The organism is Paenibacillus beijingensis, from assembly GCF_000961095.1.
Lineage (GTDB): Bacteria > Bacillota > Bacilli > Paenibacillales > Paenibacillaceae > Paenibacillus_O > Paenibacillus_O beijingensis.
Map to the genome: position 1 here is coordinate 1 of NZ_CP011058.1, position 115,343 is coordinate 115,343.

110 protein-coding genes, 2 tRNA genes, 1 other RNA gene and 3 pseudogenes (1 of these 116 running past the window's edge) are annotated in these 115,343 nt (G+C 49.9%); 35 read left to right on the forward strand and 81 right to left on the reverse strand.

Going from position 1 to position 115,343, the window contains the following annotated elements; translation table 11 throughout:
• Positions 1-7: 7 nt before the first annotated feature.
• The 27 genes and pseudogenes from rpoD to VN24_RS00115 all read right to left on the reverse strand — a co-directional run bounded on the left by rpoD (position 8) and on the right by VN24_RS00115 (position 18,931).
• Positions 8-844: pseudogene (gene rpoD, locus VN24_RS00005) on the reverse strand (RNA polymerase sigma factor RpoD).
• Between the two features lie 5 nt (positions 845-849).
• Positions 850-1,116: an RNA polymerase sigma factor region1.1 domain-containing protein gene (locus VN24_RS28625; RefSeq protein WP_045668746.1), complete on the reverse strand. Its 267-nt coding sequence runs from the start codon at positions 1,114-1,116 to the stop codon at positions 850-852.
• Positions 1,117-1,438: 322 nt separating this feature from the next.
• A tRNA-Leu gene (locus VN24_RS00015) sits at positions 1,439-1,525 on the reverse strand.
• Positions 1,526-1,574: 49 nt separating this feature from the next.
• Positions 1,575-1,727 carry a hypothetical protein gene (locus VN24_RS28515; RefSeq protein WP_338012243.1) on the reverse strand — a complete coding sequence of 51 codons (153 nt, stop codon included), beginning with the start codon at positions 1,725-1,727 and terminating at the stop codon, positions 1,575-1,577.
• A gap of 61 nt (positions 1,728-1,788) precedes the next feature.
• Positions 1,789-2,511, reverse strand: coding sequence for an alpha/beta hydrolase family protein (locus tag VN24_RS00020; protein ID WP_202967406.1), 723 nt, complete (start codon positions 2,509-2,511; stop codon positions 1,789-1,791).
• Positions 2,512-2,597: 86 nt separating this feature from the next.
• Positions 2,598-2,810 (reverse strand): annotated as a pseudogene (locus VN24_RS00025) (helix-turn-helix transcriptional regulator); the annotation flags it as partial.
• Between the two features lie 132 nt (positions 2,811-2,942).
• Positions 2,943-3,266, reverse strand: a complete 324-nt coding sequence (locus tag VN24_RS27880; protein ID WP_052702700.1) for an ABC transporter permease family protein — start codon at positions 3,264-3,266, stop codon at positions 2,943-2,945.
• Between the two features lie 198 nt (positions 3,267-3,464).
• Positions 3,465-3,782 carry a hypothetical protein gene (locus VN24_RS28520; RefSeq protein WP_338012206.1) on the reverse strand — a complete coding sequence of 106 codons (318 nt, stop codon included), beginning with the start codon at positions 3,780-3,782 and terminating at the stop codon, positions 3,465-3,467.
• A complete protein-coding gene (locus tag VN24_RS28525) occupies positions 3,730-4,404 on the reverse strand; it encodes a carbohydrate ABC transporter permease (protein WP_338012207.1) in 675 nt (224 codons plus the stop codon). Before VN24_RS28525 ends, VN24_RS28520 begins: the two co-directional genes overlap by 53 nt.
• A 138-nt stretch (positions 4,405-4,542) precedes the next feature.
• Positions 4,543-5,049 carry an extracellular solute-binding protein gene (locus tag VN24_RS26085; RefSeq protein WP_052702701.1) on the reverse strand — a complete coding sequence of 169 codons (507 nt, stop codon included), beginning with the start codon at positions 5,047-5,049 and terminating at the stop codon, positions 4,543-4,545.
• Positions 5,030-5,398 (reverse strand): extracellular solute-binding protein, encoded by a 369-nt coding sequence (locus VN24_RS26090; RefSeq protein WP_052702702.1) that lies wholly within the window; start codon positions 5,396-5,398, stop codon positions 5,030-5,032. Before VN24_RS26090 ends, VN24_RS26085 begins: the two co-directional genes overlap by 20 nt.
• Positions 5,399-5,497: 99 nt before the next feature.
• Positions 5,498-5,665 (reverse strand): hypothetical protein, encoded by a 168-nt coding sequence (locus VN24_RS27545; protein ID WP_158453627.1) that lies wholly within the window; start codon positions 5,663-5,665, stop codon positions 5,498-5,500.
• A gap of 408 nt (positions 5,666-6,073) precedes the next feature.
• Positions 6,074-6,160 (reverse strand) — tRNA-Leu (locus tag VN24_RS00045).
• 61 nt (positions 6,161-6,221) lie between these two features.
• Complete coding sequence (locus tag VN24_RS27970; RefSeq protein ID WP_238590781.1) at positions 6,222-6,851, reverse strand: PucR family transcriptional regulator; 630 nt, start codon at positions 6,849-6,851, stop codon at positions 6,222-6,224.
• Between the two features lie 5 nt (positions 6,852-6,856).
• The gene (locus tag VN24_RS27975; RefSeq protein ID WP_238590782.1) at positions 6,857-7,942 is read right to left on the reverse strand and encodes a PucR family transcriptional regulator ligand-binding domain-containing protein; all 1,086 of its coding nucleotides are present in this window, start codon (positions 7,940-7,942) and stop codon (positions 6,857-6,859) included.
• Between the two features lie 264 nt (positions 7,943-8,206).
• Positions 8,207-9,253 (reverse strand): hypothetical protein, encoded by a 1,047-nt coding sequence (locus VN24_RS00060; protein WP_045668749.1) that lies wholly within the window; start codon positions 9,251-9,253, stop codon positions 8,207-8,209.
• Positions 9,254-9,526: 273 nt separating this feature from the next.
• Positions 9,527-9,757, reverse strand: a complete 231-nt coding sequence (locus VN24_RS00065; RefSeq protein WP_052702704.1) for a phosphopantetheine-binding protein — start codon at positions 9,755-9,757, stop codon at positions 9,527-9,529.
• Between the two features lie 13 nt (positions 9,758-9,770).
• Positions 9,771-10,703 (reverse strand): hypothetical protein, encoded by a 933-nt coding sequence (locus VN24_RS00070; protein WP_045668750.1) that lies wholly within the window; start codon positions 10,701-10,703, stop codon positions 9,771-9,773.
• A gap of 7 nt (positions 10,704-10,710) precedes the next feature.
• Positions 10,711-12,528 carry an amino acid adenylation domain-containing protein gene (locus VN24_RS00075; RefSeq protein WP_045668751.1) on the reverse strand — a complete coding sequence of 606 codons (1,818 nt, stop codon included), beginning with the start codon at positions 12,526-12,528 and terminating at the stop codon, positions 10,711-10,713.
• A gap of 11 nt (positions 12,529-12,539) precedes the next feature.
• Positions 12,540-13,658 (reverse strand): nucleotidyltransferase domain-containing protein, encoded by a 1,119-nt coding sequence (locus VN24_RS00080; protein ID WP_045668752.1) that lies wholly within the window; start codon positions 13,656-13,658, stop codon positions 12,540-12,542.
• An 11-nt stretch (positions 13,659-13,669) separates the two neighbouring features.
• The gene (locus tag VN24_RS28630) at positions 13,670-14,464 is read right to left on the reverse strand and encodes an ABC transporter permease (protein ID WP_045668753.1); all 795 of its coding nucleotides are present in this window, start codon (positions 14,462-14,464) and stop codon (positions 13,670-13,672) included.
• 1 nt (position 14,465) lies between these two features.
• Positions 14,466-15,260 (reverse strand): ABC transporter permease, encoded by a 795-nt coding sequence (locus tag VN24_RS00090; protein ID WP_045668754.1) that lies wholly within the window; start codon positions 15,258-15,260, stop codon positions 14,466-14,468.
• 15 nt (positions 15,261-15,275) lie between these two features.
• Positions 15,276-16,274: an ABC transporter ATP-binding protein gene (locus VN24_RS00095; protein WP_045668755.1), complete on the reverse strand. Its 999-nt coding sequence runs from the start codon at positions 16,272-16,274 to the stop codon at positions 15,276-15,278.
• 2 nt (positions 16,275-16,276) lie between these two features.
• Entirely contained in the window at positions 16,277-16,942 is a 666-nt protein-coding gene (locus tag VN24_RS00100; RefSeq protein WP_045668756.1) for a cupin domain-containing protein, read from the reverse strand.
• A complete protein-coding gene (gene tmk / locus VN24_RS00105) occupies positions 16,939-17,556 on the reverse strand; it encodes a dTMP kinase (protein ID WP_045668757.1) in 618 nt (205 codons plus the stop codon). The genes VN24_RS00100 and tmk overlap by 4 nt, the downstream gene beginning before the upstream one ends.
• The gene (locus tag VN24_RS00110) at positions 17,553-18,254 is read right to left on the reverse strand and encodes an SDR family oxidoreductase (RefSeq protein ID WP_052702705.1); all 702 of its coding nucleotides are present in this window, start codon (positions 18,252-18,254) and stop codon (positions 17,553-17,555) included. Before VN24_RS00110 ends, tmk begins: the two co-directional genes overlap by 4 nt.
• Positions 18,251-18,931, reverse strand: coding sequence for a GTP cyclohydrolase II (locus tag VN24_RS00115; RefSeq protein WP_052702706.1), 681 nt, complete (start codon positions 18,929-18,931; stop codon positions 18,251-18,253). Before VN24_RS00115 ends, VN24_RS00110 begins: the two co-directional genes overlap by 4 nt.
• Before the next feature lie 205 nt (positions 18,932-19,136).
• On the opposite strand from VN24_RS00115, the gene pyrF (VN24_RS28350) reads away from it, so the two are divergent.
• Both pyrF (VN24_RS28350) and pyrF (VN24_RS28355) read left to right on the forward strand, forming a co-directional pair.
• Entirely contained in the window at positions 19,137-19,529 is a 393-nt protein-coding gene (pyrF, locus tag VN24_RS28350) for an orotidine-5'-phosphate decarboxylase (RefSeq protein ID WP_052702707.1), read from the forward strand.
• 53 nt (positions 19,530-19,582) lie between these two features.
• A complete protein-coding gene (pyrF, locus tag VN24_RS28355) occupies positions 19,583-20,092 on the forward strand; it encodes an orotidine-5'-phosphate decarboxylase (RefSeq protein ID WP_274520404.1) in 510 nt (169 codons plus the stop codon).
• A 500-nt stretch (positions 20,093-20,592) separates the two neighbouring features.
• Here the strand turns inward: pyrF (VN24_RS28355) and VN24_RS00125 are convergent, their stop codons facing one another.
• The 6 genes from VN24_RS00125 to VN24_RS00150 all read right to left on the reverse strand — a co-directional run bounded on the left by VN24_RS00125 (position 20,593) and on the right by VN24_RS00150 (position 27,799).
• Entirely contained in the window at positions 20,593-21,390 is a 798-nt protein-coding gene (locus VN24_RS00125; RefSeq protein ID WP_082083532.1) for a helix-turn-helix domain-containing protein, read from the reverse strand.
• Between the two features lie 224 nt (positions 21,391-21,614).
• Positions 21,615-22,412 carry an ABC transporter ATP-binding protein gene (locus VN24_RS00130; protein ID WP_238590783.1) on the reverse strand — a complete coding sequence of 266 codons (798 nt, stop codon included), beginning with the start codon at positions 22,410-22,412 and terminating at the stop codon, positions 21,615-21,617.
• Between the two features lie 2 nt (positions 22,413-22,414).
• Positions 22,415-23,248, reverse strand: coding sequence for an ABC transporter permease (locus VN24_RS00135; protein ID WP_082083533.1), 834 nt, complete (start codon positions 23,246-23,248; stop codon positions 22,415-22,417).
• A 34-nt stretch (positions 23,249-23,282) separates the two neighbouring features.
• On the reverse strand, positions 23,283-24,332 hold the full coding sequence (locus VN24_RS00140) for an ABC transporter substrate-binding protein (protein WP_238590784.1): 1,050 nt from the start codon (positions 24,330-24,332) through the stop codon (positions 23,283-23,285).
• 525 nt (positions 24,333-24,857) lie between these two features.
• Positions 24,858-26,936 (reverse strand): iron ABC transporter permease, encoded by a 2,079-nt coding sequence (locus VN24_RS00145; protein WP_238590785.1) that lies wholly within the window; start codon positions 26,934-26,936, stop codon positions 24,858-24,860.
• Positions 26,933-27,799 (reverse strand): ABC transporter substrate-binding protein, encoded by an 867-nt coding sequence (locus VN24_RS00150; protein ID WP_238590786.1) that lies wholly within the window; start codon positions 27,797-27,799, stop codon positions 26,933-26,935. The genes VN24_RS00145 and VN24_RS00150 overlap by 4 nt, the downstream gene beginning before the upstream one ends.
• A gap of 22 nt (positions 27,800-27,821) precedes the next feature.
• On the opposite strand from VN24_RS00150, the gene VN24_RS27980 reads away from it, so the two are divergent.
• Positions 27,822-27,971, forward strand: a complete 150-nt coding sequence (locus tag VN24_RS27980; protein ID WP_238590787.1) for a hypothetical protein — start codon at positions 27,822-27,824, stop codon at positions 27,969-27,971.
• A 300-nt stretch (positions 27,972-28,271) separates the two neighbouring features.
• Here the strand turns inward: VN24_RS27980 and VN24_RS00155 are convergent, their stop codons facing one another.
• The 4 genes from VN24_RS00155 to VN24_RS00170 form a co-directional block, all read right to left on the reverse strand.
• Complete coding sequence (locus VN24_RS00155) at positions 28,272-29,210, reverse strand: dihydroorotate dehydrogenase (protein ID WP_193790090.1); 939 nt, start codon at positions 29,208-29,210, stop codon at positions 28,272-28,274.
• Positions 29,207-29,995, reverse strand: coding sequence for a dihydroorotate dehydrogenase electron transfer subunit (locus tag VN24_RS00160; RefSeq protein ID WP_045668762.1), 789 nt, complete (start codon positions 29,993-29,995; stop codon positions 29,207-29,209). Before VN24_RS00160 ends, VN24_RS00155 begins: the two co-directional genes overlap by 4 nt.
• 37 nt (positions 29,996-30,032) lie before the next feature.
• A complete protein-coding gene (locus VN24_RS00165) occupies positions 30,033-31,274 on the reverse strand; it encodes a Zn-dependent hydrolase (protein ID WP_045668763.1) in 1,242 nt (413 codons plus the stop codon).
• Between the two features lie 175 nt (positions 31,275-31,449).
• Complete coding sequence (locus VN24_RS00170) at positions 31,450-32,748, reverse strand: dihydroorotase (protein ID WP_238590788.1); 1,299 nt, start codon at positions 32,746-32,748, stop codon at positions 31,450-31,452.
• A 228-nt stretch (positions 32,749-32,976) separates the two neighbouring features.
• On the opposite strand from VN24_RS00170, the gene VN24_RS00175 reads away from it, so the two are divergent.
• Complete coding sequence (locus VN24_RS00175) at positions 32,977-33,168, forward strand: hypothetical protein (protein WP_045668765.1); 192 nt, start codon at positions 32,977-32,979, stop codon at positions 33,166-33,168.
• A gap of 892 nt (positions 33,169-34,060) precedes the next feature.
• On the opposite strand, the gene VN24_RS00180 is transcribed toward VN24_RS00175, so the two are convergent.
• From VN24_RS00180 to VN24_RS00190, 3 genes are all read right to left on the reverse strand, one after another.
• Positions 34,061-34,276, reverse strand: coding sequence for a hypothetical protein (locus tag VN24_RS00180; RefSeq protein ID WP_045668766.1), 216 nt, complete (start codon positions 34,274-34,276; stop codon positions 34,061-34,063).
• Between the two features lie 120 nt (positions 34,277-34,396).
• Positions 34,397-34,717, reverse strand: coding sequence for a hypothetical protein (locus tag VN24_RS00185; protein ID WP_045668767.1), 321 nt, complete (start codon positions 34,715-34,717; stop codon positions 34,397-34,399).
• Positions 34,718-34,831: 114 nt separating this feature from the next.
• Positions 34,832-35,401, reverse strand: coding sequence for a xanthine phosphoribosyltransferase (locus VN24_RS00190; protein ID WP_045668768.1), 570 nt, complete (start codon positions 35,399-35,401; stop codon positions 34,832-34,834).
• Between the two features lie 143 nt (positions 35,402-35,544).
• Here VN24_RS00190 and VN24_RS00195 point away from each other — a divergent pair, with 143 nt between their 5' ends.
• Positions 35,545-36,588 (forward strand): YkvI family membrane protein, encoded by a 1,044-nt coding sequence (locus tag VN24_RS00195; RefSeq protein WP_045668769.1) that lies wholly within the window; start codon positions 35,545-35,547, stop codon positions 36,586-36,588.
• A 144-nt stretch (positions 36,589-36,732) separates the two neighbouring features.
• Here VN24_RS00195 and VN24_RS00200 read toward each other — a convergent pair whose 3' ends face one another.
• Entirely contained in the window at positions 36,733-37,866 is a 1,134-nt protein-coding gene (locus VN24_RS00200) for a glycosyltransferase family 4 protein (protein WP_045668770.1), read from the reverse strand.
• 161 nt (positions 37,867-38,027) lie between these two features.
• Between VN24_RS00200 and VN24_RS00205 the strand changes: the two genes are divergently transcribed.
• Entirely contained in the window at positions 38,028-39,206 is a 1,179-nt protein-coding gene (locus VN24_RS00205; protein WP_045668771.1) for a GGDEF domain-containing protein, read from the forward strand.
• Between the two features lie 145 nt (positions 39,207-39,351).
• Here the strand turns inward: VN24_RS00205 and VN24_RS00210 are convergent, their stop codons facing one another.
• The 8 genes from VN24_RS00210 to VN24_RS00245 form a co-directional block, all read right to left on the reverse strand.
• Positions 39,352-39,597 (reverse strand): DUF2164 domain-containing protein, encoded by a 246-nt coding sequence (locus tag VN24_RS00210; protein WP_045668772.1) that lies wholly within the window; start codon positions 39,595-39,597, stop codon positions 39,352-39,354.
• A gap of 47 nt (positions 39,598-39,644) precedes the next feature.
• Entirely contained in the window at positions 39,645-40,445 is an 801-nt protein-coding gene (locus VN24_RS00215) for a PhzF family phenazine biosynthesis protein (protein ID WP_045668773.1), read from the reverse strand.
• 72 nt (positions 40,446-40,517) lie between these two features.
• Entirely contained in the window at positions 40,518-40,979 is a 462-nt protein-coding gene (locus VN24_RS00220; protein ID WP_045668774.1) for a GyrI-like domain-containing protein, read from the reverse strand.
• 30 nt (positions 40,980-41,009) lie between these two features.
• Entirely contained in the window at positions 41,010-41,735 is a 726-nt protein-coding gene (locus VN24_RS00225; protein WP_045672816.1) for a metallophosphoesterase family protein, read from the reverse strand.
• A gap of 167 nt (positions 41,736-41,902) precedes the next feature.
• Positions 41,903-42,664 (reverse strand): DUF4247 domain-containing protein, encoded by a 762-nt coding sequence (locus VN24_RS00230; RefSeq protein ID WP_045668775.1) that lies wholly within the window; start codon positions 42,662-42,664, stop codon positions 41,903-41,905.
• An 11-nt stretch (positions 42,665-42,675) separates the two neighbouring features.
• A complete protein-coding gene (locus VN24_RS00235) occupies positions 42,676-43,182 on the reverse strand; it encodes a DUF4178 domain-containing protein (RefSeq protein WP_045668776.1) in 507 nt (168 codons plus the stop codon).
• A gap of 69 nt (positions 43,183-43,251) precedes the next feature.
• Complete coding sequence (locus VN24_RS00240; protein WP_045668777.1) at positions 43,252-43,656, reverse strand: DUF350 domain-containing protein; 405 nt, start codon at positions 43,654-43,656, stop codon at positions 43,252-43,254.
• Between the two features lie 538 nt (positions 43,657-44,194).
• Positions 44,195-44,863, reverse strand: a complete 669-nt coding sequence (locus VN24_RS00245) for a PspA/IM30 family protein (RefSeq protein WP_045668778.1) — start codon at positions 44,861-44,863, stop codon at positions 44,195-44,197.
• A gap of 157 nt (positions 44,864-45,020) precedes the next feature.
• Here VN24_RS00245 and VN24_RS00250 point away from each other — a divergent pair, with 157 nt between their 5' ends.
• Positions 45,021-46,085, forward strand: a complete 1,065-nt coding sequence (locus tag VN24_RS00250) for an AI-2E family transporter (RefSeq protein WP_052702710.1) — start codon at positions 45,021-45,023, stop codon at positions 46,083-46,085.
• Positions 46,086-46,156: 71 nt separating this feature from the next.
• Here VN24_RS00250 and VN24_RS00255 read toward each other — a convergent pair whose 3' ends face one another.
• The gene (locus VN24_RS00255; RefSeq protein ID WP_045668780.1) at positions 46,157-46,918 is read right to left on the reverse strand and encodes a DUF3891 family protein; all 762 of its coding nucleotides are present in this window, start codon (positions 46,916-46,918) and stop codon (positions 46,157-46,159) included.
• 456 nt (positions 46,919-47,374) lie between these two features.
• Here VN24_RS00255 and VN24_RS00260 point away from each other — a divergent pair, with 456 nt between their 5' ends.
• From VN24_RS00260 to VN24_RS28635, 8 genes and pseudogenes are all read left to right on the forward strand, one after another.
• Positions 47,375-48,229 carry a carbohydrate ABC transporter permease gene (locus tag VN24_RS00260; RefSeq protein WP_045672817.1) on the forward strand — a complete coding sequence of 285 codons (855 nt, stop codon included), beginning with the start codon at positions 47,375-47,377 and terminating at the stop codon, positions 48,227-48,229.
• Positions 48,229-49,113, forward strand: coding sequence for a carbohydrate ABC transporter permease (locus tag VN24_RS00265; protein ID WP_082083535.1), 885 nt, complete (start codon positions 48,229-48,231; stop codon positions 49,111-49,113). Before VN24_RS00260 ends, VN24_RS00265 begins: the two co-directional genes overlap by 1 nt.
• 93 nt (positions 49,114-49,206) lie before the next feature.
• Positions 49,207-50,601, forward strand: coding sequence for an ABC transporter substrate-binding protein (locus VN24_RS00270; RefSeq protein ID WP_045668781.1), 1,395 nt, complete (start codon positions 49,207-49,209; stop codon positions 50,599-50,601).
• A gap of 67 nt (positions 50,602-50,668) precedes the next feature.
• Entirely contained in the window at positions 50,669-51,670 is a 1,002-nt protein-coding gene (locus tag VN24_RS00275; RefSeq protein ID WP_045668782.1) for a LacI family DNA-binding transcriptional regulator, read from the forward strand.
• Positions 51,667-52,374: an N-acetylglucosamine kinase gene (locus VN24_RS00280; RefSeq protein WP_338012208.1), complete on the forward strand. Its 708-nt coding sequence runs from the start codon at positions 51,667-51,669 to the stop codon at positions 52,372-52,374. The genes VN24_RS00275 and VN24_RS00280 overlap by 4 nt, the downstream gene beginning before the upstream one ends.
• 23 nt (positions 52,375-52,397) lie before the next feature.
• Positions 52,398-52,640 (forward strand): hypothetical protein, encoded by a 243-nt coding sequence (locus VN24_RS28530; protein WP_338012209.1) that lies wholly within the window; start codon positions 52,398-52,400, stop codon positions 52,638-52,640.
• An 80-nt stretch (positions 52,641-52,720) separates the two neighbouring features.
• Positions 52,721-54,022 (forward strand): 6-phospho-beta-glucosidase, encoded by a 1,302-nt coding sequence (locus VN24_RS00285; RefSeq protein WP_045668783.1) that lies wholly within the window; start codon positions 52,721-52,723, stop codon positions 54,020-54,022.
• A 116-nt stretch (positions 54,023-54,138) separates the two neighbouring features.
• Positions 54,139-54,288, forward strand: a pseudogene (locus tag VN24_RS28635) (metallophosphoesterase family protein); the annotation flags it as partial.
• A 304-nt stretch (positions 54,289-54,592) separates the two neighbouring features.
• On the opposite strand, the gene VN24_RS00295 reads toward VN24_RS28635, so the two are convergent.
• From VN24_RS00295 to VN24_RS00305, 3 genes are all read right to left on the reverse strand, one after another.
• Positions 54,593-55,195, reverse strand: a complete 603-nt coding sequence (locus VN24_RS00295) for a nitroreductase family protein (protein ID WP_045668784.1) — start codon at positions 55,193-55,195, stop codon at positions 54,593-54,595.
• 306 nt (positions 55,196-55,501) lie between these two features.
• The gene (locus VN24_RS00300) at positions 55,502-55,801 is read right to left on the reverse strand and encodes a hypothetical protein (protein ID WP_045668785.1); all 300 of its coding nucleotides are present in this window, start codon (positions 55,799-55,801) and stop codon (positions 55,502-55,504) included.
• An 18-nt stretch (positions 55,802-55,819) separates the two neighbouring features.
• On the reverse strand, positions 55,820-56,029 hold the full coding sequence (locus VN24_RS00305; RefSeq protein WP_045668786.1) for a YwbE family protein: 210 nt from the start codon (positions 56,027-56,029) through the stop codon (positions 55,820-55,822).
• 211 nt (positions 56,030-56,240) lie between these two features.
• Here VN24_RS00305 and VN24_RS00310 point away from each other — a divergent pair, with 211 nt between their 5' ends.
• On the forward strand, positions 56,241-57,941 hold the full coding sequence (locus VN24_RS00310) for a DEAD/DEAH box helicase (RefSeq protein WP_045668787.1): 1,701 nt from the start codon (positions 56,241-56,243) through the stop codon (positions 57,939-57,941).
• 112 nt (positions 57,942-58,053) lie between these two features.
• Here the strand turns inward: VN24_RS00310 and VN24_RS00315 are convergent, their stop codons facing one another.
• Positions 58,054-58,368, reverse strand: a complete 315-nt coding sequence (locus VN24_RS00315) for a CD3324 family protein (protein WP_045672820.1) — start codon at positions 58,366-58,368, stop codon at positions 58,054-58,056.
• Positions 58,369-58,827: 459 nt separating this feature from the next.
• Here VN24_RS00315 and VN24_RS00320 point away from each other — a divergent pair, with 459 nt between their 5' ends.
• A complete protein-coding gene (locus tag VN24_RS00320; protein ID WP_045668788.1) occupies positions 58,828-60,330 on the forward strand; it encodes an IMP dehydrogenase in 1,503 nt (500 codons plus the stop codon).
• Positions 60,331-60,949: 619 nt separating this feature from the next.
• Here VN24_RS00320 and VN24_RS00325 read toward each other — a convergent pair.
• Positions 60,950-62,062: an SMP-30/gluconolactonase/LRE family protein gene (locus tag VN24_RS00325; protein ID WP_045668789.1), complete on the reverse strand. Its 1,113-nt coding sequence runs from the start codon at positions 62,060-62,062 to the stop codon at positions 60,950-60,952.
• Between the two features lie 108 nt (positions 62,063-62,170).
• Between VN24_RS00325 and VN24_RS00330 the strand changes: the two genes are divergently transcribed.
• Positions 62,171-62,773, forward strand: coding sequence for a TetR/AcrR family transcriptional regulator (locus VN24_RS00330; protein WP_052702712.1), 603 nt, complete (start codon positions 62,171-62,173; stop codon positions 62,771-62,773).
• A gap of 337 nt (positions 62,774-63,110) precedes the next feature.
• Here VN24_RS00330 and fabF read toward each other — a convergent pair whose 3' ends face one another.
• Positions 63,111-64,349 (reverse strand): beta-ketoacyl-ACP synthase II, encoded by a 1,239-nt coding sequence (fabF, locus tag VN24_RS00335; protein WP_045668790.1) that lies wholly within the window; start codon positions 64,347-64,349, stop codon positions 63,111-63,113.
• 221 nt (positions 64,350-64,570) lie between these two features.
• Between fabF and VN24_RS00340 the strand changes: the two genes are divergently transcribed.
• Together VN24_RS00340 and VN24_RS00345 are read left to right on the forward strand one after the other, a co-directional pair.
• Positions 64,571-65,425 (forward strand): helix-turn-helix transcriptional regulator, encoded by an 855-nt coding sequence (locus VN24_RS00340; protein WP_045668791.1) that lies wholly within the window; start codon positions 64,571-64,573, stop codon positions 65,423-65,425.
• A 253-nt stretch (positions 65,426-65,678) separates the two neighbouring features.
• Complete coding sequence (locus tag VN24_RS00345) at positions 65,679-67,598, forward strand: N-acetylneuraminate synthase family protein (protein WP_082083537.1); 1,920 nt, start codon at positions 65,679-65,681, stop codon at positions 67,596-67,598.
• Positions 67,599-67,718: 120 nt separating this feature from the next.
• Here VN24_RS00345 and VN24_RS00350 read toward each other — a convergent pair whose 3' ends face one another.
• The 7 genes from VN24_RS00350 to VN24_RS00380 all read right to left on the reverse strand — a co-directional run bounded on the left by VN24_RS00350 (position 67,719) and on the right by VN24_RS00380 (position 75,566).
• Complete coding sequence (locus VN24_RS00350) at positions 67,719-68,465, reverse strand: pseudouridine synthase (RefSeq protein ID WP_045668792.1); 747 nt, start codon at positions 68,463-68,465, stop codon at positions 67,719-67,721.
• Entirely contained in the window at positions 68,465-70,147 is a 1,683-nt protein-coding gene (locus tag VN24_RS00355) for an RsmB/NOP family class I SAM-dependent RNA methyltransferase (protein ID WP_338012210.1), read from the reverse strand. Before VN24_RS00355 ends, VN24_RS00350 begins: the two co-directional genes overlap by 1 nt.
• A gap of 138 nt (positions 70,148-70,285) precedes the next feature.
• The gene (gene yjbM, locus VN24_RS00360; RefSeq protein ID WP_045668794.1) at positions 70,286-71,089 is read right to left on the reverse strand and encodes a GTP diphosphokinase; all 804 of its coding nucleotides are present in this window, start codon (positions 71,087-71,089) and stop codon (positions 70,286-70,288) included.
• Positions 71,090-71,107: 18 nt separating this feature from the next.
• A complete protein-coding gene (locus VN24_RS00365) occupies positions 71,108-72,205 on the reverse strand; it encodes a quinone-dependent dihydroorotate dehydrogenase (RefSeq protein WP_045668795.1) in 1,098 nt (365 codons plus the stop codon).
• A gap of 158 nt (positions 72,206-72,363) precedes the next feature.
• Positions 72,364-73,773 (reverse strand): L,D-transpeptidase family protein, encoded by a 1,410-nt coding sequence (locus tag VN24_RS00370; RefSeq protein ID WP_045668796.1) that lies wholly within the window; start codon positions 73,771-73,773, stop codon positions 72,364-72,366.
• A gap of 209 nt (positions 73,774-73,982) precedes the next feature.
• On the reverse strand, positions 73,983-74,219 hold the full coding sequence (locus VN24_RS00375; RefSeq protein WP_045668797.1) for a ferredoxin: 237 nt from the start codon (positions 74,217-74,219) through the stop codon (positions 73,983-73,985).
• Positions 74,220-74,285: 66 nt separating this feature from the next.
• Positions 74,286-75,566: a DNA polymerase IV gene (locus VN24_RS00380; RefSeq protein ID WP_045668798.1), complete on the reverse strand. Its 1,281-nt coding sequence runs from the start codon at positions 75,564-75,566 to the stop codon at positions 74,286-74,288.
• A gap of 208 nt (positions 75,567-75,774) precedes the next feature.
• Between VN24_RS00380 and cimA the strand changes: the two genes are divergently transcribed.
• Positions 75,775-77,391, forward strand: coding sequence for a citramalate synthase (gene cimA / locus VN24_RS00385; protein ID WP_045668799.1), 1,617 nt, complete (start codon positions 75,775-75,777; stop codon positions 77,389-77,391).
• 115 nt (positions 77,392-77,506) lie between these two features.
• Here the strand turns inward: cimA and VN24_RS00390 are convergent, their stop codons facing one another.
• Positions 77,507-78,052 (reverse strand): TlpA family protein disulfide reductase, encoded by a 546-nt coding sequence (locus tag VN24_RS00390; RefSeq protein ID WP_045668800.1) that lies wholly within the window; start codon positions 78,050-78,052, stop codon positions 77,507-77,509.
• A 126-nt stretch (positions 78,053-78,178) separates the two neighbouring features.
• Here VN24_RS00390 and VN24_RS00395 point away from each other — a divergent pair, with 126 nt between their 5' ends.
• Positions 78,179-79,495 (forward strand): MFS transporter, encoded by a 1,317-nt coding sequence (locus tag VN24_RS00395; RefSeq protein WP_082083538.1) that lies wholly within the window; start codon positions 78,179-78,181, stop codon positions 79,493-79,495.
• A gap of 253 nt (positions 79,496-79,748) precedes the next feature.
• Positions 79,749-80,171 carry a M67 family metallopeptidase gene (locus tag VN24_RS28640; RefSeq protein WP_420798640.1) on the forward strand — a complete coding sequence of 141 codons (423 nt, stop codon included), beginning with the start codon at positions 79,749-79,751 and terminating at the stop codon, positions 80,169-80,171.
• Here VN24_RS28640 and VN24_RS00405 read toward each other — a convergent pair.
• The 3 genes from VN24_RS00405 to VN24_RS00415 are packed head-to-tail and all read right to left on the reverse strand — an operon-like array spanning position 80,157 to position 83,385.
• Positions 80,157-80,891 (reverse strand): exonuclease domain-containing protein, encoded by a 735-nt coding sequence (locus VN24_RS00405; RefSeq protein WP_045668802.1) that lies wholly within the window; start codon positions 80,889-80,891, stop codon positions 80,157-80,159. The genes VN24_RS28640 and VN24_RS00405 overlap by 15 nt on opposite strands.
• 19 nt (positions 80,892-80,910) lie before the next feature.
• Entirely contained in the window at positions 80,911-81,981 is a 1,071-nt protein-coding gene (locus VN24_RS00410; protein WP_045668803.1) for a DUF294 nucleotidyltransferase-like domain-containing protein, read from the reverse strand.
• Positions 81,982-82,023: 42 nt separating this feature from the next.
• Complete coding sequence (locus VN24_RS00415) at positions 82,024-83,385, reverse strand: ammonium transporter (RefSeq protein ID WP_045668804.1); 1,362 nt, start codon at positions 83,383-83,385, stop codon at positions 82,024-82,026.
• 371 nt (positions 83,386-83,756) lie between these two features.
• On the opposite strand from VN24_RS00415, the gene VN24_RS00420 reads away from it, so the two are divergent.
• Positions 83,757-84,197, forward strand: a complete 441-nt coding sequence (locus tag VN24_RS00420) for a MerR family transcriptional regulator (RefSeq protein WP_045668805.1) — start codon at positions 83,757-83,759, stop codon at positions 84,195-84,197.
• Between the two features lie 33 nt (positions 84,198-84,230).
• Positions 84,231-84,914 (forward strand): zinc metallopeptidase, encoded by a 684-nt coding sequence (locus VN24_RS00425; protein ID WP_045668806.1) that lies wholly within the window; start codon positions 84,231-84,233, stop codon positions 84,912-84,914.
• A 128-nt stretch (positions 84,915-85,042) separates the two neighbouring features.
• Here VN24_RS00425 and VN24_RS00430 read toward each other — a convergent pair whose 3' ends face one another.
• Complete coding sequence (locus VN24_RS00430; RefSeq protein WP_045668807.1) at positions 85,043-85,654, reverse strand: rhomboid family intramembrane serine protease; 612 nt, start codon at positions 85,652-85,654, stop codon at positions 85,043-85,045.
• 138 nt (positions 85,655-85,792) lie between these two features.
• On the opposite strand from VN24_RS00430, the gene tpx reads away from it, so the two are divergent.
• Positions 85,793-86,305, forward strand: coding sequence for a thiol peroxidase (gene tpx / locus VN24_RS00435; RefSeq protein WP_045668808.1), 513 nt, complete (start codon positions 85,793-85,795; stop codon positions 86,303-86,305).
• A 53-nt stretch (positions 86,306-86,358) separates the two neighbouring features.
• Here the strand turns inward: tpx and VN24_RS00440 are convergent, their stop codons facing one another.
• The 3 genes from VN24_RS00440 to VN24_RS00445 form a co-directional block, all read right to left on the reverse strand.
• Positions 86,359-86,751 carry a DUF1499 domain-containing protein gene (locus VN24_RS00440; RefSeq protein ID WP_045668809.1) on the reverse strand — a complete coding sequence of 131 codons (393 nt, stop codon included), beginning with the start codon at positions 86,749-86,751 and terminating at the stop codon, positions 86,359-86,361.
• A 109-nt stretch (positions 86,752-86,860) separates the two neighbouring features.
• A non-coding RNA gene (ssrS, locus tag VN24_RS26695) (6S RNA) lies at positions 86,861-87,043 on the reverse strand.
• A 63-nt stretch (positions 87,044-87,106) separates the two neighbouring features.
• The gene (locus VN24_RS00445) at positions 87,107-87,862 is read right to left on the reverse strand and encodes a YesL family protein (RefSeq protein WP_045668810.1); all 756 of its coding nucleotides are present in this window, start codon (positions 87,860-87,862) and stop codon (positions 87,107-87,109) included.
• Between the two features lie 166 nt (positions 87,863-88,028).
• On the opposite strand from VN24_RS00445, the gene VN24_RS27990 reads away from it, so the two are divergent.
• Positions 88,029-88,133: a YjcZ family sporulation protein gene (locus tag VN24_RS27990; protein ID WP_238590790.1), complete on the forward strand. Its 105-nt coding sequence runs from the start codon at positions 88,029-88,031 to the stop codon at positions 88,131-88,133.
• Positions 88,134-88,221: 88 nt separating this feature from the next.
• Here VN24_RS27990 and cshA read toward each other — a convergent pair whose 3' ends face one another.
• Positions 88,222-89,799, reverse strand: a complete 1,578-nt coding sequence (cshA, locus tag VN24_RS00450) for a degradosome RNA helicase CshA (RefSeq protein ID WP_045668811.1) — start codon at positions 89,797-89,799, stop codon at positions 88,222-88,224.
• A 284-nt stretch (positions 89,800-90,083) separates the two neighbouring features.
• Here cshA and VN24_RS00455 point away from each other — a divergent pair, with 284 nt between their 5' ends.
• Together VN24_RS00455 and VN24_RS00460 are read left to right on the forward strand one after the other, a co-directional pair.
• A complete protein-coding gene (locus tag VN24_RS00455; protein ID WP_082083540.1) occupies positions 90,084-90,272 on the forward strand; it encodes a hypothetical protein in 189 nt (62 codons plus the stop codon).
• 145 nt (positions 90,273-90,417) lie between these two features.
• Complete coding sequence (locus VN24_RS00460) at positions 90,418-91,617, forward strand: putative glycoside hydrolase (protein WP_045668813.1); 1,200 nt, start codon at positions 90,418-90,420, stop codon at positions 91,615-91,617.
• 159 nt (positions 91,618-91,776) lie between these two features.
• Here VN24_RS00460 and VN24_RS00465 read toward each other — a convergent pair whose 3' ends face one another.
• From VN24_RS00465 to VN24_RS00475, 3 genes are all read right to left on the reverse strand, one after another.
• Complete coding sequence (locus VN24_RS00465; protein ID WP_420798587.1) at positions 91,777-93,255, reverse strand: glycoside hydrolase family 68 protein; 1,479 nt, start codon at positions 93,253-93,255, stop codon at positions 91,777-91,779.
• Between the two features lie 284 nt (positions 93,256-93,539).
• Positions 93,540-94,997 (reverse strand): glycoside hydrolase family 68 protein, encoded by a 1,458-nt coding sequence (locus tag VN24_RS00470; protein ID WP_045668814.1) that lies wholly within the window; start codon positions 94,995-94,997, stop codon positions 93,540-93,542.
• A gap of 706 nt (positions 94,998-95,703) precedes the next feature.
• A complete protein-coding gene (locus VN24_RS00475; protein ID WP_045668815.1) occupies positions 95,704-105,063 on the reverse strand; it encodes a WIAG-tail domain in 9,360 nt (3,119 codons plus the stop codon).
• 208 nt (positions 105,064-105,271) lie between these two features.
• Between VN24_RS00475 and VN24_RS00480 the strand changes: the two genes are divergently transcribed.
• Positions 105,272-105,712 carry a peroxiredoxin gene (locus VN24_RS00480; RefSeq protein WP_045668816.1) on the forward strand — a complete coding sequence of 147 codons (441 nt, stop codon included), beginning with the start codon at positions 105,272-105,274 and terminating at the stop codon, positions 105,710-105,712.
• Positions 105,713-105,829: 117 nt separating this feature from the next.
• Here VN24_RS00480 and pfkA read toward each other — a convergent pair whose 3' ends face one another.
• Positions 105,830-106,798 (reverse strand): 6-phosphofructokinase, encoded by a 969-nt coding sequence (gene pfkA / locus VN24_RS00485; protein WP_045668817.1) that lies wholly within the window; start codon positions 106,796-106,798, stop codon positions 105,830-105,832.
• A gap of 40 nt (positions 106,799-106,838) precedes the next feature.
• Positions 106,839-107,867: a tetraprenyl-beta-curcumene synthase family protein gene (locus VN24_RS00490; RefSeq protein ID WP_238590898.1), complete on the reverse strand. Its 1,029-nt coding sequence runs from the start codon at positions 107,865-107,867 to the stop codon at positions 106,839-106,841.
• Positions 107,868-108,199: 332 nt separating this feature from the next.
• Between VN24_RS00490 and VN24_RS00495 the strand changes: the two genes are divergently transcribed.
• Both VN24_RS00495 and VN24_RS00500 read left to right on the forward strand, forming a co-directional pair.
• Entirely contained in the window at positions 108,200-109,384 is a 1,185-nt protein-coding gene (locus VN24_RS00495) for an MFS transporter (RefSeq protein WP_238590791.1), read from the forward strand.
• Positions 109,385-109,439: 55 nt separating this feature from the next.
• Positions 109,440-110,087, forward strand: coding sequence for a nitroreductase family protein (locus VN24_RS00500; RefSeq protein ID WP_045668819.1), 648 nt, complete (start codon positions 109,440-109,442; stop codon positions 110,085-110,087).
• Between the two features lie 49 nt (positions 110,088-110,136).
• Here the strand turns inward: VN24_RS00500 and VN24_RS00505 are convergent, their stop codons facing one another.
• The 3 genes from VN24_RS00505 to VN24_RS00515 all read right to left on the reverse strand — a co-directional run bounded on the left by VN24_RS00505 (position 110,137) and on the right by VN24_RS00515 (position 112,110).
• Positions 110,137-110,859 carry a YebC/PmpR family DNA-binding transcriptional regulator gene (locus tag VN24_RS00505; protein ID WP_045668820.1) on the reverse strand — a complete coding sequence of 241 codons (723 nt, stop codon included), beginning with the start codon at positions 110,857-110,859 and terminating at the stop codon, positions 110,137-110,139.
• Positions 110,860-111,075: 216 nt separating this feature from the next.
• Positions 111,076-111,273 (reverse strand): cold shock domain-containing protein, encoded by a 198-nt coding sequence (locus VN24_RS00510; RefSeq protein WP_045668821.1) that lies wholly within the window; start codon positions 111,271-111,273, stop codon positions 111,076-111,078.
• Positions 111,274-111,405: 132 nt separating this feature from the next.
• Entirely contained in the window at positions 111,406-112,110 is a 705-nt protein-coding gene (locus tag VN24_RS00515) for a class I SAM-dependent methyltransferase (RefSeq protein ID WP_238590792.1), read from the reverse strand.
• 154 nt (positions 112,111-112,264) lie between these two features.
• Here VN24_RS00515 and VN24_RS00520 point away from each other — a divergent pair, with 154 nt between their 5' ends.
• The 3 genes from VN24_RS00520 (at position 112,265) to pepF (ending at position 114,807) form a co-directional block, all read left to right on the forward strand.
• Positions 112,265-112,498 carry a hypothetical protein gene (locus tag VN24_RS00520; protein WP_045668823.1) on the forward strand — a complete coding sequence of 78 codons (234 nt, stop codon included), beginning with the start codon at positions 112,265-112,267 and terminating at the stop codon, positions 112,496-112,498.
• A 116-nt stretch (positions 112,499-112,614) separates the two neighbouring features.
• Complete coding sequence (locus VN24_RS00525) at positions 112,615-112,797, forward strand: hypothetical protein (protein ID WP_045672826.1); 183 nt, start codon at positions 112,615-112,617, stop codon at positions 112,795-112,797.
• A gap of 213 nt (positions 112,798-113,010) precedes the next feature.
• On the forward strand, positions 113,011-114,807 hold the full coding sequence (gene pepF / locus VN24_RS00530; RefSeq protein WP_045668824.1) for an oligoendopeptidase F: 1,797 nt from the start codon (positions 113,011-113,013) through the stop codon (positions 114,805-114,807).
• A gap of 115 nt (positions 114,808-114,922) precedes the next feature.
• Here pepF and VN24_RS00535 read toward each other — a convergent pair whose 3' ends face one another.
• Positions 114,923-115,343, reverse strand: partial view of a DUF92 domain-containing protein gene (locus VN24_RS00535; RefSeq protein ID WP_045668825.1) — the end only. 452 nt of this gene lie beyond the right edge of the window; only the last 421 of its 873 coding nucleotides appear in the window; its start codon lies beyond the right edge, outside the window; it ends in the stop codon at positions 114,923-114,925.

Below are 115,343 nucleotides of genomic sequence, written 5' to 3' on the forward strand. Positions count from 1 at the left end.
TGGCGCGTTAACTCATAAAATCTTTCAGCCGCTTGCTGCGGCTCGGATGTCTGAGTTTGCGCAGCGCCTTCGCTTCAATCTGACGGATACGTTCTCTCGTTACGCCGAACACTTTGCCGACTTCCTCCAGCGTACGCGTCCGCCCGTCTTCGAGTCCGAACCGCAGCCGGAGCACATGCTCCTCCCGCTCCGTCAGTGTATCCAGCACCCCGTCGAGCTGCTCCTTCAACAGTTCGAAGGCCGCGGCATCCGCAGGGGCTTGGGCATCTTGGTCTTCGATAAAGTCGCCCAAATTCGAGTCGTTCTCCTCTCCGATCGGAGTCTCAAGCGATACCGGCTCCTGGGCGATCTTCAATATTTCCCGTACTTTCTCCGGACTCACATCCATTTCGCTGGCGATTTCCTCGGTAGAAGGCTCGCGGCCGAGCTGCAGCACCAGCTGCCGGGAAATGCGCATCAGCTTGTTGATCGTTTCCACCATATGAACCGGAACCCGGATCGTTCGGGCCTGATCGGCAATGGCCCGCGTAATCGCCTGACGAATCCACCATGTGGCATACGTGCTGAATTTATAGCCTTTTGTATGGTCAAATTTGCCGACGGCTTTCAGAAGCCCCATGTTGCCTTCCTGAATGAGATCGAGGAAAAGCATGCCCCGCCCCGCGTATCTTCGGCTATACTGACGACAAGACGCAGGTTTGCTTCGGCCAGCCTGCTTTTTGCCTCTTCATCCCGTCCTTAATTCGGAGCGAAATTCCACTTCCTGCTCTGCGGACAGAAGCGGCACCCGTCCGATTTCCTTTAAATACATCCGGACCGGGTCGTTGATTTTGATACCGGGCATTAGCGTTAGCTCGCTCTCCAGCCCGTTCCCTTCTTCTTCTTCGGGATATCCGAACTGCCGGATTGGGAGCGGCCGGGTTCAATAATTTCGATTTCGAGCCCGGAAAGCCGTTCGAAAAAAGCGTCAAACTGCTCGGGCGTTAATTCAAAAGGATCCAGCTTCTCCACAATTTCATTATAAGAAAGCGAAAATTGCTCTTTGCCTTTCCGAATCAGCTGTTCCTGTACCTGTTGAAGCGTCATTTCCGTTTCCGACTGTAAATAATTAGCCATTCCAGCTCCTCCCGGTTTGCGGCACAGCAAATTTTATTGACATTTGAAACGAATTGTGATACATTTAAATGATTGAATTATTATGAGTAATCTGGATTTTAACAGATATCTCAAAATAAATCCAGTCTTTTTTACTTATTATTATAGTTTCCTCTTAATAGATTACGAGATTCCGGTCCGGAGCGATTCCGAACCGGTTTTTTTGTGAAGAAAATCACCTCATTTCATATAACGAAATGATAGGCTGTTTGCTTCGCTGATCACCGTTAATAAACTAAAAAGGCTTCAGCTTATCGCTGAAACCTTGTCGTTTGAATCGTTATGGTGCGGTCGAGAGGACTTGAACCTCCACGGCTGTTACACCACTAGAACCTGAATCTAGCGCGTCTGCCAATTCCGCCACGACCGCATGTTGAACTTGTCAACGAGAAATATCTTATCACAAATAAGAATTGAGGTCAATGTTTTTTTAGAGCGTACGGTTCAAAAAAATGTTTAACCGCCTGCCGATATCCTGCTTGATCGGTTCGAAACGCCATCCCGTGTCCGGCCTCCGGAACAATGAACAGCTCTTTATAGCCTGCATATTCTTCATACAAACGGTGCACCATCTCCGTCGGCACGTAAGTGTCCGCCGCTCCATGGATAAACAGAATGGCAGCACCGCCGCCTTCACCTTTTCAAAGCGGAAGCTTCCCCGAAGAAATAACCTGCTCGCAGCCGGCACAGAAGGCTTGTCGCATCGATAAACGGGAACGCCGGCAGCTTGAACATCCGCTTCAGCTGATAACTCAAATATGTTTGGCCGATGTGAAGGCGCAATCCGATACGATTCCTTTCACATTGACGGGCAGACGCTCGCCCGCGGTCATGAGCACGGCCGCCCCGCCCATCGATACGCCGTGAAGCACAATTTCCGTATCCGGTCCGTTCCGGGAAATGAGCCAGTCGATCCACTGTACGTAATCCCGCCGGTCCAGCCAGCCGAACCGATGTAGCGCCCTTCGCTTTGCCCATGGCTCCGGTTGTCCGGAATGAGAACGTCGTATCCGAACGTCTCGGCATAAAGCCGGCGAGCGAACCCATATCGCGCTTTGCGCTCCCCGTATACCCGTGCGCCAAAATAACGGCTCTTCGAGTCGGCGCTTTTGCCGGCAAATAATAGCCGCGCAGCTTCAGTCCGTCTTCTGTCGTGATACCGACTTCCTCGAGCGGCTGCTGCTCCAGCCAGCCGTTATCAAACGAATGCTTCCCCGGGCTGGGATAAATCGGATCACCCTCCAAAAACTGCTGCCGCTTCCGGACAACAGCCATGTTGAAAAAATGAAACGCCGCATAGGCAAGCGCGGCAGCAAGCAAGACGATAATGATCACGACGGTTAAAACAACAGTCAATCTCCCTCTCCTCCGTCCGAGATAATGTGCAGAAAGCCTCCTCATAAAAATAGCACGTCTCGGCGGCAGATGTCAGAGGGAAACAGTCACATCACTTGAGGCTTTCGGTAAAAGGACGGGCTGCTGCCGAACGCCTCGGTAAACAGCTTCGTAAAATGGCGCGTGCTGTAATATCCGACCGCTTCGGCAACCTGCTTGATCTGCATGTTGGAGCCGATCAGCAGCTCCTTCGCCTTCAGCATGCGGATCCGGGTCAAATGCTTGACAAACATCGTACCGGTTTTTTTATGAAACAGCGCGCTTAAATAATGGGAGAAACGCTCAGCATAGCCGCAATTTGCCCGATGCCGATATCATCGGCGTAATGGGCGTCGACATAATGGAGCACCTGCTCGACAAGATCGGCGGTAAGAACCGCCCCGTTCCGTCGATCATCGCGGCTTCGTCCAGCTCCTTCGGAATCGTACCGATAAATCCGGTGTACAAAAAGATGTCATCGGCAGATGGAACGTGACATGAAGCAGAATAACGCCCCAATAGGTGTTCATGCCGCTGATATCCACCATAAATTTGTAGAGCGGCACGAGAATGGTGAGCGGCGGAACGATCAGCGCGGAAACGAAGAGCGCGTAAATAAACCGGTTCCAGCCCGTCTGCCGGCGTGCAAGCGGGTAAGCGGCGATCGAGCCGATCATGACGATCAAGGCAATCGCAAAAATCGTGACGATGATATTGTTGCGGAAAGCGACTGCCAAATTCCGCTTCCCGCCAGGCGTTAATAAAGTTATCCAGATACAGATAACCGGGAAACACCCATTTAGAGCTCAAATCGTCAGCCGCTTTAAACGAGGTTGTCACCAAAATGTAGAAAGGAAGAATGTGAATGAGACAAATGACGACGGCTGTCAGATTGAGCCAGCTTTTTCTTTTTCGCTTGTCCGCGGTTACCTTCTTCATGCCGACACCTCTCTTCTACGGAGCAAAATAAGAGCCGCAATGCTGACCACGGAAATAATAATAAACATCAGTATGCCGATCGTCGACGCGTAACCCGCATCCTCGCGGCCGAAATAGAGCTGGTACATTAAAGTTGAGAGCGAAGCCGAAGCGTATCCCGGCCCGCTGTTTGTCATCGCGGCGACGACGTCGAACAGCTTGAGACCGCCGATCAGGTGAGCACCATGCTGACGGTGAACGAAGGTGCCAGCAGCGGCCACGTCACATGGAAGAAACGCGAGAGGGGCCCGCCCCGTCGATCGTCGCCGCTTCATAATAGTCCTGCGGGATGGACTGCAAGCCGGCCAGAAACAGCACCATTGCGATACCTAAGTATTGGTACGTGTTGACGAACGTAATAATCCAGACGTTCACGTTAGGATCGCCGAGCAAATTGGAGGGCCGGTCCTGGAACAGCAGCAAGATGTCGTTGATCGCCCGCCTTCGTATTGGAAAAAGAAAGTACCAGATGTAACCCATAATGAGCGCGCTGATGATGACCGGCAAATAAATAATCGTTCTCACGACGCCGCGGATGCGGATGCTCATGTTCAGAAACAGGGCGTACAGCAGGCCGATCACGTTCTGGAAGATCGTGCTTCCGAGCCCGTAAATGAATGTGTTTTTAATAACCGTCTTAATGTCGGGATCCTGTAACATCCGCTTGTAATTGTCAATCCCGATCCATTTGTAGTGCTGATTGTAGCCGTCCCAGTTCGTAAACGAGATTTGAATACCTTTAAGAAACGGGTAAAAAATAAAAATCGCGAACAGCAGCAGCGCAGGCATATAGAGCAGATTGATCACGCTCCCCGACCTTGCCAGCCGCCGGAAATAGGACGGCACCGGTCTCCCGGCCGATACCGACTGCAGTGAAAGCCGCTTCATATCTTCCATACTCTTTCCTCCTCGTTGAATCAAACAAGAGTCTTTAGACAAAAGAGGGGCGCGCGCCCCCCTTTATCGGGTTGAAACATTATTGATCCCGCAGGCGCTCATATTCCGATTTCATCTTGTCGGCAAACTGCTGCGGGCTTACGCTGCCGGCAAGCAAGGCGGTACCCGTCTTGCAGATGACATCCCACATTCCGTTCGGCAAATATACACGGTCGAAGTATGGGAATACGCGGACGCCGGCGAATTCGTCATAGTACGCGGAGAACTCATGCTCGGACGAGATATCTTAAGACCGGCGGGAAGCTTCGTCGCATTGGCGAAGCGCGACATATTTTCAGGCTTGGCGAAGAACGCGATCAGTTTCTTCGATTCTTCCAGATGCTTGCCGTCTTTCCATGCTCCCACCGTATACCTCTCGCCGCCGGAGAAATTCGTGCCGTCGCCGGCAACCATTGAAGTAAGCGGCATAATGCCGACTTTCACGTTAGGATCGACCTTGTGCACTTCATCCGCAAAGCTGGTTCCTCCTATAATAAAGGCCACCTTGCCTTGCGCGAACCGCGTCGGCATATCGCTGCGCTTGGCCGTCAGCACATCTTCGTTGATATATCCTTTTGATTTCAAATCAAGCAGTTTTTTGCGCAAGTTCCGCCCACTTGTTCCAATCGAAATTGCCGTCCAGCAAGCTTTGGGCATCGTTCTGAGCCGGACTGATGAACAGAGATGTGGCATACTGATCCAAAAACTGGCCGATCATGCCGTTATCGACGCCGGACATAAAGAACGGGGTGATTTGTCCGCCGCTGCTTGTTTTCAGCGTTTCCGCCGCGGCCAATAATTCCTCGAACGTTTGAGGCGGTTTAATGTTGTATTTGCTTAAGACATCCGCATTATACGTAATGCCGTCCTTCGCTTCGCTCAGCACAAGCGTGTAAACTTTGCCGTCTTTATCGACGACGACCGGCTTGATCGTATCGGTAAGGTTGCCCGCCACGGCTCATCTTTCAGATCCGCCAAGTAGTTGCCGTAGCGGATAATCGCCCATCCGTGCGTATCGAATACGTCCGGAAGATCGTTCGCCGCCATCTTGACCTCAAATATTTTCATATTCCGAGCCGGGGAATTGGAACTCCACCTGAATATTCGGGTTTTCCTTCATAAAGTCGCCCGCAATGCCTTTCAGCGCATCCTGAACCGCAGAGTCGGACGTCGTATTGTAGACCGTCAGCCTGATTTTGTCCCGCTCCTGAAGCGGCCGCACCCGAACCCTGGTTTTCCGTTTTGCTGCCGTTTGCCGAGCCGGACGAATTGCCTGACCCATTGCCTTGGCGTTGGGAGCAGCCCATCAGGACGAGAGAGAAAGTAAGAAACACCGTCATGATCATGAACATCGCTTTGCGCATCGTACTCGAAGCCTCCTAGGAATGATTTGTGAAAACGTATTCATTTTCTTGGGATAACTATAGCGTATTTGTTAACGCTTTCAAATGTCGTAATTCTACAATTCGCGAGCTCTTTTCAACGGTGAGCTTGCGACGTGTGTGCCGGCTAGCATGGCTCAGGACTTCTAAAAATGGGATGAACTCGGTTGAATTACTCCGACAGCGGCTAGGCGCACACGACAAAAATAAACCCCCAGATTATTCTGGAGGGCGTTGCTTGTTAAGTATGGTGCGGTCGAGAGGACTTGAACCTCCACGGCTGTTACACCACTAGAACCTGAATCTAGCGCGTCTGCCAATTCCGCCACGACCGCACGCCGTGAACACTCAATAATCCTAACATGCGGCATGGGACAAGTCAAGCGGATCGTTAATTCATTCTGTGATATTTTTCATGCTTAAAACAAGGAAGTCGTTTCCGTGCTTTAGCCGCATTAACCTATTGTAAAATTTGATGTATTTAAGTCCGACATGCAGCATTAACCGTTTTTCGGAATCATGGACACTGCATCCGGTTAACTGCTCGATTTTTTGAAGCCGGTATTTCATTGTATTGGCATGTACGAACAGCTTCTCTGCCGTTTCTGCCAGAGCGCAATTATTGGCGAAATATTCCTTTAATGTCGCTACAAGGTTGGAATTGTTGGTCCAGTCATATTCGACCAGCTTGCCGATCGTCTCCGAATATAAGCCTTCCAGCTCGTTCCAATCCTCCATCTGACTCAATATACGGTAGATGCCCAAATCTTCGTAATGGATCAAGCCGCTCTCTTCCGTAATCGGCCCGCCTAATCGAATAGCTTTACAGGATTCGGAATAGCTTCGATGAATGCCTTTCAGCCCGGGATAGAAACGTCCGATTCCGATCGTAATCGACAAATCATCGAATTCTTTAGACAAATGACGCCGAACGGAATTCGCTACATTTATTATAGCTCCCTTCTGAGGATCGTTCAGATAAAGCAAACCTTCTTTTCCACTCCCATCCTCCCTGGGGTAAAGCACGGCGATTAGTTCTTTCTGCTCGGTAATATAACGTTGTGAGTGCTGAGACGAAAAATTTCGGCCACTCTGCGCATCAAAATCCGTTTTCGTTCCTGATACCGCAATGATTCATTGTCACCGCTTTTGGAAAGGTGAGGACGTTCCCCGCAAGCGATTGTAAACACTTGATAATTTTTGCTTAGGTCCCAGCCGAAATGGTTTCCTTTCATAATCATTTCAGCGTTCTCCTGAACTTGTCCAAGCAGCACTTCCGATAAAAAGTCGTCCTTGTAGTTTTGTTCGACATCCGACTTTGTCATTACCTTAAGAAATTCCATCGCCATTAGCGGCACCGTGCGATCGAGCACATGGAAATCGCTCTCCAGAAACTCCCGCTTCGTTTGCCAGCATGTTACTTCGCCGCATAATTCGTCGTTCAGCAACAGCGGAGTCACAATGCACGGGGTCATTTGTCCATCCAGCGTCCGCTGCATCCGGATCGTGCGCTTGGCAGATTTCAACTCATTCTTCTGCGCCCGTGTCAAACGAGCAACATTCCTCCCCTGAAAATATCCTTCAAGGGTTGGAATCTCCGATCCTACCGTAAGGATATTACCTGTCATCTGTTGTACAGCACTAATCAAAGCAGGTATCCCTTTGCCCCCCATCGCCAGTTCCGTTATCCATTGGAAGAACGATTCCTTCTGTTCTTCTCCGGGGTTGGACTTCCTAAGCATCAGTTCAATGAGAGGAGACATAATATCCAGATAGGAAACTTCGTTATCGATTTCGATGATGGGAAAATCAAACCGATTCCCCGCTTCCAAGATAGCTTGCGGAATTTCATCGACATAACGGTGTGTTTTAACCGCCAATGCCGAGCTTCCCACTTCGTGTAGCTGTTCAACCAGACGAGAAATAGCTTCCTCATCTTCTTTAATAGGGTATAAACTAGTAAGAAGCAGTTCGTTGCCTTTCAACCATCGAATGACATCCGGCACTTCCATAACCGTAATATGATTAATAATTTTTTCGAGTCCTTTTTCTCCCGCAACGACTTTACATCGGGTTAGTCCACCAATACCCATTGCTTCTCTTACACTAACACCCATCCGGCTCACCTTCTTTACAAGTGCCTACTTGCTACCTTTTCACTATTCAAAACTATTCGATGAAATGTATTGTAATTCCGTAAGCCTGCCTGATCTGAAAAGCTTGCTGATTAGGTTCCTATTATCGGATCTTTCACGAGCCTCTCCCTCATTTTAGATGCAGTTTTATTTATCATGACGAGCCTTCAGGGAATAGAGCGCTCCAATAAAAAATAATGTATATAATAAATTTATTTGTAATTGAAACTATCCTAAGAGCTGACTCTAAGGTTTGTGATTATAATGATCATGATTGTAACTTGAAAGGTCTATATGGTTTTCAATCCATCGTATCGCCTCCTCTTCAGATCGTATTACCTTATGCAGCAAGTTTTCCAGCCCGGGATAATCACTCTTTCTTAAAGTCCTCATTTTAGGGTCTTTATTTTCCGCTATTTTCAATACTTTATTTGCCGCGATTTGCGATGTTTGCGATATGCTTCTATATTTTTCAGCAAGTTGCGCATAGTCGGGGCAAATATCGGAGTAAGAACGCAGTATATTCGAATAATGCGTCCGAGAATCATAAAATCTTCTAATATTCCAATAGATCTGATTTAATTCTCGTTCTTCCTCAATAACAATTGTTTTCAAATAGTGAATGAATTCATAGAAAGCCTCGACACCAATCCTCTTCTCCTCTCCTATTGGCACCCAAACAGGGAATGGTTTCTCTCCCCGATTTATTAAAGTATTATTATAAATCGTTTCTAGAATAAATTGTTTTCTGTGCGGCACTTCAAATCGTGATACATCAAAATACGTAAAGTTAAACCATTGATCTTGATTGCTCGACTCATGCAATGCGGCCAATGAAGCCATTGCTTGAAGGATAATATGGAGACTTACTTCCCCTGCATATTTGTAGTAGTGATCACATATATATACTTTATCGCCATGTATTTTAATTATCTCAAAATAATGATTTATATGTTTGTCTTGGTAACATAAGCTGAACGGTAATTCATATACATCTGCGTTGACCATTAATGTATGACCACAATTCAGTTTTTCTTCCATATGTTTAACAAGTTCCTGTTGGTCTGAAAACTTGAAATTGTAAGTCAATATCTTTCCACACTTATTCAAATGATTGGAAATTTCTCGATATAAATGCGAAAAGACAACCGTATCTTTGTTATTATAGGAGACCATTCCTGCCTGATTCCATAAGAAGTCGACAGATCCTAGTGCCCTTGTAAGAATTGCATTAACCGTTAGACCGAAGCAATTAAGATCTTTGCGGTAAAAAATATCGAGGTTTTCTACCATCAGTGAATTCCTCCTTGGGAGTTGCCAGACTCATGTTAGCCGAATCTTCGGAAAGGTCTGGTTTTTCCTGATTTCAGAAAGTCTTTCCATTTTCACGAGGCATTTTGATTACTCCAAACCGTTCTCACCCCTGATTGCTGTATGTATATAAATATATTACTATATTACTCAAGTTCTACCAAGTGTCTCCGTTACTTTTCTTGTTGTGCTGTATATATGGGTTGAACGTTTTCCGGCACACACCCTTCAAATATTACCCTTTAGAAATTCTATTTAATTGGAGTATTTTTCAACAACAGCTACAATTTTTTTAATAGATGAAAAGTTATCGGAAATTAACTCCTCATCCGGGAAAATAATATTTAGTTGGGTTTCAAGTTCTACAACAACTCTTATAGTATTCATTGAATCCATTCCATACATAACAAGATCATCGTCTTCATCAAATTCATTATTGTTTATTATTTCTTGAACTACTTTAGTTATAATGTCCTTTGTTACCATTAGATTATCCCCTTTAAACCGTCAAAGTCATCAAATTTTTTCTGATTTCTAACTCCAAATTTACAACATCATTTATTGTGGACAATACTTTATTCAGTGTACCTTCCTTTTGAAGCAGAAGATGTTTCATCAGCAAAGCACCAATCAAATTCCATTGTTCTGCTGCTTTACGCAAATCAACTTTTACACTATCAAAATTAATTTTACTCTTTTTAGACAGATAATCTAAGAGTAAGATAAACTCAGTTCTACCTGATATAACTTTACTAAGTTGATAAATTATTTGAGGTCCATCTTCAAACGAAAATTTTTTGCTGCTGATATCCGAACAAAATTGTTGCATTCGAGAATATAAAGAATACTCTCCGTATAATCCGCTTGTTAATTCATTCCGAAGTAGATTGCGATTGTTTGGAATATCGGAGTCCTTCTTTCCATGATATACAATTATTGATTTGCCACCTTGTAGAAATTCCTCAAATGACATACACACATGTTCAATAGCATAATAAGGGTCGATTCCCATTATTTTTTTTTTGCCCATGTCTACATCTGTAACGATAAAGTTATGCACTATATCATTTTTTTTTCTGTAGTTTTTATCCCATGGTACCCAATATGCAGAAACTGAAACAATTACGGGATAACCCATTGTTATCGACTCGTTCAAATGAGAAATAATCAATTTTTGCTCACTAAAAAGATACCGGTTAAAAATCAGACCATGATGCTCTTTGAGTAGATCTAACTTATTATTTTTCCAACAAAACGAATTTTTTATTGAATCTGCACATGACGTGTAAGGAAAATCCCAAGAGTTTAAAAACATTAACTGATAATCTGAATCAAGCCATTCAGCATAAGTTGCAATGGAATCGTCAAAACAAGAAGGTGCTACGATTCGCTGATCAACAAACCGTTCATTTTGCTTAATTTTCATCCGCATAAACTGGCTAGTCCCCCGCAATGTTACTTTCTATTACAGACAATAGGTCGCTAACTGTTATTGTTGAAGAAACTAAATCCTCATAGTCAAATTCGAATCCGAAGTTTAATTCTATTTCTACAAGCAGTTTAATAAAACTGAGTGAATCCACGCCAAAGTACTTGATATCTCGATTGATATTGTTTTCATTAAGATCAATAGCAGAAGATGTGATATTACTCAAAATAACTTCAAGCTTTTTTTGTATGACGTTTGCAGTCGGATCTTTTACTGGTTGGTAACTAACAAATGGATCGGGTAATGCTTGCGCATTTACCTTTCCGTTTGGTGTTAAAGGGACGGCATCCAAATAAACAAATTTATTTGGAATCATGTATTCCGGAAAAGTGGATCTAAGCATTAAGATCAAGGCATCTGACTGAATTTGATCTGCTACTACATAAGCAATTAGCTGTTTGTTTCTACTAGCATCGGTTTTCATGGTTACAAATGCGTTTTTCACCAGACCACTTTTCAATAATTGATACTCAATTTCTTTTAGTTCAATGCGAAACCCGCGTATTTTAACTTGATCATCTTCTCTTCCAAGATACTTAATGTTTCCATCATGCAATTGCATTGCCAAATCACCGGTTCGATAGAGGCGTTGGCCATCGCCATTTGGATTTAGTATGAACCTTTCGTTGGTTAATTTGGGGTTATTCAGGTAACCTCGAGCTAATCCTGTTCCAGCAAGAAATATTTCGCCAACTTCTCCATTCTTCACTTGGTTGAAATTAGCGTCTAGAATATAGACATTCGTATTATCAATCGGTTTCCCTATACTAACTAGTTTAATTTCTTTATCACGATCAAAAAAATAACATGTTGAACAAACACTGTTTTCTGTTGGACCGTATTCGTTATAAAGAAGTACGTTTGGCAATTTTAGGTAATGTTCTTCAACGAGATGGGGTGTAAAATCCTCACCTGCAATAGTGATAAATCTCATATTACTAAGTAGATCGAATTTTTCGCCAAGTAATTCCTGGTAAAAGGACGGTACGGACAAAAAATGACTTACTTTCTCATCTGAAATAAGTTTCTGTAAATATTTAATGTTCAGTCTTTGGTTCTGACTAATAAGAAGAAGTTTAGCACCTGAAAGAAGTGTTGTGAATATATCCTCAACTGAACTGTCAAATGATATTGACGGAAGCTGTAATACTACGTCTGATGATGACATCTTATAAAAATTTTTTCTCCAGGTAATTGTATTAACAATTGCCTTGTGTTCAATCATTACCCCCTTAGGAGTCCCTGTCGAACCAGATGTATAGATAATATAAGCCAGATTATTCGACTGCGAATATATATCTTCGTGTTTTTCCTGAGGTTGGCTTTCCTTGTAGCTAACTTGTTCATCCAAGAACATAAAACTAATATCAGACTGGAAAAATTTCTGTTCAAGTCCTCTTTGACATAAAATTATTCTAGCTTGGCTATCGCTAACCAGATATGACAAGCGATCTTGAGGGTAGTCGGGATCAAGAGGCAGGTATGCCCCTCCAGCTTTAAGTATTGCCAATATTCCAGTAATCATGTCCAATGATCGATAACTCATCAGTCCAACCACACATTCTGGGCCTACACCGCAATGCTTTAGTTTATGAGCAAGTATGTTTGATTTCTGGTCCAACTCCGAATAAGTGAGCGGTGTCCCTTCATATTGAATTGCAATATTATCGGGCGTAAGCTTCACTTGCTCCATAAACAATTGATGCAATGTATTAGGGACTGTTTCTTCCAAGATCTTATTACTTTTCTTTGACATTGGAATAGTCATTGTGAGCCTCCTCATATTTCAACAATAGATGCATACTTTGCGTCACCCTTTAATTCGTCCTTGTTTGTATCAGAAAACATTCTCTCCCAAAAACTTTTTTTCCAAGTAACTGTGTGACCGTAATCCTTTTGACCATAGGTATAGAGAAAGCTTGTTTCTTCAAAATCAAATTGCTGTAACAAGCCTTCTTCATAACCATCATTGTAGATTTCATTAAGATAAAATAATGTAAAATATACGGCTTCCTCTAGACCCGTCTTTTTAGAAAATTCGACAGCGACTTTTAACGAGTCATTATTCATAAACTGAAGAATATACTCACGCACATCACAAAATTTGATAAGATTTAAATCACTGTTTAGAGCAACCCAAGAAGCGTTGCTAGCCTCTTTGTAATGGTGGCAGCACTGATGAATAAAGAAATGAACAGGGTTTAAATAGTGAAAACTGGAGGCTGGGTCCTTAATTGATTCATTAATCATGATTTCGACCGGCTCCATTTTTAATTCCAGATCTAAACTGAAAGAGAAATCAATTTGAGTCACTTGTGCATACTCAGATTGATGCAATTTCAAAAATGGCAGCAGATTATTCATATTTGTTTGCCACAAGATGGCTTTCTCGCGTTTAACAGGAAGAATAGTATTAGATTTTTTATCATAGTCCCCTTCAACGTAACCAAGTGTCTGCATAATGGATCGAACTCGTTTAACATCACTTCGACGAATTAGACAATCCATATCATTCACAGTTCGAATACCATGATTTTTGTACATATGGGGAATTAAGTAGGCACCCTTCAGGGGAACAAATGGAAGGTCTTCTTTCTCAAACGCCTTTGATATTGTTGTAATTTCATGCAGATACACTTTATTGCGTTCAGCTGTACCTAATTTATGAAAATTAAATACTTGCGCTAGACGAAGAGGTACTTTATATCCATACCCTCTTGTCTGTAAATTGTACCAGGCCAATGGAAGGACTTTGTTTTTCACCGAGTAACGGAATACCAAATACCAATCGATTTCCTGATTCATTAGTTCCTCAATCTGGATTTCATTACTTTGTGAAAAAGTGAGCCGGCTGAGCAATGTTACCAATTTTTGTTCATTAGATAGGTAAAAACTCATTTTAATACCTCCTAGGATCCAGTTCCCTTGTATGATCGAATACCTGTAAACCAAAATAAATATGCAATGATAAACATCACTATACCTATAGCCGGTGCCCCTAAATACAAATAGGAACTGGTTTCATTCTTATTCAGTAGATAGGCTGCCGGATAATAATTCACAAACGCATACGGTATAATAAAAGTAAGCATGAACTTAATAGATTTGCTATAGATGGATAAAGGATAATCGATAAAGTTTCGCACCCCATAAATAACTGCATTCATAACAGAGTTTGACTTAACCGTCCAAAAGCTGACTGCTCCAGTCCCAACAAGAATTGCAGAATGGATGCACGTTGCTCCAAAGATTGCAAGTAAGAAATAAATAACTTTTGTTATCGACCAATTTATTCCAATGTGGGGGGAACAAATAACAAAAATAAAAATACCGAGAAATATATGACCTAAAAATCCATGATAGGACTGTTTTAAAATCATATTAAGAAATGGGTTCATAGGTTTAGTTAAGATCAAATCGAATGATCCATCACTTATCATACTTTCCAATGATCGCATCGGAGTCCAAAAAATCAAGCAAGCGATCCCATATGAGAATAGATTTAAATTGTATAACCATAAGATGTCGTAAAATTCCCAACCCTTAATTTCTTGAAACTTAAGAAGAACAACCCATAGTCCCAAATAATTAATAAAGTACGTGAAGATATTGATGCCGATATCCATATAAAATGAAAACCTGTATTCCATTTTTGATTTCAAGTAAATAATAAAAAAACGAACAATAAGTTTTGCAGTCTGCATTTTATCCACCTTGTATGACGAGTTTTTTTATACCCGCATTCCAAACGATTATTGAAAATGCATATAATCCCACAATCCAAAACCCCTGTTCAATTAAAAAATATATAGACTGCTTAATTGAAATCTTTCCCAAGTAGATTGATATTGGTACATAAAAAATAAGCTTAAAAGGGAAAAAATTTGATATGCGGTCAAGGAAGTGAGGAAAGAACCATATTGGTATCCAGGCTCCGGCAAATATACGTATTAAATCCTCTAAAAACCTACTAAAATACCAAACTGAAACAATCCAAAATCCAAGAATTCCAAAAATAAATGAAATAAGGTATTTAATTATAACTGCATTCACTGTTGCAAAAGCAAAAATGAATAAATGAGTCCAATCAGGAATTTGTAAATGAAAGACAAAGAGCCCGATTATTATGACTGGAACTAATTCAAAAAGAATACGATAAATATTATCACCTATTACACCACAAAATAAGTACGTTTTGTAACTTATAGGCTTGATCAAGTCAATAGCTATTTGTCCACTCTTTATTTTTGAATCAATGTCGTATATTAGATTGTTACTCACAAGAACTGATATTATAGTGCTGATTGTTATATAATTGGTCATATCCCTAAAGGATATATTCCCTGTGCTGGTTGCAACATCTTTAATAAGCAAAGCTTCCCAGATGTAATATTGAACGAATAAAACAATTATACGGCCAATCAGACCAAGTAAAAAATTTGTTCGATACTTTAAATTTGTTTGAATTATATTTCTGATATATTCTAAATAAAGCTGCATGTCCCACCTCCCCATTTACTCCTGAGAAGATATTTCTTCATATATATTGCGGATTATTTCCTCAGTCTGGACTTCAATAATTCTTATATCCCTTACGTGAGCAATCTCCATGATCCTAGATATGATTATGCTAGGATTTACAATAGATTTGTTATAAGTAACTGCCAATTTGTTTGTTTCAAGATCTACAGAGAGAACACCTGGTATTTGCAATTTATTGTAATCAAGAACAGGATTAATAGTTTCCACAACAACTACTTCCTGATTTCCAAATCTGTTTTTCATGTGCTTTAAGTCGCTATCAAGCATAATGGTTCCTTTATCGATAATAATCACTCTAGAACATAATTTATCGATATCTTGCATGTCATGCGTCGTTAAAATAACTGTTGTTTGTTTGACTAAATTGATTTGTTTTATAAAATTCCTGATCTTCTCTTTGACAACAACATCAAGACCAATGGTTGGTTCATCAAGAAATAATATCTCGGGATTATGCATCAATGAGCAACAGATATCAGCTCTCATTCTTTGTCCAAGGCTTAATTGTCTCACAGGAATATCTATAAATTCCCCTAAACTCAGTAGATCAAAAAAGCATTCCAAATTTTCTTTATAAACCTTATCAGGAATTTTATACATGTATTTTAGAAGCTTTAATGTTTCTGATACAGGTATGTCCCACCATAACTGTGTTCTTTGACCAAAAACAACTCCGATATTTCGCGCATGCTCTTTTCGGTTTTTAAACGGATTTATCCCATTAACCACAATTTTTCCACTACTAGGAACAAGAATCCCTACCATCATTTTTATAGTAGTAGATTTCCCCGCACCATTTGGCCCTAGAAACCCTATGATTTCCCCCTTATTTATAGTAGTGGAAATGTTGTTAACCGCCTTTTTAATGGTATACTCCCGATTAAAAATGCTTTTTAATCCCCCCCATTTACCGTGTTGCCGTTTCACTAATCGAAAGTCCCTTGATAAATTTTCAATTACAATCATACTCATGCTTAATTGCCTCCGCCGCTAATCAAGCCACTTTTCGTTTTCGATAACTGCTGTGTGAGATTAGAAATTCTCTCTATGAATTTATTTTTTGCTCCAAATGCATTGCGAAGTATCTTTGTACTCGGGTCAACGACTCTAGAATATGGCAGTATTGCTTCACTTCGAATAATTAGTGATAAGGTCATCTCATCAGATGGCAATACTCGATGAAACATGCCTGCAGGGAAATAATAAACATCCCCTTTTTTCATTAGAGTACTCCCCGTTAATTCCAACTCAACATGGTTTCCGTTCCCTTGTTTAACATTATAGGTTTCATGTGTATAACTGCCGCATAAAATAGTTGAACAAAAATTGAATCGATGATCATGTATACTTTCAAATGGCCACTTATTTTCTGGCCAGTAATGGAGTCGCATGCGCGGTCCATCAAAATTGTCATTCCATATTACATACTTTTCAAAGCCCAAGGGATGAAGCTCCATTAGGGATGCTAATTTTAGAGTTTGTTCCTCATTATTACATTCAACGAGCCCATTCAACCAATCCATAACTTGTTCCAAATTTGCATAGTTCTTTACAAGTTGACACAGATCTTCTTCATTTTCCTTATTTGTTAGTGCATTGGTTTGACGAACCAGCTCCATAAAATCATTTATTGCAATCATGGTACCAACCTCGTCTCCAGGAGGATGCCGACACGATGTACGATTTGTTCATGAATCGTGTTTTTTTCAAGCGCTCCATTAATAAATAACGTATCTTTGGGGAGGACTTCAAGAAATGATGACCGAACTTGTTCGAATACTTTCGTATCTTTTTCTTCATATTTCATATTTTCATTCCCATCTCGCTCCATTACCCTTTTCAATGTTATTTCGGGTTCTAAGTCGAGAAAAATCGTTAGATCTGGCTTCTTTAATGTTCCATAAATGTTGTCCAAATAGTCATAATCCAGGCCTCTTGTTCTGAAAAATGCATAGGAACTATAAATATATCGATCGGATATTACGTGCACTCCATTATGTAAGGCCGGTTCAATTTCTTTTGCCATGTGCCATGTTCGATCGGCTGCTGAAAGTAATGCTATCGCCTTCATATTAGGACATATCCCATGATCCAAGTATTCTCGCACCCTAGTATCATTACGATAGTAGTCCGTCGGTTGTTTAGTTAGAAGTATTTTTTTGCCTTTAATCAAAAACCAATCGTTTAGCAATGAAATTTGTGTCGTTTTTCCAGCCCCATCTAAACCGCATACAGCAATCAACAAGCCACTCACAATGTCATTCCTCCATTTACATCTATTGATGCACCCCAAATATAAGATGACCTGTCATCTAACAAAAATGTGATAACATCTGCCACTTCATGAGGCTTTCCAATATATTTGGCAAGCGTCTTTTCTTTATGGAACTGTTTCCTTTCCTTGGATTGGACTTGTGACATTGAAGTATCAATTATTCCGGGAAGAACTGTATTCACCCTAATATTTCGGTCTGCAAGAGAAACACTTAAGCTTTTAGCCAAGCCAATCAAAGCAGCCTTGGACGATGAGTAAGCCGGGTCTTTGCTGCCGGTTTTGGCGGCGGTTGATGAAACTATAACTATATTTTTTAATTGTGTAGTTTTGCGTGAAACAATATACTTAACAATTAAATAAAGAGACTTCACGTTAACATCATGAACTTTATCCCATAAATCACAATCATAATCCTCTATCGGAGTATTCGGATAAATCCCCGCTAGATGAACGATTGTATCTATCTCTTCCAACCGCGCTCCTATACCATGCCTCAAACATTCGGTAATGCTATCGCTGCTTGATAAATCGCATTTATACCATTGATAAAATTGATGTAATTGCGATTTACTGGGCTTAATATCCAGACCAATTATTTTATATATTCTTCCATCTAAACCATCAATTAGTGATGAAGCGATATCACCACTAGATCCAGTTACTAATATTGTTTTCAAATGCTACCTCCAGCCAAACCTAAATTTGCTTTAAGTAGGTCCTGCTCTGGATCATAGGCTTTGTTTCTTAAGTAGATCTTAACATCTTCTTGATCGCCGTCATAAATCAATGTCTGTCTCTCCACCACCGTAATTCCTGAATTTTCGAGAGCATCTAATTTCTTTTTGTTATTCCCAAGCATGATTACCTCTTGAATACCAAAATAATTCAGTATTTTCGCTCCTACCCGAAAATCTCTACGGTCTTCAGTACCCAATCCCATTTTGATATACGAATCCGAAGAATTAATGCCTTTGTCCATCAAATTATAGGATTCCAGTTTAGCAGCGAGACCGAATCCCCTTCCTTCGTGGTTAGCATGATAAGTAATAATGCCTCTTCCTTTTTTGGCTATATATTCCATAGCCTTATCAAGCTGCCATTTGCAGTCACAGCGCTCGCAACCAAATACTTCGCTGGTTATACATGAAGAATTTAAACGGTAATATATAGGCCCTTTCCATCCTTTCACCTCACCTTTTACTAATGCGAGATGTTCGGATGATCTTCCACCATCTTCAAAATCATTAGATATTGAAAAGCAATATAAAAAAAATGTACCAAACTTTGTATTCAGGCTCCCTTTTACAACATTGTTGATACGTAAATGATTATGATTAAAAACGAGGCTATTCAAACTTATCTCCTCCAATCAGATCATTACCTTCTGGTTCTATACTTAGAAGTATATAACAAACGAACTCTATAAATACAAAAAACGTAAATTATTAATATCTTAATTATATTAGTACGGTTCAAAAAAACTTGACGCATGATTCTTTGCAGGATACCATTATTCAAAACAGATACCTTATTATTCTTTTTTAGGAGGAAGATTTTCTTTGAACAATATTAATCTCAGCTTTTCTGAAAGAATTTGTGAACAAGTCAAATTAAAGAAATCCCATGCTGTAGTAGGTCTGGATCCAGATGTTAGAAAAATACCATCATTTATAATTCAAAAAGCAATAAATTCATTTGGTCAAGGTCCGGAAGCAGCAGGTAATGCCATTTTTCAATTCAATCAGTTAATTATTGATACCATAATGGATTTTGTAGCGGTAGTTAAACCGCAATTAGCTTATTATGAAGTCTTTGGTTCTTCAGGTATAGATGCATTTTGGAGAACAGTTGAATATGCACATTCAAAAGGGTTAATCGTTATTGCCGATGCAAAAAGAGGAGATATTTCTTCAACTGCGGAAGCCTATGCACAAGCATTTTTGAAAAAGTAAACATTTGGAAATATAGCACTAATTGGGTTGATGCATTAACAATTAACCCCTACTTGGGGAGGGATGGCCTTCTCCCATTTATCGAATCAACTAAAGTAAATAGTTCGGGAACGTTTATTTTGCTCAAAACAAGCAATCCATCGGCCGGAGATCTACAAGACATTCAGATGCAAAATGGCTTAAAGCTCACGGATAAAGTTAGCGATCTCATTGTATCCTTGCAACAAGCGGAAGATTCCAGCTATACCTATTCATCGATTGGTGCTGTTATTGGTGCCTCATACCCTAAAGATCTACAATATTTTAGAGAAAAATTGCCTCGTTGTATATTTTTGGTCCCTGGATACGGAACTCAGGGTGATTTTAGTGAGAACATTAAATATGCATTTAATTCAGATGGATATGGAGCATTAATAAACGCCTCAAGAAGTATTAATTACGCATTCGGTGAGCATATAGATGCATCTGAGGAAACGATAAGACAGATGATTCGCGATGCTGTTATTAAAATGAACGAAGACATTAATTACAATTTAGAGTTGGCAAACAAAATTCATTGGTAAATCAAAAGTTTTGTCGTATTCTTGAATTAGTGAACTATTAGGCTTACCAATTATTAAATTTATACAGAGTAAAGGGATAACCCCCATTCTCTCACATCAGCACAAACTGTTTCGAATATGAAGGTTCTAGAAGGACATAATAACAAGAAAGTAAACTTTTCAGCCCTTTCGCTTCTTTCTATAAGGAGTCGGCAGGGCAATATTTGTGTTCCGAAATATTTCCCATCCACCTCGTCTTTAGCTCCAAAATTACCTTTGAGTCTTTTCCTTTTATCCCCTGTAATAACTGGGGGGATAAGTAATATAACGCAAAAGTACAGCATCGAGTTCAATTCACAGCTCACCCAGAAAGCTTCATTGGTATAATTATACGAAATGCCTTTATCGGATTGCCTAAAAGGTCTTAAGGTTTTCTAATGTCTATTTAGGGATTCACTCTACTGGATAACTTCATTATCGCGGATTTCGACTATTTAGAACCCAACACAGTTAATTTAGACTCAGTTAATTATCCTCTTACTTCCGTAACTTTTTACATTGTTTAATCGAAATTGTGTTGGCGTTTGGCCAATAAAACGTTTGAACAATGCACAAAACTGAGCTGAACTATTATACCCTATCTCTTTTGAAACAACAGCGATGCTTAAGTCAGTAGTTTTAAGTATTTCCATTGATTCCTTAATTCGCAGCTTATTTATATGATACATTGGCGATACTCCAAAAACTTTTGAATAAGTATTACATAAATAAGTCGGATTACAGTCAATCAACCTACTTAAATCGTTTAAGGTAATGTTTTTTTTATAGTTTTCTCTTATAAAACGGTTGATAATAATTAATCTATTATCTATTTCTTTTTTAACTATCTCCGTCCTAGTTTCACGACTTTTATCTTGATACAATCTAAAAAGGTATCTCATAGCTTTTTGGAGATTTTCAAAAAGATCATGTTTTGCAGTAAATACGTTATCAAGAATCTCTGATAATTTGAGCCTTTTTAGTTTGTAATTATCAAGAATAATAGTATCTTTGAAATTATAGGTAAAATAATCCATTATAATGTAGCGTACTGTTATTGAACTTTCCTTAATATCAGTTGCAGCAATCTTGCACCCACGATTCGAAAGTTTGAAAAGCGAGGCATATCCATCAGGTAAAATAATCGTTTCTTCTCTTCCAATATGCACTTTAATCCCGCCTGTTGTCATTAAGAACACTAACTGTCGTGTTTTATTATTAATTTTAATAGATGAATTTGGTAAAAGTGTGGATGTGTTTACACTATATATTTTATACACCTTCTAAATCCCCCTTTATTCCAGAAATTTTAATATTATCTCTCTTGTTCACTAAATGGATCACCCCCGTTAATCAAATCCTTAAACTGATTAGAAAGCTTATAGATTACTTAACTAACACCACCCTTTCAAAAGATTGGATTTTTTTGAATTCACTTTATCACCTGCATTCAAATTTGTATACAAGTTAGGGGAAGTTGCCGGCTCCTGCCGGCAGAGGTTTATTATACTTCGGATAAAATACCTTGCGTTTTAAAGATGGAACGAATTTCATTCACATGCCCGGTAAAATTACTATCGTTTCTCGATTCGCTATTACGAGGTCTTGGAAGGTTGATGCTAATATCTTTAACCAACTTTCCCGGCCTGCTGCTCATAACGAGCACCCGATCCGACAAAAAAACGGCTTCTTCGATACTGTGTGTAATAAATATACAAGTAAATTTATATTTGTTATAAATTCTCAAAAGATCGTACATCATCTGTTCTCTGGTCAAAGCATCAAGTGCCCCAAACGGCTCATCCATGAACAGAAGCTCCGGTTCTTGAATCAATGCTCTACAAATCGCAACTCTTTGTCGCATGCCTCCGGACAACTCATGCGGATATTTGTCTTCAAATCCCTTTAAACCGACAAGCTCCAGCAGTTCTTTTGCACGCTCTTTATTGGTTTTTCGATTCGGTCTTGACCACCAGCTGATTCCCTGAATTTCCAACGGAAGCAGCACATTGTCAATCACGCTGCGCCAATCAAGCAATACGTCTTTTTGGAACACGACCGCATTGCCGTCTACCGGACCATTTATTTTCTCCCCATTGATGCGAATGGAGCCATGAGGTGTCGTGTCCAATCCCGCAATCAAATTCATCAATGTACTTTTGCCGCAGCCGCTCGGACCAACGATTGAGACAAAAGAACCGGAATCCAGATTCACACTTATTTTGGATAAAGCCTGCACAGGTCCAGTCCGGGTCTGGTATATTTTTTCCACTTGATCCAAATTGATGGTTTTGCCGCTCAAACTCACGACCTCCTTTTTAGGTCTTGGTACCAAGGCATCGCCAAACGTTCGAGAAAATGAACGATATAAAATAATCCGATCCCCATCACAGCAAGAATGAATAGCGCACAAAACTCCAATGTCGTATCCAATTGAGAGTTCGCCACCAGTTGCAGGTACCCTATCCCTTGAGAGCTGGCCACAAATTCGGCTACAACAGCCCCGACCACAGACAACGTAATGCCTACTTTAAATCCTCCGAACATACTTGGAAGTGCTTTTGGGAGCCGAAAATAAGTGAAAATTTGAAGCTCCGACGCTCGCATAGAACGCCCCAACCGGTACATTTCTTTATCCATCGACTGCAATCCGACTACAGCATTGATCACGACCGGGAAAAACGATATAAGAAAAACAATCAGTACTTTCGTCTTTAACTCATAACCGAACCAAATGACAAGGAGCGGAGCAAGAGCGACCATTGGAATACAGTGGATCCCGATCAGAATGGGATAAATCGTGTTGGCGAAATATTTGGAGTGAACAATTAATATGGCGATCGGGATGCCAATGATGACACTCAGGAAAAACCCGAGAAGCACTTCTCCCAAAGTATATGAGCTATGTGTCATTAACGGTCCGGCATCCTGTATAAACCGTTCGGCAATGCTTATAGGCGAAGGAACGAGATATTCCGGAATCGAGAATACAAGATAGAGAAGCTGCCAAATGACAAGAAGAGCGATCAAAGTAAGGGAAACCGAAATGCTTTGGGAATTGAGCCTCCATTTGAAGCGCCATTTATTTGGATTGCTCACTTGTTCTTGTATAACAAGCTGGATTGGTTCATCTCTCATAAATGATTTTCCTTTCTGGAATTCAGAGAATGCATTATTTTGTCACAATGGGCAAAAAATCGTTCGTATAATATGCAGGCAAATCTTTACGCGCTTTGATGAGTTGGGTGCTTTCCAATATATCCAGTGTCGATTTAAAGTTATTTTCGTCCATCCAGCCAAAAGGATGATTCGTATTATCCAACAGCTCGGCCGTTCTTTTAATTTGATTGACGAAAAGTTCCTCGTTCACCGTTTCAGGAAACAGCTTCTTCATAATTTTCGTCGCTTCTTCGGGATTTTTCATCGTAAATTCCATTCCTTCGTTTATGGCTGCAAGAAAACGTTTGGTCGTATTTGGATTTTCTTTTAGAAATTCCGTATTGGTAGCCAGAGTCAAGCCTGCAACATTAAATCCGTAATCTTTCGCAAACATGACTTCCAGCTTTGTGCCCAGCTTCTGCTCGAACATTGGAAGTTCATTCGTCGAGAAGCATTCGATGGCGTCCGCCTGTTTTGTTAAAAAAGCCGAATTGCGAGCAGAAGCCTCCAGCTTGACTTGGGTAATTTTAGACGGGTCAACTTGATTGGTTTCTAAAAATTTATCGTACAGTTTGGTGAAGGTAGAGGTTGGCGACATGACGATCTTTTTGCCTTCCAAATCTTTCGGCGTCTTGATTGGTTTATCTGGGAAGGAAAGGATAACGAGTGGCGATTTAGTCATATAAGAAGCGATCATGGTGACGGGCATATTTTCAGCTATTCCTTGCGAAGGCTCAACGGTGGATACGACGGCGTAATCGTCATTTTTTTGGGCGACAGCCTGAAGCGCCGGTGTAGATCCGCTGCCTTCCATAACTTTCACGTTTAATCCATATTTCGAAAAAATACCTTTTTCTTGGGTGATGTAAAACGGAGTGAATTCACCCTTTATTTTCCAGTTCAATCTAAACGAGATGTCTGTTTTCTCTGGAGGAGGCAGCGTGGTCGATAAATCGCCGGATGAAGTATTTTCATTCACAGCCGCAGCCGGCGGCTTTGTTGTCTGCTGTTCTGTTTTGTTCCCGCAACCCAAGATCGAAACAAACATAATTGCAACAACCATTAACATGCTAACTCTGTACCGTTTAATAGAAATCTCCTCCAAATAAAAATTTTTTATCATCCTGACATTCAACGGGGTTGATGAAATCAGGATGTCTTACAGCCGAAGCCCCCAAGCATCCCCCACTGTTTTTTGTCTATTTACTCACCCCCCCGAAATACTTTCACTTTCACAATAAAAGCTTGTTACATTTTCTGACACAATTATAGCAATTTAATGAATGATCTAATATGTGTGTAAAGACAAATTAAGATTCGGAGATATGTCTGCAGAGCCAAAACCATTAACATATTTCCAATAATATCCTCAGTAATCTGAAGCGAGACTGCCAAAAAAAGACCAGCAATTAAGATAGCTGCTGGTCATTACTCTATTGCTTGGCTTTAATAGGTGATTTGACTTCGGTTCGCAACGCCAGTCAAGTACGCCATTTATCTTGCTCGCCAACATTAGCTGAATAATCAAGTTGCATGTCTCAAGGCATAAACGAACATGAGGATTGTCTTGATTCCGCGGCAATAAGGATCATTTGCGAGCAACGCTTTTTCTCATCAACGCAATAAAATACGGTGCACCCAATAGTGCGACAACAAGTCCGGAAGGGATTTCCTTGGGACTGAATAAGAGGCGGCCGACCAAATCTGCGGTCATGAGAAGCAATGCGCCAATCAACAGCGTCGCGGGAAGCAAACGACGGTGGTTGTGGCCGATAAGAATCCGGGCCGCATGCGGAGCGATCAGACCGACAAAACCGACCGTTCCGACCGTCGCTACCGCGGCAGCTGCGATAGCGACGCCGATAATACCCGCCCAAATCCGGGTCCGTATGACATTTACGCCGAGTCCGGTCGGAACCTCATCGCTCAGCGCAAGCAAATCCAGCTTGCGGCAGAGCCACCAGGCGACAGGGAGCAGCACGGCTGGCCAGATCATAAGCTGCCACAGTTCTTCCCAAGTACGGGCGTACGTACTGCCCGCCAGCCAGGAGAGCGCCGCGCTCGCCCTAATCTTGGCTTGAATAACGAGCATTTGAATGATGCCTGAGCCCATTGCCGAAACCGCGACGCCGACCAATACAAGTATTGCTGGATTCATACCGCTTCGCCTAGAAACGGCATAGACAATTGCCGCGCTTGCGAACGCCCCGGCAAAAGCCGCCGCAGGCAGCCACGAGATGTGGATATGCGGCAGTACAATCAAGAGCAGAAGCGCACCTACGCCAGCCCCCGCACTAACCCCGACAATTGACGGATCGGCCAGCGGGTTTTTCACGATACCCTGCAGCAGCAGGCCGCTTGCAGCGAGCGCCGCTCCGGCCACCGCCGCCACCAGCATGCGCGGAAGCCGCATGTTGAATATGATGTTGCGCGTCAGTTCATCGCCTCCCCCGGCCATCGCTGCTAGTATATCCGAAATGTGCAGTCGCAGGCTTCCGAGGGAAATGCCCAAGAACCAGATGACGACAAAAAGAACCGCCAGGACCATAAGCAGAACAGGGTAAGGCGTACGACCCGACAACCGGGAAGCAAGCGTTGAAGAATCCGAAGAGCGCTGAAGATGGCCGCCCCCCTTGCGGGCGCGTATTGCCAGCCAGATCATCCATGGTCCTCCGATGATTGCGGTGACGGCACCGGCCGACAATTCGTCGGAGCCGTCCGCAACCATTCGGGCCAGTGTGTCGGCGCCCAGCAATACGATGGCTCCCCAAATCATGGAGGAAATGAGCAGCGGCAAATGGCGCCGGATCCCGATCAAACGCATCAAGTGGGGAGCAATCAGCCCGATAAATCCGATCCCGCCCACAACGCTGACGGTCGCTGCCGCCAGAAGGACGGCAAGCAGAAGAGACGTCATGCGCACGAGAGGTACCCGCTGCCCGAGCGATTGCGCCATTTCATCGCCGAGTTCGAACAAGTCAAGCGATCTGGATAAAGCAACGGCAATCAGAGCAGACGGAAATATCCAGGGCACGGCAAACCGGACGCCGCTCCAATTGGTTTGTTCAAGCGAGCCCGACCCCCATGCCAGCAGCCGACCCGTATTTTCTTCGTACATTAACTGCAGCGTCCCGCTAACGGCCCCAATGGCTAAGGTGACGGCCATGCCGGCAAGCGTGAGCCGCACCGGGGAAGCTGTTAAGCCTCCGGCCATGGCATATACCAGGGCAATGGCAGCGAGCCCGCCGATAAACGCGACGATCAGCGAATTGGAAGAAAAGGCGGCGGGAAAAAAAACTGCCGCCGCATTCACGGCCAGAAACGCGCCGGAGTTGATGCCGAGCGTTTCGGTCGAAGACAACGGATTTCGCGTTATGGTTTGCAGCAGCGTCCCGGCTGCTGCGAGAGCGGCCCCCGCAAGTAACCCCATGGTGGCCCGGGGGAGCCGAAGCGTTCGGATCACGTGATGATCTGCCACGTCCTGGGGAGCAACGAATGCATCAATTAAGGTTTGAATGCCAATACCGGCCTCTCCCTGGGTAATATTCAGGAAGAACATGCCGGCGAGGAGAACTACCCCCCCGCCGAACACCAGCAAATAACGGCTCCACATTAGAAGAAGGCTGGACTTTAAAACAGTTGCGCCGTTATTCATTACAGTATTCATTTGCCAAGCACCGAAACGACACGCTCGGTGAACACTTCAGCGGATAACGGTCCGCCGAACGGCCATGTATCGCCGCCAAGCGCAAAAATGCGGTTTTCCTTCACAAAAGTCAAGCCTTTCCATACGGGGTTGTCCTTCATGAAATTATTGAGAACTTCGTCATCCGTCTGGATCATTGTGATCAAGCTGGCGTCCTGCACCTTCGTAAGCGTTTCAACACTCGTCTCCGAGAAACCAAACTCTTCAAGCTTATCGGACTTATAGGCGTTAGTCATGCCAAGCTTGGACAAGATGAATCCAGCCAGCGAATTATCCGTGAAAATCCGGAAGGTTACCGCATTCTGATCCGAGAACGCCTGCAATAGAACATAGTTGGCTCCCGCTTTGTTATCCTTTAACTTCTCCTTTGCTTCGGTGTACATCCCATTCAGGTTGTCAAGCATTTTTTGACCTTCATCCTTTTTGCCCAATACGTCAGCAATCGTCATGAACGTTTCTTCCATCTCTTTATACGGGTCTTGGGTCTCCTCCGGTGAAAACGGGTCGAAAATGAGTGTCGGCGCGATGGCTTTCAGCTGGTCGGCGATTTTCTCGTGGCGATACTTGACGCCGATGATGAGGTCCGGCTTCAAGGCAGCGATTTGCTCCAGATTCGGTTCAAAACGGGCGCCAACGTCCTGTACATCTGGTCCGATGGCCACCTTCACCTTTACCCATGTCTTATAACCTTCAATGTCGGCCGCGCCTACCGGCTGCACACCTGCCGCCAGCACGTCCTCTAAATAGACCCAATCCAGAGCCACGACCCGTTGTGGAACACCTTTGATTTCCACAACGCCCAGTGCGTCGTTGACCGTTTTCACTTCCGGAGCAGCTTCAGACGTCGTGCTGGCAGATGTGCTTGAAGATGTTTTTGAAGAAGTACTTGTAGTTGTACTCGACGAAGATGAAGTTGAATTTTCCGAGACCGATTCCCCATTGTTGGCGCAAGCGGCAACAATGAATAGAAACACAGTCAAGATGAGAACAGCATAACGCGAACGAAACAGCATAATTACCCCTCCATATTTAACCAAAATTTCAATTTGTGCATGATTTCGTTATCTTCTTGATAAATGTGTTAATGGGAGGTTTCAAGACCCTCCAGCCAGTTCGTGGGGATGCAGTTGTAATCGTTCGTCTTCCAGACAACGCCGATTTTCCTCTCCTAGGCGATCAAGTGCAGATTTCGGAACAGTTCATTTACATTCAATCAATAATGATCTTATTAAATTCGTAATTGGTTTCGGCAGCGCTGCTATATTAGCCATCAGTCTCATTCCCCAAATAAGTAAATTAATCCGCATTAACCGTCTCGATTTTTCCAATCAAATCATTAATATTGTTAATTCCATATTTTATCATATAGTCCTTAATTTCTTGCAGAATATCCATCATAGCAGTAGGCTTGATAAAGCTTGCCGTTCCGACCTGGACGGCACTGGCCCCTGCTAACATCATCTCGATCGCATCCTCGCCGTTCATTACCCCTCCGCAGCCTATAATCGGCAGCTTCGTAACCTGCCTGACTTGGTAGATCATTCGGACGATAATCGGCTTTACGGCCGGACCTGATAGCCCACCCATAATATTGCCGATTTTTGGCTTACGCGTATGAATATCAATCGCCATTGCCAATATCGTATTCGCCACATTCAATCCATCTGCTCCGCCTTGCTCTGCTGCGAGGGCAATTTCCTGGATATTGGTAACGTTTGGGGTTAGCTTCGCAATTACCGGCTTATCGGTAACTTCCAATACCCGAAGCAGCACCTTGCGAGTCGCTTCTGGGTTCATTCCGAATGCATCACCGTTTCCTTTTAGGTTGGGGCAAGAAATATTCAACTCCAACGCCGCGACACTATCCACTTTGCCGATTATTTCAGCCATTTCTGCAAATTCGTCGATTGAATAGGCGGAGATACTGGAAATCAAAGGCACATCGAACCGTGTATAGTAGGGTATTGTTTTGGACAAGTAATAATCGATGCCTTTGCTTTGGATACCAATGGAATTGATCATTCCGGCCGAAACTTCACAAACCCTTGGTGTAAGGTTCCCCTTGCGAGGGTGCTTTGTAATGCTCTTCGGGACGACTGCGGCTAGTTGGTTAAAATCGATCAAATTGTCCATGTCTTCACCAAATGCACCAGACGCGGGCATGACTGGATTGTGCAACGTAAGACTTCCGATCTTGACTTGCAGGTTCAACAATTCATCGACTATTTTACTCATGTAAGCACCACCTGTTCTAAAGCAAATACCGGCCCTTCCTTACAAATGCGAACAGTACGCGGAGAACCTTCGGTATCATGGATTTCGCATACGCATGCAAAACAAACGCCCATTGCGCAGCCCATGTTCTCTTCTAAAGCAATCTCCGCGTAAATTTGTTTTTGAGCCGTAAGATTTTGAAGAAGCTTGGAGAGTCGCTTTGAACCGCAGGTATATGCCGCCTCGATCTCGTACTCTTGCATTATTTTCTCCATCAACATTGTTACGGAGGAGACATCACTATTTCCTTCTTCGTCAGTCACTTTATACACCCCGGCCCCAAAGCCTTGCAGCACCTCTGCAGCGAGCAGGTCATTTTTGCTCCTGGCGCTCAATATCGCAACGCTCCGAATTCCCCGTTTCGCCGCTTCCTGCGCAAGCGCAGCCAAAGTCGCAATACCGACGCCACGAGCAAGCAAAAGAATTGTGCCATGACCCGTTTGCAATTTAAAACCTCTACCAATTGGCCCAAAAATATCTAGACTCTCACCCCGTTCAACTAGGGACAGTCTCTGGGTTCCTTTTCCTTTGACCAAATAAAGAAACTCCAACGTTTGATCATGTTTATTGATTTGATAGATGCTGAAGGGCCTACGCAACAACGGAATGTATTCATCGCCACAGCGGATGTTGAAAAATTGACCGGGTTTCACTTCTGCTTGCAATTCCGACGCATCAACGACCATATGCCAATAACGGTCGCTGACTTGCTTGTTTGACAATACTTCCAGCTTTGCCGTTTTCATATTCATTGCACCTCAGCTTATTATTAGTCGAAAGCGGCTACCGCTGCACGATCTCGGCGCATTGAAGTACCGACTCTTTCAGCAGGAATGCGCCCTTGTCTATCTGCTCTATCGTGCTGCATTCATCCTTGTGATGGCTGACTCCATCATGCGAAGGGATAAAAATTAATCCTGTCGGACAAAGACTGGCCATATTCATTGCATCATGACCGGCACCGCTCACCATATTTACGTAGGTTATCCCCTGATTGTCACATTGGGAACTTAGAAAGCGAACCATCTGTCCATCCAATAACACCGGGTCTTCATGGCTTAAAATCCGCGATGAAATCATTAATCCCCGGGAGCGTTCCAGCTCTTGAAACAAACGGAGCAAATACTCCAGAACGGCTTTTTTAGATTCCTTCACCGTACCACGGATCTCCATTTGCAAATGCACCGAATCCGGAATTACATTCATCGCGCCGGGACGTACATTGCAGACACCGGTAGTAGCCACTGTACCGTACTGCGCTTCCGCTAACGCTGCCTTCTCTAACCCGGTTACAATTTCCGCGGCGCCGACAAGCGCATCCTTTCGCATCTTCATTGGAGTCGTTCCCGAATGGGACGCTTTACCTTGAATGATGACTTCCAATCTGGTCGGCGCAGCAATTCCGGTTGCAATGCCTACTTGTTTCTCAATTCTCTCGAGAAGCGGCCCTTGTTCGATATGAAGTTCGAAAAATGCCCTGAGCTCATTGCCGCTTCTTCGGGCTCTCCCGATTCGTTCGACATTCAATCCGACTGAAGCCAGCGCCTCCGGAAACGAAATGCCATCTTTGTCATAAAGCTGCTCAAGGGGCAATTTCTCCAGTTTTCCAGCCATTGCTTTACTTCCGATCGTAGAGACGCCGAACCGTGCCGATTCTTCACAAGCGAACGAGATAATTTCAATTGACCTGCGGGTAAGAATGCCATTTTCATTCAGGGTTCGTATTATTTCCAATCCGGCAAGGACCCCCAATGTGCCATCGTATCTGCCGCCTTGCTGCACCGTGTCGAGATGAGATCCGCAAGCAACAGCGGGAAGATCCGGTTCTATGCCTTCCAGTCTGGCAATGACATTGCCGCATGCATCGATCCGAATCGACATTCCTTCGTCCCGGCATTTTTTGATAAAATAATCATTGGCAGCCCAGTGTTCCTTCGTATAAGCAAGCCGTGTGTTACCTTCCCCCGGTGAACCGCCAATCTGATTTATCTCATGCAAACTTGCCTCCAAACGAGCGGTATTCATTGACTATTCACCTCATTAGAAAATCTTGTAAAAATTATACTTAATAATAAAATAACGGTCATTGTACAAATAGCCGAAAGAAAGTCGTTTTTATTGTCTTCTTAGATAAGAAACACCCCTTCACAAATGCCATAAAAGTAACATTCGTAAATGGGGCGAATCATAAATCAGTTATTTATCCAGATGGTGAATTTTCGTCATAGACAATGTTTCCATTTACCATTGTCAAGACCGCCTTCCCCTTTAATTTCATGCCCGAAAACGGAGTATTGCGCGATTTGGAGTGAAATGTGTCCGGCTCTACAATCCATTCTTTGTTCGGATCTATGATAGCAATATCCGCTGCATGACCTTCTTCCAGCCTTCCCGCCGGCAAACCCATAATATTCGCGGGATTAATCGTTAATTTGGAAATCGCATCCATTAATTGCAGCTTGCCGGGATGGACGAGCTTCGTAAATGTTAATCCGACCGCCGTTTCCAAGCCGACCAAACCAAACGGCGCTCGCTCGAGCGGATGCGATTTCTCCGCAATGGTATGCGGTGCGTGATCTGTGGCAATGGCATCCAGTGTACCTTCTGACAAACCTTGAACTACCGCCTCTACATCCTGTTCTGTCCGCAGCGGCGGGTTCACCTTGGCCATCGTTCCAGACAGTAATGCTTGTTCGTCCGTAATGGAGAAATGATGTGGCGCAGCTTCAGCAGTCACCCGAACCCCTCTGGCTTTCGCCTCCCTTATGAGCTGTACCCCTCTAGCCGTTGAAACATGCTGAATATGAAGCCTTGCCCCGGTCTCCTCGGCAAACAAAATATCACGTGCAATAATCAATTCTTCCCCAAGTGCCGGAATGCCTGGATCGCCAAGCAGGGAACTGAATTTGCCTCGGTTAAAGGAGCCGCTTGTTACGAAGCGATGATCCTCGCAATGCGAACTAATCGGCACATCGAGCTCGGCAGCTTTACAAAAACAATCATATAGGATGCCGGGATCCATAACCGTCCTGCCGTCATCTGTAAAGGTTACGGCTCCGGCTTTACGAAGGCTCTCCATATCGGTTAATATTTGTCCCTCAATCCCGTAAGTCATCGCCGCCGAAGAAAAAACCTTAACCGCCCCGTGCCGTTTTCCGGTCTGCAGCACATAGGTTAAGGTTTCAACCGTATCAATAGCGGGCTTGGTGTTAGGCATGCAGACCACGGCGGAAAATCCGCCTGCTGCTGCAGCTAATGAACCGGTTTGAATCGTTTCTTTCTGAGGAAAACCCGGTTCTCTGAAATGAACATGAATATCTACAAGTCCTGGCACAACCAGTAAGCCGGTAGCATCAATAACCCGTTCGGCCTCCTCATGCTGTGCATCTCCGATCCGCATGATTTTTTCATCTTCGATAAGCACATTGGTCGTTTGTATAAAAGCGGTGTCGGGATTAATAACGGTGCCGTTTTTTATAAACGTTTTCAAAAAGGTCACTCCTTCGTTCATTCGATTATAGGATAATATCAATAATATTCATGCATGAATATGTTCTATTAGACAAATAAATAGCCCTTTATTTGTCTAAACAGATAACTATTATTATCAATTTTCAAGATTTGGTATACCTTCACTTTTTTCGAAAAATAATTATTGCGTAGCAATGTATATTATTGTATATTAATTTACACGAGTGATGAGAATAAAAAGAAGGTTGTTGATCAAATGAATAGTACCGACAAAGTTAAAGTTCTCTCCGACTTATTCCATTTAATTAATTTTTATTATGAAGGGCGTGATCAACCATCTGAAGTGAACATTTTTGAAAGCCTGAAGAATTATTGCGAAATTCTCGATGTGGATTATGATGAATTTAGAAAAGAATTTGGAATTAAAATGTGGGATGAGCTTCGTTAGATCAAATCTGAGTTTTTGTGTAGTCGAGAAATGGTGGGCAATTATAATGGTTGTTTTCTGTTCTCTTTCGTTATACATATTTATCTAATCTTTCACTCTGATTCCCGGATCAAGCGCTGAAATTGCTTCTTCCATTATTAGGATTACAGGTTTCCCAAAAATGCACACGCCAAAGCTAAACGCTGCCTTTCTCCCCGGATAAATTACCGCCTCCAGTTCCGCTTTCGGTATCATATTCGTTTTGGCAAAATTAGAATGAAAGCAAGCTAAACCCCGTTAATGGAGATATTCCCTTTGTTTAGCACATGTCTCTTTCTTGCAACCGAACCTGCATTAATAAATGTAATGCCGCTTGCAATTTTCTTACTTGTCTCAAACGCATGAATCGATGTCATTAATAGCAGCACAAACTGAAAGGCAACAATAAACATACCATTGGTAATCTTTCCTTGTATGGCGCCATAACCTACTAGCGAGAATGGTTAAATTGCAGCGTCAAATCTATTAAGAACAAGCAACTCGCTGTTCTTTTCATTAACTTATCGGGAAGTTCACTTGAGTTTGTCCGAAAAATGCTTAACGACAATAAAGGAATCAAAGCTGAATACCGGTAAAGCTTCGAAGCAACGAAGCAGAAAATAATAGAAATGGTGGGATTGTAGAAGGGGACCGTCTTGAGATGCGGATGCGTCACTATAAGCATACGGGGGATTTCGGACTTATAGGCAATCGCGGTAAGCGGAAGAAATATGCTGATGACGAACGTTATGTCAAATGTCTGAGATTGAGAACGCTGTCCCTGGTGGAACTCCGTCACGAACTGAAGCCGGCGTCTCCTCCGACGTTATGACGCCGCCATCAGGCGGCCGCCCCTTTCCCGCTGGAACTGCCCCTACACCCGGCTTGAGCGCGGGCCGGATGCGGGCTCGTACACATAGTAACGGCTCAGCTTGACCACCCGGCGGTTCGCCTTGCGGATGACGACGGTCTCCTCATCCCATGCGACGACCGTTCCCACCACGTCGTTCTGCTCTATTCCGTCACGCACGACCCGCACCTTCTCGCCGGATACCCGGAAGCCGTCAAGCACCTCTTCGCTTGTTAACATCTAACTACCCCTTTCCGCTTCGTTCCAAACTTGTGCAACTTTTAATCTAACAGATAAAGGGACCTCAAGTGCGCTTTCGCATTCACTGAGGTCCCTTTGCAAACCTTACTATATGAACGGTTAACCGACATGCTCCTTCGTATCGTTGGTTTCAAACCACTCGTCAAGAACACGGGACGACATGACTCGCTTTGCGATATAATCCGCTTGACGTTCCGTAAAGAGATGCTTCCATTCGATCTCCAGTTCCTCCGACAGCTTGACGATTGTCAGAAGCTCCGACCAAGCCACATAACGTTTGTACCAGAAAAATTGAGGGTGTTCGATCATGTACGGGTACAAATCATCAAACTCGGTATGTTTACAATCGAGCGCACGCTCGAAATGAATTTTGGCATCGGACAACTTTGCTTCAACAAATTCGTTGGATATTTCCCCCATATCCTTCTGCCTCCCCTCAGGATCTAAAATCTATTATAGAATAAATGTGAGCCGGGGAAAAGAGTTGTTTGGCGATTTCCGGAAAATTTCCATCTCGTGTAACAAAAGGGCATGTTACTCGAAGCGGATCTCCCCGTTATCAAGCGACGCCACCCGCACAAGCGATTCCACGCGTATGCCCTGCTCCCGCAGCGTACGCGCTCCCACCTGAAACGACTTCTCGATGACAACGCCCATCCCGACAAGGGTCGCGCCCGAACGTTCAATGATTTTGATCAAACCGCGGGCCGCATCCCCATTGGCGATAATGTCGTCAATAAAGAGAACGCGATCCTCCGGCTTCAAAAACTGCTTGGATACCATTATATCGGTCACAATCCCTTTCGTAAAGGAAGGGACACGCTCCATATAGGAATCCGGGTCGGCAATCAGCGTTTTTTTGCGTCTTGCGAACACAAGCGGCACTTTCATCTCTTGCGCGGTCGTGAAAGCGACCGGAATTCCGGACGATTCGACCGTAATGATCTTCGTTACGTGCTCTTCCGCAAACAGACGCGCAAACTCCTTGCCCATCTCCATCGTCAATTCGGGATCCACCTGATGATTAAGCAAAGCATCCAATCTCAGAACATCGCTTGTCAGCACCGAAGCTTCTTTTAATATCCGTTGTTTTAACAAATCCATATCTCGCCAGCCTCCAGCATTTCTTTCCCGATAACGTAACATATGTCAGCCTCTCCCTGCAAGCAAAACGAAAAATAATGTCATGCCTGTCCCCATCCGGACATACCTTGTTTAGAGAAGGCAAGAGGGAGCGGGGGAGGAAGATGCTGAAACAAACGGGGTTCATTCTGCAAATCGCCTTTACGTATATGGGGACGATTGTCGGGGCCGGTTTCGCAACCGGACAGGAGATTCTGCAATTTTTTACCCGCTACGGCAACTGGGCCGTGTTGATGATTATCTTTGCAACGTGCATCTTCATTTGGCTCGGATGCAAGATGATGCTGCTTGCCGGTGAAATCAAAGCCCGTTCCTACGAGGATATGAATAAAGCGCTGTTCGGGGACCGGTACGGCCGCTGGATCAGCCACTTTATGCTAATCGTTTTGCTTGGCGTCAATTCGGTCATGCTGGCCGGCGCGGGAACGATCTTTACCGAAAATTGGAACGTCTCTTATCAAACCGGGCTGCTTATTACCCTAATCGGCTGCTACTTCCTGCTGCGTAAAGGAATGAATGCCATTCTGACGGTGAACAGCATCGTCGTGCCGGTCATGCTTCTGTTCACAATCATGGTCGTCATCGATACCTTCCATACGCCGGGAGCCGGCCGCTGGGTTACGCTGGCCACCGATCATTCGCCGCTCGCCGCATGGGCTTCGCCGTTTCTTTATACCGCGTTTAACCTGTCGATGTCCCAAGCGGTGCTCGTACCGCTCGGAGCCGAAATCCGCAGCCGCAGAACGATCGTGCTCGGCTCCTGGGTCGGAGGCATCGGGATCGGTTTTATGCTGCTTGCGGGCCATATCGCGCTTTCGCTGCACATGCCGGGCATCCAGCAATACGAAATTCCGATGAGCGGCATCGCCCGCCACCTCGGTTCAGGCATTCAGCTGATTTATATCTTTCTCATTTTTGCCGAAATATTTACAACGCTGATTGCGGATATTTACGGGCTGACGCTGCAGCTGCAGGAGCGTCTTAAGTGGCCCCGAAACTTACTCATCCTTTTTATTTTGTCGATTTGCTATCTGACAAGCCAACTCGGCTTCGGCCCGCTTCTGACGACGCTGTACCCGCTGTTCGGATTCGTCAGTCTCGGATGGCTGGTGTTAATGATCCGCAAAAAATTGTCCCACACGGAATAACCGCCTCTTATATGAAAGCAGCATCCACCAAGGCCGCGTCCGCGATCCGTCAAGATGAAGCTTTCCCTATTTAAAGCAGCATGAAAAAGAACCTCCGTCCCGCTGGAAATGCGGTTTCGAAGGTTCTTGACTCGTTACTTTGTATTACTTTGTGTTAGGACAGGCTTCCGTATATACTTGCTTCAACTCCGAAATGACCCGGGTCAGCGAGTAGGCTTTCTTCGCTTTCTCCCATCCTGCACGAGCCAAATTGTAGCGGTACGTAGGATCCGACAGCACTTTCTCCAGCGCGTCGGCAAGCGCGGCAGGCTGATCTGGAGGAACGAGCAGTCCGTTCACTCCGTCCTCGATCTGCTCGGAAATGCCGCCGACATCCGTTCCGACAAGCGCAAGCCAGCACAGCGCCGCTTCGGCAAATACGGAACCGAACGCCTCCGCTCTGGAAGGCAGAACGAATACATCGAAGAAAGGCATGAATTCTTCCGGATGCAGCATATAGCCGTAAAAAATGATGTCATCGTACAATTCAAGCTCAACGGCAAGCTGCTCCAACTCTTCGCGGATCGGACCGTCCCCGATAATATGCAGCACGAAGTTGAATCCTCTCTGCTTCAAGTCGGCACAGGCATGAAGCAGAATATCGAGACCTTTGGCAGGTACGAGCCGGCAAACCGTAATGAGCTGGGGAACCGCATTTTCGTGGGATATCGGTTTGAAACGCCGTTCATCGTAGCCGTTGGCGATCACTTTCACCTCATCCGGCCGCTGAATATAAGGAACCATGTAATTCCGGAACGATTCGGATACGGTGAGCAGCCGGTCGACGGTCTCCTCCAACTCGCCGTATATGGATGTCAGAAAGCGGTGCTCGGGTCCATCCGGCTGAATTTTGCCGTTCAGAATCAATTCCCTTTCATAACTGGAATGAATCGTCATGACGAGCGGCGTTTCCGGATAAAGCTTCTTCATGGCCAGCGCCGCAATCGGATGATGAGCGTGAATTAAATCGTAGGACCGTTTGATGCGCATCCGCGTCCACCAAATGTAGTCCCGGTATGTTTGCACATATTTATCTACGATGGGATTGCCTGCAAATTGAGCGACGTCGAACGTATTGAACGTGACTTCCTCCTGGCCCTTGCCCCTTAACCGTTTCGGTAACGAAAACATTTCCATCGGCCATCCGGCTTTGTTGAAACGTTCCTGGACATATGGAATCATCGAGGAAACGCCTCCCGGCTGCTCCGGCGGAAAAAACAATGCCTGCAAAATTTCCAACGTCCTGCCTCCTATGGTTTCTGTTTCCACAAAAACCTCAACGTAAGCTTATGCTCTTTCGACGGGAAGTCTTTCCCGCTTGCCAAAATTATGATATATTAGAACGTATGTTTCTGTAAAGCTTTCTTACAGTCGTTAATTCTAACAAACGGTGATCGCTCATGACAATATGGATATGGCTTGCCGGTCCTTACGGGCAATTGCTGTCCTCCGCTTGCGTAATAACGGTGCTGCTGATGATGGAGTTTATGGCCTTCGCCTTATACAAAAGCTATCGCAAACATCCCGTCCACAGACTGCTGATCGGCGCGCTGCCGCTAATGATAATCCAGCAGGCGCTGCTTGCCTGGGTGATGCTCGCACCTGCAGCCGTCTTGCCCGAGCTTCGCCTGCTCAACCGGCTGCTTGGAATCTCTTCTTTTATTATTATAAACTTTGTGTTCATGAAATTATATAGCCGGTCTTCCGCAAAGTTAAAGACATCGCCGTTCATCCTGATGCTCGTGCTGGCATTCGTAATCGCGGCAGTTAATTTGTTATTATATCCGCAAGCATTGGATCCGTCCACCTCCAAGCAGGAGGCGGGACTAATCGGCGTCGATTTTTTCTGCGTTCTCATTATTTTTCTCATACTGATCGACACCCGCTTCGTCGATATCAGCACCAAATATTCGGCCAGCCTTATGATCTATTTCGCGAGTGAGCTGACCCGTGTAACGGACAGCTACATTTTCCACGGAAGCGTTCCGATGCTGCTGGTGCTGGGCCGCCTGCTGCCCGCTGTATATATTACGCTGCTGTTCCTGCTGCTGTTCGAATGGGTCATCGACCGCCTGCTGCTTACATACCGCTCTTCCATTACCGACGGGCTTACCGGGCTGTACAATCGTAAATATTTTGGTATAAAAGCTGAACAGCTGCTGCGTCAGCGGAAACAAATCGCCGTCATTTTTTGCGATATCGATAATTTCAAGCAGTTGAACGATACGCAAGGTCATCACAAAGCGGACGGCGTGCTGAAGCAGGTGGCCGACATTATCCGCGAAGAGTGCATAGGAATCGGCTCTGCCGGAAGATTCGGCGGCGAGGAACTGGTTATTGTCATTGGCGGCAAAGATAAGCCGCAGGAAGTAGCGGAGAAGGTCCGCAAGCGGATTGAAAGCGAAACGAATGTGACGGTAAGCATCGGCGTCAGCTATTCCAAGGAAGGGATGCTGCTGGAGGAAGTCGTCAAGCAGGCCGACGATGCCATGTATACCTCCAAGATGAACGGCAAAAACAAAGTCACCATGGCCGCTCCTTCTTCACGTCCGCGCGCATCGCGTCATGCCTCGACCTAACGACGAATCGCGGGAACGACGCAGCCGCCCGCTCCTTAACGGGCGCAGCGGCTGACCGGCGTGCTTTCCGCTGCTCTTGCTGGCGTAACGGCTGCCCGAAGTGCCTTAGCGCAGCAGCTGCTGGAGGCGACTTCTGTTCCTCTTACTAGCGCAGCGGCTGCTGGAGGGCATACAGCTCGTCTTCGAGGGACTGCATCCTCTCCGCGAGCGTTCTGCGGGCGTCTTCCAGTCCTTTATTATATCCGTACAAGCCGATCGTGGAGAGCATAAATTCAAGGATCCCGTCCGCTGCCAGCTCTCCAATCGGCTCTCCCCGTTCATGTTCATAGTAATGCATAATGCTCGAGATCAGGAAAGATTTTTCCTCTTTGGACAGATGCCACCTCTTCATTCGATCACCTCTTCCCTGAAACGTGTATCGTCAGACTCGCGCAATCCTTAACCGTCGAGCTCGCCGCAGAGCACGGTAACGGCCCGGCCTCCGAGCAGCACCCGATCCCCTTGCAGCTCCACAAGCACCTCTCCGCCCCGCTGCGACTCCTGATATCCGTGCATGCGGCTCTTACGCAGCCGTTTCCCCCAATATGGCGCGAGCGCGCAGTGGGCTGAACCGGTGACCGGGTCTTCATTGATGCCGAGATTTGGGTAAAATGCCCGCGAGACAAAATCGTACGCCGCATCATCGGAGCGGCTCGTCACGATGACTCCCCTTCCGTCCAAGCCGCTGAGCATGGACCAGTCCGGACGCAGTCCGCGGACGGTCCGGGCCGAGTCGACTTCAATGAGATAGTCCATCCGGTTTCGACCCGTATAACGCGGAATAAGCCCCAGCCCTTGGATGAGCTCCTCGGGAGATGACGTTTCCCGGACCGGCTCGGAAGGAAAATCGAGCGTAATAGTACCATCCTCGCCAAGCTCGGCGTGCAGCGTCCCGCTTAACGTTTGAAACGTTGCCGGTTCACTGCCGCGAAGCCGTCCGGTTTCCCATAAAATGTGAGCGGCCGCCAGCGTCGCATGACCGCAAAGCTCCACCTCCTGAGCAGGGGTGAACCACCGAAGCGTCAAACCGTTCCCGCTGTCCGGCGGAACAATAAACGCCGTTTCCGACTGGTTCATTTCGGCCGCAACGGCCTGCATCCTGGAAGATTCCACCGGTTCCTCGAGCAGGCAGACCGCAGCCGGGTTGCCCTTGAATTTATGTTTCGTAAAGGCGTCTACCAAATAGATCGGGACTTTCATAAGCAGCACCCCTTTTTCAATCGATGGGATCATGAATTAATGGACGGTTCTTGACCAGCGGTGCGAACCGCATTATTCGAGTGCAGGCTCGTCAAGCGGAACGAGCAGCTCGACCGGCTTCTCTTCCCAATGTTCATCAACGTAGAAAATCTCCAGTGATACGGCAGCGTCATTTTTGCGAAGACCTTGCTCGGCCATCCACGAAAAAAGCAGATCGTACCCTTCCCCGATCCGTTTGTTCGTACATTCCGCCATCACGTAACGCCGGCTGGGCAGCCGGATCTGAACCATGCCGGGCGGAAGCTGTTCCATATGATGGACTTCCAATGCCACCCAGTAGGTGGCAAACACTTCGTTCCCGAAATATGGACAATAAAGCGCCGTTGACAGGGCAGCATCGTTAAGCTCGTGCTTGCGCGACAGAAATTCGCTTTGCAGGCGGATCGACTCATCCGGAAATGACGAATAAGGTCCGCAGTAGTTGATTCCGACCAGATTGAGAGCCGGCTTCGTAACCAATGTGCAATTGACCAACCCCGATTCCCCCTTGAGCGAATTCGTACTTTACTTATGCAGTCCTCTGTAACGCGCGGTTCTGAGTTCCATTACGTAAGGATCCAGATCGGGCATTCCCGCCTCCACGGCAAGACGGACTGCCGCTTCGATATCGTACGGAATGCGAAGAAGCTGGATGGAAAACGCGGCTGCTTCGCGCACTTCCCATTCGCCTTCGATAATGGCGTAGGATGCCTGCGGAATTTCCAGCGGATTGCCGACGCTGCCGCTGTTAAACAGCGTGCGTCCTTCAAAATGCTGCACGTAAGCATTATGGATATCGCCATACCCGATCACATCGGCCGCCGGTCCCCCTTCCGCCAGCGCATTAAACATCGCAAACCGCTCTTCATAAGCATCCCATGGCTGCACCCTTTTGTACACGCTGACCTGCGACGCATGAAACAGCCGCACCAGACGGCCGCTCATGATAAACTCCGTGGAAAAAGGAAGCGACGACAAATAGTGAAGCCGCTCTGCGCCAAGCAGCTGCTGATGCCAGATCAATGCCGGATTGTCGGTCGGTTTTCCGATGAAATCGTCCCAATTGCCGCGCACGACAATTTCACAGCTGCTCCGGATAAGGTCGACCGCTTCCGCTGAACCGGGTCCTTTGCCGGCGAGATCGCCCAGGCAGAAGATGCGTCCAATCCCTCTGGCAGCGATATCCTGCAAAACGGCTTGAAGTGCCGGAAGGTTACCGTGAATATCCGAAATGACTGCGATTCGTTCCATAGCCGCCTCCTTGCCGAATATGATATTGGCTTCGCTGTTAATTGTATGCCGGGCTTCGCTCAACCTTGTCTTGCCTTCATATAAATCATATCCTCCAAACCGGCACAGCACAACGAAAAAAAAACGCACCCTCCGCGAAACGGACCGGTGCGCATCGTATGAACAGCTTACTTCCTTCGTCGAATTTTACCGAAGCTTTTGGACGTCTTCGGCGCCTTGCTCTTGCGCGGCGTATACCACGAACCCGAGGACGTACTGCCGGCGCCGTCCTTTGAACGGGTAATTTTGCCGGAGCTGCCTCCGCTGTAGCTGCCGCTGCTGCCGGAACCTTTGCTGAACCAGCCGCTGCCCGAGCTTTTGGATACGTCCGTTTTGCTGCTTCGCTTCGTGATGGATCCTTTGCCGTCGACGGTAATGGGCGGGATCGATTTTTTCTCGCTCGCAGAAGGAGGATGATAGCTCCCGCGCGGCTTATAAACGTCCCGCTGGTTGTAGCCCTTGTAATCGCCGTAGCTGCCGATCGTATCGAACAAACTGCCGATCAGCGCTGCCGTCAAATAACCTTCCAAAAAAGACGGATCGTAATTGCGCTGGACATACTCCCTGCTGTCCACTTCGATCAGCGTATCCTCCGGATTCCCGGAATCCTGCTGCAAATGGTACCACAGATCATCGTAAACGAGAAACATCCGCTCATTGTTTTCCGGCGACATCTGCTGCGGCCGGCGCTGGTCGGCCAGCTTGGCCGCAACCTCCGGAACCGTCTCCCCGGCCGCCCGGTATACGTACGAAGTCTGGCTGCCGTCGTTGTTGACCGATTCAAGCGGGTACTGCTCGCTTACGGAAGGAGCGCCGCAGGCGCTAAGCAGCGACACCATGAGCGAACATACGAGCAGCCATTTCAAAATCGTCGTGACGCGATTGTTCATTCCGGCATCACCTAATTTCCTCTTAAGACCTTGACATCGGCGGGCAGCACGCTTTCACCTTCATAAAGCATAAAGCGCCCGTCCTGCCACTCGATGCGCAGCAGTTTCCGGTCATCGGATTGATAGTGCCATACATACAGCTCCCCGCTTTGCGAAAAGGGCGTTCTTCCGCTGACTATAACATGACCCGAATATTGCTCTTCCAAATAATACATCCGGTCGTCGAGCTCCATGGAGGACGGAACCTCATCAATCGAATCCAATCTGCCGTCAATCGGGATATATAATGAAAACTCGGTCTCCATCCGCTCTTCGATATGCAAATAGCGGGAGTCTGCGCCGTCCTGGAGCGACAAAAACGTTTCGCGCCGGCGGTGATTTTGCGTGCGGCCGACGACTTGGTACGTTATGAGCGACACCTCGCAAATATCGCCCGGAGCGAGCGTAAGAATGCTCTTCTCCGCCTTCGGCGGCTCCGGCGTTTTCAGCAGATTGGCCACTCTCTTGAATAAACTCATTTCCGTGTGCCTCCGTTCTTATCCATGAATGATCGCTGCAGCGTAATTTAACATGTAACCCTCAACGTTCTACAGCGTCGCGGCTACAAGCAAGCCGCCAGCAAAATGAAGCGATCCGCTGAGCAGCGCGTAGGCCATCTTGCCGTCCCGCGTGCCGTCGTCCAGCCGGAATCCGGCAATTTTCCGCAGCAGCGTATGTACGATCCATTCCAGCGCCAGCAGGATAAGAAATGCGATGATCGAGACGATGAGCGCTTCCCACCACTCTTCCGATGTGTAAATGGAGCGGGCGAGAACGACCGTCTGCGCCAGCAGCTTCAGCACGAACCGGGTGGTGACGGCAACGTTGCCTTTGCGCATTTCTTCCAAATCCTTATATCTTGTAAACAACGAATCGACAAACATTAAAACGGCAAGGAGAGCGGCTCCGCCCGCGATCCAAAGAACCGTACCGACTAATAGTTGCAGCGTCACTTTTTTTATCCTCCTTAAGTTTTTGCTAGAGCAAAAACTACTTCGTAAGCATAAGCTCAGTTTTTGCGAGCCCGGGGCCAAATCGAAAAAAAGATGCTTTCTCATAAGTCTTCACATGAATGAGCGTGTCCTAAATAGGACACAAGAGGACCTCCCGTTTCGCTGGCAAAACGGAGTCGGAGGTCCTTTCCTCGCCAAACCTGCGATTGTGCAGGTATTATCGATTGAAAGCGCATGTCTGGAGGGAAAACCTGCGATTGCGCAGGAATTTCCAGCTTTTATCGCCTGAACGAGAGTTGGGGTCGACAAAAAAAAGTATATTTGCAGGAATTTTAACGTAGTCGAAAAATAAAAAGAAAAAAGATGTACGAACGCATCTTTTTCACAAATTGCCCCTTCGTGCAGAGCGACAAAAACGAACGAACCGGCCAAGGATAGCCCCTTAATCGGTTCGTTTACGCTTTTGAAGCAGAGAAAGGGCTTGAAATACGACTAAAAGCCTAGGTATGGGACAGCCCCGCACAGCCGCAGGTTGCGGTTACCCTTCGTATTTCTTCATCAAAGCGGCAAGCTCGTCTTCCACTTCCTTGTCTTTGGACAAGGCCGCGAACTCTTCGTCCAGCGATTTGCCTTTGCCGTCCGCCAGCACGTTGCTCGCTTCCGCACGGGACTCCATCTCCAGCACCTTGTCTTCCATCCGTTTCAGACCGGCCATGGCGGTGTCCGCGCCGAATCCGGACATCGCCTTGTTGATTTCCGTCTGCGCCTTGGCGGCGTTGGCACGGGCGACAAGCGTTTCGCGCTTATGTTTGAGATCGGTGAACTGCTTCTGCATCTGCGCCAATTTCTCTCTCAGATTGTCAGCGGCCGCTTTGTTCGAGTCGAAAGCCGCCTTGTACTCGTCACGCTTCTGCTCGGCGGATTTCTTTTCTTCCAGCGCACGGCGCGCCAGATCGATGTTTTTCGCTTGAGCCGCCGTGTGGGCCTGCTCATTGCGCTTTTGCACGAGCGCTTCCTGATCTTCGTACAGCTTCTTGAACTTTTTCTCCAGCGCGATTTGGGCGGCGACCGCTTTCTCCGCATCTTCCAGATCTTCCTGCATATCGCGGATATACTGGTCGGTCATTTTGACCGGATCTTCCGCTTTATCGATTAAAGCATATACATTGGAAAGGGTTAGATCGCGCAAACGTTTGAACAAAGACATGTGAACATCCTCCTCAAATTTGAATAACTTTGCTTGATACCCTTATATACGACCTTGACAATCGTTTAGTTCCAAATCTTTTTTCCAGATTGAGCCTTTTCGTTACAGGGTAGTAACCAAATAGCGAATGAGAAGAGAATCGAACGGAGGTCACAAGTTGCCAATCGGAAAGTTTTACCGCATATGCATTTCCATCATTCTGGTGCTGCTTATTTTGTACTTGCTGTCCAAGCTGGAATTTCTTCTTCAACCCCTTATGGCGGCGTTCAACGTGCTGCTGCTGCCTTTCGTGCTTTCGTTCTTCTTCTATTACTTATTTCGCCCTATCGTAGCCTTGCTGCATCGATGGCATCTGTCCAAACCGCTCGCAATCCTGTTTCTTTTTGTTCTCATCGGCAGCTTCATGACGCTGTTTCTGGTGCTTGTATGGCCGACGCTGCAGGAGCAGACGATGGAGTTCATCAACAACCTTCCTTCGCTTGCAAACAGCGTTCAGCAGCAAATCAACCTGCTGGCGGAGCGGAAGTTTGTCGGCACGATGATCCAAAACATCGATATTTCGTCCAAGGTTTCGGGTTATTTGGAGCAGTTTGTCAATACGGCCACCGCTTATTTGAGCAACGCGGTCTCCTGGATCACATCGTTTATCGTTGTCATCTCAACGGTACCTGTGCTGCTCTATTATTTGCTGAAGGAAGATAAAAAAGGATATACGTCACTGGTGCGCATCCTTCCGAAAAAATACCGCGAAGACGCCATAACCGTTGTGCACGATACGGATAAAATGCTGAGCGAGTTCGTGCTCGGAAGAGTCGTTTGCTGCCTGCTGCTCGGCACGCTCGTTTATATCGGCTTCATCATCATCGATTTGCCCTATTCACTTCTGCTTGCCGTCATTGTCGCGATTTTGAACATGATCCCGTATATCGGATCGATTATCGGCGCTATTCCATGCATCCTGATTGCATTCACCGATTCGTTCGTATCGGCGATTTGGGTGCTGGTCATTATATTGATCGCCCAGCAGATCGAAGGCAATCTTATTTCCCCGCACGTTTACGGCCGGACGCTCAATATCCATCCGCTTACGACCGTGCTCGTCGTACTGGTAGCCGGGTCGGTTACCGGAATTATCGGGGTTATGATTTCGATTCCCGTCTACATGGCGGTCAAAATCATCGTGCTCAAAATTGTGGAGCGTTACGAAGCGGCTTCCGGTTAACCAAACCGCCTTCCGGCGGATCCGGAACCGGCACCGCCCGGATGCAGAGCACTGGGCGCTAACGGTATCGGTTACGGACAATAGAGAACGTGCTGCTGCCGCCACTTCGCTTCGCTGTATGCGGGATAAAGACCGATTTCGCGTATGCGCGCTTTAGCGACGCTTTTGTACGGCAGCTGCGCGCGCAGCGGTGCCGACAGCGGGAATTCATCCAAACGTACCGAAATTTCATCGATCCATTCCGCCACGATCGGCCCCGCCCCGGTTGTTGTGAACCGTTCGGAACCGGGAAACCCTTCCCGGTACCACGGATGCTCCCGCAGCTTCGATGCCCCCGGTTCGTTCAGGCAGACGTACAGAGAGAGACTGTCGCACAGCTGCAGCAACTGGAAGCCCCGCTCCGCATACTCCAGTGGCACATTCAAGTTTGCGCGCAGGCGAAGCTGCCGCTGCTCTTCCCTTTGGCGGAACCGGACGCACTCCGGCTCCGTCATATCTTTAAAAAACGCGCTGTAAAACAGGCTGCATAACAGTCCGGCGTAAGGACTGACCGCTTCCACCTCGTCCAGCCCTTTTTTGTAATAAGCGATTTTCGGCAGTATCGGATAGTCGACAAATGTAAAGGGGCCGCCTGCCGCATCGTTCCAGATCGGCATGGCGTCAAGCTCTTTCCAGCCGCAGTCATGCTGTGCAATCGCATGCACCGTTTCGCAGCGGTACCGGCCTTCGGGCAAAATGCCGTGACTCATCGCACCGGCCAATTCCCCGGATAACAGAGCGTGATGATGTTGTTGAATGAGTACAAACTCATCTTCACGCTGGCGCACAATCATCCAATCACCTCCGTCGATGGCGGAACCGGCCGCTTTGACAGCAAGCTGTTCCGCACTCTAGACCGAAAAGCAGATGCAACTCTAATGTAGCACAAAAGCCGAAAGCTGGAAATCACTGCCCACCGTCCTTCGCATGCCATGTTATCGGTCAGGAAAATGAAATTGAATGCGATTCCATTCAAAAAAAACAATTGCAAAACTGCAAAAGCATCGTATATGATGGAAGCAGATCTACAAAAGTTAAAGGGGTTTAACTTTTGAGTACTGCAGCAAACACCGGTTTAACTTTATCATCCCAGTTTTGCGGCAGTAACTTATAAAGAAAGAGGGGGATAACGCAAGCGCATGCACCGTTTTTTTGCTCATAAAGTTTAAGCGTTTTAACTTTGTTTAACAAAATCCGAGTGGGGATGTGGTGGTTTGAATATCCGCGCCGGCAACCGCGAGACGCGATTGATGTACGCTTTTATCTCACCGTGGCTGATCGGTTTTATCGTTTTTGCCCTATTCCCGATTGCCGCTTCTTTGTATTACAGCTTTACGGACTATGATATCATTCACTCCCCGAAGTGGGTCGGGCTGGAAAACTACAAAACGATGTTTGTCGACGACCTGTTCTGGAAGTCCGTCACCGTCACGCTGCAATATACGTTCATCAGCGTTCCGCTCCAACTCTTGCTCGCGCTTGGTTTCGCCCTGTTGCTGAATCAGAAAATACCGTTTCAAGGCTTCTTCCGCACCGCCATGTATTTCCCGAGCATGGTGTCGGGGGTTGCGATGTCGCTGCTCTGGTATTGGGTGTTCAATCCGCAAATCGGGCTGTTTAACTACATGCTCTCTTGGGTCGGCATTAAAGGTCCGGCCTGGCTGATGGACCCGCGAACCGCCCTTTATTCGCTCATCATCATGTCGTTCTGGACCGTCGGCGGCGCCATGATTTTGTTTCTGGCCGGTCTCCAAGGCGTTCCTTCCAGCCTTGTTGAAGCGGCAAAGCTGGACGGCGCGGGCCGGCTGTCGATTTTCCTGCACGTGACGCTGCCGATGATCTCGCCGGTGCTGCTCTTTCAACTCATTATGGGCATTATCGATTCGTTTCAAGTGTTCACGCAAGCCTTCGTTATGACGCAGGGCGGCCCGAACTACTCCACCTGGTTTTATGTTTACAACATCTATACAAGCGCGTTCAAAGAATACCGCGCCGGATACTCCTCCGCGCTGTCGTGGTTACTGCTCTTTGTCGTCCTGTTCGTCACGTTTATCATTATGAAAATGTCAAACCGTTACGTCCATTATGAAGGAGGCAAGAGCTGATGATCACCGCAAGCCGTGTTCAGGGCACTGATATGAATGTTAACGCCCGCCGCAAGCGCAAAGCGGATCCGGTCCGGATCATCAGCTTCCTGACGCTTGTCATCATCACAGCGCTGATGCTGCTGCCGCTGCTGTTCATGGTCGCCACTTCCTTCAAAACGAAACAAGAAATGCTGCAGTACCCGCCCTCGCTGCTGCCGGAAACGCTGCAATTCAGCAATTATAAAGCGATTTTCTCAGCGCTCAATTTCGGAACGCTTTACCAAAACAGTTTGATGATCGGCATTGTGACCGTGATCGGCACGCTGCTTTCCTCCTCGCTGGCCGCCTACGGCTTTGCCCGGTTCCGCGGCAAAGGACGCGACTTTTGGTTCATGCTGCTGTTAAGCACGATGATGCTGCCCTATCCGGCCATTATGATTCCGCAATTTGTGCTTTTCAGCAAGCTGGGCTGGGTTGACACTTTTTTGCCGCTGATCGTGCCCGCTTTTTTCGGATCCGCCTACAACATCTTTCTGCTGCGCCAGTTTTTCGCCACGCTGCCCGAAGAGCTGTTCGATGCCGGTCGAATCGACGGCTGCAGCGAAATCGGCATGTATTGGAAAATCGCTCTTCCGTTATCCGGCGCCGCCTTGGCGACCGTGGCGATTTTCGCCTTCATTTACAGCTGGAACGACCTGCTCACTCCGGTGCTGTACCTGAATTCCTCGGACAAGTTTACGCTTCCGGTCGGCATGGCATCGCTCACGTCGTCCAAGTTCCGCATTCCCCCGTGGCAGCTGCTGATGGTCGCGTCCGTGCTGGCCGTTCTGCCGATCGTCGCCCTGTTCGTCGTTGCCCAGCGGCGTTTTGTCGAAGGCATTGTGCTGACGGGCATCAAATAACGGTTTTGCCGTCCTTTGAAGTCAAGACATAAGCTTGAAGCGTACGAAGAACGGATGTCAAATGGGCAAAAATAGATGAGGAGGCTGTATTTCATGAACAAAATGAGGAAATGGGTAACGAAACGCGCGGCGGTATACGGAGCAGGCGCCGTGCTCGCCATCCTGCCGGTGCTTGGCGGCTGCGCAGGCGGCAATGCCGGGGACAATGCGGCAAGCGGATCGAACTCGAATGACGGCGGCGAACCGGTTACGATTACATATTACACGATTGATTCCCCGGACCGAACGTTCGTCGAGCAGTTGATCCCCGATTTCGAGAAGAAGCATCCGAACATTAAAGTCAAAGTTGCGACCGCTCCTTACGAGCAGTTCGACAGCAAGCTGCAGACGATGATTGCGGGCGGCAGCGCTCCGGACGTCACCTCCCACTTCGGGTACGGCGGGTTCGCCGAATATTATAACAAAGATATGCTGCTAGATCTGACCGATATGCTCAGCGAAGACGGCTTCAAGGCGTCGGATTACAACATTCCGGACAGTGTGATGGACATTTACAAAGTGAACGGCCGCACGTACGGCGTTCCGGTAAACTCTTATGTCACGCTGATGCTGTACAACAAAGATTTGTTCGATAAAGCAAACGTCCCTTATCCGCCTTCGGATTACAACGATAAAAGCTGGACCTTCGACAAAATGGTCGAATACGCCAAAAAGCTGACCATTCTGTCTGACGATCCGTCCAAGCAGCAGTACGGCGTTGATTTTACGTGGGCGGAACGGGACAACAAACCGCTTTATTTCGGCGCCAAAACGTATTCCGACGATACGTGGACAAACGGCGGCGTCCCGTCGGAAACGTATTTCGATTCCCCGGAAACGATCGCGGCGTACCACAAATTTTACGATCTCATCTTCAAGGACAACGTTTCTCCGACGGCTGAATGGTCCAAAAGCGTCGCCGGGCAAGGCGGAGATCCGTTCGTCACCGGCAAAGTCGCGATGTCGGTCGGCGGCTCGTGGATATTGGCCGGTTCCAACGATTTCGGATTCAACGTCGGCGTAGCGGCCGTTCCGGCCGGCGGCAACGACAAAGTGAGAAGCATCCTTTATGTCGATCCGCTGTTTGTGTTGAAAGACTCCAAGCACCCGAAGGAAGCGCTGCAGTGGATCAAATATTTGATCGATACCGATGTGCAGAAGAAATCGATCGAGCTTAGCGGCGGCAATCCTCCGGTTAACCAGGTTGCAGCCGAAGATTATTACGGTCACTTTAACGGCGTTGACGCCCAGGATGTGAAAAATGTATACCAAGGCGCGTTCGCGTACGGTTACGAGTCGTTCAACCACCTGATTACGAATTACTCGCAAATCAACGATCTGTTTATCAACGAAATGCAGCCGATCGAAAACGGCACCAAATCGATTGAAGAAGTGATGCCGGGCATTCAAAGCAAAATGAACGAACTGCTGCAGCGTTCCAAAAAATAACGGACAGCTTATTTTACGCCTGTCACCCTTGTATAATGGTCGTAAGAACAACGATAGGAGAACCGATATGAAAGCCAGCATATTCGATGTAGCCAAACGAGCCGGATTGTCTGTCGTTACCGTCTCCCGCGTGCTCAACGGAGCGGGAACCGTACGCGAAAAAAACCGCCAAAAAATTATGGAAGCCATCAAGGAGCTGGATTACCGTCCCAGTGCCGCCGCCCGTTCTTTGGCGCGCGGCAAGACGGGCATCATCGGTCTAATTCTGACGACGCTTCAAGATTCCTTTTTTGATGCCGTCGTCAAGGAAATTAATGAGGCGCTGGCGCTGCACGGCTATTACCTTGCCGTATCCGTCACCCGGGAATTCGGCAGCGACGAGGCCCATTACCTCATTCAGGAGGACCGCGTAGACGGGCTCATTTTGCTTTCCCCGCTCGAAGAGGGCCGTTTAGTGAGCGAGCTGAAAAAGCGGAATATCCCTTATGTGATCATCGATAACCAGCTTCCCGAAAATACCGCTTCTTCCATCGCCGTCGACAACTATAGGGGCGGTTATGAAGCCGCCTCGCATTTGTTGAGTCTGGGTCACCGGAACATCGCCCATCTTTGCGGACCCGAGCTGTTTCTCAGTACGAGAGAGCGGCGCAGCGGATTTCTGGATGCGCTGAAAGAGGCCGGCATGGAGCCCTTTGCAGTCGAACAGGGCGATTATGACATCGAATTCGGCTATGAAACGGCCCGCAAGTGGCTGGCCGACGGCACGCTGCCTACGGCCGTCTTCGCGGGAGACGATTACATTGCGATCGGGTTCATGAACGCGCTCATGGAAGCCGGCGTACGCGTGCCGGAGCAGCTATCTGTCGTCGGATACGACGATCAGGATATCGCCTCCCGTCTCCGCCCTTTCCTGACGACGGTGCGCCAGCCGTCCGAGAGGATCGGTCTTGCGGCGGCCGACATGCTGCTGCGCAAAATTGACGGCAAAACAAAACGCAGCGCTGGTCTCAAGCTGAAGCCCGAACTCATCATCAGGCAATCGACAGCGGCCAGAGGTGAAGCGAATTGAATTATTACTTGGGAATCGATGCCGGCGGCAGCAAAACCTATGCGATGGTGACCGATGAGTCGGGCCGAATCGTTGGCAAAGGCAGCGCCGGCAGCGGAAATCACCAGACGGGCAAAGAGGCGGCGGAAACGAACCTGTCGCTTGCCGCCGAAACGGCGCTCCGGCAGGCCGGAATCGGCAAGCGGCAGCTTGCCTACTCCTTCTTCGGCCTGGCAGGAGCGGACCGCAAGCCGGACTTCGATATTTTGCATCCGATTATCCGCAAGCTCGGATTCGACCGTTACACGATTGTATGCGACACCTTGATCAGCCTGCGCGCCGGCACGAGCCGCCCTTACGGTGTATCGGTCATTTGCGGCACAGGCACAAACAGCGCCGGAATCAGCCCCTCGGGCGAAATGTACCAGTGCGGCGGCTTCGACTATATGTACGGCGACTTCGGCGGAGGCGGCTCGTTATGCATCGAGGTGTTCCGCTCCGTTATCCGTGCCTGGGACGGACGGGAGAAGCAGACGGAGCTGACCCCCCTGCTGCTGCAGCTGCTTGATTACGAAAGTGTCGAGCATATGTATCACGACTATCTGGATCATCAACATACCGTTCCGCTTCAAGCCGCTCAGCTTTTGTTTACGGCTGCGGCGAAAGGCGATCCGGTTTCGCTGGACATTTTGAACCGTCAGGGGAAGAGCTGGGCAAATCGGTAACAGCCGTCATACGTAAGCTTCATATGGAAGCGGAAAGCTTCGAGGTGGTCATGGCGGGCAGCCTGCTTACGCGCGGCGATCGGGGCTGGATCAGCGCGCCTGTCGAGAAGGCGCTGCGAATCGCCGCGCCGCAAGCGTCGCTGCTGAAGCTTGAGCTCGAACCCGTCGTCGGCGCGATTTGGTGCGCGATGGAGCGGGACGGACGGATCGTGACCGCGCAAATTTACGAGCAAATGAGACATTACCGTGATTTCCATTCTATCTGAATGAGACATCACCGCGATTTCCATTCCATCTGAAGCGCTATAGATCCAATATTTTACTTATCCTAGGATGTGACGGGCTAATGAAGCAAGGATTAAAAATCGCCGTCATCGGCGGCGGATCGTCCTATACGCCTGAGCTGGTTGAAGGATTTATTCGTGATTACGGTGATCTCCCGGTCCGCGAGCTGTGGCTCGTCGATATTGAAGCGGGACTGAACAAGCTGAACATTGTCGGCGAATTGGCGAAACGGATGGTAGCCGCATCGGGACTGCCGATCGACATTCATCTGACGACAGACCGCCGCCAGGCCATCCGCGGAGCCGATTTCGTCAGCACGCAGATGCGGATCGGCATGCTGGAGGCGCGGGTACGAGACGAAACGATTCCGCTTCGCCACGGCGTTATCGGCCAGGAAACGACCGGACCCGGCGGCATGATGAAAGCGCTGCGCACCATCCCCGTTCTGCTGGACATTTGCAAAGACATCAAGGAGCTGGCGCCGCAGGCGTGGCTGCTTAACTTTACCAACCCCGCCGGAATGGTTACCGAAGCGATTCATAAATACGGCGGCGTGCGCAGCATCGGCTTGTGCAATGCGCCGATCGGGCTGATCAAATTGGTTTCCGCACGTTACAACACGCAGCCCGAACGCATTTATGCGGAGTTTGCCGGTCTCAACCACCTGCACTGGGTTACCCGTATCGAGGTGGAAGGCGAAGACAAGCTGCAGGAGCTGCTGGAAAACCGCGAGCAATATGCCGCAAGCAACGTGCCCCAGCACGGGTGGGACCCCGATTTTCTTCGTTCGCTGCAGGCGCTTCCGTCCTACTATCTCAAATATTACTATTTGACCGACTTCATGCTGCAGGAGCAGCTGAATTCGACAAACAAAGGCGGAACCCGCGCCGAGGTCGTCAAACGGGTGGAGGACGAACTGTTCAAGCTGTACAGCGATCCGCAGCTGAAGGAAAAACCGAAGCAGCTGGAGCAGCGCGGCGGCGCCTATTATTCCGAAGCAGCCGTCAACCTGATGCGCTCTCTACACAACGGAACGAACGACATTCAAACGCTGAATGTGCCGAACCGCGGTACGATCGACTTTTTGCCGGATGACGCGTGCATTGAAGTAAACTGTGTCGTGACGAAAAACGGCCCGCTGCCGCTGCCGCTCACCAAAATCCCGCAGCCGGTCAAAGGGTTGATGCACGCCGTCAAGACATACGAGCAGCTTGCGATCGAAGCCGCCGTCAACGGCGACCGGGCGCTGGCGCTGCAGGCGCTCGCCCATCATCCGCTCGTTCCCTCGGTCAGCACCGCCAAAGCGCTGCTAACCGAGATGCTGGAGGCGAACCGCGATTATTTGCCCCGGTTTTTCGATTGAAACGGCTGTCGTCGTCTTTACAGACGCACAAAGTTTCGACCCGTGTCCTCTCCTCTTCACCCGCCCAGTATATGGTAGAATAAGAAAGAGAACAATCATTCCGAATAGAGGTGGGCATGGTGGGAGAAAAAATAGCCGTTATAGCCGATATTCACGGCAACAGCCTGGCACTCGAAGCAGTATTGAACGATATTTCGCGGCGCGGTATCGGGACGATTTTCAACTTGGGCGACAGTTTATACGGACCGCTGGATCCTCCGGGAACGGCCCGGGCTCGCCGCATGCCCGGTATGCAATTATCGAAAAGTTAACCGGCCAGTGGCAGGTGGAGCAAATTTGCCTGCCCTATGACTGGAAAAAAGCGGCCGAGATGGCGGAGCGCAATGGCCGTCAAGACTGGGCCGAAGCGCTCTGAAGCGGGAGGTCCTAAACGCCGTCGCTGCACCGTTCGCTACCAAATGACAAATGTATTGCGCAAAAAAAAACCGAGAAGGGTTGCTGGCCTGAACGTATCACGCGGTTCAGCTCCTGTGGCCCTCTCGGCTTAATTGGACTTTCACGACGGATCTATTACTTGGAAACTTTCACACGTTCGCTGATCGGCTGGAATTGTTTCTCGCCTGCCGGAGCAACCGGTTTGCCGAACGGCAATTGAGCAATCAGTTTCCAGTTTTCCGGAACGCTCCATTCTTTTTTCACTTGCTCGTCCACGAGCGGGTTGTAGTGCTGAAGCGATGCGCCCAAACCTTCGGCTTCGAGAGCCGTCCAAACGACCAATTGCAGCATGCCGTTCGATTGGTTTGACCAGATTGGGAAGTTCGCTTCGTACGACGGAAATTTCTCCTGCAGACCGCGGACAACGCTCTCGTCCTCGAAGAACAGAATCGTGCCGTAGCCGCTGCGGAAAGCGGCCATTTTTTCTTCCGTAGAAGCGAATCCTTCGCCTCCGCCGGTTACAACGCGCAGCGTTTCTGTAGTCAAATCCCAGAACTTATCCGATTGCTCGCCAAGCAGCACAAGAACACGCGAGCTTTGGGAGTTGAACGAGGACGGCGTATGTTTAACGGCTTCTTCGACAATTTCCTGAATTTTCTCATCGGAAATAACAGCTTCCTTGCTTATTGCATAAATGGAACGGCGATGACGGATCGCATCAAAAAACGTATTGGACATTATGGTTACCTCCAACTATATATAGTTACGAACATTTTTATTGTAACTGTTAATTTGTGAACTTGCAAGCAAAAGTTACCGGCCGCCCGCCGCTGTTATTTTTGGCTATGCCTCATGTTATCATTCCTTGAAATTCGGATAATCATTACCCCTCCAAGAGTCATTTCAATCTTAAGAAAAGACGAAAACGGAAATTCGAGGGCAACTGCCGTTTCGATGACTAATTGGGGACTCCTATAAAAAAAGGATGAACAAACAGGGCGTGCACTGCCCGGTGTTTGTTCATCCTTTTCGCTGCCGGTTTCGTTACAGGCGGAAGCGGCGGAGCTGATCCCACTGCTTCTCCCTCGTCAAAATTTCGACTTGCTTCGGACCGACCAGATCGAAATGGGGAAACAACGCCCGGTCGTGAATATAACGCGGGTTAAGCCCGTTTCGCTCGCACCAGCCGGAAAGCTTGGAAAGATCGCAGCAGCCCACTTTCGTCACCGTACGTGCGTCCGGAAAGCGGGGATCGTGCCAATAATGCGTCAAAAAAGCGATCTCCCCCGACGCTACGCGTTCTTTCCAACGATTCAACTCATCCCTTTTTAACCCGAATGCCATATCCGGCTCTCTCCTCTTCTAGGAGATGCTGCCGGGAGCGTAAATTTGCTTGACGCGTCCCACCTGGCCGTCCTCAAGACGCACTTTAATGCCGTGCGGATGATTGGGCGAATTGGTCAAAATATTTTTGACGACGCCGCGCGTCCTTTTACCGGTCCGTTGATCCTGTTTGAGCACGATGTCGACTTCCATTCCGGGCTTAAGAGCCGAACGAATCATTCCTTCCATCTTCGTTTCATTCCTTTCGCATTTTCCAATTGCAGATGATCCTGTGCGAATTATCCGATGTGAAAAGCATATCATAATGCCGCAGGAAGTTCATTTTTTTGGCTCGAAATGAACTCGTTCGGGATGCAAGCCCGTCCCGCAACTGCTATACTGGATGAAATATGGTGCAGTCGCTATTTTGCACCGAACAGATGAAAAGAGGAACCTATACATGTCATCGGCATTTACGGCGATGGGCATCCGTCCAGAACTTGCCCAAACTTTGCAAAATAACGGCATTGTGAAGCCGACCCCCGTGCAGGAAGAAGCGATTCCGGTCGTTCTCGGCGGACGCGACGTGATCGTGCAGGCTCAAACGGGAACCGGCAAAACGCTCGCCTTTACCCTTCCGATTCTGGAAAAAATCAATACCAACAAGACGTATACCCAGGCGCTCATTTTGACGCCGACCCGGGAGCTCGCCATCCAGATTACGTCCGAGCTGGCCAAACTGGCTCCGGCCGTCGGCGCTAGCGTGCTTGCCGCCTACGGCGGTCAGGATGTGGATGCGCAAATCCGCAAGCTGAACAATGCGGCGCCGCACATCATCGTGGCGACGCCGGGAAGGCTGCTCGACCATCTGCGGCGCGAGACGGTGTCGCTCATCGGCATCAAGACGCTTGTGCTCGACGAAGCCGACCAAATGCTGCATATGGGCTTCCTGACCGAAGTCGAAACGGTGCTCGGCCATTGCTCGGACAAGCGGCAGACGCTGCTGTTCTCGGCGACGATGCCGGACGCGGTGCGGCAGCTCGCTTCCCGCTACATGGCTTCCCCGGCCGATATCCGCATACAAAGCGCGAACGTAACCGTAGACAATATCGCGCAGCTTGTTGTGGAGACGACGGACCGGATGAAGCAGCAGACGCTGCTCCGCCTGCTGGAGCTGTACCGCCCTTATTTGGCCGTCGTATTCTGCCGCACGAAAATCCGCGCCAAGAAGCTGAACGAAGCGCTGCTCGAGGCCGGCGTATTGACCGACGAACTGCACGGCGATTTGACCCAGGCGAAGCGGGAGACGGTTATGAAGCGGTTCCGCAGCGCGAAGCTGCAGGTGCTGGTGGCGACCGATGTGGCGGCGAGAGGATTGGACGTGGAAGGCGTTACGCACGTGTTCAACTATGATATGCCGCACGACTCCGAAGGGTACATACACCGGATCGGCCGGACGGGCCGCGCCGGACAAAGCGGCATGGCCATTACGCTTGCGACACCGCGAGACCGCGGCGATTTACTGCAGCTGGAGCAGAAAATCCGCGCCAAGCTGGACCGCCGGCCGATGAGCGAATTCGGCGTCGGCAGCGCAGGAGCAGGCGCCAGCGCGGGTGAGCGGGATGAGCCGCGCGGCGGGCGCGGTTCGCGAGGTGCCGGCGGCGCGAAAGCCGGCGCGGGACGCGGCGGACGCAGCGGCGGAACGCGCGGGGCCGGCGGGGCGCGAGGGGCCGGCGGCGCACAAGGCGCTTCGCGCGGCAGACGCGCGGGCGGTGAGAGCCGGGTGGGCACGGAGCGCGAAGCGGCTGCGCCTGGGTTCCGGCGCGAGGCGGCTGCAGGCGCCCGCCGCGGCGGCCGTGGAAGCCGTGAGGCAGGCGGCGCAGCGGACGCGCATGACGTGTGGCGCACCGATCGCCCGGGCACGCGCGGAAGCCGCGGCGCAGGCGGCGGCGCATCCGGCGAGCGGCGCGGGCGCACCGCGGGACGCGGCGCAGGCAATGCGTCCGCGCACGGCGAAGCGGAACGCGGACGCAGCGGCGGGCGCGGCTCGTTCGGCGCGAAACCAGCGGCCAAGAGCGCTACCCGGACCAGCCGCGAGGGAGGACGCGGTCAGGGCACCAATCAGAAGCCAGGCGGCGGCAGAGGCCGCCGGGGCAGATAAGAAACATTTATCATAAGCGGTTCGGAACACAAATAACCGCCCGTATCCATCGCTGGATCCGGGCGGTTTTTGCATGCGCCGCGTTTTCGTTTTATTCATCATCATTTACCGTTCATTTCCTGCCGACGGCGCCTTCGCACTCCACCTGCACGACGGCTGCCGCGCGCATTTTGAGCACGATTTTGCGGATGCTTTCCACCGACAGATGGAATTTCCGTTCCAGCTCCGCAAACGAGAGGCCCGTCATGTAGCAGCGGTAAATATCTTCATTGCGGCTTTGAATCATCAGCCTCGAACCGCTCAACTCGCCCCATGCGGCGCGATGAGACGTTTTTTTCGGAATGTAAACAAGCTCGCCCTCGATATACTTCTGCAGCTCTTTCAGCAGACTAGGGGGAAGCACTTCTTTTCCATTTTTGTAGTTCAAGTTTCCCATCCTCCTTATTAAATCCAGCACGCGCGTAACCTGCAGTTGCATTAATTGTTGCATTCTTAACCTTCCTCATAGCACGCTTCCTCCTTTCGTAAGATCCGTTTCGTTTAATGTTGATTCCATTTCCAAATTTGATTTCCCATGTCATCCGCTTTGATCTGCGCAAGCAGCAAACGGTTAAAAGGAGGCCTTGCGGCCTCCCCCATCGGCAAATCTTCGCTTTAAGCGAAGATCACCTCGTATGCCTGAATCATGCAGATCAGCCTCCTTTCAACAGGAATGCGTCGGTCCGACAACTTCATTAACTCATAGATTGGGTAATGTTGGCAAGAGTAAAGTTTGTTATAAAAGATTTTTCCCATACGTCAAAGCAGCCAAATAATTGTTGCACGAATGCCGGTAGAGATGCTATGATCTAAAAAATTTATCTTCACCCGGAGAGGAGCTTTTCAAGTGGCTTATTATTATGAGGAAGCGTCGCGGACGTTTAGTGAATATTTGCTCGTTCCCAATCTGACAACGAAACAATGCACACCCGCAAATGTCGATCTGAAAACCCCTATTTCCAAATTCAAGCGCGACGAACAGCCGGAAATCGAACTGAACATACCGTTTACATCGGCGGTCATGCAGGCCGTTTCCGACGACCGGATGGCTGTGGCGCTCGCCCAGAACGGGGGCCTCGCTTTTCTGTTCGGGTCCCAGTCGATCGAATCGCAGGCCGAAATGGTACGCAAAGTAAAAGGGTACAAGGCGGGCTTTGTCGTCAGCCGCTCCAACCTCACCCCCGATCATACGCTGCAGGATGTGCTGGATTTAAAGGAGCTCAACGGGCATTCCACCGTTGCGGTGACCGAAGACGGGACTCCTACAGGCAAGCTGCTCGGGATCGTGACGAGCCGGGATTACCGGATTTCCCGGGATAAGCTCGATAAGCCGGTGCGCGAGTTTATGACTCCGTTCTCCTCGCTCATCTATGGCAAAGCCGGTCTTTCGCTGAAAGAAGCGAACGATCTGATCTGGGAGCACAAGCTTAACACGCTGCCCGTCATTGACGAGAATCAGCGTCTGACGCATCTTGTATTCCGCAAAGATTACGACCGCAACAAGGAATACCCAAACGAGCTTCTGGACGGCAATAAGCGATACCGCGTCGGGGCGGGCATCAATACGAAGGACTATTTGAACCGCGTACCCGCGCTTGTCGAAGCAGGCGTTGACGTGCTCGTTATCGACTCCTCCGACGGTTACTCCGAGTGGCAGGCCGATACCGTCAAATACGTCAAAGAGAATTTCAATGTCAAAATCGGAGCCGGCAACGTCGTTGACCGGGAAGGGTTCCTGTACCTCGTGCAATCCGGCGCCGATTTCATCAAAGTCGGCATCGGCGGCGGTTCGATCTGTATCACCCGCGAGCAGAAAGGCATCGGGCGCGGACAAGCTTCGGCTGTGCAGGAAGTCGTGAAAGCCCGCGACGAATATTTCGAAGAAACGGGCGTCTATATTCCGATCTGCTCCGACGGAGGCATCGTGCATGACTATCATGTGACGCTGGCGCTGGCGATGGGCGCCGACTTCGTCATGCTGGGACGGTACTTCGCACGCTTCGACGAAAGCCCGACCAAAAAGCTGAAGGTCGGCGGCAATTTCGTGAAGGAATATTGGGGCGAAGGCTCCAACCGCGCACGCAACTGGGAACGGTACGATACGGGCGGCAAGCAAACGCTGCTGTTCGAGGAAGGCGTCGATTCCTACGTCCCTTACGCGGGCAGCCTGAAGGAAAATCTGGATAAGACGCTCGGCAAAATCAAATCCACGATGTGCAACTGCGGATCGCTCTCGATCGCGGAGCTGCAGCGCAAGGCGCGCATTACGCTCGTTTCGGCAACCAGCCTGGTCGAAGGCGGCGCGCACGACGTCATTTTGAAGGAAAATACTTCATTCTCGGCAGATTAAATTCAGACCGATAGTCTCATAAGGATTCACATGAATGAGCTAGTCCTAAATGGGACACAAGAGGACCTCCAGTTTCGCTGGCAAAGCGGAGTCGGAGGTCCTTTCCTATCTAAACCTGCAGCTGTGCAGGTTTTATCGGTCGAAATGGCATGTATGGAGGGAAAACCTGCGATGGTGCAGGAATTCCCAGCTTTTATCGCCTGAACGAGAGATGGGTTCGAAAAAAACAGTATTATCGCAGGAATTTTAACGTAGTCGAAAAATAAACCGAAAAAAGATGTACGAACGCATGTTTTTCAGAAATCACCACTTCGTGCAGAGCGATAAAACGAACGAACCGGCCAAGGATAGCCCCTTGATGGGTTCGTTTACATTTTGAAGCAGAAAATGCTTGAAAATACGACTAAAAACCTACTTTTGGGATAGCCCCTTCTAAATAGGGCTAATGCTTACAAGCGATCTCCGGACCCCCTAATGACAGAATAAGATCGACATCATAGCGGTAATAAAAAGCGGCAGTCTACGGATGATATTCATGTCCAAGGCTGCCGCTTCTTTCACGTTAAAGCTTTCCTTTCACTTCCATGAAGGATCAGAATTTTCCACAAGTGCGATTGATTCATTGAAGCTTATAATTGGCAATCGCTTCGCCGAACACAGTGCCGATGAACAGATCATCTCCTCTTCGTTCCACGGAACTGATCGAGTGAACCTTTTCACCGCCCGGATCATGATAAGTACGGATCACTTCCCCGTTCGGAGACAATTGAATGACGTAGCCGTACCGGTTATTTTCCCGAGCCGGAATTCCCCGCAAGAAGGAAAACGGAAGTTTGGCGAATTGCCGTTTTATGAAGGCGTTCTGCTGGAGTGAGTCCAGGAGCGGAGTGCGCAAGTTACCCCCGGTCCAATAATGGCCTTCGTCGTCGACCGATAGATTATCCGGCAATACCGGCAAGTTTTCGGCGAATACATCCGTGGTATTTGCCTTCTCGCCTTTCAGCCAATACCTCGTGATTTGATATCGGGACGTTTCGTTAATGAGCAAGTAATCTTCCTCGGGGGATAAAACGACTCCATTTGCGAAATAGAAACCCTCAGCAAGCACTCTCGTCTCTTTGGTCGCCGGATTGTAGCTGATTAACCTGCCGTTAGGCGTCCCTTCCAGCGTATCGAATGGCCAGCCATAATCGAACTTCGTGCTGGCGTCCGAAAAATAAATGGTGCCGTCCTTCGCAATATCCAATTCATCGGCGTAATGGATCGGAGAATCCCCGACTCTATCGGTCAATAAAGTCACCTTTCCATCCCGATCGACGGATACGACGCCCACGTCTTTAACGGCGGAAATCAAATTCCCGGCACGGTCGAATTGAAGTCCTAAAGGATATCCGCCGGTTTCGGCGAACGGTTCGACGCTTTCCGCCTTCCCGTTTGCGTTCAAGCGGATTCGATGAATGGTGCCGTCCTGAGTGCCCGTGTACAAATGACCCTCCGAATCGAAAGCGATATCTTCCGGATGGAACAATTTCCCGCCGGCGAGAAGCTCGGCGTCCCGCAGCAATTGATTTTGTTCATAAACGCCCTTTGCTTCCGGAATCGGCTGCGGCTTCCATGATACCGGATCGATAGGCGAAGGAAATACGAAGAGAAAGAAGGCGATGATCAGCACCAAAGAAGCCAGTCCGTACAGCAATACTTTTCCAAGCGTTCTTTTCCAGGGTCGTTTCAATCTGATCACACTCCTGATAAATGATTCAGCTTGTGATATAATAAACCATTATATACCACTTGGTATAAGTATAACGACCGACATAGTTTCAGTCAAGGAGGAGTTCCTGTGCCTAAACCGAAATCGGATTCGAAGGAGCGCCTGATCGAAGCGGCCTCCCGATTATTCTCGCAGCAAGGCTACCAAGCGACCGGCTTGTCGCAAATCGTGGAAGAAAGCGGTGCCGCTCGCGGTTCGGTCTACTTTCTGTTTCCCGATGGAAAAGAGGGGATTGCCGTTGAAGCGATCAAGCAGTCCTCAGAGCAAATGCGGCAATTGCTTAATGCCACATCCGAACCGTGCAGCACGATTTCGGAATGGCTTCGCCGAATATGCGACGTCATCTCCGCAAGACTTCAGGCTTCCGGATTCCGCAGAGGATCCCCTTTTGCGGCGGTAACTATGGATGCCGTTAACGACGAATCCTCGCGATTGGGGCAAGTTTGTCATAAAGCTTATGAAGAATGGATTCAGGATACGGCAACCATTTTAAATCAAAAATTCGGCGTGGAAGAAGAGCGGGCATCGGTGCTCGCCACATCGGCTATAAGCGCAATTGAGGGGGCATTGATCCTTAGCCGGGCTAAGCAGAGCACGGAACCTCTTACTCTTGTTACCCGAATGCTGATTGAATGGGTGGAAAGCAAGATGGATGAAGGCACGTCCGCATGAGACTTGACGAAACCATGCAAGGGGCTTTTATCGCCTGAACGAGAGATGGGGTCGACAAAAAAAGTATATTTGCAGGAATTTTAACGTTGTCGAAAAATAAAAAGAAAATAGATACAACAAACGAAACGGCCAAATGATAGCCCCCTTGATCGGTTCGTTTACGCTTTTGAAGCAGAAGGGCTTGAAATACGACTAAAAACCTGCTTATGGGACGGCCCCTTACGATTTCGGTTCAAGCGCTTCATGTTTTGCAAAAACGGAACGAGGCTCGAGTCAGCCAATCCAGAAGGAACGTTTGAATCCCCTACGTAAAAGGGTACAACCCGTCAAAAATTCGTTACTCCTCGTACTTCTTCAGTACGATGACCGCATTGTGACCGCCGAAGCCGAATGAGTTCGAGATGCCGATCCGCGGCTCGGCCCTGCGCGCCTTGTGCGGAACATAATCGAGATCGCATTCCGGATCGGGCTGCTCCAGATTGATCGTCGGCGGGATCATTCCTTCCCGCAAGCTTTGGACGAGCGCTACCGCTTCGACGCCGCCTGCCGCTCCGAGCATATGTCCGGTCATCGATTTATTGGCCGTGACCGGAATACGGTAAGCTTCTTCTCCGAACAAGCTCTTGATTGCCCGGGTTTCGGACAGATCCCCGAGCTGGGTGCTTGTCGCGTGCGCACTGATCACATCGACATCGGAGGGTTCAATGTCCGCACTGCGCAAAGCGGTTCGCATCGCCTGATAGGCGCCGCGTCCATCCGGATGGGTCGCGACCATATGGTAAGCATCCGAGCTGGCCCCATAGCCGATTACTTCCGCAAGGACACGCGCTCCGCGCCGCTGCGCATGCGCCAATGATTCAAGCACGACAATGCCGGCTCCCTCCGCCATGACGAACCCGTCGCGTCCGGCATCGAACGGCCGGCTTGCGCGGGACGGCTCATCATTGCGCAAAGATAATGCTGTCGCGTTGCCGAAGCTCGCCAGCGACAATTCGGTAACGGCCGCTTCCGCCCCGCCGGCGAACACGACATCCGCATCACCGCCGCGGATGAGACGGAACGCTTCGCCGATCGCCGTATTGCCGATCGAACAGGCGGTTACCGGCGACAAGGTCGGACCGTACGTTCCGAACCGGATGCTGATTTGCGCCGCCGCGATGTTGGAGATCATCATCGGCACCAAGGTCGGGCTGACGCGCGCCGGTCCTTTGCTGAGCAGCAGCGCCTCGTTGTCGATCAGCGTTTGCAGCCCGCCGATCCCCGAGCCGACATAAACGCCGACCCGTTCGCGGTCCGTCTCATCCAGCTTCAAATTCGCATCCGCCGCGGCCTGCTCCGCCGCCGCAACGGCGAATTGGCAGAACCGGTCCATTCTTCGCGCTTCCTTGCGGCCGATCACGCCGTCCGCGTCGAAATTCCGCACAAGCCCGGCAATCGCCGCTTTTTGCCGGGATACGTCAAACGTATCGATGCCGCTGATGCCGGATTCCCCTGCCACCAGACGGTTCCAAAACGTCTCCACATCGTTGCCGAGCGGAGTGACAACCCCCATCCCCGTTATGACCACTCTTTCCATGACGAATTCCCCCCTGTCCCACGCCTTATCGGCATGACTATTCGTGGCGCGGGCCGCTCCCCGCAACCCTTCTCGGCGCTGCATGAAGGCTGTCAGCCTCATGAGACGTCCGCTGTATGAACCCTATTTTTCCATAGCCATTATCCTATTACAAGTTATAGTTTATCCTGGTATAATAGCTACTATATTATGCTGCCCGAACGGAGGAATTATCGAATCTTATGAACACGCAAACCCGATTGCAGGCATTGTCTGCGTTTCTTAAATCGCAGCGGGCCAAGCTGACGCCCCAATCCGTCGGATTGCCGGAGGGGACCCGCCGCAGAACGCCCGGCCTTCGGCGGGAGGAGGTTGCGCAGCTGGCCGGCGTCAGCAGCACGTGGTACACGTGGCTGGAGCAGGGACGGGACATTCAAGCTTCTCACTCCGTGCTCGGTTCAATCGCTTCCGCATTGCGGCTGAACGGCGATGAGCGCAAATATTTGTTCGCCCTCGCTTCCGGCAGCGGCACGGTCACGCCTCCGCCTTCCGATGAGCCTCTGCCGCAAATCATGCCGCCGCTGCAAAAAATGATCCGCGAGCTTCGCTACTGCCCGGCAATCATCACGGACAGGAGATATCAGATCGTCGGCTGGAACGCAGCCGCCGCATGCGTCTTTCTCGATTTCGAGCAGATCCCGCCTGAGGAGCGGAACATGATCCGGCTGCTGTTCGCCCGCAAGGAATTGCGCCGCCTGGCGGTCAATTGGGATCATTTCATCAGCGGGTTTCTGGCGATTTTCAGAGCTTATTACGGCCAATATGTGGAGGATGAATGGTATGAGCGGTTTCTGGCGGAAATGAGAGGGTTGCACGCCGAATTCGATCCGTTATGGAACGACAGCAGGGCCAACCGCGCTCCGGATGTCGTGCTGGAGTTCCGGCATGCGAAAGCGGGCAAGATGCTGTTCCATCTCGCATCGCTGCAGGTGCACGGAAGCGCCGACCTGCGCTGCAGCGTCTATACGCCCGCCGAGGACTCCCTGACTGAAAGCAAACTGAAACGTTTAATGGAAAACATGGAGCGTAAACCGTGATATTTCGCTTGGATCGGACGGGATGATAAGACTCCATTCGACACTGATAGGATTGGATTGCGGATCGTTCGCCCTTATCAATATTTGACACATCTGTCAACGGGGATATAAAATGTTGTCACAAACGTGTGAATCTAATTCACAGTTTAAGTTATCCGATTTTGATTTAATAAGGAGGAAATCAACAAAAAGTCGGCCGTCCCTCTACTTTGCAAGACTAGCTCAGCTAATAAGGTGTGGGAGGAAAAAATGAATGACGATTACGAAAAACGCTTTTATTTGTATCGGTACAACCTGTATCGGCGAAAAATCAAACCCCTTTATTATCGCAGAAATCGGCAATAACCATAACGGAAGCGTCGAATTGGCCAAGAAGCTGGTCGATCATGCCAAAGCGGCAGGCGCGGACTGCGCGAAGTTTCAAATGCGCCATATGACCAGCCTGTACCGCAACGACGGAAATGCCGATGACGCGAGCGAGGACTTGGGCACGCAGTACACGCTTGATCTGCTGTCGCGCAATCAATTAAACGACGAAGATCTGTTTGCCGTTTTTGATTATTGTCATGAAGTCGGCATTATACCGCTATGCACGCCGTTTGATCCGACAAGCTTAAACAAGCTGGAGAAGTACGGAATGACCGCCTATAAGCTGGCATCCGCCGACTTGACCAACCATGAGCTGATCAAGGAAATGGCCAAAACCGGAAAGCCGCTTATTTGTTCGACCGGCATGTCGGCCGAAAGCGAAATTATCGAAACGGTCCAATTATTAAAGAAGCTCCAGACGCCGTATGTACTGCTGCACTGCAATTCCACCTACCCCGCCCCATTTAAAGACATTAATCTTAATTATTTGGACCGTCTGCGCAAGATCGGAGATTGCCCTGTCGGTTATTCCGGCCACGAACGCGGCATCCATGTCGCCGTTGCGGCCGTCGCCAAAGGCGCCAAAGTAATCGAAAAGCATATTACGCTCGATAAAAATATGGAGGGCAGCGATCATAAAGTGAGCCTGCTTCCGCATGAATTCGCAACGATGGTTCAAGGTATCCGCGAAGTTCAGCAGGCGCTTGGAGCTTCAACAGAACGCAAAGTTACGCAGGGCGAACTGATGAACAGAGAAAACCTTGCCAAAAGCTTGGTCATTAACCGCGATTTGAAGAGCGGAGAGATCATCAGGCAGGACATGATTGAAGTGAAAAGCCCCGGCCGCGGACTGCAGCCGAACCTGAAGGACAAACTGATCGGCATGCGGGCAAAACGGGATTTTAAAAAAGGCGACTTTTTCTTCTCGATGGATTTGACCCATGAAGTGATTCGGCCGAGACCGTTCGAATTCGGGCGTCCTTGGGGAGTTCCGGTCCGCTATCATGACTTTCAAAACTTTACGAAGCTGTCAAACCCGGATTTGCTGGAATTTCATTTGAGCTATAAAGATATGGATGTCGATTTTAACCCGTATTTCAATGCCTCGTACGATATGGATTATGTCGTGCACAGTCCCGAGCTGTTCGCGGGCGACTTCATCTTGGACTTGGGTTCCACGGATGAAGAGTACCGCAAACGTTCCGTACGGGAGCTGCAAAGAGTTATCGATATTACGCGCGGCTTAAAGCGCTATTTCCGCCGTGCGAGCCGCCCGTTGATTGTCACCAATGCAGGCGGATTCACCGTGGATGCCCCGCTGTGGCCCGAGCAGCGCAAACCGCTTTACGATTTGGTCGTGCAAAGCTTGTCCGAGCTGGACATGGACGGGGTGGAAATCATCCCTCAGACGATGCCGCCGTTTCCTTGGCATTTTGGCGGGCAGCGCTATCATAACTTATTTATGGACCCGGATGAAATTGTCGAGTTCTGCACCCGGAACGGTTACCGGGTATGTCTGGATACGTCGCATTCCAAGCTGACATGCAATTACTTTAACCTGCGCTATAAGTCATTTATCGATAAGGTGGGGCCTTTTGCCGCCCATCTCCACATCGTGGACGCGAGCGGAACCGACGGGGAGGGGCTGCAAATCGGTGAAGGCGACATCGATTTTGCTTCTCTGGCCGAAGACTTGGACCGCTGCGCTCCGCACGCTTCCTTCATTCCGGAAATTTGGCAAGGACACAAAAATGATGGAGAAGGGTTTTGGCACGCGCTCAAGCAATTGGAAAAATGGTTCTAAGATGCAGTCTCTAAGCAGTTGACCGGCAACTCAACGGGCGGGTGGGAACGCCTGGTTTCCGCCCGCACGTTACGATGCGAACCGCAGCGGTATTCGCTTGTCCGTCTTCTGCGCCGCTAGTTAACGGTCAGCGCGCAGCAGGCCGATCTCATCATCCGTCAGCCCGCGATATCCGCCAAGCGGCAGCGATTCGTCGAGCTTTAACGGCCCCATCGACACTCTCCGCAAATAGGTCACTTTTTTGCCTGCCGCTTCAAACATCCGTTTGACTTGATGGAACTTCCCTTCTTTGATTGTCAGCACAATCGCCGAATAGATCCCGTCTTCCCGCTGTTCACGCGAAACGATCGCCAGCTCGGCCGGCATCGTCTTGTAGCCGTCGTCAAGCGTTACTCCGGCGGCAAACAGATCCGCATCCTCTTTCCCGACATCGCCGCGCACAAGCGCCTCATATATTTTCGGCACATGCTTGCGGGGCGACAGCAGGTCGTGGGCAAGCTGTCCGTCGTTGGTCAGCAGCAGCAGCCCTTCCGTATCCTTGTCCAGCCGTCCGACCGGAAACGGGCTCAGCGTCCGGTCCTCCGGCTTCAGCAAATCGATGACGGTCCGGTCGCGGTTATCCTCGGTCGCCGATACGACACCTTGTGGCTTGTTCAGCATCCAGTAAACGACGTCCCGATAGACGACTCTTTCTCCTTCGAATTCCACGATCGAAGTGTCCGGATTCACAATGAGCCCCGGATCTTTAATGACGGAGCCGTCAACGGTCACTTTCCCTCCTTTGACCGCCTTTTTTATTTCGCTGCGGGTGCCAAAGCCCATATTGGAAAGCAATTTATCCAAACGCAGTGTCTTTTTCGCTGCCATTACATTCGCCTCCATCCGGCCGGAAGGCCGTTCTTCAGCATTCCGCCGCTGTATTTGCCCCATCCGAGCGGATAACCGTCAACGCATACGAGGGTATAACCTTTGGTATTTACCGTTTCCGCCGGAAACTTGCCGCGCAATTCATCTTTGCCGCCGCGCGAACCCCCGTCTGAAACGGCCGGTATAGCCGCATTCATCCGTTCCGCATCCGGATGCAGCGTCTCGCCGCGAAGGAAGCGGAGCGTTTCGGGTTCGTCCGCCCGGAAATTCAGCCATCGGACAGCGTCCGCCGCTTTAAGTCCCATCGCCAGCGGCTGCGAAGGCTGAAACTTGCCCCCGCTGCCCGCCTCACCGACGAACCAGCCGGCGCGGACGACTTTTAGGCCGTCCAGGGAAGGCATCTCCTCTGGCTGCAAATAAACTCTGGTGCCGTAAACGACTGGCACGCCGGTAAACTCGGCGCCCGCTGTCAAATTTTCTTCGGCGAACCGCTGCCACTGCGCAAGCGGGTCCGCCTCTTCTTTTGCCGCTTTGCGCAGCGGTTCCGAATAACGCCCGGAAGATCTTTCCGGCCCGCGCACAATTGGCTTGCCGCTGCCCATCGCCTTGCCGCCGCTGCCGTGCCGGCGCCGATCCCGGGGCTCGGCGTTCAGCGCCCGCTCGCCGCTCCCTCGTTTGCGGCCGTCGTGACCGTCTTCTCCGACGCGGCCGGCTTGATCGTCTCCGCTGCGTCGTTTCGTTAATACGGCGGCATAATGCCCTTCGCCTTTCACCCGGTGCGGCCACAGGCGGACCGTACCCGCAAGCGGATGCATTGCCGTCTGGACGGCATCGGTGCCGTATTCAGCCGCCCATTCCGGACGCCCCGGCATCCAGCCGTACCGCGCCTCAACCGGTACGACTTCCAGCTCCGGAAATTCCGCCAGCAGGCGGGCAATGGCGCACTCATTTTCCTCCGGCGAGAATGTGCAGGTGGAATAAACGAGCGTGCCGCCAGGAGCCAGCATCGCCGCCGCATGCCGCAGAATGTCCCGCTGCATGGCCGAGCAGCGTTCGACCGAATGCTTCTCCCACTCCGCAATCATCGACTCTTCTTTACGGAACATGCCTTCCCCGGAGCAGGGAGCATCAACAAGAATGCGGTCGAACCAGCCGGCAAACGTGTCGGCCAGCCGGTGCGGTTCCTCGTTCAAGACGACGGCGTTGCGGACTCCGGCCAGCTCGATATTTTTCGCCAGCGCTTTCGTCCTCTCCCGCGCATTGTCATTGCTGACCAATACGCCCCTGCCTTGCAGCTTGGCGGCGATTTGGGTCGACTTGCCGCCCGGCGCTGCGCACAGATCGAGCACGCGGTCGCCCGGCCGGACGCCGAGCAGCTCCACCGGAACCATTGCGCTCGGCTCCTGGATATAATAAAGACCCGCATGATAATACGGGTGCTTCCCCGGCCGGTCCTTCTCATCGTAGTAATAACCTTCCGCCGTCCACGGAATCGGAGGCATTCCCTCTCCTTCCCCGAACGGATTGATGTCCCGCCAAGAGCCGGACGTAAGCTTCAAGCTGTTGATCCGCAGGCCGTACAACCGCGAATCGCCGTAAGAAGCGATAAAGGCCGGAAACTCGGCGCCAAGCAAATGTTCCATTTTATCCAAAAAAAGCTGCGGCAGCCGCGGCGCCATCATTCCACATCCTTCTTTCAAACGTTCTGTTGTGGCAGTCCGTCTTTTCCGTTATTCAAGTGATATAGAAACGGCACCGCCGTCATATCGGCGATGCCATTCGCTTCACATAGCTTCAGCCTGATCTTGAAAACGCCAAGCTCAAGGCTGGTTATTTTTTCTGGCCCGATAAAGCGACTGCTGGATTTCGCCCGACAGCTGATTCAAGCCGAACGTATCCTCGTGCTCCCAAAGCTCGTTGAAGCGCAGCTGGTACTGGGCCGCTTCGCGGACGCGCCGGTAGAAATACAAGTCCTGAATATCGCTGAGCACTTTGGAGACGATATTCGACCTTTCTTCAAAGCCGGTCTGGGCGTCCAAAATTTCCTTGCGGATGCTCGACATTTCCGTATCGAGCTGAAAAGCCGCTTCGGCCGCTTTTTTCAGCCGACCTTTTACATCTTCAGGGATGCTTTCCTTGTACTTATAGTTGAGCGAGTGCTCGATCGTCGCCCAAAAGTTCATCGCCAAAGTGCGGATTTGCACTTCCGCCAGCACTTTCTTGTGCCCGACAGCGGTTTGTACCGGATATTCCACAATCATATGGTAGCTGCGGTAGCCGCTTTCCTTATAATTCGTAATGTAGTCCTTCTCGTAAATAAGGGTCAAATCTTTACGGTTGCGGATCAAGCCCGCAACGCGGAGAATGTCATCGACGAACTGGCACATAATGCGGATGCCCGCAATATCTTCGATACCTGTTTCGAGCGCATCCATCGGCACGTTAAGGCGTCTGGCCTTTTCAAGAATGCTGGAAATTTTTTTGACCCGGCCGGTGACAAATTCAATGGGCGCATATGATTCTCTTGCCTTCAATTCGGCGCGCATCGTCTTGAATTTCACTTTAAGCTCTTCAACCGCTTGTTCATAAGGCTGCAAAAAAAGGTTCCAATCCCTGCCGTCCATCCGGCCGCCTCCTGTCTATCAGTGATGATCGGCGCCGATCGCTTCCGTCACTTGCATGAATCCGTCCCTCCGCAGCCGCTCGCGAAGTCCTGAAGTCAGCTCCTTCAGCACTTCCGGACCGCGGTAGATCAGCGCCGTATAAATTTCGACCATACTCGCTCCGGCGCGAATTTTATCGTATGCATCGTCAGCGTTAAAAATGCCGCCGGAACCGATAATAGGCAGTTTCCCGCCTGTCTGTTTGTAAACGGCAGCGACGATTTCCGTCGAACGTGCCTTCAGCGGCTTGCCGCTCAGTCCGCCGGTTTCGCCGGCATTGCGATGCGTCAAGCCGTCGCGGGAGAGCGTCGTATTCGTCGCAATGAGGCCGTCTACGCCGCTTGCCGCAATCGTATCGATGGTCAGTTCCAGCTGCTCATCCGTCATATCCGGCGCGATTTTGACCAGAACCGGCTTACGCTTGCTGCCGCTGCGTGCCGCCTGAATTCCCATCTCCTCCAAAACTTCGGAAAGCAGCGTCCGCAGTTCCCCGCCATGCTGCAGCGCACGCAGGTCGGGGGTATTCGGCGAGCTTATGTTGACGACGAAAAAATCGCCGAAAGGATAGAGCTTTTCCAGACATTTGCGGTAATCCAGATGCGCTTCCTCATTAGGAGTCGTCTTGTTTTTGCCGATATTGACCGCAATCGGTATGCTGCGCTTCCTTCCGGCACTGAGCCGCTGCGCCATGGCGTCGGCGCCGTCGTTATTGAAGCCCATCCGGTTAATGAGCGCTTCGTCGGGCGGAAGCCGGAACAGCCTCGGCAGCTCGTTGCCCGCCTGCGCCTTGGGCGTAACGGTTCCCATTTCGGCAAAGCTGAAGCCGATATTCCGAAAGATGTCGCCGACTTTGGCGTTCTTGTCGAGTCCCGCGGCGAGGCCGACGGGATGGCTGAATTGCAGGCCGAACAGGTTAACCGCCAGCTCCGGGTAATTCGGTACGCCGTACAAAGCATGCAGCAGCCCGGTCGTACCGGGTATCCGTCCCGCCGCGCTCAGTCCGTCGATAACGAGATGATGGGCTTTTTCCGGGTCCATTCGAAACAAAGCCGGTTTAAGCAAAGATGTGTACAGCAATTAAACTCACTCCGATCCAGATAAAAAGGTACTACAGATCAGTTTATCTTTTTCCGGGGCAAAAGAAAAGGGCTATCCCCCTACAATTCCATTACAATTCGCGTGGGAGCGGCCTCTTTGCGTTTATCTCTTTTCCGTTTACGCCATTCTTATGGATTCTAATGCAGCCAGTCGTAAACCGTCCCGGGATTTTCTTCATTTTGTTTCGGCGAGAGCCTGAATCTCTCCTCCGGTTTAGAGACGCTTGACGGCAGCAGGCCGCTGCCGATCTGCACCGACGTTCCAAGCGGAATCAAATCGTAAAGCTCTTCCACGTCCTCTTTGTTCATTCGGATGCAGCCGTGGGATTCATCGCCGCCCACGCTGTCCGGCTCATCCGTCCCGTGGATGGCGTACCTTGTACCCGACAATGTCATTCCTCGGCTTCCAAATGGGCCGCTGGCCGTACCGTTCGGATTTTTGACTTTTTCGGTAATGGTGAAAGGCCCTTCTGGCGTCTTGGCTCCCCCCAATCCCACTTCATAGCTTCGCACGATAATCGTGCCGCTCAGCACCGCAAGCCGATGCGTTGATTTATCGACGACGACCCGCAGCGTATCTTCTTCGTGATGAAATACGGAAGCCGGAATGCCGCTCCCGCTGCCAGCAACATTGCCGGCGGAAGTACCTCCCTTTTCGCTTCCGGCACTGCCGCTTCCGCGTTTTTCCGCCACAGTCGGCGTTTCATGCTCTTTGCCCACTTTTTCAACGACTTCTGCAAAAAGGCGGCGCATGCCGTCCGTATCTCCGGACAGCATATTGAGCGGATACGGTTTCACAAGATCATTCAGGCTGGCCGGGAGCCTCCGGTGAATTCGCTTGTACTGGCGAACCGCGCTGGTGAGCGTCATTTCCTCTTCTTTTGTTTTCATCCACTCACGAAGCTGCTGGTAAGCTTTTTTCGGGCTTGCCGGACGACAGTCGCACAGCTGCGCATTATACACATGCACATCCAGCTTCCCGCTTTCTTCCGTCCGTTCCACGGAAAAGAGCACTTCGGTTCGGCCCGTCCACAGCTCGTAGCCTCCCTCCACCTCCATGCGGGCCGCAATATCGGTGGCGGAGCCGCTCGCTCCAAATATCAACGCATTCATCGTTCCTCCCAAAGCCTGGCTCCGGTCGGGATCGGCAAAAACGACATTGACGCTGAACGGGGAGCCGGCTGCCGTAACGTGTTCGGAGCTATCGTAACCCGCTTCTCTGCTGCGATCAGAGCTGTCCCCCGGCGCAAACACAACGGCGAGCGCCAGCAGCGCAGCGGTCAGAAGTCCGGTTCGGACAACCGCTTTTTTTACCCTTCGGGACCGGTTCCACTGCTCGATCATGACTTGAGGCGCATCAAATAAGGGATGCCGTTTCCGTTCATACGCTTCATATACGTGGCCAGCCTGCAAGTAACAGTAGTTGGCCTTCGCTTCCTTGTTCTGCGATTGATACGATTTGCCTAACAAATACCACGCCATCCGGTTGTCCGGATGATTTTTTACATACTGCTTCAAGTATTCGAGGTGATCATCTTCATCCGGCAATCCTCTCTCCCCCTGCCCGACACTCTTTGCTCTTTATATCGGCAAAAAGACCGTCCTGTTTAGTCCGGGACGGCCGCAGCTTCACTTCATTCAATTGTCGCTTTAGTCGCTCATAAGCCGGCTGTCTCCAGCCGACAAAAAGCTCCCGCTTCATAATGAAACGGGAGCTCCGGATAAACCTTATCTGCTGTCTGCAGATTCGGATTAAATTATCGGTTAAACGGCTCGTCAGCGATTTTGATGGAATCGGTCGGGCAGCCGTCGCAAGCGTCTTGAAGATCGTCATACAGATCTTCCGCGATCGCTTTCACGCCGTGATTGCCGTCGCCGTCATAAATTACTTCCGCGAGGCCTTCATCATCATAATCGTAAATGTCAGGAGCTGTTGCTCCGCACGCGCCGCAAGCGATGCAAGTATCTTTGTCTACCCATGAATATTTAGCCATGGTCTTTCCCTCCTAGATTGCTGAAAAATGCGGGCATAAAAAAATCCCGGGTCATGATAAGTTCCCTTACACATCAATATATAACAAATCGTCATCCATTTGCAAGGATGTCCCCCGAATTCGTTTGTTCCGGATCAAAGCCGATGGATCGTCTCCGAGCATGCCTGCCGTCAGCACCGCGTCTTCGCCGTACTTGTCCCTCAGCTTATCCATCGCGCGCGTCAGCGCTTCCTGGCGCGGATTTTTGTCGTAATCGAACAGGTCGAGCTGCACTGCCGTCTCGTCCTTTAGCGATAAATTTTGCAGCGTGATGCCGAGCAATCTGACTGGGCCTCCATGCTTCCAATGAAAATCGAACAGCCTGCACGCTTCACGGTGGATTTCGGCAGCGTTGTCGGTCGGCGTCTCGAGCGTCATGCTGCGCGTCACGGTCGACATATCCGGCCGCCGGATCGTAATTTGCACCGTCTGGGCAACGAGCTTCTTCCGGCGCATTCTGCGCGACGTCTGATCGGCCAAATTAAGCAATACACGGTGAATGTCTTCACATTCACTCAAATTTTCGGGAAGCGTCGTCGTATGCCCGACCGATTTGCTTTGTTCTATTGTTTCCTTCACAGGCGAACGGTCGATTCCATTCGCCGCTTCCTTCATCCACAATCCCATTACCCCGAAATGGCCCGTCAAAAACGAAACGTCGCTCGCAGCCAGCTCCCCGATCGTCCGAATGTTCAGCTTTCGCAGCTTATCCGCCGTTTTTCGCCCGATGCCGAACAGACTGTCGCAGGGGCGGCTCCACAGCCGGGCCGGCACGTCGCGGATGCGCAGTACGGTAAGTCCATTCGGCTTGTCCATATCGGAAGCCATTTTGGCCAGCAGCTTGTTGGGCGCAATTCCGATGGAGCAAGGAAGCCCCCATTCGGTCCGGATTCGTTCCCGGATCCGGTGGGCAATGTCCAGCGGCGTGCCGTACAGCTTCGAGCCGGTAATATCCAGATAGCATTCATCGATCGACGTTGCCTGAACCAGCGGCGTAAAGCTGCGGGCAATGTCCATAAATCCGCGCGAGTACCGGCGGTACAAATCAAAATCAGGCTGAATAATAATAAGCTGCGGGCATGCCTTCAATCCCTGCCGTACCGTCATCCCCGTCTTGACGCCGAATGCGCGGGCGGCATAAGAGCATGTAACGATGACGCCCTTGCGCAGCTCTACACTGCCGGCCACAGCAGTCGGCTTGCCTTTATATTGTTCCGGATGCTCCGCTTCATGCACGGAACAATAGAAGGCGTTCATATCCAAATGCAGGATTACTCTTCCCTTAGCCGGGTAATGATCTTCGACCATGTCCGTTCATCCCTCGCTTTCACGATAGCCGCCCGCGTGATTTAAGCTCCGGTTCGTATTATAATTAGGATACAATTGGATGCAAATACGGTCAAGGAAAGACGGCTGTTAAAAAAATGAACCAAACTCTCTACACGTGACGTAATAAGTGATATAATTTATGAATTATGACTTTGTGATGACTGCAATTAAGGGGGATAACCCGGCAATGACAACTGCCATATCGATTTTTGACACGACGCTGCGCGACGGTACCCAAGGAGAAGGGATCAGCCTCTCCGCGGACGATAAATTAAAGATCGCCTTGAAGCTGGATGAACTTGGCGTTCATTATATTGAAGGCGGCAACCCGGGAAGCAACAATAAAGACATTGAATTTTTTGAGCGGGTCAAAGGAATGAAGTTCAACGCCAAAATTACGGCTTTCGGCAGCACCCGCCGCAAAAACAGCGTTGCCGAGCAGGACGCCAGCCTGCTGCGCATCGTAGAATCCGGCGTTCCGGCAGCTACGCTCGTCGGCAAATCATGGGATTTTCACGTGCATACCGCCCTGCAAACGACACTTGAAGAAAACCTGGCCATGATTTTCGATTCGATCGCTTTTTTGAAGCGCAACGGCATCGAGGCGATTTTTGATGCCGAGCATTTCTTCGACGGCTACAAACATAACCCCGAATACGCGTTAACCGTTCTGCAGAAAGCCCGTGAAGCGGGTGCAGACTGGATTGTGCTCTGCGATACGAACGGCGGGACGCTTCCGGGAGAAATTCACGATATCGTCAGACGGGTCAACAACGAGATTAAAGCGAATATCGGAATTCATACCCACAACGACTGCGAACTGGCCGTCGCCAATTCGCTCGCCGCGATTCAAGCCGGCGCACGCCAGGTGCAAGGGACGATTAACGGTTACGGCGAGCGGTGCGGCAACGCCAATTTATGCTCCATCATTCCGAATCTGGAGCTGAAGCTCGATTATTCCACGATCGGCGTGGACAAACTGCAGCAGCTTACCGGAACGGCCCGTTATATAAGTGAAATCGCCAATGCGAATATGCCCGTCGGACAGCCTTATGTCGGCAATGCGGCGTTTGCGCATAAGGGCGGCATCCATGTATCGGCCATTTTGAAGGATTCCAAAACGTACGAGCATATCCGTCCGGAACTTGTCGGAAACAAGCAGCGTGTTCTCGTTTCCGAGCTGGCGGGCCAAAGCAACGTCATTTCCAAAGCCCAGGAGCTTGGTCTCGACATCAATGCCAACAACAATAAGACGAGGGAAATTATCGACCGGATTAAAGAACTCGAGCATCAAGGCTACCAATTTGAAGGCGCGGACGCGTCGATGGAGCTGCTTCTGCGTGAAGCATTCGGCGAGATGGAAGAGATCTTCCAGGTTGAATCGTTCAAAATTCTCGTTGAAAAAACAAACGCCGATATGGTGTCGGAGGCAATCGTCAAAATCCGCCTGGGCGACGAAACGGTCTACACGGCTGCCGAAGGGAACGGTCCCGTTAACGCGCTGGACAATGCACTGCGGAAATCGCTCATCCAGTTTTTCCCGAAAATTAACGATATCCATCTTTCCGATTACAAAGTTCGGGTCATTGATGAGCAAGGGGCAACCGCCGCTAAAGTCCGCGTCCTGATCGAATCGACCGACTTTGACAATACGTGGAGCACCGTCGGCGTTTCCAGCAACGTCATCGAAGCGAGCTGGGAAGCGCTGGTGGACAGCTTCCGGTACGCCATCCTAAACATGTCCAAAGTGGAGTCTAACGCTTCGGAAAACGTGCGCGAGCAGCTCGGCCTTGTGAATCACTGAACTAAATGTGCCCAGGTTAATCAAAAACCTGCCGGAGAGTTTTGTCCCGGCAGGTTTTTTCAATCTTCTCCATTATAAGCGCTGTGACTGCCGCGCAGCGGCTTTCAACCGGCGCTTATAAATATCCCTCAATTCGCGATTCCCACTCTTTACGCGTAATGATACCGTTTATCCGCTCCAATACCTTCCCGGAAGGATCGATAATAAGGCTGGTCGGAAAATTGTCCACTTTGTAGAGCTTTGTGGCCACTCCTGCGCGATCCATCAAAATCGGGAACGAAAGCTTTTGCGCATCAACAAATTCCCTTGCATCGCGTTCGCGGTCAAAGGCCGTTGAATTGACGCCATATAAATCCACTTGATCTCCATATTGTTTGTATAGCGCTTCCAAATCTGGTGCTTCCATTTCGCAAGGCGCGCACCAGGAAGCCCAAAAATTGACAATGAGCAGCTTGCCGCGGCTTCCGCCGATCGAGTACGGTCTTTCATCCAACCCCTGCAAGGTGAACGCCGGGGCCATGTAGCCTTCCTTCGGTTTCTCCAGGGCGTCTGCTGGATTGGTGGTAGCGGTCGCTTTGCTTTCTTTGCCCGAATAAAATTCAAACACCGCGAACGCAATAAGCAAACAGGCAGCAACGACGAACACAATGGTACGTTTCATGCGGACCCTTCTTTCGCAAAATATGGAACAGCTTGATTTTTCCATGTTACCATGCTGCGGAATGCCGGCTCAACTGTGCGGGCACATTAGTGGAGTCAACCCACGCACGAACGGAGGAAATGTTCAATGAATCAGGCATCCCGCAGCACCGGCGGAGCCGCCGTCCGCAAGCAGACTGTCGGCCAAACGATCGGCGGCGCTAATAAAGCTTCCGGGTCTAAGTCCCGTAGCAAATGGAAGGAATATACTGCCCTTGCAACTGTTCCGCTTGTGCTTGTTCTCGGCAACTCCATGCTCGTACCTATTTTGCCCGATATGGAACGCCAAATGAAACTGACTTCGCTGCAATCCAGCATGGTCATAACTTTATTTTCTATCGCTGCGGGCCTTGTCATACCTGTTGCCGGATATTTATCGGACCGGTTTAGCCGTAAAGCGGTCATTATTCCATCGCTGGCCATATACGGAGCCGCGGGCATTCTGGCCGGATTTGGGGCATTATGGGGGTCTTATGCCATATTGATCGTATCGCGCGCTATTCAGGGCATTGCCGCCGCCGGAACGGCGCCGATCGCCATGGCATTGGTCGGCGACCTTTATAAGGATGGGGAAGAGAGCGAAGCGCTTGGGCTCATTGAAGCTTCGAACGGAACCGGTAAAGTGGTCAGTCCGATTATCGGCTCCCTGCTCGCTCTCATCGTCTGGTATGCGCCGTTCTTCGCTTTCCCGCTATTTTGCGCTGCGTCGCTTCTGGCGGTCATGTTTATGCTGAAGGAGCCTTCATCCAATGAAAAGCCGGTACCGGCCTTGGAATATTTGCGCGGCATCGGAGCTGAATTTAAGGCGCAAGGCCGTTGGCTTATCCCGGCATTCGTCGCCGGGGCGCTTGGTTTGTTTATTATGTTTGGCGTTCTTTTTTATTTATCCGATGTTTTGGAAAAAGCACCTTATTATATCGACGGCGTAGCAAAAGGCGGCGTTTTGGCCATTCCGCTGCTCGGGCTCGTCGTCACGGCGTACTTGACCGGAAGAGTAATCAAAAATAACGGCCGTTTAATGCGTATTTTAATGGTGACGGGGCTTGCTCTTATGGCTGCCGCACTTGGATGCGGGATGCTCGGCTACAATAAAATTATTTTGCTGATCGCGCTCATTACAATAAGCAGTATTGGCACCGGGCTGCTGCTGCCTTGTTTAAACACCCTGATTACCGGCTCCGTTGACCGTTCCAAGCGCGGGATGATTACATCTTTGTACAGCAGTCTCCGCTTTATCGGCGTTGCGTTCGGTCCTCCGCTGTTTACATGGCTGACCGCAGTATCGGTCATGCTGCTGTTCGGTATCGTATCCGGTCTTTCCGTCGCGGTCATGATCGGAGTATGGCTGCTCGTACGCCCGCCGGCCAAATCTGGCGATACGGCGGGGACGAACAACAGAAAGTAATAAGTCAGGGTGCCGAATCGGATTTGCTTAAGCGCTTTTCAATTGTTGTCGTAAAAGGATATACTGAAACGACAGCATTACAGAAATGAAATCAAGCTTTTGGCAGACACGATATATGCGCACCATTGTTTTCTTTTTATGCAAAGGAGTTTTGATGATGCCATTTAACCAAACCGACGATGGAAATGGAATTGCCCGAAATCACTCCATGCCATTTCCGAACAAGTTCATAACGGCGGAGGCTTATGAGCGAATGATTGAGATCTGCCGGCGTTCCTTGCCCGAAGAGGCGTGCGGCGTACTGGCTACAACTGGCGGCGGCGCTGGCGAAGCGGTTTCTACAACCAACGCCCCCGCAAGGATCGATACCGTTATTCCGATTGCGAATTGTCATCCAATGGCAAAAAACAGCTTCCGATTTTGTCCCGAGGATTGGATCGACGCTTATTACAGCATGCAAAAAAACCGACAACAGCTTGTCGGTTTCTTCCATTCCCATCCTGCAACGCCGCCTTTGCCTTCTACTCGAGATCTAAACGGTTTATTATGGACAACCGCATCGGCGGCAAAAGGTCGGCTCTCTTACTGGATCATATCGCTTCGGCAGCCGCTTGAACCAAAGGCAGCCGCATACGAAATTGCCGGAAACCGGTTCATTCCGTTAATGCTTGCTTAAATAAGCATACAAATCACCAAGCGTCGTAATATTGCGTTCAAGAATCCGGTTCAAATAAAGCAGCCACAATTCTGCCTGCATAAGCGAGTCTTTGAGCGCATGATGTCGCTGGGTAACTTTAATTTTCTCAGTCTCGAGCAGTTCATCAAGACCGTAGCTTTCCCGGTGCGGGTTCAGCCATTTGGCGATCATCATCGTGTCAAGCAGACGGTGGGTCAGATTGACCTTGGACGTTTTCCACAGAGCAGCATTTAAAAACTGCTTGTCATGGCCGAGTCCATGTGCAATCAGAAGCCGTTTACCGCAAAATTCCATAAAATCATGCAGCACCTGCATCAAATCCGGTGCGTCTGCAACCATTTCATTGCTGATTCCGGTTAGTTCCGTAATATGCTTCGGCACTCTTCGTTTCGGATTCACAAGACTGTAAAACGTCCGGTCCGGGTACAGCTCCTTCCCGCGCAGCAGCACCGCCCCGAATGACAAAATTTCATCCCCGTTGTAAGGATAGAAGCCGGTCGTCTCCAGATCGAACACGACCACTTCCATCTCCTTCAACGGTTCGTCCAGCATCGATTGCTTCCGCTGCTCTTTGGTCATGGAGCGGATAAAAGCCATTTGCTGCGCATTTTGCGCACCCAGCATAGAGGCAATGGCCGGCGTGACGCCACCCATTTTATAAAGCTGCCACATCCGGCCGACACCTTTTTGCTCTTTCATCACTCTCTCCTCCGCCGCGTCAGAGCCTGCTCACCGTTTGACGATACACCCGGCGCTGCAGTTTCTTTCCGAGCTTCAGTCCGCTCTTCAGCTCGTCCGCCAGTTCTTTGGTAAGCTTCCGGCCGGACAATTTGCCGTTATTGGAATAAAGACCGTTCTCCGTCTTTTCCGTCGTCATCAGGCGAAGCTTGAGAAACAAGCGAAACGCCTCGCTTAATTCCTCCGCTTCTTCATCTGACAGCTGCGCTTCCGCATGCAGTCCTTTAATTCTTTCAAGCGTCGAGGTCATCTTCAGGTTGGCCTGAATCGCGAGCAGTCTGATGGAGTTCACCATCGGAATGTAAGCTCCGTATTTAATATCCAGACTTCCGGCATCTTCCCCATACTGTTCCTTTAACAGGTGACCGAACACGCCGAGCAGAACTTTATGCCGCAGCGTATTGTCCAGCATTCGTTTGACGATGACGGGGGTATTAATATAATCGCTGTAAAAATGATCTTTTAACCCTTTAACCAGTTCTTGCTTTCCATACAGACAGCGACCGTCCGCGACAATGAGCAAATAACGAACCGACTCCCACGCCGGTTCTTCAAACCAGCCGTTTAACCGCTCCTTCCACTCGGAAAGAGATAACCGCCAATCGGCGTTGCTGCTCAGCACGTTGCCATCGCATGGAGGGTAACCGATCTTCTGCAGAGATTCCACAATCCAGAGCGCCAGGTCATTAAAATAATCCCGGCATCGGACTGCATCCTCGTCATTTCTCGGATCTTCGTACACAATACCGCTGTCTTGGTCACTGGATAATGTCTGCTCTTCCCTACCGCCGCTGCCGAACAATAAATAAGCATATGGCACGGGGGGAGAACCTTTCCCCCTCCGTGCCATATCAGCTTCTGCGAGGACGATTACACGCTTAATAAAAGCGTCATGTACCTCGTTCATTTCCACATAAAATTGTTCGACCCCACGCTCAGGGAGCAGAGCCACCATCCGTTCTTGAACTTGATCCCGCAAACTGCGTAGTACCGACAGCTCATCTGCCGAGCCGATCTGCTTTAACAGCTGCAATCGGAACGGATCGCTCATTCAGGCGCTCTCTCCCCTCGGACAATTACTGCCTAAACACGATTAGTTATCGATTTGTCCGGCTTTTTTCATTTGTTCCGGATAGCCGTAGGTACCGTGTTCGCTAAGATCCAGACCTACAATCTCTTGTTCTTCCGTAACACGCAGCCCCATAATAGCCTTGATCAGACCAAGCAGTACGAAAGAAACAACCAGAACGTATGCGCCGCAGACAACAACGCTTTCGAATTGAACCCAAAGCTGATGCCAGTTGCCGGTGTCGATTACGCCGCCTTCGCCGATGCCTACTTTTTCAGCAAGCTCTTTCGTAGCGAAAATACCGTTTGCCAACGTTCCCCAGATCCCTGCTACACCGTGAACGGAAAGCGCGAAAATCGGATCGTCGACTTTTACTTTCTCGAAGAACTTCGCGCTGAAGACGACAAGCACACCGGCAATAAGACCGATCACAACAGCCGCCCAAGGATCAACGAACGCACAAGACGCGGTGATGGCAACCAAACCGGCCAAAGCGCCGTTCAGCATAGAGCCGATATCCGCTTTGCCGAGCAATGCCCAGGATACAAGGAGAGCCGCCACAGCGCCACCAGCTGCGCCGAGCTGAGTGTTGAACGCCACATAACCGAAGAAACCGTCGCCGACCGCTACCGTACTGCCTGCGTTGAAGCCAAACCAGCCGACCCACAAAAGAAGCACCGACAACGCGCTGAAAACTTGGTTGTGACCGAGAATTTCGTTTGCGGAGCCGTCTTTGTTAAATTTGCCGATCCGCGGCTTAAGCAGTACCGTTGCAGCAAACGCCGCAATTGCACCCGTTAAGTGAACGACCGTGGAGCCTGCAAAGTCTTGCGCGCCGTCCTCAGCGAGCCAGCCGCCGCCCCAGATCCAGTGCGCGATAACCGGGTAGATCAGCGCCGTAAACAGGATGGTGAAAATGAGGTAAACGGACAGCTTGGCGCGTTCCGCGAATCCGCCCCATGCGATCGACAGCGAAACCGCAGCGAAAGCAAGCTGGAACATAAAAAATACAGTCGAAGGATAGTTTTCCCCTTCGGCAGCCGCTTTAGCCGGGCTGAAGAAGAAGTCGCCCCAACCGATAAATTGCGAAATGCTGCTGCTGCCTCCGAACGTCAAACCATAGCCGACAGCCCAGTAAACCAAGGTGCAAAGACCTAAAGTGAAAATCGTTTTACCGGCAACGTGACCGGCATTTTTCATTCTTGTAGAACCGGTTTCCAAAAGAATGAAGCCGCCTTGCATCAGAATTACAAGTACTGCTGCGACTAAAATCCAGAGTGAATTAAGTCCCATGTTCAGTGTTCCTGCAGATGGATCCTCCGCAAAGGCCATTGCCGGGAACAAGAGCGACAACGCGCCTAGGGTAAACAACATTTTCTTGACCAAAACGACCACTCCCTAGTGTGATATTCTCTAACGTTTTAGGAAAGACTTAATGTCATTATAGACAGAAGCACTAGTTTTGACAATATAGTTTTTCGTAAAACGCAAAATAAAATCTAACGTTCGTGTTTCGAAATGAACCGAATGTTAAGTTTTTTCGCTCTTTTCGCCTCGAATTCCTTCTCAAAGCGCTTCATTTTTCGTAAAATATTAGTCTATGGGAAATTATAGGACTCTTAGAACCTCCTTAATAAAAACATATTTCTTCATCATAATGCAGCCCGTTCTTCAAAGCATAACGTTTGACTGTACGGTTCCAAAACCGTTATCATTATAATAGAGAAAAAAGCATGATTTGGGAAGGAAGTGGATCGATGGAGAATACCAAACTGCTGCGGATTGGAGAACTTTCCAAAAGAGCGAACGTCAGTCCGAGGACGATCGATTATTACACCTCAGTCGGCCTAATTGAGCCTTTTAAACGTTCGGACAAAAATTACCGGCTTTACAACGATGAAACCTTGAAACGTCTTGAACGTATAGAACAGTTGAAGAAAGAAAAATATACGTTGGATGAAATAAAGGAAACCTTGAATACGTGGAGCAAAGTTTCTTCTGTGCAGCATGTATCGCAGAAGCTGACCGATCTGCAGCTTAATCTGACGCAGCTGGAGAGGCAGGTTAAGGAGCTTGAGCCGGTTATTGAGCAGCTGAAGCCAAAGCAGGCCCACCAGCTGTTCAACCGGCTGATGCCGCAAACCGCAGCCTGTATCGAGGCGCTGATGATTTTGGTTAACAAAGGTTCTTTTATGTAAACAGCGTAGCCAATACAGATGGAGGGATAGATCATGTTTTTTCATCCGATGGACATTCCCATTTTAATTGCGTTCGCGTTATCGATTTGGGCCCAGTTTAGAGTCCGCGGCACGTTCAACCGCTGGTCCGAAGTTCGCTCCATGAGCGGCATGACCGGCTACGAAGCCGCACGGCGCATGCTTGATGCCAACGGGCTTCACGATGTTCCGATCGAACCGGTTCGCGGCACGCTTTCAGATCACTACGATCCGATCCACCGCGTCGTGCGTCTCTCGGAACCCGTTTATTATGAAAACAGCATTTCCGCCATCTCGGTTGCGTGCCACGAGGTCGGCCATGCGATCCAGCATAAGGTTCATTATCCGATGCTTGTGCTTCGCCACCGGATTTTCCCGGTCGTCAACTTCGCTTCCGGTTTGGCTCCGTTTCTGCTTATCGCCGGCTTTCTGTTCCAACTGACCGGATTGATCGGAATCGGAATTATTTTCTTTTCGGTAGCGGTCGCCTTCCAGGTCATTACGCTTCCGGTTGAATTTAACGCCAGCAACAGGGCAAGAGACATTATGATCGCCGAAGGATTTATTACAAACGACGAGGAACGCGGCGTTGCCAAAGTACTGAATGCTGCCGCTCTTACTTACGTCGCGGCGGCTGTCATTTCGCTGCTGGAGCTTTTGAAGTACATTATGATATTTAATTCCTCCAACCGCGAATAAGGCCGATCTAACGACATTTAAAGAGGGAGGCATTCCTGACCAGGGAATGCCTCCCTCTTTCTTTGTTTGCTGTTAGCTACTCGCCTTGAGCCTGTCGGCGGTCCATTTCAACCGTCAGCCTGACGGCGCTAACGAATTGTTCGGCGCTGAAACAAACCACACAACACAAACCCGGCAATTCCGCCCCCCAAATGCGCCCAAATATTTATTCCGGGTGAAATAAAGGAATAAATGACACCGAATATGAGGATGGTGTAGACCGTTTTTCGCGAGCTTTCATCCAAAGACGCTTTCCGCAAGAGCGCAATATATAAAAAAGCGCCGTATACACCGTAAATCGCCCCCGAAGCCCCTACAGACAACATATTGCCGGCCACAATTAACGCGCTTGCCAAATTGCCGGCTACGCCGCAAAGCAAGAAGAAGCCCGCATACCTCAGCGGCTTCAGCAGCCTTTCCAGCGGAGGCGCGAAAACAAGCAGCGAAAACAGGTTGAAAAACAGATGCTGAAAGCCGCTGTGCAGAAATATGGACGTCACATAGCGCCACGGCTCCGATAACCCGTAAGGATCGTCAAAGGTCTGGATAAAAGCGCCAAATCGAATAAGCATACGTAAATCGGTCGAGCTTCCGGCTATCGTGAGCAAAACGAAAGCAAGCGCATTAAGCGCGATAATGACCGATGTGACCGGATACGCCTTTAAATATCCCCTAAAGCTTTCATAACGCAAAAAAATCATCAGGTGACCTCCTAAAGTTTTTGCTGTAAGCAAAAACACTTCGTAAGCATATGCCAATCAATTGGACAACCTGCTTCCCTAACGCTTATAATGAACCTGGAAAAGTTAATCAGACAATCGTTAAAGGAGGACATCATAATGTCACAAGAGCGCCAGGCCGCTTTAAAAGGCAATCCTATCACTCTTCTCGGTCCCGAGTTGAAAGCAGGCGATAAAGCTCCTGATTTCACGCTGAACAAATCGCTGGTGGAAACGGTCAGCTTGAGCGATTTCGCAGGCAAGGTCAAACTGGTCAGCGTTGTTCCCTCCATTGATACGGGCGTATGCGATGCGCAAACGCGCCGCTTTAACGTTGAAGCCGGCACCCTCGGCGAAAAAGTAATCGTGCTGACGGTCAGTGCGGACCTTCCGTTCGCGCAAGCGCGTTGGTGTGGAGCTGCAGGCGTCGACAAAGTCGTGATGCTGTCCGATTATAAAGACAACAATTTCGGCGAAGCATACGGTGTCCTGATTAAAGAGTTTGCGCTCGATATGCGCGCAATCTTCGTGATCGACGAGAACGATACGATTCAATATGTCGAGTATTTGAGTGAAATGAGCGAACATCCGAATTACGATGCGGCTATTGAAGCCGTAAAAAAACTCATTTAAATAAGCGAAAAAAAGCGAGTGAAGGCGGTTCCTTCCTCGCTTTTTTATTCTCTTTAGGGAGCGGTCGTTTTAAATGCCGCCAGCTTCTTGTCCAGTGTCCGGTACAGTTCGAGAATGACCCGGTAATTGGAGCCCAGATCGCCGAACGACCCCCTTGAAGCGGAATAAATATCGACGGCGGACGTAACCGGATTCACTCCGATAACGGAAACCGTTATGTCCATCGTCCGGCCGGTCACCGTTTTTTTCTCAAGCACAATTTCCCCTACGGAAGGTATATCGTGAAGCACTTTATATCCTTGCATTTTTTTCAGCGTAGATACGACTTCCTCCCACGCTTTCTCTTTGGACATCTTGTAAAAATGGGATTTGAGCAAAGGATCTTTTGCCTTGTCGCCCGTCTGTTCATGACTGCGCAGCAGCCCGAGCAAGGTCCGTTTCAACAACAAACATCTCCCCTCTGACTTCTATGTAAGCTTTCTTTAATGATACCATGTATTTGCCCTCAAAAAAAAGCTCCGGACGAAACCGCCGGAGACTTATAAGGAAGAGTTAAAAAACCCCGCAAATGCCGTCCGACTAACATGTTTCTGAACCCGCTCTCGCAGGTGGGTGTCCACAGATGCGTTTTTGAAGTCCCCTTTCGGGGGCATGTCAGCCGCGCCTCAATATTGAACTCCCTAGAAACAGCCATTGGTTCAAAACAACGAATAGCCGTAACGTACATCGCAGGATGTATGGAATATTATAAGCTTTGGCAGAGCAAAAGTAAATGTTCGCAGTCCGTTATTTTAAGGGAAGTTATTTTTTTGTACTTTCCGTAAGATCTTCATCCAATGGATCTTCTTCCGCAGCTGCCTCGTCCTTTTCCATTTGCGACTGGATCTTCTGGTAGACCATATAGAAGTTCCAAAAGGAAAAATAAGCGATGATGCTTCCCATGAAGAAAGGAATCAGAAACGTAAACTTATAAAAGCTGATGTAAAGAATGACACCGCTAACAATAGCTGTCGACAACGAACGCAGCGGCCGGCCGATTGTAATCAGCACCGCATTTTTGAGCAGCTGCATCGTCTTCATATGGTAATGGACAACCATGGAAAAGAAGTTAAACAACGAAATGGACAGCAAAATCATCAGTCCGATAAAAATATACGAAATCAGCTGCAAATTAGGCTCCGCAAGATAGACGCGGAAATCGACCACCATAATAATGAAGAGAAGAGCATACAAGATGCCGCCGACCATGCTCTGAACATAATTTTGCTTGTAACCGCGGAAAAATGTTTTAAAGAGCGGCGCGTCGACTTCTCCCATCACCCACTTGCGGGCAACCGCAAACATTGCGGATGTGGCGGGAAACAGCGTAAAAGGCGACACAATCAGCGTCAATACGAGCCAAGAGTATACTTCGCCGGCATTTTTCGACATCAGACTTGTAAGAAGCAGAAAAGCGACCGGCAGGGAACAAATGACCCATAACAAGTTCGTAACCGCGAGCCGCATAATCCACTCGGAGATTTTATAAAATCCCCCCATCATACCTCTCATTTCCATCCTGGGACCCTCCAGCCAAAGTCTTGTCTTCTTCTCTAACCGAGATCGATCCGCGAGCCGCCAGTGCCTATTTTTCGCTCCGCTGGGCTTTTGTCTTAACGACATTGGCCCTCCGGAATAACCTATAGTGTAATCACCCATTCAGATCTTAAAGGAGGTTGCCTCAATGAGCGGTGTTGGCTATGGTCACGGCCACGGTTTCACATCGATTGGCGCGATTCTTGTTCTCTTCATACTTCTCGTTATCATCACCAAAGCTTTTCTGTACTAAGATGACTTGAAAAATAAAAGAGAAAATAAAAACCGGGACTTCCGGCCGCTTCTGCGGCAGCGGATGGCCCCGGTTTTCCCGCTACATATTATTCGTCGGCAGAGGACGGTTTCGGACGACGGGCTTCTCCGCGGCCGGAGTCGTACCCGCCGCGGCCTTCACCACCGCGGCCTTCACCGCTGCGGCCTTTGTAGCCATCGCGGCTGCCGTAGCCGCCCCGACTGCCGTACCCGCCGCGGCCGTCGCTGCGACCGCCGCGATAGCCGCCGCCGCGGTTACCGCCGCTGAATGTACCGCCGGAGAAACGGCGTCCGTTCGAGCGAACATCCGGTCTGCGCTTCTTCGCACGAATCGGATCTTCAGGCGTCAATTCGATATTTACATCTTTCTTTTCGCCAGTGATCAGCTTGATCGCAGCCGCAAGAAGATGAACGGAATCGTATTGCTCGAGAAGCTGAATGGCGATGCCTTTGTATTCCTGGAATTCGTCGCCTTGGACAATTTCCAGAATCCGCTCAGCCGTCACGCGCTGCTTGCCTTCAATCGCTTCGGAGATGCTCGGAAGCGGCTTGCGGGCAATTTTGTGACGCGTTACTTTTTCGATAAAGTGCAAATGATCGATCTCGCGCGGCGTCACGAAAGACCATGCGGTACCTTCTTTACCTGCACGGCCGGTACGGCCGATCCGGTGAACGTAGCTTTCCGGATCCTGCGGAAGGTCAAAGTTGACAACGTGCGATACGCCGGAAACGTCAAGACCACGCGCCGCCACGTCAGTTGCAACGAGAACGTCGATGCTGCCGTCGCGGAACTTGCGCATCACGTTGTCGCGCTGGTTCTGCGACAGGTCGCCATGCAATCCGTCTGCGGAATAGCCGCGTTTCTGCAGCGCTTCGCTCAGTTCGTCGACCCGGCGCTTGGTGCGGCCGAAAATAATGGCCAGCTCCGGCGATTCCATATCCAAAAGACGGCTGAGCGCATCGAATTTTTGGCGTTCATGAACTTCAATGTAAGCCTGATCGATGAGAGGCGCGCTCACTTGTTTCGGGATAACGGACACATGTTCCGGATTTTTCAGAAACTGCTGGGCAAGTTTTTGAATGTTCGGAGGCATTGTTGCCGAGAACAGCATCGTTTGACGCTCTTCCGGAACGAGGCTCAGAATGCTTTGGATATCATCCATAAAGCCCATGTCCAGCATTTCGTCCGCTTCGTCCAGAACAACCGTTTGCACGTCGTCGAGTTTAATCGTTTTGCGGTTAATATGGTCGAGCAAACGGCCCGGGGTGCCGATAATGATCTGCGGACGCTTTTTCAGGGCACGGATTTGACGGCCGATTTCCTGTCCGCCGTAAATCGGCAGAGAGCGGGTTCCTTTAAATCGGGAAAGCTTCCCGATTTCTTCCGATACTTGAATGGCAAGCTCGCGCGTCGGCGTCATAATAAGCGCCACGATACGGTCTTCATTTATCGGAATTTTGTTAATAAGGGGAATTCCGAACGCCGCGGTTTTCCCTGTTCCTGTCTGTGCTTGACCGATTAAATCGCTGCCGGTCATCGCAACCGGGATCGATTTCGATTGGATTGGGGTCGATTCCTCAAAGCCCAATTCTGTAATTGCCTGCAGTACTTTAGGTTCCAGGCCAAATTCAGCAAATGTTTTCAAATCTTATTCAAACTCCTTTTTTTGTACAGCCATCTTGAAAATATCCAATTTATTATAGCACAAAAACATTAATGAATACCAGCGCCGGACAAACAGCCATACTACAACGATATACATACCCCTTCTTCCCGCCGGACCTTCGTTTGCGGCAGGAGCGGATTTTCACCTCATGCACTATGTTTTTCAGAAAGTTGCTGTTATAATAAAGCTATCCCGTAGTTCTAGTTTCATGCCATATGTTTTGCCCTAACACTTCGATGATGAAAGGGTGATGCCAGGTGGATATGGAAGCAGTCAAACTGTCGAGGATTGTGGAAAAATTGGCTCCCGAGCTTCAATCTTTCCTCACGGAGAGCGAACTGGATTTAAAGATTGTTCTGCGGGACGGATTGGCTTTATTGGAGCCGCATGATGCAATGGAAATCGTGCAGCACAGCATTTGTGAGCATCAAAATCAAGCTATGTTGCATTAACGCGGAGACGGTGTTTAATCCCGTTTCCGGAACAGCCTGCCGGTTTATCGGCAGGCTTTTTTAATTTCCCTCCAGCCAAATTTCCTGTGTCACGAATGCCGGAACTGTTTTATAATTTGTGAATAGGCAACCAGGGGGGGAACTTATGAACATTATTTTTTCCACTTTGCTTTTGTTGTATCAGGTTACGCTCGGAACCGGAACCGGAGACCATGCGGCTGAAGGAGGCGTGGTGACTTCCTTCGTTAATGCGGCCGCCGGACACGAGGTCGTGACCGCCGGAAACAAGACGAACGGAAGCGCGAGCAGCGGCACACCCGGGAAGCAGACTTTCGTCAAGAAGGATCCGCAGCCCGATGCCCCGGAAGTGAAAGGCGTTTATGTGACGGCTCACAGTGCCGGCGGTTCGCGGCTGCCGACGCTGCTAAAGCTGCTGGACGACACGGAATTGAACAGCATGGTCATTGACATTAAGGACGATTACGGCTACATCACTTATCCGACCGACAATACGGATCTGCTTAAGCTTGGAGCCTCCAAAAAATACATTAAAGATATGAAAAGCCTGATGGCGACGCTGAAGGAGCATAACGTGTATCCGATTGCACGGATCGTCGTGTTTAAGGATACGGCGCTTGCAAATAAGCATCCCGAGCTTTCGTTCCGCTACAAAGACGGATCGATATGGAAAAACGGCAAAGGCGACAGCTTCGTAAATCCGTATAACGAGGAAGTTTGGGACTACAATATCGCCATTGCCAAAGAAGCGGTTAAACTCGGATTTAAGGAAATTCAATTCGACTATGTCCGCTTCCCGGAAGGCTTTGAGAAAAAGGCGGACAGTCTCGTGTACGACAAATCGAAGCTAAGCAGGGTCGACGCCGTGACCGGCTTTGTGAAATATGCGCGCGAGCAGCTTCAGCCGCTGAATGTGCGGATGTCGGTCGATATTTTCGGATACGCGGCTTCAGTTCCGGCCGCCGAAGGAATCGGGCAGGATTTCGTTAAAATTTCCAAACATGTCGACGTCATCTCCCCAATGGTTTATCCGAGCCACTATGGACCCGGATGGTTCGGCTTAAAGGATCCCGACAAAGATCCGTACACAACGATTAAGGGCTCTATGACCGATACGCACAAGAAGCTGAACGCTTTATCACTTTATAAGCCGGTCATCCGTCCCTGGATTCAGGACTTTACCGCCAGTTGGCTGGGCAGCGGTCACTATATTAAATATGGCAAGGCTCAAGTGGAAGCACAGATTAAGGCGCTTCATGATACCGGCATTTATGAATACTTACTATGGAACGCATCCAATAAATACTCCGCCGCGAATTTCAAATAATTCAGGCCGATTCAGCAGCAGCGCCCCAAGCGATGACAACCGTGCACCTTCGAAGGTTTTCATCAGCCCGGGGCGTTTTCTTTTGCCTCTATAATAAACAAATAAACAAAGGACCTCCAACCCTAAAGGATGGAGGCCTGATGCATAGTTGTCTAATTTTTACTTGTTTATCTTTAGGTCAATCGTCAATTGACCTTGTGCTAGGATGCTGTTTTTGACAACAGAGGTTTTGCTTCCTTTGATGTTCAGCAAGAAACTCGGTGCAAAAGTAGAATGATGATCCTCAAAGTATGCCCGGTTGGTCATGTAGCTCGCGACGACCACATTGTTGCCGCTCGTTTGCGGAATCGCAAAGTGAGCGTAAGTCCACGTAATATCGTAAGGATTAAGATCTTGATGCAATACAAGGCCCGTACCGTTCAACGGTTTGTAAGGTCCGGTTAAAGAATCGGCTACATAACCAAGCATGTAGATATCTTCTTTATCGATTCCATCAACAATCAATTTGGATCCTCTTGTGCTGGTGAACAAGTACCATTTGCCATTCAATTTAAATACGTTCGCGCGTTCAATTTCATCCGTTACGGTGTTGGATGCAATCAGCGGCTTCATGACTTTTTTCAATGTGTAATCGTTGTTTAATTCAATGATACCCAAAGCGCCGTTTGCTATTCTCGCCGCATCTTTTTTAGGGCTTTGCATCAATTTGGCTTTCTCCGCTTGGAAGAATTTTTTGCTTCCGCCATAGTAAGCCTTATTATAGAACGATTGCTCGCCTTGATATCCCGTTTCCATGCCGGTATTGGCTTCAAAAACAAGGTATTTGCGGCCTTTGTCCTCTACATAGTGAGGGTCTCTGAACGTGTGATTATCGGAAAAGTTCGGCTCTACGATACCTTGCTTCACATTTTGATATATTCTGCCGTCTCCGCCGTCAAAGATCGATTTGAAATCTTCAACGCCATCAATTTTCAGCGTATTCGCATCCGGTTGAGATACGTTGACTTGTGCCGTTGTCAACGTTTGCTTGCCATAAAACCCGCGTTCTGGTGCCCAAGGGTGACGGTTCGTGTAAAACAAGCGAACTTTTCCATCAGCGGTCAAAGTTGCGGAACCCGACCATTCTTCCGCCTGATCTTTTAGAATCGAATCGTTCGGAACGAATTTATCGCTGTCCTTAAATACCCGTCCGGCATTTTTCCAGCTGTCAAGGGAGTTGTCGCCGGCTTTTTTGTAGAACAAGTAAACAAACGTGTCCCAGCCTTTTTTAGGATCTCCCGCCAAAGCGAACGCAATGTGGTAACCTTTATAATTCGCTACCGTTCCATCGGCGTTTTGCAGCGGCCAGCTGTCCCAAACATCCATATCGATTTGGTTGCCCCACTCATCAACTTTTTTTGCGGAAGGGATGTTCTTTATTGTCGATGCATCGAATTGCGGCACTTTAAATTGTTCGTTCTTTTGTTGTTCAGGCAATTTCAGCATGTCAAAGCGTGTAATGTGGGAAAAGCCATATGACTCATTGTAATCCTGACTGTTCTTTTCTTTGGCAAAAGCTTGAGCTCCGCCACTTGCCAGCAAAACAGCAGAAAAGGTTACTGCGGTTGCTTGCTTGACAAACCTGCTGATCTTCAACATGCATTCCTCCATTTTGCTCTGTTTTTTTGAAAATTTCACAATGCAAGCTTATTAGATTTTTTCATATTGCGTCAATGGAAAAATGTGCCAATTCAACCTATAATATAATTATTAAAATCTTTTAATCGTTTAATACTAACAAAATATCACATTATTAATTACTTATTGGATTTGGTATGCTTATTTTAAATAAGCTGCATTATTATGTAACGGTACTGTACATGATGATAAAACCAAAAAAACCTCCGCCCACTTAAGGGACGGAGGTTTGATGAGAGTTAGGACTAGTTGATCGTTACTTGACCTTGAGCAAGGATGCTGTTTGGTACAACGGACGTTTTGTTTCCTTTAATGTTCAGCAGGAAGCTTGGTGCAAAGGTGGCATGATGATCTGCAAAGTATGCTCTGTTAGTCATGTAGCTGGTGATGACCACATTGTCACCTTTAACTTGCGGAATCGCAAAGTGAGCGTAAGTCCACGTAATATCGTAAGGGTTCAGATCTTGATGCAGTACAAGTCCGCTGTCGTTCAACGGCTTGTAAGGTCCGGTTAAAGAATCGGCTACATAACCGAACATGTAGATATCTTCTTTATCGACTCCATCAATGAACATTTTTGCTCCTCTGGAGCTGGTGAACAAATACCATTTGCCATTCAGTTCAAATACGTTGGCGCGTTCAATTTCATCCGTAACCGTATTGGATGCGATCAGCGGCTTCAAAACGTTTTTCAGCGTATAATCGTCGTTCAGCTCAACGATGCCGAGAGCGCCGTTTGCATTTTTAATAAACTGTTTGTTAGGGCTTTGCAGCAATTTGTTTTTCTCAGCTTCGAAGAATTTGTTGTTTCCGCCGTAGTAAGCACGATTGTAGAATGCCTCTTCGACTTGGTAACCCGTTTCTGTTCCGGTGTTCGCTTCAAACACAAGGTATTTTTTGCCGTTTTCTTCGACATAGTGAGGGTCTCTGAGCGTATGATTATCGGAGTAGTCCCCGCCGCCGAAAGATTGTTCAACCGTTTGATAGAACTTACCGTCTCCACCAAAAATCGATTTGAAGTCTTCTACGCCATCAATTTTCAGCGTATTGCCATCCGGTTGCGATACATTGATTTGAGCCGTAGTCAACGTTTGCTTGCCAAAGAATCCATTTGCCGGATCCCAGCCATGGCGGTTGGTATAAAACAAGCGAACTTTTCCGTCGGATGTCATCGTTGCGGAACCCGACCATTCTTCCGCCTGGTTATTCAGAATCGGATCGTTTGGACCGTATTTGTCGCTGTCTTTAAATACCCGGCCCGCATTTTTCCAGGCATCGATCGAATTGTCGCCTGCTTTTTTATAGAACATGTAAATGAATGTGTCCCAACCCTTTTTCGGGTCTCCTGCCAAACCAAATACGATTTGGTAACCGTTATAATTTGCCACTGTTCCATCGGCGTTTTGCAGCGGCCACGTATCCCAAACGTCCATTTCAATTTGGTTGCCGTTCTCATCCACTTTAACTGCCGAAGGAACGTTCTTTATCGTCGAAGCATCGAATTGCGGCACTTTGAATTGTGCACTGTTTTGTTGTTCAGGCAATTTCAGCATGTCAAAGCGAGTAATGTGGGAAAAGCCATATGTTTCTTTGTGGTCCAAGCTGTCTTTTTCTTGTGCAAAAGCTTGAGCTCCACCTCCTACCAACAAAACAGTAGTAAAGGTTACTGCTGTTGCTTGTTTGACAAGCTTTTTGAGATTCATGATGAATTCCTCCATTTTTGCTTTGATTTTTTATATCTAAAAACCAGTAAATATGGACAGCATCCTTCAATCTTCTGCTCAAAGGGTCGGATACTGTTTGATTTGCATGGTTTAGATACCTCACTCTAGCAACCGCTAGGTTACTGCGCCGTCTTGTTCTTTATTTCCCGCCTTTCATGGTTCAGGTTGTTGTACAGTGCAAGTCGTTTGTACACAGCAAGCTTATAAGATTTATTTATGCTGCGTCAATGTGATAAAAGTACCATTACTACTTTTAGCAATAATCGTGACAATAGTTCTACACGAACTTTTTACAATAAATAACAATTAAAATCAAAAATAAGACTTTGAAATTACTTCAAACAATAATATTTTTTTGTTCTTCATATTGATATTTTTAAGTATCATAGATAATGTTAACGCATTCAATTTATAAGGGATTATGAACGCATCAGCATTCGGATGCTCCGGCAATAAGCATTCAAGGTTGTCCGATGTTCCTGCTTACATACACATATTTTTGGGCGGAACGAGGGACTTTAGCCCCTGATTTTGAACGATTTGTTAACGAAATTTTGTCCCGATAACGAAAAAAGCACTGAACATATGGAGAGCATTCCCTCTCCGTTCAGTGCTTACGTTTCGTGCTACTATAACCTTTTTTTATAAAATGGTAAAATTAAGCGTCTTTCTTTTTTAACAAGCTTTATACATTCCCGGCTGCAATCCAGTTAATCGTCCCGCTAGGTTCCGGCCCGATCCGGGTACGGATAATGGTTACAAATGCCCGGGATTCTTCTTTGCCGCTCAAAACGGTATAACATGCCGGATGATCGCTCATGGCTACGAAAGAATAAGCATTCTCGGAGAACGGCTGATCAAATTCGATGCGCAGCTCCACTTGCTCTTCCTGTCCCTGGAATTTAAACGAGGTCAATCCGAACTGCTGCAGCACTGTTTTTCGTTTTTTTCCGGCAACTACAGGTACAAAATCAAGTTTTTGAATCCCGATCGACTCATCTTCAATATGACGACCTGTAACCGAATCCGAACATAGGTGCTCACGACTTACGGCACCTATCGAGAGCTGAGCGGAGCCGACCGAGCCCGCAGCAATTTTATAAGCTGTAACGGCTCCGTCAGCTAAGTGGATTTCATCCACTCCGCCTTCTTGCAGACTGAACTTCGTCAACAAGTCGGCGGATAGCTTGTCGGCCGTTACGGAGCCGGCGCTCAAATGAGCCGAGGCGATAGTTCCTTCCGCCACATGCTCTCCCTTCACACTGGACGCTGCGAGGTGTACGGATTGGATGCTTCTCTCCGCCAACTTCGCCGACGTCACCGCGTGATCTGCAAGTTTGCCGGTTTTAACCGAGCCTTGCGCGAGCTTGCCGGTGATGACAGCTCCTTCCGCGAGCTTATCTTTCGTTACAGCTCCGTCTTCCAAATGGGCGGAACCGACTGCTCCCTCCGCAATTTTGGACGAGGTTACCGATCCGTCAGCCGGGTTGCAGTCCGCCGCTTCCCCTTGGTGAAGCCAAAAGTTTTCCATTAGGTCGGCTGAAAGCTTGTCGGCCGTCACCGAGCCGGTGCTCAAATGCTCCGAGGTAATGGACCCTTCCGCGACGTGCCCTCCCTTTACACTGGAAGCTGCAAGGTGTGCGGACTGGACGCTGTTCTCCGCCAGCTTCGCCGATGTCACCGCCCGGTCCGCTAGCTTGCCGGTACCGACCGCGCCTTCTGCGAGCTTATCTTCCGTAATGCTGCTGAATTCCAGTTGGGCGGTGCCAACCGCGCCTTCCGCGAGCTTATCTTTCGTTACGGCTCCGTCTTCCAAATGGACGGAACCGACTGCTCCCTCCGCAATTTTGAACGAGGTTACCGAACCGTCTGCCAGGTGGCAGTCCGCCACCTCCCCTTGGTGAAGCCGGAAGTTTTCCAATAGGTCGGCTGAAAGCTTATCGGCAGTCACCGAGCCGGTGCTCAAATGCTCTGTCGTGATGGACCCCTCCGCCACATGCTCACCCGTTACACTTAAGGCTGCAAGATGTGCGGATTGGACACTGGAAGCTGCAAGGTGTGCGGACTGGACACTGTTCTGCGCCAGCTTCGCCGACGTCACCGCCTGATCCGCAAGCTTGCCGGTCATCACCGAGCCTTCCGCGAGCTTATCTTCCGTAATGCTGCTGAATTCCAGTTGGGCGGTGCCTACTGCGCCTTCCGCAATCTTATCTTGCGTTACGGCGCTCTCTTCCAAGTGGACGGAACCGACTGCTCCTTCCGCAATTTTAGACGGCGTCACCGCTCCGTATGCGATGTGGAACTCTCTCACTTCTCCTTGCCCCAGATCAAGACTTTCCAACACATCGTCCGACAGCTTATCGGCCGTCACCGAGCCGGTGCTCAGATGCTCCGATGTGATGGATCCTTCCGCTACATGCTCTTCCTTTACACTGGAAGCTGCAAGGTGTGCGGATTGGACGCTGTTCTTTGCCAGCTTCGCCGATGTTACCGCCTTATCCGCAAGCTTGCCGGTTTTAACTGAGCCTTCCGCGAGCTTGCCGGTGCCGACCGAGCCTTCCGCGAGCTTATCTTCCGTAATACTGCTGTACTCCAGTTGGGCGGTACCAACTGCGCCTTCCGCAAGCTTTTCTTGCGTTACTGCGCCGTCTTCCAAATGGAAGGAACCGACTGCTCCCTCCGCAATTTTGGACGGCGTCACCGCTCCGTATGCGAGGTGGAACTCCCTCACTTCTCCTTGCCCCAGATCAAGACTTTCCAACACCTCGTCGGACAGCTTATCGGCCGTCACCGAGCCGGTGCTCAAATGCTCCGAAGTGATGGAGCCTTCCGCCACATGCTCTCCCTTCACGCTGGAATCTGCAAGGTGTGTGGATTGGACGCTGTTCTTCGCCAGCTTCGCAGATGTTACCGCCTGATCCGCAAGCTTATCTTCCGTAATGCTGCTGATTTCCAGGTGGGCAGTACCGACTGCTCCTTCAGCAAGCTTATCTTTCGTTACGGCGCCGTCTTCCAAATGGACCGAACCGACCGAATCCTCCGTAATTTTAGCCGAGGTTACTGAGCCGTCTGCCAGGTGGCAGCCAGCCACTTCTCCGGGGTGAATTCGGAGGCTTTCCCACAGGTCGGCAGATAGCTTATCAGCCGTCACCGAACCGGTGCTCAAATGCTCTGTCGTGATGGACCTTTCCGCCACATGCTCCCCTTTCACACTGGAGGAAGCAAGGTGTGCGGATTGGACGCTGTTCTCCGACAACTTCGCCGACGTCACCGCCTGATCCGCAAGCTTGCCGGTAATAACCGAGCTTTCCGCGAGCTTCCCGGTACCGACCGCGCCTTCTGCGAGCTTATCTTCCGTAATGCTGCTGATTTCCAGTTGGGCGGTACCAACTGCTCCTTCCGCAAGCTTATCTTTCGTAATGCTGCTGTTTTCCAGCTGAGCGGTACCAACTGCGCCTTCCGCAAGCTTATCTTTCGTTACGGCGCCGTCTTCCAAATGGACCGAACCGACCGAATCCTCCGCAATTTTAGCTGAGGTCACCGCTCCGTATGCGAGGTGAAACTCTTTCACTTCTCCTTGCCCCAGATCGAGCCTTTCCAACACATCGTCCGACAGCTTATCGGCCGTCACCGAGCCGATGCTCAAATGCTCCGAGACAATCGACCCTTCCGCTATATGCTCTCCCTTCACACTGGAAGCTGTAAGGTGTGCGGATTGGACGCTATTCTCCGACAGCTTCGCCGATGTCACCGCCTGATCCGCAAGCTTGCCGCTGCTGACCGCGCCTTCCGCGAGCTTATCTTTCGTGATGCTGCTGATTTCCAGATGAGCGGTACCGACCGCGCCTTCAGCAAGCTTATCTTTCGTAATGGCGCCGTCTTCCAAATGGACGGTACCGACCGAATCCTCCGCAATTTTGGACGAGGTTACCGAACCTTCCGCCAAGTGGCAGCCAGCCACCTCCCCTGGGTGAAGCAGGAGGCTTTCCCACAGGTCGGCTGAAAGCTTTTCGGCCGTCACCGAGCCGGTGCTCAAATGCTCTGTCGTGATGGCACCTTCCGCCACATGCTCTCCCTGCACACTGAAAGCTGCAAGGTGTGCGGATTGGACGCTGTTCTGCGACAATTTCGCCGATGTCACCGCCTGATCCGCAAGCTTGCCGGTGCCGACCGCACCTTCCGCGAGCTTGCCGGTGCTGACCGCGCCTTCCGCGAGCTTATCATTTGTTACGGCGCCGTCTTCCAAATGGACGGAACCGATTGCACCCCCGGCAATTTTGGACGGCGTCACCGCTCCGTACCCGAGGTGTAACTCTTTCACTTCTCCTTGCCCCAGATCGAGACATTCCAACACATCGTCTGACAATTTATCGATTGAGACCGAACCGGTGCTTAAATGATCCGAAACAATTGCACCATCCTTAATTTTGGAAGAAGTCACCGAGCCATCCGCAAGATGATAGGCATTTACTTCCCCTTGGTGCAGCCGGAGACTTTCCAGCAGATCGGCTGTAAGTTTCGCTGCCGATACCGAACCATCCGCCAGATGGTAGGCATTTATTTGCCCTTGGTGCAGTCGGAGACTTTCGAGCAGATCGGCTGAAAGCTTTTCGCCGTTGACCGAGCCGTCTGCCAGATGGTAGGCATTTACTTCCCCTTCCTGGAGCCGGAGACTTTCCAGAAGGTCGGCTGTAAGTTTCGCTGCCGATACCGAACCATCCGCCAGATGGTAGGCATTTATTTGCCCTTGGTGCAGTCGGAGACTTTCCAGCAGATCGGCTGAAAGCTTTTCGCCGTTGACCGAGCCGTCTGCCAGATGGTAGGCATTTACTTCCCCTTCGTGAAGCCGGAGACTTTCCAGCAGGTCGGCTGTAAGTTTCTCTGCCGATACCGAACCATCCGCCAGATGATAGGCATTTACTTCCCCTTGATGAAGCCGAAGACTTTCCAGCAGCTCGGCTGTAAGTTTCTCTGCCGATACCGAACCATCCGCCAAATGGTAGGCATTTACTTCCCCTTCGTGAAGCCGAAGACTTTCCCACAGCTCGGCTGAAAGCTTCTCGCCCGTTACCGAACCGTCCGCCAGGAAGTAAGCATTCACTTGCCCTTCGTGAAGCCGGAGACTTTCCAGCAGGTCGGCTGTAAGTTTCTCTGCCGATACCGATCCGTCTGCCAGATGATAGGCATTCACTTCCCCTTGATGAAGCCGAAGGCTTTCCCACAGCTCTGCTGAAAGCTTTGCGCCGTTGACCGAGCCGTCCGCCAGATGGTAGGCATTTACCTCCCCTTCGTGTATACGAAGGCTTTCCCACAGGTCGGCTGAAAGCTTTGCGCCGTTGACCGATCCGTCCGCCAGGAAGTAAGCGTCCACTTGCCCTTCGTGAAGCCGGAGACTTTCCAGCAGGTCGGCTGCAAGTTTCTCTGCCGATACCGATCCGTCTGCCAGATGATAGGCATTTACTTCCCCTTGATGAAGCCGAAGGCTCTCCAGCAAGGCAGCCGACAGCTTTTCTTCCGTCACCGAGCCGGCGCTCAAATGGGCCGCGGCGATGGATCCTTCCGCCACATGCTTTCCTTTCACGCTGGATGCGGCGAGGTGCGCGGATCTGACGCTGCTCTCCGACAGCTTTGCCGACGTTACCGCCTGATCCGCAAGCTTGCCGGTTCCGATCGCGCCTTCCGCAAGCTTCGGTCCCGTTACGGCACTGTCTTCCAAGTGGGCGGAACCGACCGCTCCCTCCGCAATTTTGGACGACGTCACCGCGCCGTATGTCAGGTGGTAATCATTCACTTCGCCTTGCCCCAGATTGAGACTTTCCAGCACATCGTCCGCCAGCTTATCGGTCGTCACCGAGCCGGTGCTCAAATGCTCCGTCATGATGGATCCTTCCGACACGTGCTCTCCCTTCACACTGGACGAAGCGAGGTGTGCGGAATGGATACTGCTCTCCGCCAGCTTCGCCGACGTTACCGCGTGATCCGCAAGCCTCCAAGTACCGACCGCGCCTTCCGCAAGCTTATCCTCCGTAACGCTGCCGAATTCGAGCTGGGCGGCTCCGACGGAGCCTTCCGCCAGCTTCGCTTTCGTTACGGCGCTGTCTTCCAAATGAGCGGTACCGACCGCTCCCTCCGCAATTTTGGACGAAGTCACCGAGCCGTATGCCAGGTGGTAATCATCCACTTCCCCTTGTTGAAATTGGAGGCTTTCCAGCAAGCCGGCGGACAGCTTGTCGGACGTCACCGAACCGGGGCTTAAATGGGCCGAAACGATGGATGCTTCCGCCAAATGCTCTCCTTTCACACTGGACGCTGCAAGGTGTGCGGATTGAACGCTGTTCTCCGCCAGCTTCGCTGACGTCACTGCCTGATCCGCCAGCTTGCCGGTACTGACCGAGCCTTCCGCGAGCTTAGCTTCCGTAACGGAGCTTTCTTCCAGATGGATGGAACGGACGGCTCCTTCCGCAAGCTTTTCATTTGTCACGGCACCGTAATCAAGTTGAGCGGTACCGACGGAGTATTCGCTCAGCTTCGCATTCGTGACCGCGCCGTCTTCCAGGTGCGCGCTGCCAACCGAGCTTTCCGCTATTTTAGAAGAAGTCACCGCCCCAAATGCGAGATGGTATTCGTCTACTCCGCCTTTTTGCAGCGTAAAACTGGCCAACAGATCCAAGGACAGCTTTGAAGCCGTTATCGATTCTGCGCTTAAATGTTCCGAAGCGATGGATCCTTTCGTTAAATGAATTCCTTTAACGCTGGATGAGGCCAAATGGACGGAGGTGACGCTGTTTTCCGCCAGCTTCATCGACGTCACCGCCTGGTCCGCCAGCTTTTCGCTGCCGACTGCGCCGTCTGCCAGCTTCTCTTCCGTTACGATACCGTCTTCCAGATGGACGGTATCAACCGCGCCTTCCGCTATGTTCACCGATGTGACGCTGTTTTCCGCCAGCTTCGCCGACGTCACCGCCTGGTCCGCCAGCTTTTCGCTGCCGACTGCGCCGTCTGCCAATTTATTTTCCGATACGGAACCGTCTGTCAGTTGGGTTGAACCGACCGCACCCTCCGCTATTTTCACCGAAGTTACCGCTCCGTCCTCCAGGAAGCGCTCCGTAACTCCGCCTTCCTGAAGCGTAATGCTTGTGAGCAGTTCCGGAGAAAGCTTATCGGCTGTAATCGACTCTGCGCTTAGATGTTCGGTGACGATGGAGTCATCTGCCAAATGCTTTCGTTTGATGCTGGCCGCAGCAAGGTGTGCGGATGTCACGCTTTTCTCCGCCAGCTTCCCGGATGTTACCGCCTGATCCGCAATTTTGCCCGTAACAACGGCAAAGTCCGCCAGCTTCTCTTCCGTTATGGAACCGTCTTCCAGCTGGGTGAATCCAACCGCGCCGGCAGCAATTTTGTCCGCCGTCACCGCCCCGGATGCGAGATGGTTTGCATCGATCCCGCCTTCCCGAAGCGTGATGTTCGCCAATAAATCGGGTGAAAGCTTTTCCGCTGCAATGGATTGATCGCTCAGATGATTTGCCGTAACGGCTCCCTCTGCCAAATGTTCACGATTGACGCTTCCGGCCGTCAGATGGGCCGAAGTAACGCTGTTTACCCCGAGCTGGTCTGAACCGATACAGCCGTCCGCCAATTTCGCCGCTGTGACGGATTTGTCCGCCAGCTTCGCTTCCGTTACCGTTTGATCGGCAAGCTTGCCGGTGATAACTGCACCGTCCGCCAGTTTCGTTTCCGTTACGGAGCCCTCGTTTAAATGCGCTGAGCCTACGGAGTCTTCAAGAATATGCGACGCGTCAATCGAATGCGGCGAAATCGTTTCCCCGGTCACAGAGCCGATCTGCAAATGCCAGTTGCTGACGCTGTCCTCTTCAAGCTGATCGCTGCCGACGCTGCCTGACGCTATTTTGGGTCTGGTCACAGCGCCGTCCAGCAAATGATAGTCCGCTATGCTTTGGTCCGTTAGATGAAAGCTGTACACCGATTGAACGGCCAATTTTTCGCCGGTGACCGATTCTTCCGCCAAATGTGCGGTTGTCACAGAGCCTGGAGCCAGCTTCTCCGAGGTGACGGCACCGGTTGCGATCGCTTCGGTTTGTACCGCATCGATACGAAGATGCTGCCGCTCCACACTTCCTGTCGCAAGATGCTCCGAAATAATCGCTTGAGTCTGAATATGCCGTTCCGCAACCGATTGATCGGCAATCGCGGTTGAATCGACGGAGCCCAGCGCCAGTTTGGAGGAGGTGACGCTGCCTTCGGCAAGCTTCGCGGAGGTAACCGACAATTCCGTCAGTTTATCCGTCGTTACCGATTCGGGCGAAAGTTTAACTGCATTTACCGCGTAATCGCCCAGATGATGCGACTCAATGACACCCGGCCCAATATGGCGTTCCGTTACGGCGTTCAAAGCAATCTTATTGCCGGTGACCGCTCCATCCTGAAGCGCTTCAGACAGGACCGTTTGCTTGCCGATGTGTTCGCTTTGGATTAATCCCGGCCGCAAATGACGCGAGACGATCGCCTCTCCGGCAATCGTTTCCTCGCTAACCGATTCGTCCGCAAAATGGAACGTATGGAGCGATCTCGGCGCCAATTTGTCAAACGTGATCGATTCGACTGCAAGATGCTCGTTGCGGACGGCCCCGTACTGCAGCTTCGACCCGGATACGCTGTTATCCGCAAGCTTGTATTCCGTGACGGATTCGTTGCGCAGCTGCTCCTTTCCGACCGATGCCTGCTTCAAATGCCGGGCTTCGATGCTTCCATCGGCGATATTTTCTGCCGAGACGGCAAACCGTCCCATATGCCGACTTTGTACCGATTGGTCCGCCAGCTTGGCGGCATTGATGCTCTGGTCGGCGATTTTGGACGCCGTTACCGCCTGGTCCACGATTTTGATTGTCGTTACCGCGTTGTCGGCCAGTTTGGCTGCAGTTAGCGCCCGATCGGCAATTTGTGCCGCTCCGATCTCTCCATTTACAACGTGCTTTCCGTAAATGGTATTTTGCTGCAAATGGTCGGAACCGACCGCTCCTTCCGCAAGCACCTCGGACGTTACGGACTGAGGTTTAAGCTCCCTTGTTCCTACAGATCCAGAAGCGAGCTGTTCGGAACCGATTGCGCCCGGAGCCAAATGACCGCCCTCGAGCGTTCCTCTCTCGATATGATCGGCGCGCAATAAGGCGTGTTTTAAATGAAACGTTTCAATGGATTCAGGAGCGATATGTTCTGTGCCGACCGATCCTTCCCTTAATTTAGAACGGGTAACCGACCCTTCCGCCAATTTGGACGTATCGATTGCTTCGTTGGCGATATGTTCGGAACGAATCGTTCCGCTTTTGATTTTGCTTGAATCGACCGCCTGTTCGTCCAGCAGTTCCGACGTAATCAGAAACGGCTTCAGATGCTTCGCTTCGATGGAGCCCTCTGCAAGCTTGTCGGCGCTTATGGTGCGGTCGGCCAGTTTCTCGCTCGTCACGCTGTTGTCCGTCAATTTGTCTCCCGTAATGGACCGTTCCAACAGCATATTGCCGCTGATGGAATGAGCGACGATATGCTCCCCCGTGATCGATTCTTTGGCGATTTTGGATGCAGTAACCGATCCTTCGGCAAGATGAATGCTCCCCACCGCAAAATCGGCAATCGTACGTGTAACGACACTTCCGGTCTGCAGGCGGGTGCTGTCAATGGCGCCGGGAGCCACTTTTTCCGTCGTAACCGCATTTTCACTTAAATCGTCGGTGTAGATAAAAGGAAGCGAACGAGCGGGAAGTTTTTTCTCTTCCGCTTTATTCAGCTTTTGTTGAACGACCGATGGCGAGATATGTTCTTCGATTATGGCGGTATCGGATGCCGGAGTTTCGACTTCAGAGACCGGTTTTTCCTGTAAAATAACATTCGGGTTAACCGGTGCTGATGTCGTGTTAATGGTGACGTTCTTCGGGACTTCGTCGATCCACGTCAATTCCGACACATTCGGATTATCGACATAAAAAAGGGGTTTGCGGCTGTTCGGTATTCTCCCTCTTCCTTTTTTCCTCATCGCGTTCTCCTTCTTCCAGCTAAAGTGTCATAAGCAATATATGCTCCAACCTATGGGCACGTCACTGAAAAATAGGCCGCAATAACGGTTTGAACACCCAGAAGGTTCGTGTAGTTGGTTTCGGACGACAAAAAAATGCGGTGAACGTGAGATCCGGCATTAGAGGGTGTATGATAATAGAGAGAAGAAAAGCAATGGAGGAATAGGGATGTTGAGGATAGGTGACCAGGCACCTTTATTTGAAGCCAACAGTACCGAAGGCTTGATCCGTCTGCAGGACTATATTGGCCGGCAACCGGTTGTGCTGATCTTTTACCCGATGGATGAAACGCCCGGGTGCACGAAACAGCTGTGCGCGGTCCGCGATTCCAAAGCGCTGTATGCGGCGCATCATGCGGTCGTAATGGGCATAAATTCCGGATCTCTGGAGCAGCATCACAAGTTTGCATCGGCCCAAGGCTATGACTTCCCGCTCGTTGCCGATGCGAACGGATCGATACGCAGGCGCTACGCCGTTGGCAAAATGCTCGGTATCGTGCTGCAGCAGCGCGTCGTTTATGTGATCGGGAAAAACGGCCGCATCCAATTCGCGAAAAAAGGGCTGCCGCCGACGGAGGAAATTATCGCCGCCTTGTCCGGTGGCAGTTAGGCGCCCGGAGTCGACGAAGACAAATCGCGGTGAAAAAAACGAAAGCCATATATCCGACAAACAGGACGGATATATGGCTTTCGTATGTGTAATCTATCGCGTATCGCGGCCGAACCGTTACTGGGACAGACGGAGCGCCAAATTGTACATTTCCATGTTGAACGGCTTCTTCGTGTTGACAACTTTATCAATGTCGGTGCCGACCAGCTCACCGCGGATAATGCCGCACGACTTGGCCGATTCGCCTTCCATCAGCTGGCGCACGGCAAAGTCGCCCAGCTGGCTGGCCAGCACGCGGTCGTTATGCGTCGGAGCTCCGCCGCGCTGGATATGTCCGAGCACCGTAACCCTCGGTTCGATGCCGCAGCAGTCCGTGATGTGGCGCGCCACATCCTCTCCTTTGCCCGCGCCTTCCGCCACCAAAATAATACTGTGGCGTTTGCCATGCTTGAAATTATCCTGCATCCGCTTGGAAACCTCATCCAGGTTGAACGGAATTTCCGGAACGAGAATCGTCTCTGCGCCGCTTGCAAGGCCGGCGTACAGAGCGATATCGCCGCAATGGCGTCCCATAACTTCAACGACGGAAGAACGCTCATGCGAAGTCATCGTATCCCGAAGCTTGTTGATCGCATCGACGACAATACTGACGGCCGTATCAAATCCGATCGTGAAATCGGTGAACGGAATATCGTTATCGATCGTTCCGGGCAGACCCATCGTCTTGATGCCGAGCTTGCTCAGCTTGTTGGCACCTTGATAGGATCCGTCGCCGCCGATAACGACCAGCCCGTCGATTCCGCGGTTGCGAAGCACCTGCGCGCCGCGCTCCTGACCTTCAGGCGTCATAAACTCCTTGCAGCGCGCGGTCTGCAAAATCGTTCCGCCGCGCTGGATAATGTCGCCGACGCTGCGCAGATCCATCTGCCGCAAATCGTCGTTAATGAGCCCTTGATATCCGCGCTGCACGCCGTATACCTCAAGCCCGTAGTAAAGAGCGCTCCGAACGACCGCCCGTACCGCAGCGTTCATACCTTGCGAATCCCCGCCGCTTGTCAGAACGGCAATTGATTTAACTGCTGACATCTGTGTGTCCTCCAATGACGGTAATATTTTAAAAAAAGTGTTACGCTTTTCTTCTGCGGATCCAAACGCTGTTGAGAAAAAAGAACATCCGCGTCGCGGGACTATTCTTCATCAGCGATCTGGATACCCGCCGTACATCCTCCTGCCCGCTCACTTTCGGATCGGATAAATAAAGTGCGAGCAGCCCTTCGATAATGAGCCGGTGAAACCGGTCATTCGGAAGTTTCGTCACATCCTGTCTGGCGAGACGGACAATGTCTCCAATCCGCTGCACGACGTGCGATGAGTTATCGTAATAGTTGCAGAAATTCAGATCGCCTCCTACGCGGTCCTCTTCCTGATCGATCAGATAATCGAGCAGGATGTGGAGACCGCATAAATGCGGAAAGTAGCAATCGCGAATCTGCACCGCTTGCTCATCCGTCAATCCGGCATCCGCCGCAGCGAGAAAAAGCATAAACATTCCCAGCGTGGATCCGGTCGCCGCAGCGAATTCGTTCCATTGCAGATGCGCGTAACGGCTGCGGTGAAGCTCCCACCACTGCATCAGCTTGGGCTCGCGCAAATCTTTGCGAATGTGCTTATATACTTGCAAATCGCCGTAAAGACCGACCAGCTCCGTTACGTAAGGCCGGACTTTATTATATGAAGGAAGGCGGGCAACAGACTGCTGGCACATCTGGACGAGATGATGCAAGTAGCCGCAATCGTCGCGTTCCTTCCGGAGCGCGTAGTAGTCCTGAAGCGCCGTTCCGGGATTCACCGCATCGAGCATGGATTGATGAAGCAGCCGGAAATCTTCTTCATCGAGCGAAGTGCTCCGATCGCACAAATTGTCCAAATAATCGCTGATCGTCTGCAAAGCAACAATGAGCGGAATGAGCACATCACGGTACTGGAGACTGGCCGCCGCATAAACGGCTCCTCCCTGACAGTGAAATTTTTTCTCCGTCATGCTATTCAGCGCCTGCGTCCTAAGTTCGGCATCCGGGATACGGCTTGCCCGCTCCCGCAGCGCGTCCATTTGAACGGCAACGTCGGGCAGCACATATTTGTATACTCGGTACATCAACAATATTGGCCCCCGCGGAACTCGGCCGGCCTTCAAACCTTGTTCTCTCAAGAAAGCGCCCTCCATGTCTGACAACCAATCCGGGATGGCGCCGCGATTCAATCGGTTGATTGATGCGGTACCAGATTTCAAGCTTACGTCCGCTGAATTTCAAGCCGCTTATTCATACGAAACGACAGGATTCCATAGTAAACCTCCACAGATAAATGTACCATTTCACTCCATAGAAATCCAGTCCGAAGCGGAAAACATGTTTCCTTCCTGCGCATCAAACATGCTATACTTTTATTTAATCAATTTTTGTAAAGATACGGAGTGAAAAAAATCACATGAGTTCATCGGATCTAGGCGTTATGGAAGGGGTGTCGGCCGCTACAGCCAGACAGGCTTGGATGCTGCGCATGTATACGTTCGCGATCTATACCACCCAGGCGCTGCTGGTCTCCTATTTTCCGCTATATTTTTTGTCCAAAGGATTTAACGAACAGCAGATCGGTGTCCTGTATTCATCCGGTCCGCTCATTTCCATACTCGCCAATCTGCTTATGGGAGCGGCCAGCGACAAATACCGCACGATACGAAAAGTGCTGATCCTGCTGCTGTTCGGCCAACTCGTCGCTGCAGCCTGTCTGCTTCCCGCGTCATCGTTTTGGGCCGTCGTCACGATCATGTTCTTTTTTTATTTCTGCCAAACGCCGATGGTACCGCTGACCGACAGTTTGATCGTACTCGCTTCCCCTCACATTAAGCAGCCTTACGCGCTGATTCGGATTTTCGGTTCGATCGGCTTCTGCGTGTCCGCTTACTTTTTGGGACTTATTTTGAAAGCGGTAGGAACGCAGTGGACCGTCGCCGTCTGTATAGCCACCATTATCGCGACGCTGCTGATTGCGTTCCTGATGCGGGATTATCAAGGCACGATGCGCAAAATGGATTTTTCAGGTTTTTTCCGGCTCGTACGCAAGCCGGACGTCGTGCTCTTTTTCAGCATCGTGCTGATCGTTTCCATCGCCCATCGGATGAACGAAGGCTTTCTCGGCGTCACGATGAACAAGATGGGAGCAAGCGATACATTGGTCGGGGCGGCATGGTCGATGTCGTCGCTGAGCGAAATTCCGATCCTTTATTTGATGGGCAAATACGGCCACAGGTACAAAGAGCTGCCGCTGCTGTTTTTTGCATCGGTATTGTACGCGCTCCGCTTTTGGCTGAACGGCCACATTACGACACCGTACGGATTCGTGCTTACTCAGCTGTTGCACAGCGTCACGTTCGGCATTTTCTTTTCAACGGCGCTGCGCTATGTGGCCCAAATTATTCCGGACGAATACCGTTCATCCGGCATGGCTCTTTTTGCCATCGTTTGGACCGGCTTCGCAGGCGTTATCAGCGGCTTGTTCGGCGGCTATTTATACCAGCAATACGGAAGCGGGCTGTTTTTTGACGTCGCTGCGGCGCTCGCGCTGCTCGCCGGCTTGATGTTTATCGGCAAGCATATGCTTGCCCGGAGATGAGCGCGAATAAGCCAATTACAGAACGAAAAATTTAACAAAAAGGATGAAACTTAAAATGAGCTATGAACAGTTGAAAACCGTCATTCACGACCGGAGAAGCGTGCGCAAATATACGGAGCAGCCGGTGACGGCCGAGCAGATCCGCGAGTTGATCGATTGCGCCCGTTATGCGCCGAGCGATACGAACTCGCAGACATGGGAATTTATCGTGGTGACGGGCCGCGACAAAATAAAGGCGATTGAAGAGTTGACCTGGGAGCAAATCCACATCCGCGCCGAGCTTGCCAAGCAGCAGGGATTGGAAAGGGAAGCGCGGATGCTCGTCAAGTCGTTCGGGCCGTATGCGACCGCTTTTTCCGACGCTCCCGCTCTTGTCATTTGTCTGGCAACGCCTTATACGTCCAAATTCCGCGACAAAATCTTCGATCCGATCTCGCTTGCGGAGGAAGAGGTATGGCGCGAGGAAGGCATCAAGAGCAGCTGTCTCGCGTCGCAAAATTTGATGCTGGCCGCGCATGCGATGGGACTGGCCACCTGTCCGATGACCGGTCCGGTCCTGCTGGCGGAGCAGCAGCTTAAGACGTACTTGAATATCGACGAAAGCAAAACCGTGAATATGGTCATTGCGCTCGGTTATCCCGCCGAACAGCCCGGCAAGCTTCCGCGCAAGGAAGTCGACGCGATTTTGACAATTATTGAATAATGATAAAAAGGATCGTCCCTCTTTTGCGGACGATCCTTTTGCGTTCCGATCAATTCTCGATGATTTCAAAGTTGGAATAAACGTCCTGAACGTCGTCGTTGTCCTCAAACGCATCCATCATTTTTTGCAGCTTCTCCGCGTTCTCGCCTTCGACTATAATCGTGTTCTGCGGCAGCCAGCGCACCGAAGCGCTCGCGAACTCGTAGCCTTCCGCTTCAAGAGCCATCTTCACCTTGTCGAATTCGAACGGCGGCGTCAAAATTTCGAAGCTTTCTTCCTCGACGACAATATCTTCCGCGCCGGCTTCGAGCGCCTGCATCATCATCGTATCTTCATCGACCTCGAATTGTTCGCGGTCAATGACGAGCAGTCCCTTATGATCGAACATGTAAGCGACACAGCCGCTTTCGCCCATGTTCCCGCCTCTCTTATTAAAAACGGCGCGAACGTCGGCCGCCGTCCGGTTGCGGTTGTCCGTCAAACATTTGACCATAATTGCCACCCCGCCGGGTCCGTACCCTTCGTACATAATTTCCTCATACTCGACGCCATCGCCCGCCCCGGTCGCTTTCTTGATCGCCCGTTCGATGTTATCGACCGGCATTTGCTCGGCTCGTGCGCTGGCAATCGCCGTTTTCAGCCCGTAGTTCGCTTCCGGATTCGGGCCGCCGCGGCGTGCCTGCACATAAATTTCCCGCGCAAGCTTGACGAATTTATTATTTTTAGCCTGGTCGGCTTTTCCTTTACGGTCTTTAAACAGTTTGAATTTCATTTTTCTCGCTCCCCTGAAAGGTTGTCAAGCAACAGTTTATCACCAAAAGACAGGTTTGGTCAAAGAAATCGGCACGATGTTGCCGCCGGTAGAAGAGCAGCTAATAAACAGCGGATTATAGATCTCGAGCCAAAAAAAGGCCCCCGAAGATCGGGAGCCTTGCCATATTCGTACCGCTATATTCTAAGTATGGGCAAATTCGTCCGGGGACGAATCTTATAACTTGATTACGTTAGCCGCTTGCGGACCGCGGTTGCCTTCTGTGATGTCGAATTCAACCGATTGACCTTCTTCAAGGGACTTGAAGCCATCGCCTTGGATCGCGGAGTAGTGAACGAATACGTCGTCACCGTTGTCAACTTGGATAAATCCGTAGCCTTTTTCTGCGTTAAACCACTTAACTGTTCCTGTCAAATGAACTACCTCCTAAAATGACCGCCGTTAGTACGGCGAGTAAGCCCATTATAACCGCTGCCTGGGAAAAAAGCAATGTGATTCACTCCGAATTAACGGGTATCGTCGGCGGATCGGAAGCCCCCTCCCTCTTTAAAGCGGGCGGGAAATAAGCAGCCCTTCGGTCGAGCCCGGAATGAACGGCAATCGGGAAGTGAAAAATCCCGTCTCCGCACCGGCAGCTTTAAGCTCCGTGAGCAGGTCGTCCATGCGGGCATACGGTTCCCAGTGTAGCGAGCTCAGCGGGTAAATCCGCACCTGCCCGCCGGGCTTGCATATTCGCAGCAGCTCCAGCAGTGCGTCGCGGTGGAACTTATACCCGAACTGCCGCGCATACAGAAACAGAAAATGACTGCACAGCACGAGTCGGAACCGGCCGTCCTCTACCGGCAGCGAAGGCAAAGCGCCCGCCACATAACTGCCCTTCCGGTCCGGACGCACGACATCGGCCGCAAACTTGGCCAGGCTGTCCGCTCTTCCAAGGTGGTGACGCTCGATGTTGCCGTAATACGTCCAATCAAATATATCGGCAATCGCCGCAAGCTTCGCCGTCGACGTCTCAATCTCCTGCGACGACTCCTCCACCCACAGCTCGGCAGCCTGCGCGTAACGGGGATCGATCGCCGTCACATGCTGCCCTCTTAGGAACGCCTCCGCGGCAAAGGAAGATCCGCCCGCTGCGATATCGGCAGTCTCCCCTCCCTCCAAATCGGCAGGCTTAAGATCGAACATTCGGATGTACTCGTCAAATCCCCGGCAAGTCATGGCGACTCCGGTCTGCTCATAAATGTTGCTCATGCTCATCTCTCCTCGGCTCATCTTGGCTCATCTCGTCTTACGGCTAAGCTCAGCTGTTTCAGCTTGCCGAATATATTAGCGCAAAACCGGTTTGCTTTCCACCCTTTTTTTTCGCTATGATGAATGAAAGGATTGCAGAGGGGAGAGTAACGCCATGTTCAAAAAACATCAAATATACAAAACGGACAAATACAACATGCTAACTGTCGAGGTGCAGGGCAAAACGCTGATCGTACGCGAAATTTCCGACCAATGGGGCGAGGAGTGCCACACTTTTGTCAGTCGGCCGGAAATGCTGCATTGGGCGGAAAATCGGTTCCGTCCGGAGTCCTACCAAGGCCGCGAGGATGAGCTGGAAGCGATTATGAAGGCGTTCCGCGAAGTTTAACCAGAAGCGCGGGATGCGCTTCAATAACGCCCGGGCAGGAAAATCGTTCCTGCGCGGCGAACATAAGACGGGGATGGAACGCATACCCGTCATTACGGGAGGATTGCTTGAAAGCCGTGGATACGACACCGCTCATTATTTTTATTATTGCAGCGTTCTCGCTTGGAGCCCTTATTCTGATGAAACGGGAATCCATTGCGCCGAACATGCGCCGCGGCCTCGCGCTCAGCGCAGTCGTACTTATCGCGTTCGCATTTATTCTCATTGTCATGAGCCTGGCGTCGATGGGAAGCTCATAACCTGCTGCGGGGGCAGCCATACTAAAGGGCAAACTGCGTAAAGAAGGTGCTGGATCCATGAAATGGGCGCCTCTGCTCTTGGCCTTGAGCCTGCTGTCCGGCAGCGGACCTAGCGGTTCTGCCGCTGTGCGCGCGATGCCGGACGAACCGGATCGCCCGCCGCACGCGGACCGTGCGCTCACCCATCCACAGCCACAACCGAGGAGGCATTCGATGAACACTGTACCGAAACGATCCGAGATCGCACCTGAACACCGCTGGAAGCTGGAGGACCTGTTTGCGGACGCTTCCGCATGGAACAAGGAATATGCTGAAGCGAAGGAACAGCTCAAATCGGTCGAGAAATTTCAAGGCAAGCTGAACGATCCCGCACAGCTGAAAGCGTGCTTCGAGCTGGAGGACGAGTTGTCCCTGCACGTCGAACGGCTGTATGTATACGCCAATATGAAGCATCACGAGGATACGGCGGAGCCCGAGTTCCAAGCGCTCTCCGACAAGTCGAAGAAGCTGAGCGTAGAAGCGGGAGAAGCGCTCTCGTTCATTACGCCGGAAGTGCTCAGCCTGCCGGACGAGAAGCTGGAGTCGTTTATTTCCAGTCCGGATTTGGCGAAATACCGCCATACGCTGCAAGAAATGAAACGGCAGAAGGCGCACATTCTCTCCAAGAACGAGGAGGCATTGCTTGCCCAGGCGGGCAATATCAGCCAGGCGCCGAACACCATTTTCAGCATGCTCAACAACGCCGACCTGAAATTTCCGAAGGTAAAAAACGAGCAGGGCGAGGAAGTCGAGCTGTCGCAGGGCCGCTACATACAATTTCTCGAGAGCAAAAACCGCACCGTCCGCAGCGAAGCGTTCAAGGCGATGTACGACACGTACGGCAAGCTGAAAAATACGATCGCTTCCACGCTGAACGCCAACGTGACGAAAAATATTTTTTACGCGCGCGCCCGCAAGTACCCGTCCGCTCTTGAAATGTCTCTCTACGGCGACAACATTCCGAAGAGCGTTTATACGAACCTGATCGACACGATCCACAAGCATCTGCCGCTCATGTACCGGTACATGAATCTGCGCAAGAAGCTGCTTGGCGTCGATGAACTGCATATGTACGACCTGTTCGCGCCGCTCGTCGATGAGTTCAAGATGGACATCACGTTCGAGGAAGCGAAAAAAACGGTGCAGGAAAGCTTGAAGCCGCTTGGCGAGGACTATTCCCGGACGCTTGCGGAAGGATTTGGCGGCGGCTGGATCGACATTTACGAGAACGAAGGCAAGCGCAGCGGCGCCTACAGCTGGGGCGCATACGGCACCCACCCTTACGTGCTGCTCAACCATAAGGATAATCTGAACAGTATGTTTACGCTGACGCACGAAATGGGCCACGCGCTTCATTCGTATTATTCCGACGGCAGCCAGGATTACCGCGACGCGCAGTATACGATTTTCCTGGCGGAAGTCGCTTCGACGCTGAACGAGGCGCTGCTGATGGATTACATGCTGAACAAATCGGTCGATCCGAAGGAAAAAATGTACCTGCTCACATACTATGCCGACCAGTTCCGCACGACGGTGTTCCGGCAGACGATGTTCGCCGAATTCGAGAAAATCATTCACGAGAAAGCCGAAGCCGGCGAGTCGCTCACGCCGCAGGACCTGTCGAAAATCTACTACGACCTGAACGTGCTGTACTACGGCAAAGACATGGTCGTGGACAAAGATATCGAGATGGAATGGGCGCGCATCCCGCATTTTTACACCAGCTTTTACGTGTACAAATACGCAACGGGATTTTCTGCGGCGACCAGCTTCTCGAAGCAGATTTTGGAGGAGGGCCAGCCAGCCGTCGACCGCTACCTCGGTTTCCTGAAGAGCGGCGGCAGCGACTACTCCATCAATATTTTGAAAAAAGCGGGCGTCGACATGAGCACGCCGGAGCCGATCGAGCAAGCGATGAGCGTGTTCGAAAGCCTGATCGAGCAAATGGAGCAGCTGACGGCGGTCAAGTAACGCGCTTAGGGCGGCCGGTTTGCTGCGTAATAGCGCCTCCGCCTGCTTCGTAATGGAACAAAAGCCGCCTTTCCAAGTACGACAGACGTTCGTCACTTGGAAAGGCGGCTTTTTGTCACGTCAGGAGCAGGCCGATCAATACCGCGGCCAAGCCGCCCAGCAGCGATGAGAGCAGATTGACCGCATCGTTGGTCATCCACGCGAGCCCGCGCACCCGCTCAGCAGCGGCGCCGCAGTGCTCGGCGCGCTCCGTGTCGCTGCCGCATACGCCGCAGCGGTACATCGCCTGCGCAGTGGCGCCGAGCAGCGAGTCCGCGAATGCGCCCGCGAGGCCCGCCGCCGCAGCGGCGGCGAGCAGCGCCCACGGGGCCGGTGCGGCAGCTAAGGCGGCTGCGCCGTAAGCGAGCGGCGCGCCGGCAAGCAGCGCTGCGGCGGCGCCGATGAAGGCTGCGCCCGCAAGCGCTGCCGCGGAGCCGAGCGGCGTAACGCCGCCGCTCGTGCCGGCGGTTACGGGCCGCCACGTCGTGACCGAGACC

Coding starts and splice junctions, on each gene's coding strand:
- VN24_RS00275 (WP_045668782.1), top strand. CDS start 50,669: ATGAAAGCCAGCATATTCGATGTAGCCAAACGAGCCGGATTGTCTGTC.
- VN24_RS00420 (WP_045668805.1), top strand. CDS start 83,757: ATGGAGAATACCAAACTGCTGCGGATTGGAGAACTTTCCAAAAGAGCG.
- VN24_RS00395 (WP_082083538.1), top strand. CDS start 78,179: ATGAATCAGGCATCCCGCAGCACCGGCGGAGCCGCCGTCCGCAAGCAG.
- VN24_RS00350 (WP_045668792.1), bottom strand. CDS start 68,465: ATGGCAGCGAAAAAGACACTGCGTTTGGATAAATTGCTTTCCAATATG.
- fabF (WP_045668790.1), bottom strand. CDS start 64,349: ATGGAAAGAGTGGTCATAACGGGGATGGGGGTTGTCACTCCGCTCGGC.
- VN24_RS00295 (WP_045668784.1), bottom strand. CDS start 55,195: ATGTCCAATACGTTTTTTGATGCGATCCGTCATCGCCGTTCCATTTAT.
- VN24_RS00260 (WP_045672817.1), top strand. CDS start 47,375: ATGTACGCTTTTATCTCACCGTGGCTGATCGGTTTTATCGTTTTTGCC.
- VN24_RS00230 (WP_045668775.1), bottom strand. CDS start 42,664: ATGAACAATCGCGTCACGACGATTTTGAAATGGCTGCTCGTATGTTCG.
- VN24_RS00515 (WP_238590792.1), bottom strand. CDS start 112,110: ATGAGCAACATTTATGAGCAGACCGGAGTCGCCATGACTTGCCGGGGA.
- VN24_RS00410 (WP_045668803.1), bottom strand. CDS start 81,981: ATGAGCGATCCGTTCCGATTGCAGCTGTTAAAGCAGATCGGCTCGGCA.
- VN24_RS00255 (WP_045668780.1), bottom strand. CDS start 46,918: ATGATTGTGCGCCAGCGTGAAGATGAGTTTGTACTCATTCAACAACAT.
- VN24_RS00490 (WP_238590898.1), bottom strand. CDS start 107,867: ATGTACCGAGTATACAAATATGTGCTGCCCGACGTTGCCGTTCAAATG.
- VN24_RS28520 (WP_338012206.1), bottom strand. CDS start 3,782: ATGAAGCGGCGACGATCGACGGGGCGGGCCCCTCTCGCGTTTCTTCCA.
- VN24_RS00265 (WP_082083535.1), top strand. CDS start 48,229: ATGATCACCGCAAGCCGTGTTCAGGGCACTGATATGAATGTTAACGCC.
- VN24_RS27975 (WP_238590782.1), bottom strand. CDS start 7,942: ATGGGTGTTAGTGTAAGAGAAGCAATGGGTATTGGTGGACTAACCCGA.
- VN24_RS00225 (WP_045672816.1), bottom strand. CDS start 41,735: ATGGAACGAATCGCAGTCATTTCGGATATTCACGGTAACCTTCCGGCA.
- VN24_RS00080 (WP_045668752.1), bottom strand. CDS start 13,658: ATGAGTTTTTACCTATCTAATGAACAAAAATTGGTAACATTGCTCAGC.
- VN24_RS28530 (WP_338012209.1), top strand. CDS start 52,398: ATGGAAGCGGAAAGCTTCGAGGTGGTCATGGCGGGCAGCCTGCTTACG.
- VN24_RS00500 (WP_045668819.1), top strand. CDS start 109,440: ATGAGCTATGAACAGTTGAAAACCGTCATTCACGACCGGAGAAGCGTG.
- VN24_RS27990 (WP_238590790.1), top strand. CDS start 88,029: ATGAGCGGTGTTGGCTATGGTCACGGCCACGGTTTCACATCGATTGGC.
- VN24_RS00345 (WP_082083537.1), top strand. CDS start 65,679: ATGACGATTACGAAAAACGCTTTTATTTGTATCGGTACAACCTGTATC.
- VN24_RS00160 (WP_045668762.1), bottom strand. CDS start 29,995: ATGAAAACGGCAAAGCTGGAAGTATTGTCAAACAAGCAAGTCAGCGAC.
- VN24_RS00185 (WP_045668767.1), bottom strand. CDS start 34,717: ATGGGGGAAATATCCAACGAATTTGTTGAAGCAAAGTTGTCCGATGCC.
- VN24_RS00210 (WP_045668772.1), bottom strand. CDS start 39,597: ATGAAGAGGTGGCATCTGTCCAAAGAGGAAAAATCTTTCCTGATCTCG.
- VN24_RS00235 (WP_045668776.1), bottom strand. CDS start 43,182: ATGAGTTTATTCAAGAGAGTGGCCAATCTGCTGAAAACGCCGGAGCCG.
- VN24_RS00195 (WP_045668769.1), top strand. CDS start 35,545: ATGCTGAAACAAACGGGGTTCATTCTGCAAATCGCCTTTACGTATATG.
- VN24_RS00285 (WP_045668783.1), top strand. CDS start 52,721: ATGAAGCAAGGATTAAAAATCGCCGTCATCGGCGGCGGATCGTCCTAT.
- VN24_RS00520 (WP_045668823.1), top strand. CDS start 112,265: ATGTTCAAAAAACATCAAATATACAAAACGGACAAATACAACATGCTA.
- VN24_RS00140 (WP_238590784.1), bottom strand. CDS start 24,332: ATGGTTGTTGCAATTATGTTTGTTTCGATCTTGGGTTGCGGGAACAAA.
- VN24_RS00430 (WP_045668807.1), bottom strand. CDS start 85,654: ATGATTTTTTTGCGTTATGAAAGCTTTAGGGGATATTTAAAGGCGTAT.
- VN24_RS00405 (WP_045668802.1), bottom strand. CDS start 80,891: ATGAAAGAGCAAAAAGGTGTCGGCCGGATGTGGCAGCTTTATAAAATG.
- VN24_RS00070 (WP_045668750.1), bottom strand. CDS start 10,703: ATGCGGATGAAAATTAAGCAAAATGAACGGTTTGTTGATCAGCGAATC.
- VN24_RS00445 (WP_045668810.1), bottom strand. CDS start 87,862: ATGGAAATGAGAGGTATGATGGGGGGATTTTATAAAATCTCCGAGTGG.
- VN24_RS00300 (WP_045668785.1), bottom strand. CDS start 55,801: ATGGCATTCGGGTTAAAAAGGGATGAGTTGAATCGTTGGAAAGAACGC.
- VN24_RS00355 (WP_338012210.1), bottom strand. CDS start 70,147: ATGATGGCGCCGCGGCTGCCGCAGCTTTTTTTGGATAAAATGGAACAT.
- VN24_RS00480 (WP_045668816.1), top strand. CDS start 105,272: ATGTTGAGGATAGGTGACCAGGCACCTTTATTTGAAGCCAACAGTACC.
- VN24_RS00270 (WP_045668781.1), top strand. CDS start 49,207: ATGAACAAAATGAGGAAATGGGTAACGAAACGCGCGGCGGTATACGGA.
- VN24_RS00465 (WP_420798587.1), bottom strand. CDS start 93,255: ATGTTGAAGATCAGCAGGTTTGTCAAGCAAGCAACCGCAGTAACCTTT.
- pfkA (WP_045668817.1), bottom strand. CDS start 106,798: ATGTCAGCAGTTAAATCAATTGCCGTTCTGACAAGCGGCGGGGATTCG.
- VN24_RS00155 (WP_193790090.1), bottom strand. CDS start 29,210: ATGAGTAAAATAGTCGATGAATTGTTGAACCTGCAAGTCAAGATCGGA.
- VN24_RS00175 (WP_045668765.1), top strand. CDS start 32,977: ATGAATAGTACCGACAAAGTTAAAGTTCTCTCCGACTTATTCCATTTA.
- VN24_RS00390 (WP_045668800.1), bottom strand. CDS start 78,052: ATGAAACGTACCATTGTGTTCGTCGTTGCTGCCTGTTTGCTTATTGCG.
- tpx (WP_045668808.1), top strand. CDS start 85,793: ATGTCACAAGAGCGCCAGGCCGCTTTAAAAGGCAATCCTATCACTCTT.
- VN24_RS00340 (WP_045668791.1), top strand. CDS start 64,571: ATGAACACGCAAACCCGATTGCAGGCATTGTCTGCGTTTCTTAAATCG.
- cimA (WP_045668799.1), top strand. CDS start 75,775: ATGACAACTGCCATATCGATTTTTGACACGACGCTGCGCGACGGTACC.
- VN24_RS00425 (WP_045668806.1), top strand. CDS start 84,231: ATGTTTTTTCATCCGATGGACATTCCCATTTTAATTGCGTTCGCGTTA.
- VN24_RS00145 (WP_238590785.1), bottom strand. CDS start 26,936: ATGAATACTGTAATGAATAACGGCGCAACTGTTTTAAAGTCCAGCCTT.
- VN24_RS28630 (WP_045668753.1), bottom strand. CDS start 14,464: ATGCAGACTGCAAAACTTATTGTTCGTTTTTTTATTATTTACTTGAAA.
- VN24_RS00505 (WP_045668820.1), bottom strand. CDS start 110,859: ATGAAATTCAAACTGTTTAAAGACCGTAAAGGAAAAGCCGACCAGGCT.
- VN24_RS00180 (WP_045668766.1), bottom strand. CDS start 34,276: ATGTTAACAAGCGAAGAGGTGCTTGACGGCTTCCGGGTATCCGGCGAG.
- VN24_RS00470 (WP_045668814.1), bottom strand. CDS start 94,997: ATGAATCTCAAAAAGCTTGTCAAACAAGCAACAGCAGTAACCTTTACT.
- VN24_RS00090 (WP_045668754.1), bottom strand. CDS start 15,260: ATGCAGCTTTATTTAGAATATATCAGAAATATAATTCAAACAAATTTA.
- VN24_RS00455 (WP_082083540.1), top strand. CDS start 90,084: ATGGAAGCAGTCAAACTGTCGAGGATTGTGGAAAAATTGGCTCCCGAG.
- VN24_RS00205 (WP_045668771.1), top strand. CDS start 38,028: ATGACAATATGGATATGGCTTGCCGGTCCTTACGGGCAATTGCTGTCC.
- VN24_RS00245 (WP_045668778.1), bottom strand. CDS start 44,863: ATGTCTTTGTTCAAACGTTTGCGCGATCTAACCCTTTCCAATGTATAT.
- VN24_RS00305 (WP_045668786.1), bottom strand. CDS start 56,029: ATGGAAGGAATGATTCGTTCGGCTCTTAAGCCCGGAATGGAAGTCGAC.
- VN24_RS00165 (WP_045668763.1), bottom strand. CDS start 31,274: ATGAATACCGCTCGTTTGGAGGCAAGTTTGCATGAGATAAATCAGATT.
- VN24_RS00380 (WP_045668798.1), bottom strand. CDS start 75,566: ATGGTCGAAGATCATTACCCGGCTAAGGGAAGAGTAATCCTGCATTTG.
- pepF (WP_045668824.1), top strand. CDS start 113,011: ATGAACACTGTACCGAAACGATCCGAGATCGCACCTGAACACCGCTGG.
- VN24_RS00190 (WP_045668768.1), bottom strand. CDS start 35,401: ATGGATTTGTTAAAACAACGGATATTAAAAGAAGCTTCGGTGCTGACA.
- VN24_RS28625 (WP_045668746.1), bottom strand. CDS start 1,116: ATGGCTAATTATTTACAGTCGGAAACGGAAATGACGCTTCAACAGGTA.
- VN24_RS28640 (WP_420798640.1), top strand. CDS start 79,749: ATGATTGAGATCTGCCGGCGTTCCTTGCCCGAAGAGGCGTGCGGCGTA.
- VN24_RS00060 (WP_045668749.1), bottom strand. CDS start 9,253: ATGGTAGAAAACCTCGATATTTTTTACCGCAAAGATCTTAATTGCTTC.
- VN24_RS28515 (WP_338012243.1), bottom strand. CDS start 1,727: ATGGTGCACCGTTTGTATGAAGAATATGCAGGCTATAAAGAGCTGTTC.
- VN24_RS00310 (WP_045668787.1), top strand. CDS start 56,241: ATGTCATCGGCATTTACGGCGATGGGCATCCGTCCAGAACTTGCCCAA.
- VN24_RS00135 (WP_082083533.1), bottom strand. CDS start 23,248: ATGAGAGATGAACCAATCCAGCTTGTTATACAAGAACAAGTGAGCAAT.
- VN24_RS00460 (WP_045668813.1), top strand. CDS start 90,418: ATGAACATTATTTTTTCCACTTTGCTTTTGTTGTATCAGGTTACGCTC.
- VN24_RS00495 (WP_238590791.1), top strand. CDS start 108,200: ATGAGTTCATCGGATCTAGGCGTTATGGAAGGGGTGTCGGCCGCTACA.
- VN24_RS00215 (WP_045668773.1), bottom strand. CDS start 40,445: ATGAAAGTCCCGATCTATTTGGTAGACGCCTTTACGAAACATAAATTC.
- yjbM (WP_045668794.1), bottom strand. CDS start 71,089: ATGGACGGCAGGGATTGGAACCTTTTTTTGCAGCCTTATGAACAAGCG.
- VN24_RS00375 (WP_045668797.1), bottom strand. CDS start 74,219: ATGGCTAAATATTCATGGGTAGACAAAGATACTTGCATCGCTTGCGGC.
- VN24_RS00075 (WP_045668751.1), bottom strand. CDS start 12,528: ATGACTATTCCAATGTCAAAGAAAAGTAATAAGATCTTGGAAGAAACA.
- VN24_RS00065 (WP_052702704.1), bottom strand. CDS start 9,757: ATGGTAACAAAGGACATTATAACTAAAGTAGTTCAAGAAATAATAAAC.
- VN24_RS00100 (WP_045668756.1), bottom strand. CDS start 16,942: ATGATTGCAATAAATGATTTTATGGAGCTGGTTCGTCAAACCAATGCA.
- VN24_RS00095 (WP_045668755.1), bottom strand. CDS start 16,274: ATGAGTATGATTGTAATTGAAAATTTATCAAGGGACTTTCGATTAGTG.
- VN24_RS00475 (WP_045668815.1), bottom strand. CDS start 105,063: ATGAGGAAAAAAGGAAGAGGGAGAATACCGAACAGCCGCAAACCCCTT.
- VN24_RS28525 (WP_338012207.1), bottom strand. CDS start 4,404: ATGGAAGATATGAAGCGGCTTTCACTGCAGTCGGTATCGGCCGGGAGA.